We start from the raw sequence: 112,054 nt of genomic DNA on the forward strand, positions 1-112,054 counted from the left end.
AGTTGAACGGCCCCGCGCGCGGCGGCCTCGGCCGGCTCGGCGAGGTCTACGACGGCTGCATCACCGCGGTCGGGCCGGCCGCGGCGGTCGCCGCCGCGGATCGCACCGGGCAGCTCGAGGGGTACGCCGAACCGGGTGCCTGGCTGAGCCAGGGGATGCCGACCAGTTGCCCCCTGACCCTGGTCGACGCCGGGCCCGAGAGCGATCGGGTGGTCGCCGACCTCGCGCGTCGTCCCGACCTGACCGTGATCGCGTTCGGGCTGCCCGGCAGCGGTGCTGAGTATCAGCCCGTCTACCGGGTGAACACGACGCTGCCCGGGGTGCTCGAGCCGGCCGTTGCCGGTGGTGATCCCGGGGTGATCGACTTCACCGTGCTGGCCGACGCCGTGGCCGGGCGGCCGATCCTCGTCGCCGAGCGCGACGCCGTGACCGGGGCCGACGCCGAGGCCGTCTTCCGCGATGCCTCCGGGGGCCTGCCCGCCGCCATGTGGGCGATCCCGCTGGTGGCGCTGGTCGGCCTCGGGGTGTGGCTCGGGCTACGGGCGCGGGCGGCCTCTCGGCGCGACCGAGGACGGTAGGCTGCACGTCCGTGGCAGACACCGTCGCGGACGCGCAGACCAGCCCCGACACCGAGCAGCCCTACGCCGAGCTCGGGCTGAAATCCGAGGAGTACGGCCGGATCCGGGAGATCCTGCAACGCCGACCGACCTCGTGCGAGTTGGCCATGTACTCGGTGATGTGGAGCGAGCACTGTTCCTACAAGTCCTCGAAGGTGCATCTGCGCAGATTCGGCGAGCTGAGCCAGGAGACGCCGATCGGCCGGTTGCTGGCCGGCATCGGTGAGAACGCCGGCGTGCTCGACATCGGGCAGGGGTACGCCGTGACGTTCAAGGTCGAGTCGCACAACCACCCCTCCTTCGTCGAGCCGCACCAGGGCGCGGCCACCGGCGTCGGCGGCATCGTCCGCGACATCCTCGCGATGGGCGCGCGCCCGGTCGCGGTGATGGACCCGCTGCGCTTCGGCCCGCTGGACGCGCCGGACACCGCCCGGGTGTTGCCCGGGGTGGTGGCCGGCATCGGCGGCTACGGCAACTGCCTGGGCCTGCCGAACATCGGCGGTGAGGTGGTCTTCGACCGGTCCTATCTCGGCAACCCGCTGGTCAACGCCCTGTGCGTCGGGGTGCTGCGGCACGAGGACCTGCACACCGCGCAGGCCAAGGGTGCGGGCAACAAGGTGATCATGTACGGCGCGGCGACGGGCGGCGACGGGATCGGCGGCGCGTCGATCCTCGCCTCGGAGACCTTCGACGACTCCCGGCCGAGCAAGCGGCCGAGCGTCCAGGTCGGCGACCCGTTCATGGAGAAGCTGCTGATCGAGGCCACCCTGGAGCTGTTCGCCGCGGGCGTGATCAACGGCATCCAGGACTTCGGCGCGGCCGGGATCTCGTGTGCCACCTCCGAGCTCGCGGCCGCCGGCGACGGCGGGATGCACGTCGAACTCGATCTGGTGCCGCTGCGCGACTCGTCGCTGTCGCCGGAGGAGATCTTGATGAGCGAGTCCCAGGAACGGATGATGGCCGTCGTCGAGCCGGACAATGTGGACCGGTTCCTGGAGATCTGCCGCAAGTGGGACGTGGCGGCCACCGTGATCGGAGAGGTCACCGAGGACGATCGGTTGATCATCGACTGGCACGGCGAGACCGTCGTCGACGTCGACCCGCGGACCGTGGCGCACGAGGGGCCCGTCTACGAGCGCCCCTACGCCCGGCCCGGCTGGATGGACCAGGTGCAGGCCTCGGGGGCCGAGGCGCTGCCGCGGGCCGGCAGCGGCCAGGAGCTGGCAGAACAGTTGATCAAGCTGGCCGGCTCGCCGAACCTGTGCGACCGGTCGTGGATCACCGACCAGTACGACCGCTATGTGCGCGGCAACTCGGTGCTGGCCCAGCCCGAGGACGCGGGCATGATCAGGATCGACGAACAGACCGGGCTCGGGGTCGCCGTGGCGACCGACTGCAACGGACGATTCGCCTTCCTCAATCCCTACTGGGGGGCGCAGTTGGCGCTGCTGGAGGCGTACCGGAATGTGGCGACCACCGGGGCTCGGCCGGTCGCGGTCACCGATTGTCTGAACTTCGGCTCGCCGGAGGATCCCGACGTGATGTGGCAGTTCCGGGAGGCCATCCTCGGTCTGGTCGACGGCTGTCGGGAGTTGGGTACGCCGGTCACCGGCGGCAATGTCAGCTTCTACAACCAGACCGGCGACGTGGCGATCCTGCCGACGCCGGTGGTCGGGGTGCTCGGGGTGATCGAGGACGTCGCGAAGCGGACGCGCAGCGGGTTCCGCGCGGCGGGCGAGGAGATCTGGCTGCTCGGCGAGACCCGCGAGGAGCTGAACGGCTCGGCCTGGGCACAGGTCATGCATGATCATCTCGGCGGGCAGCCGCCGCGGGTCGATTTCGCCGCCGAGAAGGCGTTGGCGCAGGCGCTGGTCGCGGGCGCCGCGGCGGGCGTCTTCGGCTCCGCGCACGATCTGTCCGACGGCGGGCTCGGCCAGGCGCTCGTAGAGTCGTGCCTGCGGCACGATCGGGGCGCGCGGTTCCGGTTGCCCGAGGGGCTCGAGCCGACGGCGGCGCTGTTCTCCGAGAGCGGTGGCCGGGTGTTGGTGTCGGTCGCGCCCGAGCGTGCGGAGGAGCTGATCGCGCTGGCGGGGACGCACGGCGTACCGCTCGCCCGGCTGGGTGAGGTCACCGACGAGCCCGTGCTGGAGGCCGAGGGGCACTTCCGGATCCCGCTGGCCGACCTGCGGGCGGCCTGGCAGACGCCCATCCCTGCCGCGATGACCGATTCCGTCGCCGAGCTGACCTGACCTTCGCCGGTCGAGCTGACGGCCGAGCTAGACCCGAACGACCTCAAGCAGCCCGAGTTCAGCCAGGGCGGTGAAGCCGGCGTCCTGGCTGAACAGTGGAAGTTGGTGTGCCCGCGCGGTTGCGGCGATCCACACACTGGTGTCGAGGAGGCCGGCCGCTGGCCGCGTCATCGCGGATCTCCGAGGTCGTCCGTGCTCCCTTCCGAGATCCACTCGAGGTCCGTTCGTAGCGTCGCGTCGGGCCGCTGCGTGCGCAGCAGATCCTCGAGCTCGGCCAGCGGCATGCCGCTGCGCGCCCGGGTGCGGGGAGGAATCAACTCCGCGACCGGTTTGCCGTTGATCGTGATGGTGACGGCATCGCCCTCGGCCACCCGATCCAGGATCTCGCGCGTGTGATTGCGCAGGTCTCGCGACGCGACGGTCGTCATGTGCGCAATCGTAGCCGTCTGCGCACACGGCGGGGGACCGAGACCTTGCGTTGGAGTGCACTCCAGCGCCTAGCGTCTTCGCCATGACGCAATCGACGACCGGGCAGCTCGGCATCGCCGAGGTATCGGCCCGCACCGGCCTGACCAAGGACACGCTGCGCTGGTACGAGCACGAGGGGCTGATCCCTGCCGTGCCGCGCGGCAGCGACGGACGGCGGCGTTACGACGAGCCGACGCTGCGGATGATCGAGTTGTTGATCCGGCTGCGCCGCACCGGGATGCCGGTACGCGAGATGCGCGAGTTCGTTCGGTTGGTCGGCGTCGGCTCGTCGACCCACGGCCGCCGGATGGCGCTGCTGGAGCAGCATCGCGAGGAGGTGCAGACCAGGTTGCGCGAACTGCTTGCAGATCTGGACGCGATCGAGGACAAGATCGGCCACTATGCGCGCCTGATCGAGGCAGGGCTGGACTGTGCGGGGCAACCGATGGAACCGAATCTGATCATGGAACAACGGAGGAAGCAGTGACTGCAATGAATAGAGTCGATCTTGGTCCCGCGGCGGGGGAGAAGCTGAACGTCAGTCAGCTCGGCTTCGGCGGGATGGCGCTCAGCCACGTCTACGGCGACACCGATCCCGAGCAGGGGCTGCGTACCCTGCACGCCGTGGTGGATGCCGGGATCACCTTCCTGGACACCGCCGATGTCTACGGCGAGCCCCGCGAGGGCACCGAGGGCCCGGCCGGCACCAACGAGGAGCTGTTCGCGCGGCTGCTCGCCGAGCGCCGGGGAGAGGTGCAGCTCGCGACGAAGTTCGGCATCACCAGCGTTGGCCCGGGCGGGAGCGGGACCCGCGGGGATGCCGCGTACGTGCGTCAGGCGTGCGAAGCGTCGCTGCGCCGCCTCGGTGTCGAGGTGATCGATCTGTACTACCTGCACCGACCCGACCCCGGCGTGGAGATCGAGGAGACGGTGGGTGCGATGGCCGAGCTGGTCGCCGAGGGCAAGGTGCGCCACCTGGGTCTGTCGGAGGTGACGGCCGACGAGCTGCGCGCCGCCCAGGCCGTGCACCCGATCACCGCGGTCCAGAGCGAGTGGAGCATCTGGTCACGAGATGTCGAGCGGCACGTGGTGCCGGCGTGCGCCGAGCTCGGGGTGGGCTTCGTGCCCTACTCGCCGCTCGGTCGCGGCTTCCTGACCGGCAAGCTGACCCGCGAGGCGATCGAGAAGACCGTGCTGAACGGGCAACTTCGCTTCAGCGGCGAGGCCTACGACGCCAACCAGCGGGTGGTCGAGGTGATCAACACCGTCGCCGCCGAGCACGACGCGACCGCCGCGCAGGTCGCGCTGGCCTGGCTGCTCGGCCAGGGGGAGCGGTTCGGGCTGCCGGTGGTGCCGATCCCGGGTACGCGCAGCGCCGAGCGGGTACGCGAGAATGCGGCGGCCGTCGATCTTGAGCTGACGGAGCAGGATCGGGAACGGCTGGACGCCGCGGCCGACCTGGTGGTCGGTGAGCGCGGGTTGACCTTCACCCCGCGCGGCTGGATCTCCGCCGACCGGGAGTGAAGCCCGCTGGTCGGGTTTGTCCAGAACTCGCGCCGGCCTCAGCCGCCCAGGCGATCGGCATCGCGGCGGTACTGCGCCGCGTGTTCGGCGAGCTCCGGCTTGCCGAGCGCGATCGCCTTGGCGTCGCTGAATGCGGCCAGGTGGGCCAGCCGCTCGATGATCATGGAACGCAGTTCCGCCTCGGTGGCGGGTGAACCGTAGGCGTCGAGGAGCGCGCGGACGCGGTGGCGTACCTCAGCGTCACCGAAGGGATGCTGCTCCTCGCCGGTGATCGGGACCAGCCGGTAGGCGAGATAGGCCAGGTCCCACAGCCGCGGTCCGGGCGAGGCGAAGTCGAAGTCGATCACCCCACTCAGGCGGTGGTGATCATCATCGGTGAAGATCAGGTTGTACTGCGCGAAGTCGTTGTGACACACCACTTCGGCGGGCTCGCGGTACGGCGAGCGCCAGATCGCGCCCGTCCGGTCGAAGCCTGCGCTGGCATCGTGGATCCGGCGCAGCAGCCGGCCGGCATCGACGAGCAGGCGCTCGGCCCAGACCCACGCCGGCATCGGGTACGCCGGCGCGGTCCCGGGCAGGAATGTCAGCCTCTCCCGGCCGTCGTCGGACAGGCCGAGCGGGCGCGGTGCCTCGCCGATCCCGCGGTCGGCGAGGTGGGTCAGCAGGCGATGAATGGTCGGCGTCCACGGGCCGGCGGTGCGGCGTACCTCGTCGCCGACGCGGTGCACCTCGCCCATGTTGCCGCCGCTCAGCAGTTCGCCCTCGGATCCCATGCGCGCATCCTGTCAGCTCGGGCGTGCCGCCGACTCGGTCTCGTCGGCGGTCTCCCGGATGGATCGTTTGCCCTGGCCGATCCGGTTCAGATCGTCCGCGGCGATGATCAACCCCAGATGGGAGAACGCCTGCGGGAAATTGCCGATCATCCGCTCCTTGATCGGGTCGTACTCCTCGGCGAGCAGGCCGACGTCGTTGGCCAGTCCGCAGAGTCGCTCCATCAGCGCATGCGCCTCGTCGAGCCGACCGGCATGGGCGTACGCCGAGACCAGCCAGAAGCAACACACCAGGAAGGGATGCTCCTCCCCGGCCAGCCCGTCCACTCCGCTCGCCGTGCGGTAGCGCAGCGGCAGCCCGTCCACCAGCAGGTCGCGCTCCACCGCCGCGATGGTGCCGAGCACCCGCGGATCGTCACCGGGCAGGAAACCGGTGGCCGGGATCACCAGCAGCGCGGCATCGACCTCATCGGTCCCGTAGTACTGGGTGAAGGAGTTCTTCTCCTCGTCGAATCCCTTGTCGAGGATCTCGGCACGGACCCGATCCCGCAGGTCGGTCCAGCGCTCGACATCGCCGGGGTAGTCGTACTTGCGCACGGCCCGGATCGCGCAGTCGAACGCCGTCCAGACCATCACCCGCGAGTGGGTGAAGTGCTGCAAGGGCCCGCGGATCTCCCACAGCCCGTTGTCCGGCTCGTCCCAGTGGTCGGCCAGCTCGTCGACCAGGACGCGCTGCAATGCCCAGGTGTGCCGCGACTCGTCCATGCCCAGGTCGCGGGCCCGCTCCAGCGCCATCATCACCTGACCGAGCACGTCGGTCTGCTTCTGCCGGTACGCGCCATTGCCGATCCGCACCGGCCGCGAATCGGCGTACCCGGGAAGATGATCAAGCTCGAACTCGGCGAGCTCCCGGGATCCGTCGATCCGGTACATGATCTGCATGTCCGCCGGGTCGCCGGCCACGGCGCGGAGCAGCCAGTGCCGCCACATGTCGGTCTCGGTGGTGTAGCCGACCGCCAGCAGCGCCTCCAGACTCAACGCGGCATCGCGCAGCCAGCAGTAGCGGTAGTCCCAGTTGCGTTCGCCGCCGATGTCCTCGGGCAGCGAGGTCGTCGGCGCCGCCACGATGCCGCCGGTGTAGTAGTCGGTGAGCAGGCGCAGCGTCAGCGCGGACCGATGCACATGATCGGCATAGCGACCCTCGTAGCCACACCGGTTGCTCCACTTCCGGCTGATCCTGAGCGTCTTCTCCGTCTCGTCGGAGACGTCGACCGGATCCGGCACGTCCAGCCAGGACTGCACCCAGGTCGTGGTGAAACGCAGTTCCTCGCCCTCGGCGATCGTGAACTCGTCGATGTGCCGCCCGTCGGAGCGGTGCGGCAGCCGGTCGCCGCGCAGGACCAACATGTCCGGCCCGGCGACCGCGGTGAGCAACTCGTCGCGCGTGCCGCGGTGCCGGCGGCGTACCCACGGGCGGACCTTGCCGTAGCCGAACCGCACCACCCACTCGTGCCGGACCCGCGGCTTCCCACTGACCCCGCGCACGATCCGGACCAGGTCGTCGCGGCGATTCGCCAGCGGCATCAGGTCGGTGACGGTGAAGGTGCCCTCCGCGGTGACATGGGTGGTCTCCAGCACCGCGCTGTCCGGCAGATAGCGGCGCGTCGTCCGCGCCGACTCATCCGCCGGGCCGAGCAGCCAGCGGCCGTGCTCGGGCGTACCCAACAGCGCGGCGAAGCCGGCGGCCGAATCGAAGTTCGGCAGGCACAGCCAGTCCACGGAGCCGCGCCTGCTGATCAGGGCGGCCGTGTTCCAGTCACCGATCAGCGCATAGTCCTCGATCGGGGTGGTGTTCGCGGGTATGGGCGACATGGCGTCATTGTGCCCGGCCGTAACATGCCACGGGTGAGTGACATCCGAGCGGCGATCGAACGCGAACTTCCCGGCGTGCTGGCCGACCTGACCCGGCTGGTGGCGATCGAGTCGGTGAGCGCCGACCCCGGCCGCGAGGCCGACGTCGACGCCAGCGCCGAACTGGTCGCCGAGCTGATCCGCGGCACCGGCTGTGCGGACGTGCGGATCGTCCGCAAGGGCGGCAAGCCCGCGGTGATCGGGCACTTCCCGGCCCCGGCGGGGATGCCGACGGTCTGCCTGTACGCCCACCACGACGTGCAGCCGACCGGTGGCGATGCCGGCTGGACGAGCGCGCCGTTCACCGCGACCGAACGCGACGGCCGGCTGTACGGGCGCGGCGCGGCCGACGACAAGGGCGGCTTCGCGGTGCACCTGGCCGCGCTGCGCGCCTTCGGTGGCAGGCCGCCCGTGGGGGTGAAACTGCTCATCGAGGGCGAGGAGGAGATCGGCTCGCCCTCGCTCGGCGCCCTTCTCGACGCCCATGCCGATGATCTTGCCTGCGACCTGTTCGTGATCACCGATTCGGCGAACTGGGAGGTCGGTACGCCCGCCTTCACCACCAGCCTGCGCGGGCTCGCCGACTGCGTGGTGACCCTGGAGTCGCTTGATCATCCGCTGCACTCCGGCCAGTTCGGTGGCGTCGCCCCGGATGCGCTCACCGCCATCTGCAAGCTGCTCGGCACCCTGCACGACGACGCCGGAAACGTCGCCGTCGCCGGGCTGCACGCCGGCGCGGGTCCCGAGGTCGACTACTCCGAGGAACGATTCCGCGCCGAGTCGGGGGTGCTGGACGACGCCGGGCTGCTCGGCGAGGGGCCGATCAGCGACCGGCTCTGGTTCAAGCCGGCGGTCAGCGTGATCGGCCTGGACGCCCGCGGCGTCGACGAGGCCTCCAACACCCTCTACCCGAGCGCCCGGGCCAAGATCAGCCTGCGCGTCGCGCCCGGCGGCGACGCCGACGCATCGCTGCGCGCGCTCACCGAGCATCTACAGGCCAACGCCCCGTGGGGCACCCGGGTCACCGTCGAACCGGGCGAGACCGGTCCGCCCGCGCTGCTCGGGCTGGAGGGCCGGTACGCCGAGACCGCGCGCGCGGCCTTCGCCGAGGCCTGGGGCGTCGAGCCGGTGCCGATGGGCATGGGCGGCTCGATCCCGATGGCGCAGGAGTTCGCCGACGCCGTGCCCGGTGCCACGGTGTTGATCACCGCCGTCTGCGATCCGCACTCCAACATCCACGGCTTCGACGAGTCACTGCATCTCGGCGACTTCGCCAAGGCCTGCCTCGCCGAGGCGTACCTGCTGCAGGGGCTGGCGGGCTGATCTCAGCCGGCGTCGGTGAGCCCGCGCCAGGCCGGGTCGAAATCGGGGTGGTCGGCCCAGGTCAGGGCCAGCGCGGCGTACACGCGCGCGATGAGCTGCTCGGCGCCCGATTCGGCGTCGAAGCCGAGCACGGTCTCGACCAACGCGCTACCCGCGCCCGTCAGCCAGGACCAGGTGTCATCGCCCGCCGCGTCTCGCCGGATGCGGCGAGGCAGGGCGAGCAGGGCGGCATAGGTCGCCGCGGCGGCGGGTGGTACCGAGCCGGGCTCGGCCATCCGCGCGTCGACGAACTCCTTCAGCTTCATGATCACCTCGTTGTCGAAGGGTGTCTCAGGATCCCAGCATGTCCAACAGGCCGAGCCGCCAGGCGGCATCGCGGGCGAGCAGGAAGCCGATGATGCCGAGCACCCACGGCACCGACGCGGCGGCCTGGCGAGCCACCCAGTCGCGGATTCGCGCGAGCCGGGTCCGGGCGCTCTCGCCCAGCGCCAGGCGTACCCCGATCAGCGCGAGTGCCGGCGCGATCATCACCGCGACATAGCCGGCCAGCGCCGCGACCCGGCCGGCCATCGGCAGTCCGGAGGCGGTCAGGATGCCGATCGCGCCGAGGTAGGGCAGCATCATCGCCAGCTCCGCGATCCCGGCGAGCAGCGCGACGCCCATCACGGCGGCCGTTCCGGTCGATCCGGACAGCCGCTGCTCCCACTTCGAGGGCTTCGGCGCCAGCCCCTGCTTGGCCCGCTCGGCATTCTCCTTGCCCGGATTGATGAACCAGCTCAGCGCGAACAGCCCGATCCCGAGCACCAGTTGCACCCAGTAGGCGGGCGGGGAGTCCAGCGCGGCACCGAAGTTCTCCACGAACCCGCGGGCGCCGAACAACAGCACCAGGCCGATCGCGAAGTAGAAGATCGCGATCGTGGCCAGGTAGACCAGGACGCGACCGAGCCGGAAATTGGCTGCCAGCAACAAGAAGATCGGCACCACGAGGGTGCCGATGCTCGTGCTGTCGACCAACGCCAGGCCGGCCAGGCCGAGCAGTCCGAAGACGTCCACGGGTCCTCCGATGATCTAGTACGTCAGTGCTAAAACCACCATAACAGAACGACTGTGCTATAAAAACCTCATGCCCAAGGTGGTCGATCACGAACAGCGCCGGGCGGAGATCGCCGATGCGGTACGCCGAATCCTGCTCCGCGACGGACTCGCCGGCGCGACCGTGCGCGCGGTGGTGGCCGAGACGGGCATGTCCAGCGGCGCGATCCGGCACTACTTCCCGAACCAGGAGGAGCTCGTCGGTTTCGCGACCGGCGGCATCGTCGAGCGGATCCGGGGCCGGGTCACCGACGCCTTCGACCGGACGCAGCGGACCCCGCGGGCCCGGGTGCTGGACATCTGCGAGCAGTTCCTGCCCACCGACGAGGAGCGGGCGATGGAGCTCGCGGTGTTCGCCGACGTGGTCCGGCAGCCGTACGGGGCCCGGTGGGCGCGCTCATCCTTCGACGGCATCCGCGTCACCACCCGGGTGTGTGTGCTGTTGCTGGCGGGACGGGAGCCGCGGGCGGTGCCCGGGGCCCCGCTGCGGCCCGCGCGCCTGGAACGGCTGGCCGAGCGGCTGCACCTGGTGATCGACGGGCTGGGGGCCCAGACCACGTTCTATCCCGGCCTGGTCGACGCGGCGGCCATGCGCACCGCGCTCGCCCGGGTCGTCGACGATGTCATTTCCGAGCTCGCGTAGGCTCGCGAGCGGAGGTGGCTGTATGCAGTTCGAGAGCTGGGTCGACGCACAGATCCGCGAGGCCACGGAGCGCGGCGAGTTCGACAACCTGCCCGGCGCCGGCAAGCCCATCACCGGCATCCGGCGTACCGATCCCGACTGGTGGATCAAGGACAAGATGCGCCGCGAGGGCATCGAGCGGCCGCCCAACGAGGCAGAACTGCTGCGCGCCGAGGTCGCCGAGCTCGACACCATCCTCGCCGACGCCCGCACCGAGGACGAGGCGCGCGAGATCATCACCGACCTGAATGCCCGGATCCGCACCGCGCGCCTGCGTCGCGGATCGCTCCCCACCCGCGTCGTCGAGCTGGTCGATGTCGACGACACCCTCCGCCGCTGGCAGACAAGGAACAGATGATCATGACCACCGAGACGAGCACGCCCGAGCAGCAGGACGAGCATTCCACCAAGGGTGCCTATGTCGAGGGCGGCAAGGAGTTCAACCGGGACATGAACTACATTCCCGACCGGATCACCCGCGACGCCGCACCGCCGCAGGTCGGGCCGACACCGGAGAAGCTGTGGCCGGTCGAGGCCGATCGCTACCGGCTGGTCGTCGCCTGGGCCTGTCCGTGGGCCAACCGCGCGATCATCGTGCGCCGGCTGCTGGGCCTGGAGAATGCGATCTCGATGGCCATCGCCGGCCCTACCCACGACAAGCGGTCCTGGACCTTCGACAACGGCGATCCCGGCGCAGACGGCGTGCCCCGCGATCCCGTGCTCGGCTACGAGCGGCTGCAGGAGGCGTATTTCGCCCGCTACCCCGACTATCCGCGCGGCATCACGGTGCCGGCGATCGTTGACGTGCCGACCAAGTCGGTGGTGACCAACGATTTCCCGTGGATCACCCTCGACTTCTCCACCGAGTGGACGCAGTTCCACCGCGACGGCGCGCCGGACCTGTATCCGGAGAAGCTGCGCGACGAGATGGACGAGGTGATGAAGCTGATCTTCACCGAGATCAACAACGGCGTCTACCGGTCGGGCTTCGCGGGCTCCCAGGAGGCCTACGAGGCCGCCTATGACCGGCTGTTCGCCGCCCTGGACAAGATCAGCGAGCGGCTGGAGACCCGGCGCTACCTGATGGGCGACACGATCACCGAGGCCGATGTCCGCCTGTTCACCACCCTCGCCCGCTTCGACCCCGTCTATCACGGGCACTTCAAGACCAACCGCAGCAAGCTGTCGGAGATGCCCACGCTGTGGGCCTACGCCCGCGACCTGTTCCAGACCCCGGGGTTCGGCGACACGACCAACTTCGTCGACATCAAGCGGCACTACTACGAGGTGCACACCGACATCAATCCGACCGGCATCGTGCCGAAGGGCCCGGACCTGTCCAACTGGCTCACCCCACACCACCGCGAGCAGCTCGGCGGGCGCCCGTTCGGCGACGGTACGCCGCCCGGGCCGATCGAGCGTGCGGACGAGCGCGTGCCGGCGGGCGCGGGCGCCGAGTGAGCCGCGGGTAGCCTCGCGAACATGGCAGTGAAGGACGCGGCAGATGTGAAGACCGCGCCGATCGTGGCGCTCGGCCTGATCGGCGGCTACCTGGCGGCCCGGGAGACCGGGGTCCGGCCGCTCGGCGGGGTGGTGCTCGGGCTCGCCGGGGCGTACGCCGGGCGCACCTGGCTGGCCCGCCGGGGCCCCGGCATCACGGCGGTGTTGTCGGCGATCTACCTCGGCGCGTTCGGCGCCAGCCACCCGCTGGCCAAGAAGATCGGCGCCTGGCCCGCGGTGTTCACCGCCGCCGGCGCCTCGGCCGCCGCGGCGTACCTGCTCAGCGACGCCGACGAGTCCCTGGAATGAGCTGCGGATGAGTCCCGGGCGCGGCGCGCTGCTGGTCGTCGGTTCGGCCAATCTGGACATCGCCGTCACCACCCAGCGGCTACCCGGGCCGGGGGAGACCGTGCTCGGCGATTCCGTGGTGGCGAGCCCCGGCGGCAAGGGCGCCAACCAGGCCGTGGCCGCCGCCCGGCTCGGTGCCGACGTGATCATGATCGGCGCGGTCGGCCGCGACGACCGGGCCGAACCGGCGCTGGAGCTGTTGGCCGCGGCGGGCGTCGATCTGACGCGGGTGGCGCGGCTGCCCGAGCCGACCGGTACCGCGCTGATCGAGGTCGACGCCAACGGGGAGAATTCGATCATCGTCGTCTCCGGGGCCAATGCCGCGATCACGCCGGCCATGATCGACCCCGCGGCGCTCGCCGGTGCCGCGGTGGTGCTGGGGCAGGGCGAGATCCCCGCCGAGACGACCCTGGCCGCCGCCCGGGCGGCCCGCGACGCCGGCACGCGCTGGGTGCTCAACCTGGCGCCGGTGATCGACATCGACCCCGAGGCCATCACGCTCGCCGACCCCCTGGTGGTGAACGAGCACGAGGGCGCCGGGGCGCTCGCCCTGTTGTCCGTCGAGCCGCCGCCGGCCGATGATCACGAGGCGCTGGTCGCCGCCCTGCTCGCCGCGGGTGTCCGGTCTGTGGCGCTGACCCTCGGCGGCGCCGGCGCCCTGCTCGGCGCTCGGGACGGGATCACCCGCGTCGCCGCGCCGACGGTCGAGGTGGTCGACAGCACCGGCGCGGGCGATGCCTTCACCGGGGCCCTGGCCGGCGCGCTCGCCGGCGGCGCGGATCTGGTCGCCGCGGTGCGGCATGCCGTCCGCGTCGGCGCCTTCGCCGTCACCCGGCCCGGCACCCAGCTCAGCTATCCGAGCGCCGACGACCCGCTGCCCTGAGCCGCCGCCGGCGGGCTCGTGTGCGAATGCCGGGAATGTGCGGGGCGCCCGTTAGGCTGGGCACGTGCCCCGCCCCGACGGACTGCTGACCGACGAACTCGACCCCCACGACCGCGGCCCCCAGGACGAATGCGGCGTGTTCGGGGTCTGGGCGCCGGGCGAGGAGGTCGGCAAGCTCGCCTACTTCGGGCTGTACGCCCTGCAGCACCGCGGCCAGGAATCGGCCGGCATCGCCGTGTCCGACGGCCGCCGGATGATGGTCTTCAAGGACATGGGGCTGGTCTCGCAGGTCTTCGACGAGGCGACGCTCAGCTCCCTCACCGGGCAGATCGCCGTCGGCCACACCCGTTACTCCACCACCGGCGCCTCGGTCTGGGACAACGCGCAGCCGACCTTCCGGCCGACCGATGCCGGCGGCCTCGCGCTCGGCCACAACGGCAATCTGACGAATACCGACGAGCTGGAGGCGTGGCTGGAGGAGTACGACGACGCCCCGGCGGTGCCGCACAAGACCCGGATGGACTCGACCTCCGACACCGCGATCCTGACCGCGCTGCTGGTCGCCGATCCGGCCGAATCGCTGGAGCAGGCGGCGATGCGGGTCCTGCCGCGGCTGCGTGGCGCGTTCTGCCTGTGCTTCATGGACAACTCGACCCTGTACGCCGCCCGCGACCCCCAGGGCATCCGCCCGCTGGTGCTCGGCCGGCTGGCTCGGGGCTGGGTGACGGCGAGCGAGTCGGCGGCCCTCGACATCGTCGGCGCCTCCTTCGTGCGCGAGGTCGAGCCCGGCGAGATGATCATCATCAATGCCGACGGCCTGCGCTCGGTCCGGTTCGCCGACGCCAATCCCAAGGGCTGCCTGTTCGAGTACGTCTACGTCGCGCGGCCCGATACCGCGATCGCCGGCCGCAGCGTGCAGGCCACCCGGCTGCAGATCGGGCGTACCCTCGCCCGCGAAGCGCCCGCCGAGGCCGACCTGGTGATCCCCGTTCCGGAGTCGGGTACGCCCGCCGCGATCGGGTACGCCGAGGAGTCGGGCATCCCGTTCGGGATGGGGTTGGTCAAGAACTCCTATGTCGGGCGTACCTTCATCCAGCCCAGCCAGACCATCCGCCAGCTCGGCATCCGGCTCAAGCTGAACCCGCTGCGGGAGGTGATCGAGGGCAGGCGGCTGGTCGTCGTCGACGACTCCATCGTCCGCGGCAACACCCAGCGCGCCCTGATCCGGATGCTCCGCGAGGCCGGCGCCGCCGAGGTGCATGTGCGGATCTCCTCGCCGCCGGTGCGCTGGCCGTGCTTCTACGGCATCGACTTCGCCAGTCGCGCGGAGCTGATCGCCAACGGCCTGACCATCGACGAGATCCGCACCTCACTTGGCGCCGATTCGCTCGCCTATGTCAGCCTCGACGGCCTGACCGAGGCGACCACGATGCCGGCCGAGCGGCTCTGCCGCGCCTGCTTCGACGGCGTCTACCCGATCGAGCTGCCGCTGGCCGCGCGGGCCGGCGGCCAGGTCGCCGAACAGCCGACGCTGGACGAGGTGGAGCCCGAGGTCGATGCGCCGCCGCTGCCCGCCGAGACCGCGGCCCGCTGAGCCGCGAACCCGGGAAGAGAGATCCGATGAGCAAATCCGCCTACGCCGCTGCCGGCGTCGACATCGAGGCCGGCGAGCGCGCCGTCGCGCTGATGAAGGACTCGGTCGCCCGGACGCACCGATCGGAGGTGCTCGGCGGGCTCGGCGGCTTTGCCGGATTCTTCGACGCGGCCGGGCTGAAGGGCTATGACCACCCCGTGCTGGCGACCTCGACCGACGGTGTCGGCACCAAGGTCGCCATCGCGCAGGCGCTGGACGTGCACGACACCATCGGCATCGACCTGGTCGCGATGTTGGTCGACGACCTGGTGGTGTGCGGCGCCGAGCCGCTGTTCGTCACCGACTACATCGCCTGCGGCAGCCTCGACCCGGAGCGGATCGCCGCGATCGTCGACGGCATCGCCACCGGCTGTGAGGAGGCCGGCGCCGCGCTGCTCGGCGGGGAGACGGCGGAGCATCCCGGGCTGCTGGAGCCCGACGAGTACGACGTCGCGGGCGCCACCACCGGCGTCGTCGAGCGCGACAAGATCCTCGGCGCCGGCCGGGTCCGGCAGGGCGATGTGCTGGTCGCGATGGGTGCTTCGGGGTTGCACTCCAACGGCTATTCCCTCGTCCGGCACGTCCTGGACGGTGCGGGCATCGGCCTGGAGCAGGTGATCCCCGAGCTCGGCAAGCCGGTCGGCGAGGAGCTGCTCGTGCCCACCCGGATCTATGCCAAGGACTGCCTCGCGCTGGCCGGGGCGGTCGAGGTGCACGCCATGAGCCACATCACCGGCGGCGGCCTGGCCAACAACCTCGCCCGGGTCCTGCCCGGTGGGCTCGGCGCCGTCGTGGAGCGGTCGAGCTGGTCGCCCGCGCCCATCTTCGGCTTCGTCGGCGAGGCCGGTCAGGTGACCCGCGAGGACCTCGAGGCGACCCTCAACATGGGGGTCGGGATGGTGGCCGTGGTGGCCCCGGAGGCGGCCGATCCGGCGTTGGCGCTGCTGGCCGAGCGCGGCGTACCCGCATGGGTCTGTGGACGTGTCGACAACGGCGCCGAAGGGGCCCGGCTGGTCGGCGAACATCCCGCCGGCTGAGCCTGTCGTGTGATCGCCGACACCCCTCGATCCGGGTTTGCTGCGCGCCCACCATTGGGTAGCCTGTCAGGCACGACATTGACCAGATGAACCGCGGTTCACCGCGTGACGAGTGCGAGGGGGTCGACCCAGATGGGGCGCGGCCGTGCAAAGGCAAAGCAGACGAAGGTGGCCCGGGAACTCAAGTACCGTCCCGTGGACACCGACTTCCAGTCGCTGGAGCGGGAACTTCGTGGAGGGCGGGACGACGATCCGTATCCCTCCGAGGATGATCCGCGAGACGACATCCCCGACGAGTACGCGGAGCTGGCGGCGAAGTACGCCGACGTCGACGACGACCTGCGACAGTCCGGCTGAGGCCGGTCCGGTCGGGAGCGTGCTGTGACGGCATGGCGGCCCGACCTGCTCGACGGTTTCGAGCAGTTGTCGTTGCCGATCACCGAGCCACAGGTCTACCCGGGAGAGCCCGAGGACACCGAGATCACCGCGACGCTGGTGCGTGCCGCGCGGCGGCTCGATGACGCGGGCGAGCCCGGGCGTACCGCCGTGTTGTATGTGCACGGCTGGAACGACTACTTCTTCCAGCGGCACCTGGCGGACTACTGGACCCGACACGGGTACGCCTTCCATGCGATCGACCTGCGCCGCTACGGCCGCAGCTATCGCGAGGGGCAGTTGTTCGGGTTCACCACCGACCTGACCGAGTACTTCGTCGAGCTCGATCGCGCCTGCGAGGTGATCGCCAGCGAGTATCCGCGGCTGCTCCTGATGGGTCACTCGACGGGCGGGCTGATCGCGTCGCTGTATGCCGCCGAGCGGCGTTCCATGATCGAGAACGGTACGCTCGTCGCGCTCGTGCTGAACTCGCCGTGGCTGGACCTGCAGGGCAGCCAGACGATCCGTACGCTCGGCCCACCGATGGTGCAGTCGCTGAGCACGCTGCGGCCGACCACCCCGCTGCCGCTGCCCGATCCCGGATTCCACCGCCGTGCGACCCACCTTGATCATGACGGCGAGTGGGACTACGACCTGACGCTGAAGGGCGGCGAGATCTCGCTGGTCCGGGCGGGCTGGCTGCAGGCCGTGCTGAACGGTCACCAGCGGGTCGCCCGGGGGCTCGGGATCGGCTGCCCGGTGCTGGTGCTGGCGGCCGGGCGTACCCTCTTCCGGCGGAGCTGGGACGAGGAGATGATGCGGTCCGACATCGTGCTTGACGTCCGCCAGATCGCCTCGCGGGCGGTGCGGCTCGGCCCGCTGGTCACCGTTGCCCGGATCGCCGACGGGATGCACGACCTGTTGCTGTCGGCGGCGCCGGTGCGCGAGCGCACCTTCGCCGAGATCACCCGCTGGTGCGGTGCCTATGCCCCGGCCCAGCCGGCGCCGGAAGTTGCGCGGGACGAGTGGGCCGAAGTCGCCGCGCACTGATCATCCTCGCGGCGCTGATCATGTGGCTGGTCGCGCCCGGGGTGGCCCGCGCCGAGGGCGGATATCCGGGTGCGTGCCGAGAACCCGACGGGGTCAGCGTGGTCGTCGATTTCACCGCGTTGGGCGGCGACGTGATCACCCGGTGCGCCCCGGACGCCGGCGGGCAGTCCGGCCTTGCGGCGCTGCGCGACGCGGGCTTCGAGATCACCGGCGTGCCCGACTGGGGCGATTCCTTCGTCTGCCGGATCGACGGCCGGCCCGGAGTTGATCAACGGCTGACGGTGGGCGGACGGGCGGGTTATCGCGAGACCTGCACGAACACCCCGCCCGAGGCGGCGCACTGGTCGTCGTGGTACGCCGAGGCCGGCGGCGCCTGGCAGTTCTCCCAGCTCGGGGCGGACCGGCGTACCGTGGCTCCCGGCTCGACCGAGGGCTGGTCGTTCGCGCTGAACGCCGCCCCGGCGCCGCCCGGCGCGGATCCCGATCAGGGGTCGGATGCCTCGCCGGCCGAGCCGCGCGAGACGCCGGGATCGCCCATCGCCACGCTGGTCGGGGTGATCGCGCTCGCGGCGGTGGCTTGCGCGGCTGTTGTGATCATGATGCGGCGACGGAGGAGATAGCGGTGGGAGACATCTCGTGCAACGGACGGTCGAGCGGCGCCGTGCTGTCGGAGTGTGGGCGCTACCGGTACCGACTCACTCGCGTGTGGGATGTCGATCGGCCCGACGCGACATTCATCCTGCTCAACCCGTCGACCGCGGACGCGAAGGAGGACGATCCGACGATCCGGCGCTGCATGAGATTCGCCAGGACGTGGGGTCTGGGCGGTCTCGTCGTGGTCAACCTGTACGCGTACCGAGCCACCAAGCCGGCGGACCTGTGGCGGGCCGACGATCCCGTCGGCCCCGAGAACGATGATCACCTTCGCGATGTGCTCGGCGTCGCCGTGCGAGCCGGCAGTCCGGTGGTAGCAGCGTGGGGCGCGCACGGGCGTCCCGGCCGAGTCAGCGAGGTGGTGGCCTTCGCTGGGCGGCTCGACGCGCTGGGACTGACGAAATCGGGCCAGCCGCGGCACCCGTTGTATGTCCGCGCGGATACCCGGCTGACGCGATGGCTGCCGCCCACGCCAGACCAGGGCGGGTGACGCAGCAGGAGCAGGTCGCTGATCGATCTGCGCCGCTGGTCACGACGGTCGGGGTATATGCTGCGCGCGGCGCGAGCCACAACTGAACCCAAGCCCGTCAGGCCCAGGGGAAGCCGGTGAGATTCCGGCGCTGTCCCGCAACCGTAGAGCCGGATCGCCACCTGACGGGTGCCACCTTCGACGATCTGTCGCGGACAGCAGATACGAGGAAAAATGAAGATTCTGTCGACCCTTGGCGCCGTCACGGCCGCCGGGGCACTCACCCTGGGCGCGCTGGTCGCGCCAGCGGCACAGGCCGCACCCGCCGCCCGGCAGGCCGAGGCCACGGCCGCGGCGGACTGGCTCTACGGGCAGCTCGACGACGGGCGGATGGGCTCGTCGTTCGATCCTTCGTTCACCGACTGGGGCCTCACCGTGGACACGCTGTGGGCGCTGATTGCCGCCGGCGCGGACGCCGACCGCGTCACGGAGGTCGCCGACGCCGTCGAGGCGAATGCGTCGGACTACACCAGCTTCGGCATCGAGGGCTATTACGCGTCCGGATCGGTCGGCAAGCTGATCGTCGCCGCCCAGTCGGTCGGTCGCGATCCGGCCGACTTCGGTGGTCTGGACCTGGTCGGGCTGGCCACCGACGCCATCGGACCGGACGGTCAGGTCGCCTCGACGCTGGAGTCCGGTGAGCGTACCGGTGGTGCCGCGAACACCTTCGCCCAGAGCCTGATCGTGATGGGCCTGGCCGAGGAGGACGCCCTGCCCGGCGAGGCCGTCGACTTCCTGATCACCCAGCAGTGCGCGGACGGCTTCTTCGTGATCTTCCCCGATCCCGACGGCCGGGGCTGCGATGCCGCGGGTGGGCAGCCCGACCGCGACGCGACCGCGATGGCGATCATGGCGCTGTACGCCGCCGGCGGTGACGACGCCACGGCATCGGCGGCGCGAGCCGTCGCCTGGCTGATCACCGAGCAGCGCGACGACGGATCCTTCGGCGGCGGGGTCTCCACCGAGGGCGCGAATGCCAACAGCACCGGGCTGGTCGCCGCCGCACTGGCCACCGCAGGCGAGGACGAGGCCGCCGCCGCGGCCGGCGAGTGGGTCGCCGGCCTGCAGCTCGACACCGGCAGCGATGCCGGTGCCATCGCCTACAACGCCGAGTCCTTTGCCGCGGGGGGCGCCGACGGAAACGACCAGTGGCGCCGCGCGAGCGCTCAGGCGATCTTCGCGTTCGTCCCGGTCTCCCTGACCGAGCTCGGACGCGGGCCCGCGCCGACGCCTCAGCCGAGCACTCCCTCGCCGAGCGCCTCGCCGTCCCCGAGCACGTGGCCGTCCCCGACTGCCTCGGCGTCCCCGACCGTATCGGCGTCCCCGACCGTCCCGCCGTCCTCGAGCGCGTCCGCGACGCCGGGCATCGGCGCCCCGCCGACCGTCTCGCCCACGCCGGACGCGACCGCCAGCGCCCCGGCAGCGCCGAACCCGGACACCGCGACCCCGCCGCCCTCGCCCGGCGCCGGACCGCTGGCCGATACCGGCGCTCCGGCCATCATCGGCCTGCTCACCGCGGGCCTGCTCGCCGTCGGTGCCGGCGCCCGCCTGCTGCGGCGACACTGATGCGGGGCACGGGAGGCGGCGCGAGCCGGGTGCTGGCCGCGGCCGCCGTACTGGCGCTGTTGATCACCGGCGCGGCCGCCTGGCTCGCCCCGCAGCGAGCCCGGGCGGCCGGCTATGCCGGCTACTGCAAGGACGCCAAGGGCGTCACGGTGGTGGTCGACTTCCAGGCCCTCGGCGGTCAGACGATCGTCCGCTGCGCGCCGAACTTCGGCTCCGGCACCGGACTGGACGCGCTCCGGCGGGCCGGCCTGGACATCGAGGGCGTGCGCCGCTGGGGCGACCAGTTCATCTGTCGGATCGCCGGGCGCCCCTCGGCCACCGAGCAGCTCGCCGTCACGGGCAACCCGGGCTACCGGGAGCGGTGCATCGACACCCCGCCCGCGAAGGCGTACTGGTCCTACTGGCATGCCACCAACGGCGGGTCGTGGACCTACTCGCAGTGGGGGGTGAAGAACCGACAGGCCATCGTCGGCGGCTTCGAGGGCTGGTCGTTCTCGTTGAACGCAACCGCCGAGACCAACCCGCGGCCGCGAGTGAGCCCGCGGCGGCCGAACAGCGAGAAGCAGGCGCCGCGCACCGAGCCCGCACCGCGGGGCAACGACCCGCGCGCCCAGCAGCCCGAGGTCGCCGAGGGCGAGCGCGGCCGGCGCGAGGATTCCGGCGAGGGTACGCCGAAGGCCCGGCCCGAGCGGCGCACGACCGCGGCACCCAGCCCGAATCGCGGCTCGTCCCCGGGCCGGTCCCCCCGGCCGACCCCGACCGCCGCCCGCACCCCGACCCCGACGTCCGGCCCGACACCCAGCCGGACCCCGACACCCAGCCAGACACCGACACCCACCGGCACGCCCACCCCGTCGCCGGCCGCGGTCGAGACCCGCACCGACCCGGCCCGGGGAAGCGCCGACGGCGCCCGGCCGCTGCCGACCGCCACGGTTGTCGGCGGCGTACCGGTCGGCACCATTGCCGGAATCGGCGCGGTCGCCGGCGTGGGTGCCGTCGGCGGCGGCATCATGTTGTGGCGCAGGTTCGGCCCCTGAGCGGCGGCTATGCTGCCGGATCGGACCTCAAGCGACCGGAAGGCGGCGGAGTGCACACCAGGCCGGGGCCCTCGCCGCGGGCGGCGTGGGTGCGCTACTGGCTGCCGCGATCGCTGAATCCCGCGGCCTGGTGGGCGTACGCCATCGCACTCGCCGCTGCCGCCAGCCTGACGATCAATCCGCTGCTCACGCTGCTGCTGATGGCCGTCGCCGCCGTCGTCGTCGCCGCCCGCCGCGGTGACGGCCCGTGGTCGCGGTCGTTCCGCTTCTACCTGCTGCTCGGCGCGTTCATCGTGATCATGCGGCTGTTCTACCGGGTGATCTTCGGCGGCGGCGACGGCGAGACGATCTTGTTCCGGCTGCCGGAGGTGCCGCTGCCGTACTGGGTCGGCGGGTTCCGGCTGCTCGGTGCCGTCAGTGCGGAATCCCTGCTCTACGGGCTCTACGACGGCCTCCGGCTGGCCTGCATCGTGGTCTGCGTCGGCGCCGCGAACTCGCTCGCCAACCCGAAGCGCCTGCTCGCCCAGGTGCCCGGCGCCCTTTACGAGATCGGCGCGATCCTGGTCGTCTCCGTGACCGTCTTCGCCCAGCTCGCGGACTCGGTGCTGCGGGTACGCCGGGCCCGGGCGCTACGCACCGGGGTCAGCGCGCCCGGCCGTGGCTTCGTCCGGCGCTACCGGTTCGTGCGGGCGATCGTGGTCCCCGTGGTGACCGATGCGCTGGACCGCTCCTTGCAGCTCGCGTCATCGATGGATGCGCGCGGCTACGGGCGTACCGGTGGCGGCCGGGTGGCCGATCGGGTGCGCTCGGCGGTCCTGATCCTGGCCGCGATGATCTTGTTGTCGATCGGCGCCTACGCGACGCTGTCGGGATTCATGGACCAGTTGCGGATCGGCCCGCTCGCGCTGCCTGCCGGCGTACCGTTCCTGGCCGCCGGCGCCCTGTGCGGGGTGCTCGGCTTCCGCTTCGCGGGCCGCACGGTACGCCGCACTCGCTACCGCCCCGACGGCTGGGGCGTGGCCGAGACACTCGTCGTCGCCTGCGGGCTGACGCCGTTCGTGGTGTTCAGCATCGTCTGGGAGTCGGCCGATGCCGCCGTATTGATCCCGACCGTCGACGAGTGGCCCGTCGTCACGCCGCTGCTGCTGGTCGGCTTTGCGATCGCGCTACTGCCCGCGGTGATCACGCCGCCGCCGGCCCTCGGCGTCGGCGAGGCCGACCGGCACCGAGCGGAGCTGGGGGGCCTGTCGTGAGCGGAGGTGTCTGGTGATCACGGTCGAGGGGCTGACCGTCCGCTATGCGGGCGCGGATGCCGACGTGCTGAGCGGCGTCGACCTGACCATCCCCGAGGGCGAGCTGGTGCTGGCGATCGGGCGTACCGGTAGCGGGAAGTCCACCCTGCTCGGCTCGATCAACAACCTGGTGCCCCGGTTCACCGGCGGCCGCCGGGTCGGGCGGATCACGATCGACGGCGTCGACACCACCGAGTTCGCCCCGCGCGAGCTGGCCGACCGGGTCGGCTGGGTGGGCCAGGACCCGCTGGCCGGCTTCGTCACCGACACGGTCGAGGAGGAACTCGCCTACACGATGGAACAGCTCGGGCTACCGGCGGCGACCATGCGCGCGCGGGTCGAGGAAACCCTTGACCTGTTGGGCATCGCGGACCTGCGCGCTCGCGCCCTGCGTACCCTGTCCGGCGGGCAGCAGCAGCGGGTGGCGATCGGCAGCGTGCTCACCGCCCGGCCGCCCGTGCTGCTGCTCGACGAGCCGACCTCGGCGCTCGACCCGATCGTCGCCGAGGAGGTGATCGCGCTGCTGCAGCGGCTGGTCCACGACCTCGGTACCACGGTGATCATGGCCGAGCATCGGATGGAGCGGGTGATCGAGCATGCGGATTCGATCATCCAGGTGCTGCCGGACGGAACGGTACGCCACGACGATCCGCGGGTGATCATGGCCGACGCGCCGATCGTGCCCCCGCTGGTCGATCTCGGGCGCCGGCTGGGATGGCAGCCGCTGCCGCTGAACATCCGCGACGGCCGGCGCGCCGCCGCCGGGCTGCGGCGTACCCTGCCCCCTCCGGCGGCCGCCCCGGACCCGACGAGCCGCGGGCCGGGTCTGGATGCGCGCGGGATCACGGTCCGCTACGGGGGAACGGTCGCGGTGCGCGGGGTGGACCTGGCGGTGCCCACCGGCCAGGTGCTCGCCCTGATGGGCCGCAACGGCTCGGGCAAGTCGTCCCTGCTGTGGGCCGTGCACGGGGCGGGGCAGCGCGATGCAGGCAGCGTGCGGGTCGCCGGAGCGGCCGCCCGGCACGGCGCGATCGCGCTGGTTCCCCAGACGCCGACCGACCTGCTCTATCTGGAGACGGTCGCCGCCGAGTGTGCCGAGGCGGACGCACAGGCCGGGCTCGCGCCCGGGGCGACCGCGTCGACGCTGCGGCGGCTGGTGGGGGAGGTCGACCCGCAGGCGCACCCGAGGGACCTCTCGGAGGGGCAGAAGCTGGCGCTCGTGCTCGCGCTGCAGCTCGCCCGGGACGCGCCGCTGGTGCTGCTGGACGAGCCCACGCGCGGGCTGGACTACGAGGCGAAGGCGGTGCTGACCGGACTGGTCCGCGATCTCGCCGCGCGCGGCAAGGCGGTGGTGATCGCCACCCATGATGTCGAGTTCGTCGCGCTGACCTGCGATCGGGTGGTGGTGGCGGCGGAGGGGGAGATCGTCTCCGACGGTACGCCGCGCGCGGTGCTGGCCGGCTCGCCGCTGCTCGCCACCCAGGTCGCCAAGGTGTTCGCGCCGTTGGCGTACCTGACCGCCGACGAGGTCACGGAGGCGCTGCCGTGACCGGGCGATCGGATCAAGCGGCGCTGCCGGTGATCGAGGTCGGCCAGCCCCGGATCGGCGTGCGCCTCGGGCCCTGGTCGATGATCATCATCGGTATCGCGACCGTGCTCGGGCTGGCGATGTTCGGCTGGCCGCTGTGGATCCCGGTCACCCCGGAGCCCGGGCAGCATTCCGGCGACGCGCCGTTCATCTTCTCCGCGTTGTTGCCGATCATCGTCCTGCTCGTGCTCGCCCAGCTCACCGAGGGCGGGATGGACTCGCGCTCGCTGGCGATGCTCGGCGTGCTGTCCGCCCTGAATGCCGCGATCCGCCCGACGCTGGGCGCCGGCACCGCCGGGGTGGAATCGGTGTTCTTCCTGCTGATCCTGGCCGGCCGGGTGTTCGGGCCGGGGTTCGGGTATCTGCTCGGCTGCACGTCGCTGTTCGCCTCCGCGCTGCTCACCGGCGGGGTGGGGCCGTGGCTGCCGTTCCAGATGATGTGCTCGGCCTGGATCGGGCTGGGCGCGGGGTTGTTGCCGCGGCGCGTGCGCGGCAGGGCGGAGCTGGCGATGCTGATCGGCTACGGCATCGTCTCGGCGTACCTGTTCGGATTGTTGATGAACCTGTGGTTCTGGCCGTTCATCACCGGGATCTCGGTGGAGGGTTTCGGCGGCGCCGACGGGGTGCTGGACTATCGCGCCGGGGCTCCCCTGCTGGAGAACCTGCGCAGCTTCGTGCTGTTCTCGCTGGTCACGTCGACCGGCGGCTGGGACACCGGCCGCGCGATCACCAACACCATCGCGCTGCTGATCCTGGGCCCCGCCATGCTCGCCGTCCTCCGGAGGGCCAACCGGTCCCAGTGACCGCGCCCGGGAGACTCCGGGCGCGGTCGGGTGCGAAAGTGACCTCTCGCGGCGATTCGGTACGCGGCACCGCGGCCCCGGCACATCTGCGGGTCGGAGCGCACTTTCCTGACGCTCGGCGACAGCGGCCCGATGGCGACCCGCGGCGCCACGGCATCCTGCGGTCGGCCGATGGCGTCCAGAGTCGGAACGGTGCGGTTTGCCAGCCGGTCGCCCCGATCAGAGCCGACGCGATAGCGACTCCTGTCGCGGTCCGAACCGTCGGCAGCCGGGTCAGTTCAGCTCGGACTCGGCCTGCTCGATGGCGGCGAACTCCTCCTCGGGGGCGGTCGCCACCAGCCGGTGCCGGCTGTAGAACCAGTAGTAGGCGATCGCGATCAGGAAGACCGCCGCGGTGATCGCGGCCGCGGTGATGTCGACGAAGAAGGTGCCGACGACCGCGACCGCGGCCAGCACCAGCGCGATCCCGGTGGTGATCACCCCGCCCGGGGCCCGGTAGCCGCGCTCCAGGTTCGGCTCGCGGCGGCGCAACACGATGTGGCTGAGGTTCAACAACACATAGGACACGGTGGCCCCGAACACCGCGATGTTGATCAACAAGCCGCCGTCCTGGGTGGCAGCGGCCAGGATGAAGCCGATCGTGCCGGGCACGATCAGCGCCACCCATGGGGTACGCCGCGTCCCGGTAAGCGACAGCCAGCGCGGCAGATAGCCGGCCCTCGACAGCGCGAACAACTGCCGCGAGTAGGCAAAGATGATCGAGAAGAAGCTGGCGATCAGCCCGGCCAGGCCCGCATAGTTGACGAAGTTCGCCAGCGCGCTGTTCTCCCCGTAGACGGCGCGCAACGCCTCCGGCAGCGGGCTGTCCGAGACGCCCATCGCCGCGGACCCTGCGGCGCCCGGCACGAGCACCAGCATCAGCGCACCGAAGACCAGCAGGATCACCATCCCGACGATGATCCCGCGCGGCATGTCCCGCCGGGGGTCCGCGGTCTCCTCGGCCGCCAGCGGTACGCCCTCGATCGCCAGGAAGAACCAGATGCCGTAGACGAGCGCCGCCACGGCCCCGGTGATCCCGAACGGAAGGAAGGCGCTCGATCCGGCGCTGCCGTCGGGCACGATGTCGAACAGGTTCGCGGCGTCGAAGCCCCCGACCAGACCAATGGCGGTCACGATCAGGGCCACCACCGCGATCACGGTGATCCCGAAGATCACCTTCAGGGCCTCGCCGACGCCCCACAGGTGGATACCGATGAAGATCACGTACGCGGCGAGGTAGATCGGCCAGGAGTTGGTCAACCCGAACAGCCCGAGCGCCTCGATGTAGCCGCCGATGAAGGTCGCGATGGCGGCCGGCGCGACGGCGTACTCGATCAGCACCGCCATCCCGGTCGCGAATCCGCCCAGCGGGCCGAGGGCCCGCCGGGCGAATCCGTAGCCGGCGCCGGTGGCCGGGATGGCCGACGACATCTCGGCCAACCCGAACACCATGCAGGTGTACATCAGTCCCATCAACAAGAACGCGATCAACAGTCCGCCCCAACCGCCCTGGGCGAGACCCAGGTTCCAGCCGGAGAAGTCGCCCGAGATGACGTAGGCGACCCCGAGCCCGGCGAGGAGTACCCAGCCGGCGGCGCCGCGCCTGAGTTGGCGTCGCTGCAGGTAGTCCTCGCCGGTCGCGGCGTAGTCGATGTGCTTGTTGGTGTCCTTGCCGGCCATGGTGACCTCCACCCCGGATAAAGGTCTGGAGTCAGACCTTTCGCGCTTGGGCGTCAGTCTTCGCCAGTTCGCGGGGGGCGTCAACCACTTGGCCCAACAATCACCGAATCTTGATCACCTCGCGCTGCGGGGCGCCGCGGCCGCGATCGGGGTCGTAGTTGCCCTCGACATTGCCCTTCTGATCGACGGCGAACCACTGCAGCACGGTGCGATCCTTGGTCAGCCGGATCGGCAGGGCGCCGCCGCGGATCCCGTCCTGCTGCACGGTCGGCGAGTCCCAGGTCGGGCGCGATCCGTCCGTCGTGTAGTAGATCGTCGCGGGCTCGCTGGTCTCCCAGAGCACGTCCACGGGCCCGGAGTAGCTGCCGCGCCCGTCGACATTCGCCTTCGAGGTCGGGTCGGTGGTGTCGTTGGCGTACGCCTGCGCGACCTCGAGGATCCCGTACCACCCGTTGGCGAACTCCATCGCCTGGCCGAAGCCCTCGTCGGCGAACTCCGGCCAGAAGGCGCCGGTGTCCACCCAGCGCTGCGATGCCGCATCCCATCGCGGCAGGCCGACCTCGAAGTTCCACGCATAGACGTGCGGCGTGTTGTCCTCGGCATCGCCGCCGTAGAACAGATCGTCGCCGGAATTGCCGGCCGCCGAGTACAGCACATCGCTGATCGGACCGGTACGCCCGGGCCACACGACCGTGTCGCGGTACTCCCGCACCCGGCTCAGAATCGTCTCCGAGGACGCGAAGAAGTACTGCTCGGTGGCCAGGCTCGGCCGCGGCAGCGGATTGCGCTGCGCGTCGTAGGCGCCCGGCGACCACATGAAGTAGCCGCCGAAGGAGTGCGTGTTCATCGCGAACTTGATGTTGGGGTGCTGCTCGACGAGCCAGGCCGTGTTCTTCGACTCCGATTCCGACAGCGGCTCCGGCCCGGCATAGGTCGACGACGGGCAGCGTGCCGAGGCGCCGACGAAGCCCTCGTGCACCGAGCCGACCCGGAAGTTCCGGTTCAGGTCGACGCCGAGGTTGGTGCCCGCGCCGGGGCAGTACGCCGGATTCCGGTTGGACCGCTGGTAGAGGTCGTCGTAGAGGGCGTAGGCCACGCCGTCCGGATTCACCTGCGGCACGATGAAGATGTCCAGGTCGTCGATCATCGAGGTGGTCAGCGGGTCGGTGCCGTCGTTGGCCAGCAGCCGCTGCGCGGTCTCCAGCGCGACCAGCGAGGTCACCCACTCGCGCGCGTGTTCCTGGGCATAGAGCAGGACACCCGTCTTCGACCCGTCACGCACCCGGCCGATCCGCAGCGCCTTCACGGTCTTGCCCTCGCGCGGGTAGCTCGCCGGCGCGGCCAGGGCGCCGCCGGGCGCTCCGTAGCCGACGGTCTCGTTGGGCAACTCGACCACCTCAGCGACATCGGGATTGTCGGCGGCCAGCTTCTCGATCAGCGCGTCGGTCTGCTCGGAGTCGACATAGCCGTCGTCGGTGAACCCCCACCGGAACCCGTCGGGAAAGTCGGTCACTCCGCTCGACAGCCAGGAGTCCAGCGGCGCGGTGACCTCGCTCCCGTCGGCGCCGGAGCGTACCGTCACCGAACCGGCGTCACCGGTCAGCGGCACGGGCTGGGACTGCCGGTGGTAGAGGTATGTGCCCTGGTCGACGAATGCGCTCATCGTCAGCGACTGGCCGGTGTCGGTGGTCACGCTGAGCCGATCGTCCCGGCCGGCCTCGCTGCGTACCTCCAACGAGACCATCCGCTGCCCGCCGGTCGTCCAGGTGTCGGCGCGCAGCACCGTCAGCGTGCCGTCCGGCGAGACCACCGGCGGCCGGCCTCGGCCCGGCTTGTTCGCGCGTGACGGCGCGGGCTTGAGCGCGTCCTTCTGCCGTCCGGTCAGCGGCTCGGCATTCCCCTTGAGCTGGGCGCGGGCCTCCTCCCTGGTCGGACCGTCGAGCGTTCCGAGCACCTCCACGCCGTCCTCGGTCCTCAGTCGCTCCAGGCCGGCGGGGTCGGTGACCACGGTCGCCTCGAACGTCGCGCCGGGCCCCTGCCCGACGTCGTGGGTGATGTCGAGCCCGCCCTGTTCGAGCTCGCGGAGCAGGTCTGTCGAGTCGACCCGGATCCGGACGAGCTGTTCGACCGGCGGGTCCTCGGCGGAGGCGGGTTGGGGGGCGAGGGTGATGGTCAGGGCAGAGGCGAGCGCGAGCGCGATGCCCGCGCACCAGCGACGGCGATGTGTCATGGGTCACAACCTGGGCCGTGCGGCCGGATTTGTCCGACCTTTGGTCGAACCCGTCGGGCGAACGTCGGTATGCCCGAGGCCGAGTTTGTGCTTCTTTTCACTAATTCGCTCCGAGGTCTTCCCCCCGGACCGGTGAATGGCAAGACTGGAGGTGTGAAACCCGCGAAGACAACGCATGACGCGCCCAAGGTCGTCATCGTCGGTGGTGGATTCGGTGGTGTCTCGGCGGCACACGAGCTGGCGAAGTCGGGGTTCCACGTCACGATCATCGACCGGCATCCCTACACGACATTCCTGCCGCTGCTCTACCAACTCGCCACCGGCGGCCTGAACCCGGGCGACATCACCTATTCGCTGCGGCTGTTCGCCGCGCGCCAGAAGGGTCATCCGGCGGTACGCCGGGCGCAGGTCACCGGGATCGACAAGGCGGCCCGCCGCGTCCACGTCGACGACGGCCCGCCGATCGACTACGACTACCTGGTGATCGCCACCGGTGTCACCACCAATCACTTCGGCATTCCCGGGGCCGCGCAGTACAGCCGCTCCATGTACACCCGCACCTCGGCCATCGAGGTCCGCGACATGATCTTCGGCGGCATGGAGGATCTGGCCGACAGCGGCGGCCGGCAGAGCTTCAACATCATCGTCGTCGGGGGCGGGGCCACCGGCGTCGAGATGGCCGGCACCCTGGCCGAGATGCGGGCCAGCATCCCGGTGATCTATCCCGAGCTGAGCATCGAACAGGTCAATGTGATCCTCGTCGAGATGGCGCCGCAACTGCTGACGCCGTTCGACGAGTCGCTGCAGAAGTACACGCTGAAGCAGTTGCAGGACCGTGGGGTGGACGTCCGGCTGAACACCGCGATCAGCGAGGTGCACGCCGACCATGTCGACCTCAAGGACGGCACCGAACTGCCGGCCGATCTGGTGATCTGGGCCGCCGGCATCGCGGGCTACGACACGGTCGCCGCCTGGGGCCTGCCGATGGGCAAGGGCAGCCGCATCATGGTCGAGCCGACGCTGCTGGTCGAGGGTGAGGACCGGATCTTCGCCATTGGCGACTGCGCGGTGATCAACAACGACCCGCTTCCGCAGCTCGCCCAACCGGCCATGCAGATGGGCGCCTTCCTCGGCGGCCAGCTCCAGCGCATCGTGCGGGGCGAGCAGCCGGCGACCTTCCACTACCGGAACAAGGGCGAGATGGCGACCATCGGCCGCGCCTCGGCCGTGGCCCAGTTCCCCAACGGGATGAAGATCAAGGGGCTGCCGGCCTGGCTGCTCTGGGTCGGGGTGCACCTGTTCTTCCTGCTCGGCAACCGGAACCGGCTGCAGTCCATGATCAACCTGGGCGCCCGCTATCTGTTCTGGCCGCGTTCGAGCACCGCCATCGTCGGCGATGTCAAGGACCCGCCGTCGGAGGAGGCCATCGTCGCGCAGCGGGAGGAGCGCGAGCGGCAGGCCGAGCTGGCCGCCGCCGAGGAGCGTCGTCACCGGCGCGGCCAGCCGCAGCGCTGAGCCCTCAGCGGTAGGGGCGTGCGGCGCGCGCCGCGCTGGCCCCGTAGCCGCCCCCGAACAGCACCGCGTGCACCAGCAGATGGTGTACCTGGTGCAGCCCGATCAGTTGTCGCCAGTTGTCGGGCAGGTACGCCGAGGCCTCGGCATAGGCGGCGAACACCCGGTCGAGGTGGGAGAAGCCGAACAGGTCCAACATCGCCAGATCCAGCAGTCGGTGTCCGCCCTGGGCGGCCGGGTCGATCATGATCATGCCCGCGTCGGTGCTGATCACATTGCCCGACCACAGGTCCCCGTGCAGGCGCGCCGGGGGCGCCTCGTCGTCGAGATCGCCCGCGGCCAACCGCTGCGCCACCGCCTCGATGATCGCGAGCTCGCCGGCCGCGAGCGCCCCGGCGTCGCGGGCCTGCCGGGCATAGGGCAGCACCCGCTGCTCGGCATACATCCGGCCCCAGCGCTCGTCCGGGGCCAGGCTGAGCGAGGCCGCGCCGACGAAGCCGTCACCGGCCCAGCCGTCCGGTGGGCAGCCGAAGGCCGGCGCGCCGGCGTCGTGGGTGACGGCGAGCGCCCGGCCGAAGTCCTCGGCGGCGGCGGCGCTCGGGCGTACCGGGGCCAGGCGCGCGGTGGTCAGCGTGTCGCCGCGCTGCTCGACGAGCGGCACTACCGGCGCGGCCCCGGCGGCGCCGAGCCAGGCCAGCCCGGCGGCCTCGTAGGCGAGGGCACGCGGCGTGCCCCGTTTGGTGAAGTGCTGCATCGACCCGACTCTAGGTCGATCCGGCTCTGGGTCGATCCGGCTCTAGGTCGGGCGGGCGCGGCGGTACTGGTGCTCGGGGCGCCCGCGCGTGCCGTAGCGCGGCGCCCGGGTCGCCTCGCCCGACTCGGCCAGGTGCTCCAGGTAGCGACGCGCCGTGACCCGCGACAGGCCGAGCTGGGCGGCCACCTCGCTCGCCGACCGGGCCTCGGGCCCGAGCAGCGCGGAGACCGCGCGCAGCGTGGTCGCCGACAGACCCTTGGCCAGCCCGGGTGCATTGGAGGTCCGGAGCGCGGCGATGGCCTCGTCGACATCGGCCTGGGTGAGCGCGTCCGCCGTGCCCAGCCGGTCGCGATAGGCCGCATAGCGGCGCAGCTTGTCGGCGAACGCGGCGAAGGTGAACGGCTTGATCAGGTACTGCACGATGCCCGCCGACACCGCGCCCCGGACCGTCTCCAGCTCGCGTACCGCGGTCACCGCGATCACGTCGATGCCCAGCCCCGCGGCCCGCAGGTCGCGGCACAACTCCAGGCCGTGCCGGTCGGGCAGGTTCATGTCGAGCAGCAGCAGGTGGATCTCGTCGGATCCACGGTTCGCGCGGATCGCCCGTACCGCATCGGCGGCACTGTGCACGATCCCGGCGACCTCGAATCCCTCGACCCGATCGGTGTAGGCCCCGTGGGCCTGCGCGGTACGCCGGTCGTCCTCGACGATCAGTACGCGGATCATGGTTGCTCCCCGGCACCCGGCAGCGCCACGGTGAACACCGCGCCGACACCACGGGTGATCTCGATGCTGCCCCCCAGGCGCTCGACGGTCTGGGCGACCAGCGCGAGGCCGTAGCCGCGATCGTGCGCCGCTGCCTTGCTGCTCCAGCCGCTCTCGAAGATCGACGACTCCTCGCCCGGCTCGATGCCCGGGCCGCTGTCGGAGACCTGGATCAGCAACTGGCCGTCCTCGTCGCGGTCGAGATAGACCTCGGCCCAGGCCTCCGGTTCGTCCGTGCCGCGGGAGTGATCGCGCACGTGATCCGCGGCCGCGTCGATCGCGTTGTCGATCAGGTTGCCCAGGATCGTGACGAGGTCCGGCGCCGGCACCTGGTGATCGCCCGGCGCGATATGGGTCTCGAAGAACAACCGCACGCCCCGCTCGTGGGCCTGGGCGGACTTGCCGAGCAACAGGGCCGCCAGCACCGGCTCGGAGTCCGCGGCGAGCATCCGGTCGGCGACCCGCTGACCGAGGTCGCGATCGGCCGCGAAGGCGAGCGCCTGATCGGCCTTGCCCAGCTCGATCAGGGTGATGATCGTGTGCAGCCGATTGTCGAACTCGTGGGTCTGCGCCCGCAGCGCTCGCGCCATCGTGCGCAGGGAGTCCAACTCGCCACTGATCCGGCTGAGCTCGGTGCGGTCGCGGATGGTGAGCATTACGGCCTGCCGGCCGCTCACCTCGGCAGGGGAGCGGTCGATCAACAGCGAGCGGCCGGCCACCACCGCCGAGGCCCGGTCCGCGGCACCGTCGGCGGCGGCCAGCGCCCGGGCAGCGGGTGGCAGGGCCGACCAGCCCGGTTCGGCCGGGGGAGCGACTCCCAGCAGCTCGCGGGCGCGGTCGTTGGCCAGGGCGATCCGGTCGCCCTCGATCAGCACCAGGCCGTCGTCGACGGAGTGCAGCGCCGCCTCGTGGGCGGCGAACAGCCGTGCCAGACCTTCGGGGCCCTGCCCGTGGGTCAGCGCACGCAGGCGGCGGGCGATCAGCCAGGCCGCGATACCGGCCAGCGCGATCGCGGCCGCGACCGCGCCGGCCAGCAGGCCCAGCCGGGCGAGCACGGTGTCGGTCACCTGGTCGATGGTCACCCCGGCGGCGACCAGACCGACGATCCGCCCGCCGTGGCGTACCGGAACGATCGCCCGCACCGACGGCCCCAGCGTGCCGGTGTAGACCTCGGTGAAGATCTCGCCCCGCTGGGCCGGCTCGATGGTGCCGAGGTACGCCGCGCCGATCCGGGACGGGTCGGGGTGGGTGTAGCGCGTGCCGTCGACGGCCATGATCGTGACGAAGTCGAGATCGGTGACCGCCGCGACCTCCACCGCGTACGGTTCGAGCGCCGCGGATGCCTCGGCCACGGCGCGCCGGGGGTCGGTCGGATAGCGGTCGGCCGCCCCGGCGAGGGTACGCCGCACCTGGGGCGCGGCCGCGATCGTGACCGCCGTCTCGCGGCTGGTCCGGGCGGCACTGGCCTCCGCCGCGGCCCGCGCGTCGGCGGCCAGGAGTGCGAAGGCAGCCAACGCGGCGACGAGCAGCAGGGCGGTCGTCTGGGCGAACAGCCGCGTGGCGATGCTCGCCGACCGCCACCACCGCCAGGGCGCGCTCGCGATTCCGAGTGCTCGTCGCACCCGAGAACTCTATGCACGAAAGCGCGCCGATCGGCGCCGGTGCCGACATGATCGGCTGACCCGCGCCGCGGTGGCGTGGTATCCGAGCAAGGAGCAATCCGATGGCAACGTCGCCCCAGACCTCTCCCGCGCCTGTCGCACGGCGGCGCGACCGCACGCACTGGCTCTACATTGCGGTGATCATCGCCGTGCTGGCGGGCATCGTGGTCGGCCTCGCGGCACCGGGGGTGGGCAAGTCGCTGGCCCCGCTGGGCACCGGTTTCGTCGCGCTGATCAAGATGATGATCTCGCCGGTGATCTTCTGCACGATCGTGCTCGGCATCGGTTCGATCGCCCGGGCCGCCACCGTGGGCAAGGTCGGCGGCCTCGCGCTCGGCTATTTCATGGTGATGTCGACCTTCGCGCTGGCCATCGGGCTGGTCGTGGGCAACTTCGTCCATCCGGGTACCGGCCTGAACATCGCGGGCGCCACCTACGAGCCGAAGGGGGAGGCGGAGACGGCGTCGGACTTCGTGCTCGGGATCATCCCCGACACGCTGCTGTCGGCGCTGACCGGTGACTCGGTGCTGCAGACGCTCTTCGTGGCGTTGCTGGTCGGCTTCGCCCTGCAGCGGATGGGCAAGCAGGGCGCCCCGATCCTGGACGGCATCCGGGTCGTCCAGGCGCTGGTCTTCCGGATCCTCGCGATGATCCTGTGGGTTGCCCCGATCGGCGCGTTCGGGGCGATCGCCGGTGTCGTCGGCTCGACCGGCTGGAGCGCCGTGGTCGCGCTGGCCACCCTGATGTTCGCGTTCTACCTGACCTGTGCGTTGTTCATCGTCGTCGTTCTCGGCCTGTTGCTGCGGGTGATCGCCGGGGTGAACATCTTCCGGCTGATGGCCTATCTCGGGCGCGAGTACCTTCTGATCGTCGGCACCTCGTCCTCGGAGTCGGCGCTGCCGCGGCTGATCGCCAAGATGGAACACCTGGGGGTGTCCCGGCCGGTCGTCGGGATCACGGTCCCCGTCGGGTACTCCTTCAACCTCGACGGTACGGCGATCTACCTGACGATGGCCTCGCTGTTCATCTCCACGGCGATGGGCAAGCCGATGTCGCTGCCGGAGCAGATCGGCCTGCTGGTGTTCATGATCATTGCCTCCAAGGGCGCGGCCGGCGTCACCGGGGCGGGCCTGGCGACCCTGGCGGGCGGCCTCCAGGCGTACCGTCCGGATCTGATCAACGGGGTCGGGGTGATCGTCGGCATCGACCGCTTCATGTCCGAGGCGCGGGCCCTGACCAACTTCACCGGTAATGCCGTGGCGACCTTGATCATCGGCACCTGGACCAAGCAGGTCGACCGCGAGCAGGCGAGCGCGGTCCTGGCCGGGGACCGGCCGTTCGACGAGACGACCATGCTGGATGATCATGGCTCGGGCGAGCCGTCCGAGGAGGTCGAGGCTGGCGTACCGGCTCGGTGAGCGGAGCAGGTCCGAGAATGCGACGGAGGCCGCGGCATTGCCGCGGCCTCCGGGTGTTCTGGTGGCCAGGGCCGGGTTCGAACCGGCGACCTTTCGCTTTTCAGGCGAACGCTGCTACCAACTGAGCTACCTGGCCGCATCGAGGCACACGGCCCGGATGCAACAAGCGGCGATACCCGGTCTGCGACCGTGTGTATCACCGCTCAGCGACCCCGACGGGACTCGAACCCGCGACCTTCGCCGTGACAGGGCGACGCGCTAACCAACTGCGCCACGGGGCCTTGTTGCTTCGGCCGGCAACCTCACCGGCCTCGGAAACCTTACCGGACGCGGCCGATGCGCACCAAATGCGATCGGACGGTTCCGACCGATTGGCATCCCCAACGGGATTCGAACCCGCGCTGCCGCCTTGAAAGGGCGGAGTCCTAGGCCGCTAGACGATGGGGACTCGCCTCCGACGATAACCCAGGCGATGGTTGTCGAGCCAACTCACATCATGAGCGCGGGAGGTCGGCGGCGATCTCGCGGGCGAGCTTGGCCAGCAGCTCGGGCGCGTGCGCCATGCTCCGGGCCGGGTTGGGCTCGAGATCGGCGAGCGCCCAGATCCGGTCGAACCCGGCGCGCTCGGCCTGCTCAGGGCTGAGGGTGTTGCGGCCACAGACGGCAGCCACGGCGACGCCGCCCCGCCGCGCCGCCTCGGCCACCCCGGCCGGGGCCTTGCCGTGCAGGGTCTGCTCGTCTAGCGAACCCTCGCCGGTGATCACCAGGTCGGCACCTGCCAGCGCGTCGTGGAAGCCGACCAGGTCCAACACGATCTCGATCCCCGGGCGCAGCGAGGCGCCGAGGATCGCCATCGCGCCGAAGCCGGTGCCCCCGGCGGCGCCCGCGCCCGGTCGAGCAGCCACGTCCTGACCGGTCGTGGTCCGCACCAGCTCGGCCCAGCGGCGAAGCGAGCGGTCCAGGAGCGCGACCTGATCGGGGTCGGCTCCCTTCTGCGGCCCGTAGACCGCCGCCGCGCCCCGCGCCCCCAGCAGCGGGTTGTCGACGTCGCTGGCGACGACGATCTGCGCGCCGTCGAGTCGGGGATCGAGGCCGGAGAGGTCGAGCGCCGCGGCGTCGGCGAGGCTCCCGCCGCCGTCGGGAAGCGGATCGCCGCGCTCGTCGAGGATCCGCGCGCCGAGCGCCGTCACCATGCCGGCGCCACCGTCGGTCGATGCGCTCCCGCCGATCCCGAGCACGATGTCGGTGCAGCCGGCTCGCAGTGCGGCGGCGATCAGCTCACCCGTGCCGCGGGTGCTCGCACCCATCGGGTCGGGCCGGCCGTCCGGGAGGCGCGCCAATCCCGACGCATCGGCCAGCTCCACGACCGCGGACCCGTCCCGTCTGGCGTACCCGCTGTCCACGGACCGGCCGGTCGGCCCGGACACCGTGACCGGTTCGCGCACGTAGCCCGCCCCCAGCGCGGCAGCGAGCATTCCGTCGCCTCCGTCCGTCACCGGGCAGGCCCGCCAGTCCAGGTCCGGGCGGTCCCTGGTCAGCACATCGCCGATGATCATGGCGACCTGCTCGGCGGTCAGGGACCCCTTGAACTTGTCGGGCGCGATCAGGATGCGCATCTCAGGCCTCGCGATCGGCCAATGCGGTCGGCGCGAGCTCACCGGCTTCGGCAAGATCCTCGAACTCCATCACCTTGTCGATGTCGGCACCCGCCATCGCGATGTTCGTCACGCGTTCCAGGATGATTTCGACCATCACCGGCACCCGATACTCGGCCGCGAGCTTGCGCGCCTCCTCGAGGGCCGGCTCGATTCCATCCGGCTCGAACACCCGCAGCGCCTTGCATCCCAGCCCCTCGGCCACCTTGACATGATCAACACCATATCCGTTGACCTCTGCGGAGTTGATGTTGTCGAAGGAGAGCTGCACGCAGTAGTCCATGTCGAAGTTGCGCTGTGCCTGGCGGATCAGGCCCAGGTAGGCGTTGTTCACCACGACATGGATGTAGGGGATGTTGAACTGTGCCCCGACCGCCAGCTCCTCGATCATGAACTGGAAGTCGTAGTCGCCGGAGAGCGCGACCACGGTGTCATCGGGGGCGGCGGTGCAGACCCCCAGTGCCGCCGGGACGGTCCACCCCAGCGGCCCGGCCTGCCCGCAGTTGATCCAGTGCCGCGGGCCGTAGACATGCAGGAACTGGGCCCCGGCGATCTGCGACAGACCGATCGAACTGACATAGCGGGTGTCGGGCCCGAAGACCCGGTTCATCTCCTGGTAGACGCGTTGCGGTTTGATCGGCACGTCGTCGAAGTGGGTACGCCGCTGCAACCGCTGCTTGCGCTCGGCCACCGAGGTGGACCATGCCGACCAGTCGGGCAGTTCGCCGGCCGCGCGCCGCTCGCGGGCGACCTCGATGAACAGCCGCAGCGCGGCGCCGGCATCGGAGGTGATCCCGAAGTCGGGCTCGAACACCCGGCCGATCTGGGTGGGTTCGATGTCGACATGGACGAATCGGCGCCCGGCGCGATACACGTCGAGGCCGCCGGTGTGCCGGTTCGCCCACCGGTTGCCGATTCCGAGCACGAAGTCCGAGGCCAGCATTGCGTCGTTGCCGTAGCGATGAGAGGTCTGCAGACCGACCATTCCGGCCATCAGCGGGTGATCGTCCGGCAACGTTCCCCAGCCCATCAGGGTCGGCACGACCGGTACGCCGGTCAGCTCGGCGAACTCCACCAGCAGCTCTGCGGCGTCGGCATTGATGATGCCACCACCGGCGACGATCAGCGGGCGCTCCGCCGAGCACAACATGTCGATCGCCCGCGCGGCCTGTTCGCGGGTGGCGGCCGGGCGGTAAGGCGGCAGCGGCGCATAGGTGTCGGGATCGAAGTCGATCTCGGCCAGTTGCACGTCGATCGGCAGGTCCACCAGCACCGGGCCCGGCCGGCCCGAACGCATCAGGTGGAAGGCCTGCTGGAACGTCCCGGGGACCTGCGCCGGCTCCAGTACGGTCGTCGCCGCCTTGGTCAGGGGAGCGGCGATCGAGGCGATGTCGACGGCCTGGAAGTCCTCCTTGTGCAGCTTGGCCACCGGGGCCTGACCCGTGATGCACAGGATCGGGATGGAGTCGGCGGCCGCCGAGTAGAGGCCGGTGATCATGTCGGTGCCGGCCGGGCCCGACGTTCCGACGCAGACACCGATATTGCCGGGTGCGGCCCGGGTGTATCCCTCGGCCATGTGCGAGGCGCCCTCCACGTGCCGGGCGAGGATGTGGCGCAGTCGGTTCTGTTCGCGCACCGCGGAGTAGAACGGGTTGATCGCGGCGCCGGGGAGGCCGAACAGGTGACTGATCCCCTCCCGGACGAGGATCTCGGCGGCGGCGCGGGCGGCGGTCATCTTGGGCATGGTTCTCCTGCTCACTCGAGGGGTCGGCCGTTGGCCCGCAGCACGCCGCGGAACAGGGCGGAATGATCCAGCTCGCCATCGCCGGCCGCTCGGGCCGACGCCATCAGCGCGGCCAGTTGCGAGCCGAGGGGCAAGATCACATCGGCGCCTCGGGCAGCGGTCGTGACGATGCCGAGGTCCTTGTGGTGAAGGTCGATCCGAAAGCCCGGGGCGAAGCTACGCTCACGCATCGCCTCACCCTTCAGCGCGAGCACCTTCGAGCCCGCCAGGCCGCCGCCGAGCACGCGCAGGGCGGCCGTGGTGTCCGCACCGTAGGCCTCCAGGAAGGCCAGGGCCTCGGCGAGTACCTGCAGGTGGCCGGCGACCATGAGCTGGTTCGCCGCCTTCACGGTCTGACCGGCACCATTCGGGCCGACATGCACGATCGTCGAGCCGACGGCGTTCAGCACCGGTTCGGCCCGGGCGAACGCCTCGGGGCTGCCGCCGACCATGATCGACAGCGTGCCGTCGATCGCGCCGGCCTCGCCGCCCGAGACCGGGGCGTCGATCATCGTCAGGTCGTGCTCGGCCGCGCGTGCCGCGAGGGCGGCACTGACATCGGGCCGGATGCTGGAGAAGTCGATGATCAGGGAACCCGGGCGCGCCGCGCCGAACACCCCACCCTCGCCCGTCAGCACCTGCTCGACATCGGGCGAGTCGGGCACCATCAGGCAGATCACCTCGGCCTGTTCTGCCGCGGCTGCCGAGCTGTCGGCGATCCGGGCGCCGCGCTCGGCGAGTTGCTCCGTCCGCTCGACTGCGTGGTTGTAGCCGGTCACCTCGTGCCCGGCGTCGATCAGGTTGCCGGCCATCGGCAGCCCCATGATGCCCAGCCCGATGAACGCGATCTTGCTCATGCCAACTTCTCCTTCGTCGTGAACTCTTCGGTCAACCAGCCAAAACTGCGCTCGGACGGGCCGTCCGGGATGTACTCCAGGCCGACGTTGCCCGCATAGCCCGCGGCCTGCAGCGCCGCGAGCTGTGCTGCCAGCGGCAGCGTCCCGGTCCCGGGTTGGTGGCGCCCCGGCGCATCGGCCACCTGCACGTGCCCGATGCGGTCGGTGTGGGTGTCGATCACCGCCTCGACGTCGTCGCCGTTGACCGCCAGGTGGTAGAGGTCGGCCAGGATGGCGACGTTGTCCCGCCCGGCCGCGTCGACGACGGCGAGGGCGTCGGCCGCCGTGCGCAGCGGGTAGCGGGGGGCGCCGCTCACCGGTTCGACGAGGATGACCCCGCCGAACCGGTCGGCGCGCTCGGCGGCAAGGGCGAGATTCTCCACCGCGAGCTCGTCCTGGGCCTCGGGTCGGACATCGTCGATCCTGTTGCCGTAGAGGGCGTTGAAGGCGCGACAGCCCAATCGCTCGCCGATACCCAGCGCGACATCGATGTTGTCGCGCAGTTCCGTGGCCCGGCGCGGCCACGAGAAGAGGCCACGATCACCGCCCGGCATGTCACCGGCGGCGAAGTTCAGGCCGACGAGGGTGACCCCCGCCTCCTCGATGGCCCGGACCAGGGCGTCGATCTCGGCCTGCGCGGGCACCGCATCGGCGAACGGCCACCACAGCTCGATGGCGTCGAAGCCCGCTGCCCGGGCGGCGGCCGGGCGTTCGAGCAGGGGGAGCTCGGTGAACAGGATGGAACAGTTGACATCGAATCTGATCATGGTTTCCTCTCGTCGGGAAGCGTGGGGTGATCGGCCGGCTCGCGCCCGCTCACGGGACCATCCAGCCGAGGATGGGGGTTGACTGCAGGAAGATCAGCAGGCACATGCCCAGCAGGAAGACCACCGTCCAGGGCAGCAGTCGACGCAGCAGAACGCCTTCTTGGCCACTGATGCCGACCGCGGCCGCGGCGATGGCGAGATTCTGCGGAGAGATCATCTTGCCCAGGACACCTCCGGAGCTGTTGGCGGCCGCCAGCAGCGTGGGCGACAGCCCGGTGCCCTGGGCGGCGGCGACCTGCAGGGTGCCGAACAGGGCGTTCGACGAGGTGTCCGAACCGGTCACGGCCACCCCGAGCCAACCCAGGATCGGGGAGAGGAAGGCGAACGCCATCCCGGCGCCGGCCATCCACAGTCCGATGCTCGTGGTCTGCCCGGACAGGTTCATCACATATGCCAGGGCGAGCACGCAGGCCACCGTGAGTATCGCCCAGCGGAGCTGGTGCACGGTCGCCCCGTAGGCGCGGGCGGCGGCTGCCGGGCCGAGCCCCAGGATGATCATGCTGAGCAGCCCGGAGACGAGCAGGAGCGTACCCCCGGACTGCAGCAGCTCCAGCTTGAACGTGATTGCCGATGGCCGACTCCCGTCGGCCAACACGATGTCCAGGCCGGGCCATGCGAAACGGATCGTCCCCAGCTTCAGCAGCGCGGCGATCGGCGCGGCCTGCGCGATGCTGAACACCGCGATGATCACCAGGTAGGGCGCATATGCCTTGATCATGTCGCTACGGGAGTCCTGCGTCACGGCGGCGGTGGGCGCAGTCGCGTCGGTGTCGATCCCGTCACCGCCGCCGACCGCGACCGGCTCCGGGACGGCAGCCGCCCCCGCCGGTCGCCAGACCCGCAGCAGCAGCACGACCGCCAGGGCGCCGCCCAGGGACGCGGCGATGTCGGTCAGGGCAACGCTGGCGAAGTTGGAGCACAGGAACTGCAGGATGCCGAACGTCAGCCCGCCCACCACGGCGGCGGGCCAGGTCTGGCGGAGCCCGCGCCGGCCGTCGACCATCGAGACGAGGACCAGGGGAACGAAGACCGCCAGGATGGGCGTCTGCCGACCGACCATTGCGGCGAGGTCGGCCTCGGGAAGTCCGGTGATCGATGCCAATGTGGTGATCGGAACCGCCATCGCGCCGAACGCGACCGGGGCCGTGTTGGCGACCAGCGCGACGGCCGCGGCCTTGAACTTCTCGAAGCCCATGGCGATCAACATCACGGCGGTGATGGCCACCGGCGTACCGAAACCGGCGAGAGCCTCGAGGAGGCCGCCGAAGCAGAACGCAATGATGATCGCCTGGATCCGTTGATCATCCGACACCTTCGCAAAGCTGCGACGAAGGACGTCGAAATGGCCCGTGGCGACGGTCAGGTTGTAGACCCAGATCGCGTTGACGACGATCCACATGATCGGGAACAGGCCGAAAGCCGCCCCCTCGGCCGCCGCGGAGAATGCCTGACCGGCCGGCATCCGGTAGGCAAGCACGGCGACCAGCAGGGTCACCGCCAGGCCGGCCAGCGCCGCCCATTGCGCCTTCCATCGCGCGATACCGAGCAAGGCGAAAACGGTCAGCAAGGGCAGGGTGGCGATCAGCGCCGACAGCGTCAGCGAGCCCCCGACCGGGTCAGGAATTGGCGTGTACATGGTCGTTCCCTCCCGCGGCCGTGACCGGCAGCTCCGGTTCGACACCGCGGATCGAGGCGTCGAGGATCGAGATCGGATGGTGGATGGCGATGCGGTCGGGAAGATGGCGCCGGATCTGTAGCAGACAGCCGGCGTTGCCGGTGGCGACCAGGTCCGGGTCGGTCCGCAGGATGTTGTCGACCTTGCGACGGCCCAGCTCGTCGGCGGGTTCGGGCTGGACCAGGTTGTAGATGCCGGCCGATCCGCAACACATGTCCCATTCGGCGATGTCGACGACGTCGAGCTCCGGGATGGTACGCAGCATTTCCCGCGGCTGCCGGCGCACCTGCTGCGCGTGGGCGAGATGGCAGGCGTCGTGGTAGGCGACGCGCGCCCGGACCGGGTGCCGGGGCGCGGCCGGGCCCAGCTCGGCGAGTAATTCGCTGACATCTCGGGCCCGGGCGGAGAATGCCTCGGCACGCTCCGCGTAGTCGGGATCGTCGCGCAGCGCCGTCGCGTACTCCTTGAGGTTGGATCCACAGCCCGCGACATTGGTGACGATGTGGTCGACGTCGAGCGTGCCCAGGGTGTCGATCAGCTCCCGGGCCCGGGCGAGCCCTTCGTTCTCGCGCCCGGCATGCATCGACAACGCGCCGCAGCACCGCTGGTTGGTCGGCACGTGCACGTCACATCCCTCGGCACTGAGCACCCGGATGGTGGCGGCATTGACGTCGGAGAAGAAGACCCGCTGGGCACAGCCGGTGAGCAGGGCGACGCTGGCGCGACGCTCTCCCTGCGCCGGTGTGAACTCGGGCGCGCGCCGGAACAATGCGCCCGCGCGGACCGGGGGCAGCAGCGCCTCCAGGGCACGCAGCCGGGCCGGCAGGCGGTCCAGTAGCCCGAGTCGTCGCAACAGCGGTCGGCTCAGGCGCTGATGAGCGAGCCCGGCCAGGGCGGCGACCCGCAACCGTGCGGGGTGGGGGAAGAGGGCGAAGATCATCGCCCGGAACAGGCGGTCGGTGCCGGTGCGTGGCTGGAGGCGCTCGATCTGGGGGCGCACCGACTCGAGCAGTTGGTCGTACTGCACGCCCGACGGACAGGCGGTCACACACGACATACACCCCAGGCAGGAGTCGAAGTGCCCGGCGAAGGTCTCGTCCATCTCCACCTCGCCCGCCAGGCCGGCCTTGATCAGGTGGATCCGGCCCCGTGGGGAATCCATCTCCTGGCCCCACAGGGAGTAGGTCGGACACTTCGGCAGGCAGAAGCCGCAGTGCACGCAGTCGCTGGCCAGATCGGCCGAGGGTGGATGATGATCATCGAAGATGCTGGTCACGTCGACCATGGGTGCTCCCGTCGTTGGGGTTGGGTCGGAGGGCGCTGTTGGTGGGGCGCTGTTGGTGGGGGCGCTGTGGGTGGGGCGATGTGGGTGGGGGTCAGAACCAGCCGGCGAACCTGCCGCGCGCCAGGCGCTGATTGGGATCCAGTGCCCGCTTGACCGCGCCCATCAGGTACGCCTCGGCCGGCGGCGGGCCGAGGGCATCCGCGAGCGCCGCCACCGCCGGCGGGCGGTCGCGCAGCAGCAGGCGCCCGCCGAGTCCGGTCGCGACGCGCCTCGAGGCGTCGATCACCCGCGCCTGGGCCTCGGGCGAACCGGCGAGCAGGACGGTCAGCGCGCCGGTGCCCAGCTCGGCGTACCACGTGGCCGTGGCCGTCTCGGCTGCGACGCTGTCCCGCACCGCGGCGGCCGCCTCGGGCAGCCGGGAGGGGCGCACGCCGATCCGCAGCACGGTGCGTCCGTCGGCGGGCGCCGGTGGCGGCTGCCGACCGGACCAGGCGCCGGTCTGCAGGTCGGCGTTGTCTCGTTGCTCGATCTCTGCCGGAGCGTGACCGAGCCCGCGCAGGGTCGCCGCGGTGCGCTCGGCGGCGGCCGCGACCGCGGCCGCGGTGCCGTCGAAGAGGAACTCCGCGCTGCCGTCGTCGGGATCGTCGCCCGCCCAGGTCAGCGCCGCGGGCTCGACGCCACTTGCGGACACGCTGGCCGAGAGCTCGCAGGCGAGACGCAGGGAGCACCGTGTCAGCACGCTGGCGGTGGCCGCGGGGCGCGGATGCAGGCGCAGGATGATCTCGGAGACCAGGGCCAGTGAGCCGAGAGACCCGTGCAGCAGCGGGGTGAGGGCGTACCCTGCGACGTTCTTGATCACGTGGCTGCCCGACCGGATGACCGATCCATCGGAGAGCACCAGACGGGCGCCGATCGCGAGGTCGCGGAGGGTGCCGTAGCGGTATCGCCGGGGTCCCGCGGAGCCGGCGGCGAGAAGGCCGCCGACCGTCGCGCCGCGGGTGATCTCGGCGGGATCGAGGGCGAGCCACTGATCATGTTCGGCCAGGACGCCCTGCAGCTCGATGAGCGGGATGCCTGCCCCCACGCGCAGGCTCAGGTCGCCGGGGTGATAGGCGATCACGTCGGTCAGCGCGGTGGTGTCGATCACGGTCTCCGGCGGCTCGGGGTGCGCGCCCCATCCCTGCTTGCTGCCGGCTCCGGTGATCATGATCCCGCCGCGGGAGGAGGCGAGTGCCTCGGCGGCCTCGGCGGTGGATGTCGGACGTTCGGTCGTGGCCATGATCATCCTCGCCCGGCCAGGCCGGCCGTCTCGATCGGATGCGGCCGATAGGGTCCGGGTCGTTCCCCGCACAGCCGCGGCGTCGGCAGAACCTTGCCCGGATTGCACAGCCCGTCGGGATCGAATGCCGCGCGTACCCGGTCCATGGCCGCGAGATCGATCTCGGAGAACATCCGCGGCATCGAACAGGCCTTGTCGGTGCCGATCCCGTGCTCTCCGCTGAGCGAGCCTCCCGCGTCGACGCAGAGCTCGGCGATCGCGGTCGACAACTGTTCGGCGCGCTCGGCCTGTTCCGGGATGCGCGCATCGTAGAGAACCAGCGGGTGCAGGTTGCCGTCGCCGGCGTGGAAGACATTGGCAACCGCCAGATCGGCCTCACGGGCCATCTCGGCGATGCGGTCCAGGACCGGGGTCAGCTTCGTGCGTGGAATCACCCCGTCCTGGACGAAATAGTCGGGGCTGATCTGGCCCATCGAGGCGAAGGCGGCCTTGCGCCCCTGCCAGATCAGGGCGCGTTCGGCCGCGTCCGCGGGAATGTGTACCGCGGTCGCGCCGTGGGCGGCACAGATCTCGCGAATCGCGGCGAAGTCCTCGTCGCACTGGCCGGCGAAGCCATCGACCTCGATGATCAGAATCGCCTCGGCCCGGGTCGACAGTCCCGCCCGAACCCCCTTCTCGACGGCAGCAATCGCCAGCTTGTCCATCATCTCGACCGCGGCGGGCACGATTCCTGCGGCGATGATCTCGCTCACGGTGTCCGCCGCCTGAGCGACGGCTGCGAAGTCGGCCACGAGCGTACGCACCGCGGCGGGTTTGGGCAGCAGCCGCACGGTCACCTCGGTGACGATGCCGAGGGTGCCCTCGGAGCCGACGATCAGGGCGAGAAGGTCGGGGCCGATCCGATCGGCGCAATCGTCGCCGAACTCGAGGATCGTGCCGTCGGCGGTGACCATGGTGACCGCGAGGACATGGTTCACGGTGAACCCGTACTTCAGGCAATGCGCGCCGCCACTGTTCTCCGCGACGTTGCCGCCGATGGTGCACACGACCTGGCTCGACGGGTCCGGGGCGTAGTAGAGGCCCAGTGGCGCCGCGTGGGTCGAGATCTCGGCATTGGTGACGCCGGGTTGGACGCGCATGCGGGCATTGGCGGAGTCGATCTCGAGCACGTCCCGCATCCGGGCGAGTCCGATCACCACACCGTCGGCGACGGGCAATGCCCCGCCGGACAGACCGGTGCCCGCCCCGCGGGCGACGAACGGTATCCGGTGGCGGTGGCAGGCGGCCACGCACGCGGCCACCTCGGAGGTGCTGCGCGGGAGCACGACCAGGGCGGGTTGCACCCGAAAGCCGGTCAGGCCGTCGCACTCGTAGGTGCGCAGGTCTGCCGGATCGGCGAGCAGCGCGTCAGCCGGCAGGGCAGCGGCGAGTTCTCGCCGGCAGCTTGCCAGATCGCCAGGGGTAGCAACTCCGGTACCCATCGCACCTCTTCCGCTATGTGGAAACAACAATCTGCAATTCGGAAAACGATAAACACAGGCCGAGGACGCCGTCAAGGGATGCGGAAGAATCAGATGATCTTGGGCGTGCGCGAGCGGATGATCTTGGGCATGCGGAAGTCGATGATCTTGGGCATGCGGGAGTGGTCGTCGGGCCTGGTGGTGGGGCGCCCGCGAACCCCGCGAGTGGGATCAGCTATCGATGTCGCGCTCAAGATCGGCGGCGAGCGCGCTTGCCACCCTCTGCAGCAGCGGGCCGATCATGTCGAGCTGGGCCATCGTCAAACGCTCGGACGGGCCGGAGATGGAAATGGCCAGCGCCCGGGGGCGCCACGGGACGGCGGTTGCGACGCAGCGCACGCCTACCTCCTGCTCGCCGTCATCGACGGCCCACCCGTGCTCACGAATGGTCGCGAGGTGGTCCAGCAACTCGTCCGCGGTCACGATGGTGCGGTCGGTCGCGGCCGCCAACCCGGTACGCGCCACCAGGCGCGCCGCTTCGTCGCGGTCGAGCTGTGCCAACAGCGCCTTGCCCACCCCGGTCGAATGCAGGCTCACCCGGCGCCCGACCTCGGTGAACATGCGCATCGCGTGCCGCGACGGAGCCTGGGCGACATAGACCGCGTGATTGGCCTCCAGCGCCGCGAGGTTCGCGGTCTCGCCGAGCTCGTCGACCAGGGTGCGCAGGTGCGGCGCGGCGACCTGGTCGAGCGCCCGCGTCGCTGCGTTGTTCAGCCGGAGCAACCGCGACCCGAGCGCGTACTCTCGTGAGGGCTCCTGGCGGACGTATCCGCCCGCGCTCAGGGTCTGCAGGATCCGGTGGATCGTGGCCAGCGGCATCCCGGTCGTGGTGGAGAGCTCGGAGAGACTGATCGAGCCCTGCGCATCGGCCATGGCCTCCAGCACCTCGAAGGCGCGGGTGAGCGACTGCACGGAGCCGCGTTCGGCGCTCACCGATCACCTCCAGCAGCAGGCAGCCCGACCGATCGCTCCAACTATGGCAGACGATCGGCGGGCCGGCCGCCGCGGATCACCGTCAGACCTTGCGCCATTCGACGTCGGTCACACCGGCGTCGAGGTCGGCGATCTTGGCGAACGCGGCCCGCGACAGGTCCAGGCAGCGGCCCTCGATGTAGGGCCCGCGATCGTTGATCCGAACCTCGACGCTCTTGCCGTTGGCCTTGTTGGTGACCCGCACCCGCGTACCCATCGGCAGCGTCTTGTGCGCGGCCGTCATGGCGTTCGGGTCGAAGCGCTCGCCGGAGGCCGTCGGCTGCGGATCGGAGTAGAAGCTCGCCTTGCAGGTCTCCGTCGCGCCGCCGCCGGAGCTCGAACCGGAGTCCGAGCCGCCGCTGGTGGCCGAGGTCTTGCTGCCGGTCGATGTCCGGGTCGCCGTGGCCGTGTCCTTGAACGAGATGTGCACGTGGTCACGGTGGTTCTGGGTGTCCGAGCCGCGATCGGCCATCGAGCGCCAGCCCTCGCCGGACCGGGCCACGCTCCAGATCTTCTGGTTGAAGATCACGTAGTCGATGTTGTAGCGGCTGGCATTCGACCGTGCCCAGGCGGCGATCTCGTCACCCAGTGCCCGGTTCGACCGGTAGTTGGGCAACATCACGTCCAGCGCGCGGCCGGTGTTGTGGTCCGAGCCGGGATCGTTGCGCTTGCCGTAGATCGTCGTGATCTGCGGGAACTCGCGCTGCACGTCGGCCAGGGCCCGCTGGGCGTTGGGGTGCAGGCCGGGCAGGCTGATCCCGCCGCCGGAGTTGTCCGGCTTGGGGTCGGACGGCTTCTTCTCGGCCAGGTACTTCGCCGTCACCCAGCGCACCGCGCCGCGGTAGACGATCTGGGCTCGCCCGTTCTCGGTCCGGCCGGTGATCTCCAGCTTCGTGCCGCGGGGGACCTCCTCGACGGTTCGCGAGTCATTGCCCGAGCTGGTCCGGATGTCGAGCGCCGTCGTGGCGTACCGCGAACCGACCGTCTTCGGCAGTTCGTTCTTCGGCGGTGCCGGTACGCCCGGACCCTCCAGGTACGCCGCATTCACCCAGCGCACCGCGCCCTCGAAGACGATCTGCGCCATGCCGTTGCGGTAGACGCCCGTCAGGTCGAGCACGGTGCCCTTGCGGACCTCCTTGATCACGTCGAACGGCTTGCGATCGCTGGACCTGATCATCAGGTCGGCCGTCGCCTTCGCCCGCGACTTGATCGCCGGGAGCTTCGGGCCCTCGGGCTTCTTCGTCGGCGTGGGCTCGGGGCTCTTGGTCGGCTCGGGGCTCTTGGTCGGCTCGGGCTTGTTGGTGGGCTCGGGCTTGTTGGTGGGCTCGGGCTTGTTGGTCGGCTCGGGGCTCTTGGTCGGCTCCGGGCTCTTGCTGGGCTCGGGCTTGCTGGTGGGTTGCGGCGACGGATTCGCGTTCTCGTCGTCGGTGTCCTCATCGTCCGGGTCGGGGGCGACCGGCCGCGGGTCGCTGCCCGGGGCGGTGGTGGCCGGACCCTCGTCGACCGGGTTCGCGGTCGGGTCGCCCGAGTTGTCCTGGTTGCCCGAGTCCTGGTCACCCGAATCGTCCTGACCGCCGCCGGTGGAGGTGTCGGCGGTGGAATCGGAGTCGTCCTCGCGAGTGCCCCAGGTGGCGGCGAGGTACTGGGTCGCGACCCAGCGCGTCTGGCCGCGGTACTTCACCTGCGAGTAGTTGCCGGAGCGTACCCCCGTGAGCTCGACCCGCTCGCCGGTGAACAGCATGCCGACCTCGCGGTAGTTGATCGTCGCGCCGGTGCGGACATATACCTCGGTCGTCGCGTACGCCTCGCCCGTGCTCGGGGCGGCCGCCGCGCCCGACCCGGAGCCCACCCCGCGGTCGTCGATGTAGCGCGCCGAGACCCAGCCCTGCCGGCCGTCGAAGTCGACCGGCAGGAAGCCGTTCTTGCTGGGGCCGGTGGAGTCGATCGGGGCGCCGTTCGGCAGGCCGCCGATCACGCGGAACTGGGTTCCGGGGCCGGAGCGCACGAAGAGGCCGCCGTTGGCACGGACGTTGCCGGGGTCGGCGTCGGCCTGGGTGCTCGCGACGATGCCGGCGACGATGCCACCGGTGGCGAGTACGGCGGTCGCGCTCGCGCACGCGACGAGCGACTTCGTGGTACGCAGGACTTTTCGCACGATGATCCTCCCCGACGGCCTTCCCGGACCGTCGACCTGTGCTCCCCGACTGGCGATGATGTTGTCTGCCCGGGCCCGCCTCCGGACGGCCGCTTTCCCGACGGCCGACCTGGCGGGGCGGGGGTGGGGGCGCTTCCCCGGTGAGGACCGAATCCCGATCAACACCACACCCGTCACACCCATCCCTGACGTCGCGGGACTTTAGTTACGTCTCAGAAATCTCGGCAAGCTCACGGACTGGGCCCGGATCGTTCCGCAAGCCGACACGCCGGTCGGCTCGCCTGAATTACATCTTTGTGATCCGAGTCCTCACTAGGCTGGCCGCGTGCCCGTCTCGCTGACCCTCGCCGAGTTCGATCGGCTGGTCGATCGCGCGCTCGAAACGATCCCTCCCGAGCTCGCAGCGATGGTCGACAACTGTCTGGTGATCGTGGAGCCCGACCCGCCCGAGGGGGAGCCCGACCTGCTCGGCCTGTACGACGGAATCCCTTTGACAGAAAGGGATTCCGCCTACAGTGGGGTGCTACCGGATCGGATCTTCATCTACATGAATCCGACGCTGGCGATCTGTCACACGACCGACGACGTGGTCGAGGAGGTGCACATCACCGTGGTGCACGAGATCGCCCACCATTTCGGCATCGACGACGACCGGCTGCACGAGCTCGGGTACGCCTGAGTACGCCGCCGGCCCACCGGTCGACGCTCGCCGAGGCAAAGTCTCAACCCGAGGCTGAGGTCGAGCCCGGACATCGGGTTCTCAGGAGTTGATCACCCAGAAGGCGGTGGCGACGCCGAGCAGCACCAGCAGGGCAGTCATCGCGGCGGGCAGCCCCGCACCCGACAGCGGCGCATTGGCGTGCAGGCGCCGCTGGGCCAGCCGGTAGCGCCGCTCGGCCAGCCGGGCCAGCGCCGCCATGATCAGCACCGACGCGGTGGACAGACCGATTGCCAGCGGGATGCTGGTGTGGGCGAGCAGCCGCGCCATCACCAGCGTCGCCACCAGCAGCGACAGGGCGGTCCGCTGCCACGCCAGGCGGGTGCGTTCGTTCTGCAGGCCCGGGTCCCATGGGGCCGGGATGGCACCGGGCGGCATCAGACGACCAGAGTCACGCCGAGCGCCGCGATCACCACGACCGACAGCGCCAGTACCGGCATCATGCCCGAGCTCGGCAGTGGGTCGCCCCGCCGCAGGGCGCGCTCCTGTTGCATCCAGCGCAGGTACGCCGAGACGCCGCTGAGCACGCCGAGCCCGATCAGCAGCAGCGCGGCGACCTGGTTCTGCCAGGGCCGGTCGGGCCCGGTGCCGCCGAAGGCCGCGACGGCGACACCCGCGGCGAGCAGCGCGAGGCCCGTCCGGATCCAGGCGAGGAAGGTGCGCTCGTTGGCGAAGGTGAATCGGGCGTCCGGCTCGGAGCCCTCGCCGTAGACCCGGCGCGGCCAGCGGCGGTCGGCGGGCGGTGTTTCCGGCGGGGTCACAGCGCGATGCTAGTCCGGCTCGGCCACGCGCCGCACGATCCAACTGGCGTGGCGGTCGGCGATCCAGGCGCGGCAATCGCCGAGCTGCTCCGGCCGCAGTGCGCCGGCCTGCAGGGTCTCCCGGGGAACCGCCTCGGCGGCGGTGGCGGTGCAGATGTCGGCGGCGGCGCGTTGCTCCGCGCGTACCGCGATCAGGCCGACGGTGCCCTGCAGCGCGTTCACCTCCAGCGTGACGCGGACCTCGTCGGCGTACCCCGGGGCGACCACGATCAACGATCGCGGCGCGGCGCTGGCGCCTTCCAGCACCCCGAGCAGCTCGCGGATGTCGGTCACCTCGGTGGCGCAGACGAGCACCTGAGGGTCCAGCGCGACCGCCCAGCCGGTATCGGGCTCGGTGACGAAATCCGCTGAGACCAGGCCCGCATCGACACAGCGGCTGACAGCCGTGTCGTCCATCCACGCACGCAGCCGCGTGATCGTCTCGTCCGGCAACGGTGCGCGTTGTGTCGGCGTATGTCGGGCCTCGAGTTCGGTGAGGTACGCCGGCGCCACCGCGTCGGGACGGAAGCCCGGCACCGCCTGGGTCGGCGGGGCGTGCAGGGACCGCTGCAGATCGCGGTTGGCGATCCGGTCGGTGAGCACCCCGTAGGCGATCAGCGCGATGCCGAGGCCCAGTACGATGACGAGGCCCCACTGCCACGGCTCCATGCCCCAAGGGTGGCCGGAGCCGCGGCAGGTGTCGAGCCTCAGTCCCGGCGCCGCACCGCCAGGGCCAGGCCGGCCAGCGCGGCGGCCGCGCCGAGCGCGCCCAGCCAGGGACCCGGACCGCCCGTGTCGGCCAGCGGCCCGGTGCCGGTTCCGGCCGGGCCGTTGACGTTCCCGCCGTCGCTATTGCCGGGGTCGCCGGGCGCGGTGGTCGGCACCGTCGTGGGGCCGGTGGGCTCGGTGGTCGCGCCGGTCGGTTCCGTGGTCGGGCCGGTCGTGGTCGGGCCGGTGGGCTCGGTGGTCGGGCTGCTCGGCTCCGTGGTGGGGCTGGTCGGTTCCGTGGTGGGGCCGGTGGGCTCCGTGGTCGGGCTGCTCGGCTCCGTCGTGGGGCTGGTCGGTTCGGCGGTGATGGTGATGGTGTCCCAACCGATCAGGTCGCCGTTCGCGGCGTAGATCGCGATCCGGTGGGCACCGGTCCGATCGCTCGGCAGCGTCACCTGGATGGTGCCCTGCTCGCTGATCTGGCGGCTGCCGAGGTAACGCGGCTCACTGAACAGCCAGGCCCCGACCCATTCGCCGGGCTGCCGCCCGAAGATGCGGATCGTGATGGTCGAACCGGGCGTCGCGAAGGCTGGGCAATTGATCGCGCCCTCGGTCTCCGCGGTCAGCCCACCCTCGGCCGGCGGTACGGCGGGAATGGTTTCCCCGGGGGTGCCGGTCGGGGTCGCCGTCGGTGACGGAGCGCCAGTCGGAGTTTCCGACGGGGTCGGGTTCACGGTTGGGGTCTCGGTGGGAGAAGGGCTGGCCGTGGGGGGTTCCGACGGGGTCGGGTTCACGGTCGGGGTCTGCGTGGGGGACGGGCTGGTGGTGGGGGACTCGCTGGGAGACGGCGTGGTGGTCGGGGTCTCGGTGGGAGACGGGCCGGCCGTGGGGGTTTCGGAGGGGGTCGGGGTCACAGTCGGCGTCTCGGTGGGAGACGGTGTGGCGGTCGGGGTCTCCGACGGGGTCTCGGTGGGAGACGGGCTGGCGGTGGGGGTTTCCGACGGGGTCGAGGTTGGCGTCTCGGTGGGGGTCGGCGTGACCGTCGGGGTCTCCGATGGGGTCGCCGAGGGAGACGGCGTCGGGGTCGGCTCGACGGCGAACCTGAAGCCGACCAGGACGGGGTCGTGATCACTCGCCCGATAGGCGTCCGGGCGGTAGAGGGCCTGCTGGGCCGGCTGCTTGAACCGGGTGGTGTAGTCGATCAACGGCACCTCGTCGGCATTGGTGTGCCAATCGGCCGCACCGGTGATCATGGACGCCACCGATTCGCTCGCCAGCACGTGATCGAGCGATCCGACCTGACCGTCGAACACGTAGCTGTACTGCTCGTCGCCGTGCAGCGAGGGAACCAGATCGGTGTATCCGGCACCCGCCAGCGTGGCGATCGGGTCCTCCTTGTTGTAGGCGTTGAAGTCGCCCACCAGGAAGCGGTGCGGGCTGCCGGATCCGGTCGGGTCGCTGGCCAGCCAATCGGCCTCGGCCTGCGCCGCCGCGGTGCGCGTGCGGTTGCAGTTGCCCTGCCCGTTCGGGTCGAGCGGATCGCCGATGTCGTCGCAGTCCGAGCCCTTCGACTTCAGATGGTTGACCGCGACGGTGAACTTCTCCCGGCTGGCCAGGTCGGTGAAGGTCTGCGCGATCACCGGCCGGTTCTTCGAGTCGATGAACCGCGGATCGACGGAGCTGTCGAGGATCGCGTGAGCACCGGCCGGAGCCACTGTCGCGGGGTTGTAGATCAGCGCGGTGGTGATCACGTCGGTGCCGACGGTCCCGGTCTCGACGGCGGCCCAGCGCTGCGTACCGGCCGCATCGTTCAGCGCCGCGACCAGCGTCTTGAGCGCCACGTCGTCGTTGTTCTCGATCTCCAACAGGCCGACGACATCGGCGTCCATCGCGTTGATCGACGCGACGATCTTCGCCTCCTGACGATCGAACTCCTCAGGAGTCGTCGCGCCGCGCGAGTTGAGCGTGGTGAAGTAGTTCAACACGTTCATCGACGCAACCTTCAGCGGAGCACCGGAAGCGACGGCCTGCGGCGCCGCCGCAGGCTCGCCCGCGGCCAGTGGCGCCGGTGGTGCACCGGCCGCGGTCGGAGCGCCGGGAGCCGGCGGCGGCGCGTCCGCACCGGTGACATCCGGTACGCCGGGTCGCGGGTTGAGCGCGGTGTACTCGGCGCCGACGGTCGGCTGGAGCCGCCACTTGTCGAAGCGATAGTCCATGATCGCGGTGACATTGGTCAGTTGATCACCGCCGCGGAAGGAGTTCTCGACGGTGAACTCGCTGCCGTTCGGGTGGCGCGCCGGGTCCGGGTTCTGTCGGCTGCTGCCGTCGTCGAGCGTGATCCGGTTCTGAGCGTTCTCGGCCGCCAGCGCCCGGGCCTCCGGACTGCCGGGGGCGAAGAGCTGGGTCGGCTGGTAGGTGCGCTTCGAGCTCAGCACGATCTCGCCGTATCGGCCGTAGTTGTAGTACTCGTTGATCACCAGCGGCTGGGCGTAGTTCACCAGCATGCCCTCGATGCGCTCGTAGGTCGCGCTGTCCGCGGGCAGGGTGAGCTGCACGGCCGGCGGCAGCGGTTGGCCGCTGGCACAGGTGATCACATTGCTGGCGGAGATCTGGGTGCCGCCCTGGTACTCGGTGGCGCTGCCGGTGACGCGCACCAGGTCGCCGGGAGCGACCGCCGCGCCGTTGCGCGCGTAGACGAAGATGCCGTCCGACGTCGCATCGTCGCCGTCGCCGCCGTCCTGGACGAAGTAGCCGTTCAGGCCGCCGGCGGTGAAGTCGCCCGTCACCACGCCCTGGACGGTGACCGTCTGGCCCTGCATCGGCGTGCTCGCCCCGGTGCCCTGCACCGCCCCGATTAAGGTGGCGTCCGCTGCGCACTCCTCGCCCGGGGTCGGCGTCTCGGTGGGGCTGGTGGTCGGCGAGGACGTGGGGCTCGCGGTGGGTGAGGATGTCGGGGTCGCGGTGGGCGACTCGCTGGGCGTACCGCTCGGGGTCTCGGTCGGGGAATCGGACGGCGACGGGGTCTCGTCACCGCAGCTCGTCTCGTGCGTACCCAGTCCGTCGAAGGTGTCGGTCGGGTACGCCACCCATTGCGCGGCGGGGTCGAAGGCATCGTTCGGGTCCGTGTCGCCGGCGCAGACCGACGGATCGCGACGGAGCGTGGCATTGGCGGTGCGGACATCGCCCGACCCCCAGCCGGCGGAGCCCGGGTCCTCCCCGACGCGACCGAAGGAGTCGATCACTGTGCCGCCGCGGGAGATCACGATCGCGTCATTGCCGTTCCACAGCCCGGAACCAGTGGTCTGGTCGGCGTAGTTCGCGAGCAGGTTCGATGCGTAGACGAACGTGTCGTTCGGCGCGACGGTGCCCGTCAGGCCGAGCCGGCTGCCGCTCGTCGATCCGTTGTTGTAGAGCAGTACGTCGTAGTCGGCCAAGTTGATCTCGGCATCGGTCCCGTTGTAGAGCTCGAGCGCCTTGTTGGTGCTCGTGCCCTCGACATACTCACTGATGATCAGATCCGTGGGCGCGGCCGCGGCGGCGGGCGAACCGGAGAGGGCGATCACCCCTCCGGAGACGGCGATCACCAGCGCGGCACCGATCCCGGCGTACCGGTGCGACGAACGTACGGACATGGGGGACCCTCCCTGGGTGGCGGCGGACCCGACCGACGCTATTGGGCTCGCGGGGGTGGGTGTGTGTCGCCCGGGTGAACGGTCAGTGACGCTTCCCGAATGCGGGCGGCGCGCGGCGTCAGGGCTAGGATGTCTCGCGCGACGCGCGGGGCCTCTAGCTCAATTGGCAGAGCTGCGGACTTTTAATCCGTAGGTTGTGGGTTCGAGTCCCACGGGGCCCACCAGGCCGGTGTGTTGGTCCGCCTGATCGGCGTCGGCAACCGGCCGTGGCGGCGATTCAGCGCGCCGCGTTCAGCACCGCGGCGAGTCCGGCGCGCAGGTCGTCGACGAAGAATCCCGGGACCTCCAGGGACGGGAAATGGCCGCCGGCGGCGGGCGTCGCCCAGCGCACGATGCGGCGGAACCGGCGCTCCGCCCACGGTCGCGGGTACTTCTCGATGTCGCGCGGATAGGTGGTGATCGCCGCCGGCACGTCGACCTGCAGGCCGGGATCGAGCGAACCGTGGCTCTCGTAATAGATCCGGGCCGCCGAGGCGCCCGTCGACGTCAGCCAGTAAAGGGTGACGTTGTCGAGCAGGCGGTCCATCGGGATCGTCTCGAACGGGCTGTCCGCGGTGTCGGTCCACTCGGCGAACTTGTCCAGGATCCACGCCAGCAGCCCGACCGGCGAATCCACGAGCGAGTAGCCGATCGTCTGCGGCTGGACCTGCTGCAGCCTCGCGTACGCCGTGCCGCTCGCCCAGAAGTCGCCGGTCTCCTCGGCCCAGCGCCGCTCGTCCGGCGTCAGGTCGCCGGTGATCTCGCCGGCCGGCACCTGCGCCAGCGTGCTGTGGATGCCGATCACCCGCTCGGGGAAGCGCCCGCCGAGGATCGTGGTGATCACGCCGCCCCAGTCGCCGCCGTGCGCGAGGAAGCGCTCGTAGCCGAGCCGACCCATCAGCTCGGCCCAGGCCGCCGCGATCCGCTCCGTGCCCCAGCCCGTGCTGGCCGGCCGATCGCTGTGACCGAAGCCCGGCAGCGACGGCGCCACGACGTGGAAGGCCGGCGCGCCCGGTTCAACCGGGTCGGCCAGCTCGTCGATCACGCCGGTGAACTCGGCGACGCTGCCCGGCCAGCCATGGGTCATGATCAACGGGATCGCGTCCGCGCGCGGCGAGCGCCGGTGCAGGAAGTGGATGCCAAGATCATCGATCGTGGTGCGGAACTGGCCGATCGCGTTCAGCCGCTCCTCGAACGCGCGCCAGTCATAGCCGGTACGCCAGTGCCGCACGACGTCCACAAGATCATCGAGGGGTACGCCCTGGGCCCAGCGTCGCCGCCCCGTGGCGCCGCGTACCGTCTCGGCCTCCGGCAGCCGGGCCGCACCGAGTCGCGCCCGCAGGTCGGCCAGCTCCTCCTCGGGGGCGCGGGCCTCGAACGGCTGGATGCTGGTCGGCGTCATCGAACTGTCCTCTCGGCGGGGGAACCGGCTATGACGGTTCTAGCACCTCGGGTCGCACCGATGGCAACCGGCTATGCTGGTTCCATGTCCGACCCGTATCCCGAGTTCCGGCTGGGGACCGTGCTGGCGACCAGCTTCACAGGCACGCTCTCGGAGCGGCACGGCGTACCGATCGAGCGCATTCCCACCCCGCGGCGGCTGCTCGACTGGCTGGCCGTCTACGGGCTCGACACGCGGCGCTGCACTCCCGCGCAGCTCGACCTCGCCCGGGAGCTCCGCGAGGCCATCCACGCGACCGCGACCGCGGCCGCCGCCGGCGAGGACCTCCCGGCCGCCGAGGTCGCCGTGATCAACCGATGCAGCGCCGAGGGCCGGGCGACGGCGTACCTGACGCCCGAGGGTGCTCGACGGTGGCGCCTGGGCTCCTCGACCGGGCTGCGCGACGCGCTCGGGGTGATCGCCGACGACGCGATCGCGATCATCGCGGGGGAGCGCGATGGTCGGCTCGCCCTGTGCGCGTCACCGACCTGCCGCGCCGCGTTCTTCGACACCAGCCGCAGCCGCACGCGCCGCTGGTGCGACATGAACACTTGCGGGAATCGCGAGAAGAAGGCCCGCTTCGTCGCCAAGGTCAACCGATCTCGGCGTACACCGCCAGATGATCGGCATCGGTGACCTGTCGCGTCTCCACCCGGAGGGTGCGCAGGCCGGGCCCGGTCAGTACATGATCAAGACGCAGGAGCGGCGGGACGGGGCCCATCGCGGGAAAGGTGGCGAGCCAGCCGGCGCCGGCATCGGCGACCCCGTCGGTCAGCCCGTCCGAATACAGCCGCTGCATCGGATACTGCGACGGGGTCGCGTTGAAGTCTCCGAGCATGATCAGCCGTGCGCCGAGCCAGGGCCGGACCATCGCGCGTACCGCGGCCGCATCGGAGGTCCAGGCGTCGACGGTGCCCATCGGATTGGCGGAGTGGATGCCGGCGACGATGATCTTGTCGCCGCCGGGCAGCGTGACCTCCCCGACCCGCTGTTCGAAGGTGAGCCGCTCCGCGGCCAACTCGCGGAGCGGCCAGCGCGAGATGATCACGGTCCCCGTGGCACCCTCCGCGCCCTCGCCGAGCCGGTAGCTGTGCTGGGGCAACAGCTCACCCAGCGCCCCGACGAACTCCGGCGTCGCCTCGGTGATCACCGCCACATCCGCCTGCCCGAGCGCGCGTGCCGCGCCGGCGGGGTCGGCCCAGCCGCGGGTGGCGTTCAGGGTCGCGGCCCTCAGCGCGACCGGCCGCCGCTCAGCGGTCGGCAGCACGGCGGGCGCCAGCGGTAGCAGTTGCAGGGCCAGGGCGGCGGCAACCCCCGCCGCCATGGCGGCGACCGGCGCTCGTCGCCGGGCCCGCAGCAGGCCGATCAACAGGACCAGCAGTGCCGCGGCCCAGGCGAGCACGCCATAGGGGACGAATGCCGAGACCAGCGCCAGCGGGCGGGCGGCCTGCTGCAGCCCCGGCGCGAGCTGAAGGACCAGGGCGAGGGCTCCGGGCAGCGCGATCACGATCGCCGCGGCAACCCAGCCGGCGCCGCGGGGGGAGCGGGCCATCTCAGATCGCCGGGCGCCGGCGTACGCGGTCACGACGGCCGAGCGAAAATGCCATCACCACGCCCGCCACCGCGCCGAACAGATGGCCCTGCCAGGAGATCTGCGGATCGCCCGGCAGCACGCCCCAGACGATGCCGCCATAGGTCAGGAAGACGCCGACGGCGACCAGGATCGCCGCGATCCTGCGCGCCACGAACCCGTAGACCAGCAGGAACGCGAGATAGCCATAGATCACGCCCGACGCGCCGATGTGCACGGTGCCCGGCGGCCCGAGCAGCCAGACGCCCAACCCGCCGAGCACGGCCACGCCGATCGTCACCGACCAGAAGTGTCGCGTCAGCAGGGCGACCGCGATCCCCAGCACGATGAACGTGCCCGTGTTGGCGACCAGATGACCGAGATCCCCGTGCAGGAACGGGGCCGCCAGGATCCCCGGCAGCGCGTCCACCTCGCGGGGAGCGATGCCGAACCGATCCAGGAATCCGCCCAGCGTCACATCGATCAGCTCGCTGACCCACATGATCGCGGCGAGCACGGCCGGCGGCACGATCCGGGCCAGCACACCGGGGGCGGCCGCCGGCTGGGTGCTGATCGCCTGACTCATGCCGCCAAGGGTACGCGGCAACCGAAGGCGGCCCCGGGTTCACGCCCCGCGCCCGTAGCGCAGCACCGCGACCTGCCCGAGCACCTCCACGCCGAGCAGCCGCCACGGATCCTCGACCGAGGCCGGGTAGCGCCCCGGCGGCACGAAACGCGGGGCGGCGGCGTCGCCGACCAGGAACGGCGCGACCGCGAAGCGCAGCTCGTCCACCGCATCGGCCGCCAGGAACCAGCCGTGCAGGCGCGTACCGCCCTCCACCAGAAGCTGTTCGACCCCGCGCTCGGCGAGCGCGGCCAGCACCGCGCGCGGGTCGTCCGGCACGGGTACGCCTTCTGCGAGCCCGGCCAGTTGCGGCACCTCGGCGCCGCCGAGCAGGAAGACCAGCGACGGCGGGGCGCCGGGCGCGGGCACCGCGAAGAACGGGTTGTCGGGGTCCAGATCGCCCGATGCGGTGATCGTCACCTTGCGCGGCGACGCCGAGCGACCGGCCGCCCGGCGCCCGGAGCGCAGCGCCTCGTCGCGGACCAGTAGCCGCGGCCGATCCCGGCGTACCGTCCGGGCGCCGACCATGATCGCATCGACCTGCGCGCGCAAGGCATCGACCGCCGCCAGGTCGTCCGGCCCGGACAGGACGAGCCGGTCGGGCGATGCGTCGTCGATGTGGCCGTCGAGGGAGGTGATCACCGAGGCGGTGACGCGGGGCCCGGGGTGGCGTGCCATGCCCCCGATCCTGTCACCTAGGCTCGGCGATCATGGAGGAGCCGTCGCCGCCGAGCCCCTGGCCCGCCACGGCGCGGGCCTGGCGGCTGGTCGCCCGCCGGCGGGCCGAGCTGGTCGAGGCGCCGCTGCCAGCCCCGGGCGCCGGGGAGGTCGGCGTGCGGACGCTGGTCAGTGCGGTCAGCCGGGGCACCGAGACGCTGGTCCATTCCGGCCGGGTCCCGGTGAGCCAGTACGCCGCGATGCGCGCGCCGTTCCAGTCCGGCGACTTCCCCTGGCCGGTGAGCTATGGCTACCTGAGCGTCGGCGAGGTGATCGCCGGCGAGCCGGCGCTGATCGGGCAACGGGTGTTCTGTCTGCACCCGCACCAGACCCACTACGTGGTGCCGGCCGCGGCCGTCACCGTGCTGCCGGCCGACCTGCCGAGCGAGCGCGCGGCGCTCGCGGGCACCGTCGAGACCGCACTGAACGCCGTCTGGGACGCCGACGCGCAGGTCGGCGACACCATCGCGGTGATCGGCGCCGGCCTGGTCGGGTCGGCGATCGCGGCGATCCTGGCCGGCCTGCCGGCAGCGCGGGTACGCCTGTACGACATCGACCCGGGCCGGGCCGATCTCGCGCGGCGGCTCGGCGTACCGTTCGCGACGCCCGACCGCGCGGGACAGGCCGAGCCGGCCGACATCGTGCTGCACGCCTCGGCCACCGAGGAGGGCCTGCGGCTTGCGCTGCGGCTGGCGGCCGACGAGGGTCGGCTGGTCGAGGTGAGCTGGTACGGCGATCGCCCGGTGAGCCTGCCGCTCGGCGAGGACTTCCATGCCCGCCGGCTGACCATCCGGTCCAGCCAGGTCGGCCGGGTGGCGCCCCGCGTGCCGGCCCGCGACCATGCGGCCAGGATGGCGGTGGTGCTGCGGCTGCTCGCCGACGACCGCTTCGACGCCCTGCTCGGCGACGAGATCGCCTTCGACGACCTGCCGACCGACATCACCGACCTCGCCGGCGCCGGACCGGCCCCGCTGATCCGCTACCCCGGAGGTTGATCATGTTCACCCTGACCGTCCGTGATCACTTCATGATCGCCCACAGCTTCACCGGCGAGGTCTTCGGTCCGGCGCAGCGGCTGCACGGCGCGACCTATGTCGTGGACGCCACCTTTCGCCGGGCCGAGCTGGATGCGGACAACCTGGTCGTCGACATCGGGCTGGCCGCACAGGCCCTGCACCGGGTCCTCGAACCGCTGAACTATCGCAACCTCGACGACGATCCGGAGCTGGCCGGACGCAACACCACGACCGAGTTCCTGGCCATGATCATCGCCGACCGGCTGGCCGAGCGGATCGCCGCCGGCGAGCTCGGTGGCTCGGCCGGCGGTCTGCACGGCATCGGGATCGTGCTGCGGGAATCGCACCTGGCCTGGGCCGGCTACGACCGCGAGCTCTGATCATGACGGTGCACGCGCTGTTGCCGGCCGACGTGGCATCGCGGCCGACCGGCGGCAATCGCTGGGATCTGCGGGTCTGCGACGAGCTGGTGCGGGCGGGTGTGCGGGTGCGGCGCCACGAGCTCTCGGGCGACTGGCCGGCCGGCGGCGCGGACGTCCTGGCCGACGCCTGCGGTGCGCTGCCTGACGGCGCGACCGTGCTGGCCGACGGGCTGCTCGGCTGCGCCCACCCCGCGGTCTGGCGGCGCCATGCCGACCGGCTGCGGGCGATCATGATCGTTCACCTGCCGCTCGCGTTGGAGACGGGTACGCCGTCCGCGGCCGAACTGGACGAGCGGGAACGGGACTCGCTCGCCGCTGTCGATGCGGTGATCGCGACCTCGCCGACCGCGGCGGCCGAGCTGGCCCGGCGGCACGGCCTTGACCCGGGCCGGATCGTGATCGCCGTGCCCGGCACCGACCCGGCGCCCCCGACCGTGCCCGAACCGGCCGGCGGCCGGCTGCTCTGCGTCGCGGCGATCACCTCGCGCAAGGGGATCGACCGGTTGGTGGAGGCGCTCGGCGAGCTCGCCGACCTGACCTGGACCTGCACGCTCGTCGGGCCCCGGGACCGGGAACCCGCGCTACAGGACCGACTCGACGCGCGGATCGCCGAGCTCGGCCTCGACCGGCGGATGATCTTCCGCGGGCCGCTCACCGGCGACGACCTGGCCGCCGCCTATGCCGCCGCCGATCTGCTGGTGCTGCCGTCGCTGCACGAAACCTACGGGATGGTGATCACCGAGGCCCTGGCCCGGGCGATCCCGGTGATCAGCACCGCCGCCGGGACCCGCGACGCGCTCGGCGCCACCCCCGACGGGCCGCCCGGGGCGCTCGTGGACGCGGACGAGCTGTCGACCGCCCTGCGGCGGTGGCTCACCGATCCGGGGCTGCGCGCCCGCTGGCGGCGGCGTGCCGAACACCGCCGCGCCGGTCTGACCGACTGGCAGCGCACCGCCGAACCCGTCCTTCGCCTGGTCGGAGGGTCGTCATGAGCATGGGCTTCGACCCGGCCTGGCTCGCCGTCCGCGAACCCGTCGACGCCGCCAGCCGCTCGGCCGAGCTGCTGGCGCAGGTCGGCGCCGCGCTCCCGGACCGGCCGCGGGTCTGGGACCTCGCCGCCGGCACCGGCTCGCTGACCCGCTGGCTGGCGCCGCGCCTGCCGGCGCAGACGAGCTTTCTGCTGATCGACCATGACGCCACCCTGCTCGCGCAGGCGCGCTGCGACGGCGTACCCATCGACATCCGCACCGCCGATCTCGGGCAGCTCACCCCCGCCGAGGCGGCCGGCGCCGACCTGATCGCCGCGTCCGCCCTGCTCGACCTGCTCGACGACGACCAGCTCGCCTCACTCGCGGAGCTGATCATGGAGTCGGGTACGCCGGCCCTGTTCACCCTGAGCGTCAGCGGCGATGTTTCCTTCACCCCCACCGACCCGCTCGATGACGCGCTCCGGGACGCCTTCAACGATCATCAGCGCCGCGGTGGCCGGGCCGGACCGGATGCCCCGCAGCGGTTCGCAGCGCACTTCCCGGCAGATCGGGTCCGGGTCGCCGAGACGCCGTGGCGGCTGACCGCCGGGCACCCGCTGCTCGGACCGTGGCTCGACGGCTGGCTCGCCGCCGCGATCGACGAGCGCCCCGAGCTCGCTGCCCTCGCGGCACAGTGGCGCCGCCGCCGGCTGGCCGACCCCTCGCTCGCCGTCGAGGTCGGGCACCGGGATCTGTTGATCATGCCCGAACCGGAGCGTCGGCGATGACGGGCAACGCGCGGGCGGCTGAGCAGGATTCGCTGCCGGATGTCCGCAGCACCACGGTGTGGGGTCGGATCTGGCGCCCGTTCTGGGTGCTGCCACTGGTGATCATCGTGGTCGTCGCGGTTGTCGGGCTGCTGCTGCCCGAGGCCGAGCGCGCGATCACCGAGCACCTGCCGTTCGTCTTCGAGGGCGGGGCCGACGGGGCGCGCAGCATGCTCGGCACGATCGCGGGGGCGATGATCTCGGTCACCGGCCTGGTGTTCTCGATCACGATGGTCGTCGTCCAGCTCGCGAGCAGCCAGTTCACCCCGCGGGTGCTCAACGACTTTCTTTCCAGCCGCGTCACCCAGGCGACCCTCGGCATCTTCACCGCGACCTTCGTCTACGCCCTCACCGTGCTGCGCTCGGTGCGCGGCACCTCCGACACCGACTCCTATGTGCCACAACTGTCGGTCACGCTGGCGTTCGTGCTGGTGCTGGCGAGCGTCGGCATGTTCCTTGCCTACATCCACCACATCACCCGCTCGATCCAGGTCAGCGCGATCGTCTCGCAACTGGGCGCGGTGACGATGGACGTGGTCACGCGATACTTCCCCGCCGCGGATGGCCCGCGCCCGCCCGAGCCGGACCGGCCCCGGCCCGCCGCCGAGCCGGTCCGGATCGACGCGGTCGAGCACGGCGTCGTGGCCGAGATCTCGCTGCGCCGACTGCGCGACTGGGCGACCGAGCACGACGCGCTCGTCGAGGTGCTGATCCCGATCGGCCAGTTCGTCGCCGAGGGCATGCCGGTGCTGCGGGTCTGGGCGCCCGGCACGGTGCGCGAGGACGTCGAGCCGCTGCGGGTCAGCGTCGTCGTCGAGGAGGACCGCGGTTTCCACCAGGACCCGGCGCTGGGCATCCGCAAGCTGGTCGACATCGGCGAGCGCGCACTGAGCCCGGGCATCAACGATCCCACGACGGCCGTACAGGTCACCGACGAATTGCATCGGATCCTGCGCGCGCTGGTCGTGCGCCGGGACCTGACGAGCGTGGTCGCGGTCGAGGGGACGGTACGCCTGGTGCACCGGCCGCAGCGGATCGCCGAGCTGGTCGCACTCGCACTCGACGAGCTGCTGCACTACGGCAAGGATTCGCCGCAGATCCCGCCGCGGGTGCTGGCGATGCTGCGGGACCTGCAGACCGTCGCCCTGCCCGAACACGCCGAGACACTCCGCGGTTGGGAGCGCATCGCCGACGATGCCGCGCGGCGGCTGGCCAGATCGCCCGGCGGCTGATGATGCCGCGTCGGGTGCTCCGAGTCCTGGCCGGACCGGCCGTGCTGGTGGTGATCATCCTCGTCGTCGGGCCCGAACCGATCATCGAGGCGGTCACCTCGGCCAGCCCGGCCCGGGTGGCCCTCGCGATGATCATCGGCGCGGCGACCACGGCCGCCGTCGCGGCGCGCTGGGTGCTCTGCTGCCGAGCGCTGCGTCTGCCGCTGCGGCTCGGGCAGGCGTACCCGGCCTGCTACCAGGCCCAACTCCTGAACGCGCTGCTCCCCGCGGGCGTCCTCGGCGATGCGGCGCGCGCGGTCGGCCACGGCCGACGGGCCGGCATCGGCCCCGCCGCCCGCGCGGTGTTCTGGGAGCGCGCCAGCGGGCAGCTCACCCTGCTCGCCGTCACCGGGGTTGTCGTGCTGGTCTGGCCGCGGCTGATCAGTCCCGACCGGCCCACCGAGGTGCGGGCAGCCTGCCTGGTGATCATGGTCGCGCTGGCGGCCGCGGGGTTCTGGGTGCGCCGGGAGGGAGCGGCCGCAGCGGCCTGTTCGGCGGGCGGCTGGCGCGGCCGGGTCGGCGTACTCCTCGCCGACGTGCGCACGACGCTGATCTCGCGGACCGGGCTGGCGATGGCTGGGCTGTCACTGATCGCGCTGGCCGGTTATCTGGCGACCTTCCTGGTCGCGGCGAGCGCCATCCCGGCTGCGGGCGGGCGTACCGGACAGTTGATCGCGCTCGGACTGATCACGCTGGTCGCGATGGCCGTGCCGTTCAATGTCGGCGGATTCGGCCCGCGCGAGGCGGGCGCGGCGCTGGCCTTCGCGGCGGCCGGACTCGGCGCGGGCACGGGCGTGGCCGTCGCGGCCCTGTACGGGCTGCTCAGCCTGGCCGCGGCCCTGCCGGGCGCGATCCCGCTGGTGATCAACCTGCTTCGGGGCCGAGCCGCAGATCGTGGCCCATCCGGGTCCGCTTCGCGCGCAGGTACGCCAGATTCTCCGGGTGCCGAAACGTCTGGGTCGGAACCCGCTCGGCGATCGTGATGCCGAACTCGGCGAGCTGGCGGTCCTTGTCGGGGTTGTTGCTGAGCAGCCGGATCGTGTCGACGCCGAGCGCGGCGAGCATCTGCGCGGCGACGGCGAAATCGCGCCCGTCGGCGGGAAGGTCGAGCGCCTCGTTGGCGGCGTAGGTGTCCAGGCCCGCGTCCTGCAGGGCGTACGCGTCGATCTTGTTGTAGAGCCCGATCCCGCGGCCCTCCTGCCGCAGGTAGAGCACGATGCCGCCCTCGGCGCGGACCAGCGCCAGTGCCTCGGCAAGCTGCTCACCGCAGTCGCAACGGTGCGAACCGAAGACATCGCCGGTCAGGCATTCGGAGTGCACCCGGACCAGCGGTACGCCCTCGCCCTGTCGGACCAGGGCGACATGCTCACCCCCGTCGGCCAGCCCGTCGAAGCTGATCAGATCGGCATCCGGCCCGGGCAGTCGGACCCGACGGCGGATCGAAGCGCGCGGCAGTGTCATGCAGACATCCTGCCCCAGCGGGCCCGGCGCCCCCGGGCGAGGGGCCGTCGGCTCCTAGAATGCGGGCGTGGTCGTCGCATTCATGGTGGCCGGTGGCATCGGAGTCGCGGTCCTGGTCTTGTCGCTGGTGCTCGGCGACGTGTTCGACGGGCTGGGTGGCGCGCTGGACGATGTCGGCGGCGACTTCTTCTCCGTCGGCGGGGTCGCGGGCGCGGTGGCGGTGTTCGGCTTCGGCGCGGCGGCGCTGCTGCTGCTCGGGGCACCGACGCCGTGGGCGGTGGTCGGCGGCATCGCGCTCGGGATCGTGCTCGGCGCGGGCGTCGGGTGGCTGACGAACAAGCTCAAGTCCGCCGAGGGCGATACCTCCACCGTGCGCCGGGAATCGATGATCGGCGCGCAGGGCCGGGTGATCGCCGACATCCCCGACGACGGCTTCGGCATCGTCACCGTCACCGTCAACGGCCACCTGACCCGGCTCAATGCCCGGGCGGATGCGGCGCTGCCGAGTGGCACCAACGTGCGGGTCAGTGAGGTTCTGACCGCCACGTCTGCCAAGGTGGTGCCGACCTCGCCCGAGGACCCGCTCGACTGACCTGCCCCGCCGAAGGAGCCCCGCCGTGGATCTGGCCGCCATCATTCCCATTGCCCTGATCGTTCTTGTCGTATTACTGGTGATCATCTTCATCGCGCGGCGCTACCGGGTGGCGGGGCCGAACGAGGCCTACATCGTGACCGGCCGACGTGGCGCCAAGCCGGTGAAGAATCCGGAGACCGGAGAGATCACGACCGACCTGTCCGGGCAGAAGGTCGTGATGGGTGCCGGGGTGTTCGTGATCCCGTTCATCCAGCGGCTGCACATCCTGGACCTGTCCTCGCGGCGGATCATGGTGCAGATCCGTGGTGCCGTGTCGGGCCAGGGCATCAAGCTGAACGTGGACGGCGTGGCCATCGTCAAGGTCGGCGGCAACGAGGACTCGATCCGGGCCGCCGCCCAGCGCTTCCTCGCCCAGCAGGACGAGATCGAGACCTTCACCCAGGAGACGCTGGCCGGCTCGCTGCGCTCCATCGTCGGCTCGCTGACCGTCGAGCAGATCATCCGCGACCGGGCGGCGTTCGCCCAGCGGGTCGCCGACGAGTCCGAGTCGTCCCTGACCGGCCAGGGCCTGGTGCTGGACACCTTCCAGATCCAGGACATCACCGACGACGGCAGCTACCTCGCCGACCTCGGCCGGCCCGAGTCGGCCCGGGTCGGGCAGGTCGCGGCGGTGGCCGAGGCGGCGGCCCGCCAGGAGTCGGAGCAGGCCCGGATCGCCGCCGAGCAGGAGATCGCGGTCGCCGGCCGGACGCTGATGCTGAAGCAGGCCGAGATCAAGTCCGAGACCGACGCCGCGGCCGCACAGGCCGCCGCGGCCGGGCCGCTGGCGCAGGCCGATCGCGACCAGGCGGTGCTGGCCGAGCAGGAGAAGGTGGCCGTGCGGCAGGCGGCACTGAAGGACCGGCAGCTCGACACCGAGGTCCGCAAGCCCGCCGACGCGGAGCGCTACCGGGTGGAGACCGAGGCCGAGGGCCGGCGCAACTCCGAGATCCTGGAGGCCGAGGCGCGCAAGGCGGCGGCCATCGCGGCCGCCGAGGCCGAGGCGGAGAAGGCCCGCCTGACCGGTGAGGGCGACAAGTCCCGGCGCAGCGCGCTCGCCGAGGCCGAGGCCATCGAGGGTGCCCGGCGGGGCGAGGCGGAGAAGGCCCGGCGTACCGCCGAGGCGGATGCGGTCCGCGCCGAGGGCGACGCGCAGGCCGCGGCGATCCTCGCCACCGGCCAGGCGGAGGCCGAGGCGATGAACAAGCGCGCCGACGCGTTCGCCCGGTACAACGAGGCGGCCGTGCTGCAGATGCTGGTCGAGGCCCTGCCGCAGGTGGCGCGCGAGGTGGCCGCGCCGATGCAGAGCATCGACAAGCTGACCGTCGTCTCCACCGACGGCGCCGGCGAGATGCCCAAGCAGGTCACCAACAACGTCGTGCAGACCATGGAGTTGATCAAGAACACCACCGGCGTGGATCTGTCCAAGCTGGTCGCGAAGTACTCCGAGGACGCGGCGTCGACCAGCGCACCGGCCCCGGTCGTGCCGGCGCCGGTGTCACCGGACGACGAGGGCTAGAGCCGGCGCAGGAAGTCCGGGTCGTCGTCCGGGCTGAGTGGCGTGCGTCGGTGCTGGCCGAGGCTGCGGGCGTTCGGCCGCCCGAGCAGCAGCCAGGCGGCAGGGCCGACGACCGGCAACAGCACGATCGCGAAGAACCACAGCCACTTGGGCATCGCCCGCACGGCATCGCGCGGCGCCTGCGCCAGCTCGATCACGCAATAGATGAGCAGCGCCACCGCGATCAGAATCGGCAGATAGCGGATCATCGGCCAAGTGTACGCCGCGGAGCGGGTCCTGGCGGGTCCTGGCGGGTCCGCGGCCGGCGAACCGACCGCCTCCGTTCCCGGCCGGAGAAGCGCGGCGCCCGGACGCGCCGTGGTGGCGCGCCCGGGCGATTCGCGGGGCCGACTCAGTGCGTCGGGAAGCCCAGGCTGATCTGGCTCTCCGAGGGCTCCGGCCAGCGGGTGGTGACGACCTTGCGGCGGGTGTAGAAGTTGAACGACTCGGGCCCGTACATGTGGGTGTCGCCGAACAGCGACTTCTTCCAGCCGCCGAAGGAGTAGGCCCCGATCGGCACCGGGATCGGCACGTTCACGCCGACCATGCCGACCTCGATGTCGAACTCGAACTGCCGCGCGGTCTTGCCGTCGCGAGTGAACACCGCGACCCCGTTGGCGTACTGGTTGGCGTTGATCAGCTCGACCGCCTGGTCGTAGCTGCCGACGCGAACGACCGACAGCACCGGACCGAAGATCTCGTCGTCATAGACCTTCATCCCGGGCTCGACATTGTCGACCAGGCTGACGCCGATGAAGAACCCGTCGCCGTCGAACTGCTTCTCCCGCCCGTCCACCACCACGGTCGCGCCCTCGCCGGCGGCGCCCTCGACGTAACCGGCGACGCGATCGCGCGCGTCGCGGGTGATCAGCGGGCCCATCTCGGACTCGGGATCGGTGCCGTCGCCGATCTTCAGTCCGGGCAGCCGGTCGGCGACCTTGCCGACCAGCTCATCGGCGACGTCGCCGACGGCGACCAGCACCGACACGGCCATGCAGCGCTCGCCGGCGGACCCATAGGCCGCCGAGACGGCCGCGTCGGCCGCCGCATCAAGATCGGCATCCGGCATCACGACCATGTGGTTCTTGGCGCCGCCGAGGGCCTGTACCCGCTTGCCGTTGGCGGCGGAGGTCTCGTAGATGTGCTTGGCGATCGGCGTCGAGCCGACGAAGCTCACTGCATCGATGCCATCGTGGTCCAGGATCGCGTTCACGGTCTCGGCATCGCCGTTGATCACATTCAGTACGCCGGCCGGCAGTCCCGCCTCGGCGAACGCCTGCGCGATCCACAGTGCCGCGGAAGGATCGCGCTCGCTGGGCTTGAGGATCACCGCGTTACCGGCGGCGATCGCCGTGGTGATCATCCACAGCGGCACCATCGCGGGAAAGTTGAACGGTGTGATGCAGGCGACCACGCCGACCGGCTGGCGGGTCTGGTGCACGTCGACGCCGCCGGCGACCTGCTCGGAGTACTCGCCCTTCAGGTGGTGCATCAGCCCCGCGCAGAACTCGACGTTCTCCAGCCCGCGCGCCACCTCGCCGGCCGCGTCGCTGACCACCTTGCCGTGCTCGCTGGTGATGATCCGGGCCAGCTCATCGGTCCGCTCGGTGACGATCTGGCGCAACCGGAACATCACGCCGGCTCGCTTCGCGAGCGGGGTGGTACGCCACTCGCGCTGCGCCTTGCGGGCGATGTCGACGGCATTGTCGAGCTCGGCGCCGGAGGCGAGCGCCACCTCGCCGCTCTGCTCGCCCGTCGCCGGGTTGTAGACGGGGCCGGTCTTCTCGCCACCGTCGACCACCTGGCCGTCGACGAAGTGTCCGATGCGCTTCACTGCTGCTCCTTGTCGGTCTGTGGCAGGCCGGGTGCCTGCGGGTCGATGTTGCGGATGATCACGCTGCAGTCGAGATCGGCATCGCCGTCGTCGATCACCTGCTGCAGTTGGCCGGCGACCAGCTCGGCGGCCGGCAGGCGTACCCCCACCTGCTCGGCTCCGGACAGCGCCAGGCCGACGTCCTTGCGGGCCAGGTCGGTGCGGAAGGTCGCGGCGAAGGAGTTGTTGGCGGCAGCGGTGTCGATCACGCCGGGCACCGGATACCAGGTCTGCAGGGCCCAGGAGTTGCCCGAGGAGACCTTCGCGATGTCGTGGAAGACCTTCGCGTCCAACCCGAGCTTGCGCGCCAGCACGGCACCCTCGGCGCATGCCTGCAGGCAGATGAACAGCATCATGTTGTTGCAGATCTTGGCGGCCTGGCCCGACGTCGCGCCGCCGGTCGGGATGATGTTGCCGCTCATCGGCTCGATGATCGACTTCGCCGCCTCGACGGCATCCTCGGCGCCGCCGACCATGAAGGTCAGGGTGCCCGCGGCGGCGCCGCTGATGCCGCCGGAGACGGGTGCGTCGACGAACCGGAAACCCTTCTCGGCGGCCGCATCGTGCAGATCCTGCGCGGTCTGCACGTCGATGGTGGAGGAATCGATCAACAGGGTCGACGGATCGGCGTGTTCCAGGATGCCGCCCTCGCCGAGATAGGCCTCCCGGGCATGATCACCCTTGGGGACCATGGTCACGACCGCGTCCGCGCGCTCGACCGCCTCGGCGATCGAGCCGACCACGTTCACCCCGTCTGCCGCGGCCGCCTCGGCGATCTGTGGCACCACGTCGAAGCCGCGTACCTCATTGCCCGCCCGGACCTGATTGGCGGCCATCGGCCGGCCCATGTTGCCGAGCCCGATGAAGGCGATCACTGCCATGCGCTTCCTCCTCGTCGAGATGCCGTCAGGCTAGGCTCGCGACCCCGGCGAGGCAATGCACACAGAGCCCGAAACTTTGCACCTGCGCCGTGCGTCTGTGCACAATCGCGGGCATGGCCCCGACCGGCGGAAGCAACCCGAATGCCGACGATCTGCTCGTCCTGCTCGCCGTGGCCCGGCTGGGACGGTTCACGGCGGCGGCCGACGTGCTCGGCGTGAACCATACGACGGTGTCGCGGCGGATCGCCGTCCTCGAACGAGCCGTCGGGGGGCGCGTCCTGGTGCAGACGCCGGGCGGCTGGGAGTTGTCCGACCTCGGCCGGCGGGTGCTGCCGGTCGCGGAGGAGATCGAGCGGGCGATGCAGTCGCTGGCCGTCGCCGCGGGCGGTGCGGAGGAGGTACGCGGCACCGTGCGCGTCGCCTCGCCGGACGGATTCAGCATTCACGTCGTGGTGCCGGCGGCGGCGGCGCTGCACCGCGAACACCCCGGGATCGACTGCGAGCTGATCGCCGCCACCCAGCGGCTGCGGCACCATCGCAGCGGCGTCGACATCGAGATCGTGGTCGGCGAACCGCCCGTGCACAAGGCGATCGCGGTCCGCCTGGGCCAGTACGCGCTTGCCCTCTATGCCACCGAGGAGTACTTGGCGCGGGCCGGCGTACCCGAGTCCGTCGGCGATCTTGCCCGGCACACGCTCGTCTACTACATCGAGTCGGCGCTGCAGGTCGACGATCTGGACATGGCCACCCGGGGCCTGCCCGCCCCCGCGGGCTCGCTGGCCTCGACCTCGGTCTTCGCGCACGTCGAGACCACGCTCGCCTCCGGAGGCATCGGCCTGTTGCCGGACTACATGGCGGCGATGCATCCGCGGTTGCGCCGCGTGGTGCCCGGCTTCGAGCACCCGCTGTCCTACTGGGCGGTGCTGCGTGAGGAGGCACTGCGCAGCCGCCCGGTGCACCTGATGCTGAACCAGATCCGGCGCCAGGGCGCCCGGACCGTCAGTCCCGACGCGCAGCCTCCCGCTCGGTGAGTTCGCGGTAGTCGTCGTCGATCTTGGTCAGTGAGATTCCCTTGGTCTCCGGGGCGATCAGTACGCCGATCATGGTGATCACGCAGCAGATCACGATGTAGATCGCGATCGGCAGCGAGCTGTTGTACGTGCGGAGCAGGGTGACCGCGATGATCGGCGCCAGCGAGCCGGCGAAGATCGACGTGACCTGGTAGCCGATCGACACGCCGGAGTAGCGCATCCGGGTCGGGAACTGCTCGGCCATGATCGCCGGCTGGCCGGCATACATCAACCCGTGTGCGATCAGGCCCAGCACCAACGCCAGCAGGATCGACCACGCCTGACCCGTGTCGAACAACCGGAAGGCATAGAACCCCCAGGCGGCCGCGAGCACGACGCCGATCGCATAGACCGGTCGACGCCCGACGCGGTCGCCGAGCCAGCCCCAGATCGGCACGGTGAAGAAGTGGATCAGGTGGGCGATCGCCAACAGGCCGAGGATCTCGGTGGTGTTGATGCCGACCGTCTGGCTCAGATAGGTGATCGAGAAGGTGACCACGATGTAGTAGAAGACGTTCTCCGCGACGCGCAACATCATCGCGGTGAGCACGCCCTTCGGGTAGCGGGTCAGGACCTCGCCGAGGCCGAAGCTCTGGTGGGCCTTGGCCTCGCCCTCGGCCTGCGCCTGCTGGAAGATCGGCGCATCGCTGACCCTGGTGCGGATGTAGTAGCCGACGACCACGATCACCGCGGACAGGAAGAACGCGATCCGCCAGCCCCAGGCCAGGAAGTCCGCCTCCGGCATGGCATTGGACAACACCAGCAGCACCAGCGTGGCGAGCAGGTTTCCGGCGGGTACGCCGGACTGGGGGAAGCTGGACCAGAAACCGCGGGACTTGTTGGGCGAGTGCTCGGCGACCAGCAGCACCGCGCCGCCCCATTCGCCGCCGACGGCAAAGCCCTGGGCGAAGCGCAGCAGCACCAAGATCACGGGGGCGGCGTACCCGATCATGGAGAACGGCGGGATCAGGCCCATGGCGAAGGTCGAGACGCCGACCAGGATGATGCTCACCTGCAGCAGGTGCTTGCGGCCGTACTTGTCACCGAAGTGCCCGAAGACGATGCCGCCCAGCGGCCGGGCGACGAAGCCCACGGCATAGGTGACGAAGGCGGCGATGATGCCGTCCAGTGGGTTGCCCGTCTTGGGGAAGAACAGCGGGCCGAAGACCAGGCTGGCGGCGGTGGCGTAGAGGAAGAACTCGTACCACTCGACGACGGTGCCGGCCATCGAGGCGGCGACCACCGGGCGCAGCCGCTCGCGGACCGTGCGCGGCGACTCGTTGCCCGGATCGGGGTTCACCGGCGGATCGGCCGGGGCGGCGTGCGACATGGAGCGACTCCTCGTCTTCGTTGACTCCCCGCGAGTATGGACCTCCGCGGGCGGGCGCGGCAATGAAACCGGCCGCCCCGACCTGTGCAATCACGCAGATACGGGTGCGGTGACCTGCACACGCTCGGGGCGCGTGTAGACGTTCATCCGCCGGCCGCGGACGAACCCGGCGAGCGTCATGCCGACCCGCCCGGCGAACTCGACGGCCAACGAGGACGGCGCGGAAACGGCCACCAACAAGGGGATTCCGGCCATCGCGGCCTTCTGGGCGAGCTCGAACGAGGCGCGCCCGGAGACGACCAGGGCCGTCTGGGACAGCGGCAGCCGGTCCTGCAGAACCGCCCAGCCGATCACCTTGTCCACGGCATTGTGTCGGCCGACGTCCTCGCGTACCACCAGCGCCTCCCCGGTGGCGTCGAACAGCCCGGCCGCGTGCAGGCCGCCCGTCTTGTCGAAGGCCCCCTGCTGCTCCCGCAGCCGGTCGGGGAGTTGCGCGATCAACTCGGCGGGCCAGCGGGACGCGTCGGCGCCGGGGTCGTGGCGCAACTGGGTGGTGATCGCGTCGATGCTGGCCTTGCCGCAGATCCCGCAGGACGAGGTGGTGTAGAAATTGCGGCCCTCGGGCAGGACGATTCCGGGCGCCGCCACGACGTCGATGATGTTGTAGGTGTTCTCGCCCTCGACCGATCCGGCGCAGTAGCGCGCGTTGATCACATCGGTGCGGCCGCCGATGATGCCCTCGGTGAGCAGGAAGCCGTGGGCGAGCTCGATGTCGTGGCCGGGGGTACGCATGGTCACCGCCAGCGAGGTCCCGTCGACCCGCAACTCCATCGGCTCCTCGGCGATCAGCGTGTCCACGCGGTGCTTCTCGACCGGGTCGGCGGCAAGGTCGATCGTGGTGATCCGGCGTCGCGAGGTCAGCCTGCCCATGCCGGCCAGCCTACGCCGGGCCGGCGGACTTGCCAGAGCGCGCGCGGCGGGGGAGGGTGCGGCCATGCTGCCCGCCGGAGCCCCTGCGCCGGGGGAGGTTCGCGCCCTGGTGCTGACCGGTGGGGCCTCGCGGCGGATGGGGCGGCACAAGCCGGCGATCGCGGTGGACGGGGTGCCGATGGTCGCCCGGGTGCTGGCGGCCGCCGCGGCGTACCGGCCGGTCGTGGTGGGGAGTGCGGACGGCGTACCCGCGGGTGTGCCGGTGATCGCGGACGGTACGCCGGGAGCGGGGCCGGTCGCCGCGATCGCCACCGGTCTTTGCACCGTCGCCGCCGCCACCCGGGTGCTGCTGCTGGCCGCCGATCTGCCGCGGCTGACCGCCGCCCACCTGGCCGCCCTGGCCCGGGCCGGGGGCGACTGCGCGGTTACGGTGCGCGACGGTCGGGCGCAGTGGTTGTGCGCGGCGTGGTCGGCGGCACTGCTGGCCGACCGGCTGGCGGCCGAACCGGCGCGCGGGCGGTCGATGCGCTCGCTCTACGCCGGGCTGGTGCCGGTCGAGGTGCCCGATCCGGCCGGCGCATCGGTCGATGTGGACACCCCGGCGGACCTGTCGGCGCTCTGAGCCCGCGCCAGGTCGAGGAACCGGCCGATCGTCCTTCGCCACAGGGCGCGCAACTCGGCATCGCGACGCTCGGCCTCGGCCAGCACGGCGTCCGGGTCGAATCCCCACTCGCGCAGCTTGTCCGGGTCCCACTGCCGGACGCGGGCGGCCGCGACCTCCGGGTGGAACTGCACGCCCCAGACGCGATCGCCGAGCCGCAGCACCTGGTTGGCGCAGCGCTCGCTGCTGGCCAGCAGCACGGCGCCGGGCGGTAGGTCGGTGATCTGGTCGCGATGGCTCTCGATGGCGGGGAAGGAACTCGGCAGCTCGCCGAACACCGGGTCGTCGGCGGCCGCGGGCAGCAGTTCGAGATCGACGACCCCCTTCTCCGGCAGGCCGTGCTTCGCCGCGACCGTGCCGCCGAAGGTATGGGTGATCATCTGCGCGCCGAGGCAGATGCCGAGCACCGGTTCCCGCGCCCGGCCGGCGGTGGCGCGCAGCAGCGCGCGCTCAGCCGGGAGCCACGGCCGTTCGGCGTCGTCGTCGGGGAGCATGCCGCCGCCGAGGATGATCAGGGCCAGATGGCCGGAGGCGTCGGCGGGCAGCGGGTCGCCGTCCCAGGCCTGGATCACGACCGGCCGCAGACCCGCCTCGGCGATCCAGTCGAGCAGCATCGCCGGCCCGGAGTCGGGATCGTTCTCGATGACCAGGACGGTGTCGGGGTCGCTGGTGGTGCTCATGTGACCAGCCAACCAGATCGCGCGTGCCACACCGGGCATCGACCGCCTGCCGGGAGTGGGGAAGCCGCTGGGGAGTCGGTGAATCCGCGGGCTTGGTCCGCAGGCGCGGGCCCAGTCGGCAGACGCGGGCTCGGTCGGCATCCAGGGGCCCAATCGGCAGGCGCGGGCGGTGCGACGTTCGCGGGTGCCGGTTCGGTTCGCGGGTGTGGGGGAGTCGGTGGATCCGCGGGCTCAGTCGGCAGACGCGGGCTCGGTCGGCAGACGCGGGCTCGGTCGGCAGATGCGGGCTCGGTTGGCAGGCGCGGGCCCAATCGGCCGGGGGGCCTACCCGAGCGCGAGCCCGATCAGCATCCCCACCGCGCAGGCCAGCTCGGCGAGGCCGGTCAGCTTGAGCACACCGATCAGGGGCCGGCCGGTGGCACCGGCCAGCACGGTACGCACCGCGGGCGCGGCCACCGGGACGAAGAGCAGCGCCAGCAGCGCCCACCAAGTACTCGTCGCGGCGAGCGCGATGCATGCGGCGGCCGCGGCGGCGAGCAGCACCAGGTAGCCGGCCCGGGACCGTCGGTCTCCGAGTCGGACGGCCAGGGTCTTCTTGCCGACGGCGGCATCCCCGGCGATGTCGCGCAGGTTGTTCGCCATCAAGATCGCGCAGGCGAGCAGCCCGATCGCCAGCGAGGCGAGCAGCGCGTGGCCCCACGCGGCGCCCGGCCCGAAGCCGGTCTGCACCAGCGCGGTGCCGGCGGTCGCCACCAACCCGAAGAAGATCAACACGAAGACCTCGCCGAGACCGGCGTACCCGTACGGACGCTTGCCGCCGGTGTAGTACCAGGCCGCGAGGATCGCCGCGATGCCGACGCCGATCAGCCACCACTGCCCGGTCAGCGCGGTGATCGCCAGCCCCGCGATCGCGGCCGCGCCGAAGCAGCCGAAGGCCGCGGCCTTCACCGTCGCCGGCGCGACCGTGCCCGAGCCGACCAGCCGCAGCGGCCCGACGCGATCGGCATCGGTGCCGCGGATGCCGTCGGAATAGTCGTTGGCGAAGTTCACCCCGACCTGCAGCGCCAGCGCGACGATCAGGCACAACACCGCAAGCAGCGGCGCGAAGGCGCGGTGGAAGATCGCCACGCCGGATCCCGCCAGGACCGGCGAGACCGCCGCCGGGAGGGTACGCAGCCGCGCGCCCTCCAGCCACTGTGCCGTGCTCGCGCTCACCGGCGCTCCTCCTCGATCTCGTCCCATTCGTTGATCAACTTCTGCCGGTCGGGCTTGCCGCTGGCCAGCAGCGGCACCTCCGCCACCCGCGCCAGCGCTCGGGGCAGGGCCGCGGCCGACAGGATGCCCGACAGCCGGTCGCGCAGCTCGGTCAGGTCGAGCGGCGAGGTGGTGGCGAGCGCGACCCGCGTACCCCACTCCGGATCCGGTACGCCAACGACCACGCCGCTCACCCCGATCCCCTCCACGGCCCGCTGCACCTCGGCAAGATCGACATTCACCCCGCCGGAGATGATCACCTCATCGACCCGCCCCCGCACCCGCAGCCGCCCATTCTCGAAGACCCCGCGATCGCTGGTCCGGAAGCGATCGCCGGCCAGCACCTGGTCGGTCAGGTCGGGCCGCAGCCGGTACCCGGCGAAGATCATCGGCCCGGCCAGCTCGATCCTTCCCGCCTCGCCGAGCCGCACGTCCACCCCGTCCAGCGGCACCCCGTCGTAGACGCAGCCGCCGCAGGTCTCCGACATGCCGTAGGTGGTGATCACCGCAACCCCGGCCTCGCGCAGCCCGGCCAGCAGCTCCGGCGCCGCCGCCGCGCCGCCGAGCAGCACCGCGTCGAACTCCGCCAGCCGCGCCAACAGCGCCGGGTCGCCCAGCGCTCGCCGCGCCTGCGTCGGCACCAGCGACAGGTAGTTGCGGCCCGGCCGCACCGCCAGCCCGGCAAGATCACCGGGCCACGGCACCGGCCCGCTCCCGGCCAGCAGCGCCCGCGCCACCACCATCGCGCCGGCGACATAGTGGGCGGGTAGCGCCAGATGCCAGCTGCCCGGGCCGCCCAGCCGGGCCTGCGTCGCGGCCGCGCTCGCGGCGATGGCGGCGGCGGGCAGGCGCACCCCCTTCGGCGCCCCGGTGGAGCCCGAGGTCGCGACCACGAGCGTGCCGGGCAGTTCGGGCTCGTCGGGTCGCAGCGCCGCCACCGCCCGCGCGGACTCGGCCGGGTCGGCCGGTAGCGGCAACATCGCGGGTCCGCCGTCGAGGGTGCGGCGAAGCGCCGCCGCGAATGCGGCCACGTCCGCGGCGTCGACCACTTCCAGCACCCGGACACTGTAGGGGCGCTAGGTTGGCTCGGTGCCCGCACGCCCCGCCGCGAGCGCCGCCATCGCCTGGCGGCTGCCGATGCGTACCCGCTTCCGCGGGCTCACCGAGCGCACCGGCATGCTCGTGCCCGGGCCGGCGGGCTGGGCGGAGTGGAGCCCGTTCGCCGACTACACGGGTGCGGAGCTGGTGCCGTGGCTGCGTGCCGCGGACGAGGCGCGCACGCTCGGCTTTCCCGAGCCGGTACGCCGCCGCGTACCCGTCAATGCGACCGTGCCCGCCGTCGATCCCGGGCGCGCGCACGCGATCGCCGCGCGGTCCGGCTGCGGCACCGCGAAGGTCAAGGTGGCCGAGCCCGGCCAGCGCCTCGCCGACGACCTCGCCCGGGTGGAGGCGGTACGCGACGCGCTCGGCCCCGGCGGCCGCGTGCGCATCGACGCCAACGGCGCCTGGTCGGTGGACGAGGCGATCACCGCGCTCGGAGCTCTCGCCCGCCTCGGCCTGGAGTACGCCGAGCAGCCGTGCGCCAGCACCGAGGACCTGGCCGAGTTGCGCCGGGCGCTGGCCCGCCGCGGGATCGACGTGCCCATCGCGGCCGATGAGTCCATCCGGCGCAGCGGCGATCCCGAGCGGGTGGTGGCGCTGGGGGCCGCCGACATCGCCGTGCTGAAGGTCCAGCCGCTCGGCGGGGTCCGCGCCTGCCTGGCGCTGGCCGATCGGCTCGGGCTGCCGGTGGTGGTCTCCAGCGCGCTGGAGACCTCGATCGGCCTGGCCGCCGGGCTGGCACTGGCCGCGGCGCTGCCCGAACTGCCGTATGCCTGCGGGCTGAACACCGGGCCCCTGCTCGACGGCGATCTGGTCGCCGAGCCGCTGCGCGCCGTCGATGGCGAGATCGCCGTGCCGGCCGCGCCGCCGGCCCCCGATCCCGAACTGCTCGCCGCCGCGGCCGACGGCGCCCCGGCCGCCCACTGGGCCGACCGGTTGGCCGCGACGCGCGCCCTGGCCGAACACGAGTACGCCCGATGACCGCGATGGACCTCGCCCGCGTGGTGATCGCGGAACTGGTCGCGGGTGGCGTGGCCGATGTCGTGGTGGCCCCGGGCTCGCGCAATGCCCCGCTCGGCTTCGCCGCCTGGCAGGCCGCCGAGCGCGGGGAGCTCGCCCTGCACGTGCGGATCGACGAGCGGGACGCCGGCTTCACCGCGCTCGGTCTGGCCATCGGCGGCGGCCGACCGGTGGCGGTGATCACCACCTCTGGTACCGCCGTCGCCAATCTGCATCCCGCCGTGCTGGAGGCCGCCCACGGCCGCCGCCCGCTGATCGTGATCAGCGCCGACCGGCCCGGCTATCTGATCGGCTCCGGCGCCAACCAGACCACCGACCAGCGTGGCATCTTCGCCCCGGCGGTACGCGACGACGCCCAGCTCGCCGACGCCGATGATCAACCGGGGCACTGGCGATTCGCGGTACGCCGACTGCTGGCCGCGGCGACCGGGCTGCGCGACCGCCGGCCCGGGCCGGTGCACCTCAATGTCGCGCTCCGCCCGCCGCTGGTGCCCGGCCCGGCCGACCGCGAGCTCGCCCCCGGGCAGCCCTTCCGCGCCGAGCCCGCGCCCGCGCCGGATCCCGTGCGGCTGCCCGCCGCACCGCGCACGGTCGTGCTGGCCGGCGACGCCGATCCCGCGGTCGGCGCCGCGGCCCGTGCGCTGGCCGAGGCGGCGGGGCTGCCGTTGCTCGCGGAGCCGTCGTCCAATGCGCGCGCCGGCGGGTCCGCGATCGGCGCCTATCGGCTGCTGCTGGACCGCTTCGCCGACCGGATCGAGCGGGTGATCGGCTTCGGCCATCCGACGCTGTCCCGTCCGGTGTCTCGGCTGCTCGCCCGCGAGGACGTCGAGCTGATCATGGTCAGCCCGACGGCGGACTGGATCGATCCGGGGCTGGCGGCCGACCGGGTCGTCGACGCGGTGATCGTCGACGGTCGTGGCGACCCCGGCTGGCTGGTCGACTGGCGCACCGCCGATGCCGAGCTGGGCGCGGCGCTCGTCGACGCCCTGGACCGCGCCGGCGCGATCACCGGCCCGGCGCTCGGCGCCGCGGTCTGGTCGGCGTTGTCCGGGGTGACGGCACGCGGCGACGTGCTGGTGCTCGGCTCATCCAATCCGGTGCGCGATGTCGATCTTGCTCCGATTGGCGAACAGGCGCCGGTGACGTTTGCCAACCGGGGGCTGGCCGGCATCGACGGCACCGTCGCCACCGCCGCCGGGATCGCCCTCGGCGCCGGCCGGCCCGTCCAGCTCCTGGTCGGCGACCTGACCTTCCTGCATGACGTGAACGGACTCCTGCTCGGCCCGGACGAACCGCGCCCGGACCTGCGGATCATCGTCGCCAATGACGACGGCGGTTCGATCTTCGCGACCCTGGAGCAGGGCGCGCCCGAACACGCGGGCGCCTTCGAGCGGATCTTCGGCACCCCGCACGGGACGGACCTGGCCGCGCTCGCCGCGGCGTACCGCGTGCCCTACCAGCGAATCGACGATCTTTCGGTGCTGGGCAAGCAGCTCGCTCGCGCGCCGCGGGGCATCGAGATGATCGAGGTCCCCCTCGATCGGACCGGCCGGCGCGAGCTGGATCAGCGGCTGCGATCCCTCGGGCGCGGCGAGTCGCCCGGCTGAGCCGGGCCGTCCGGGTGCCGCGGCCTGATCATGGTCGCCAGCAACAGCAGGCACCCGGCGACGGCGATCGCGATCCCGCCGAACAAGAAGACCTGGCCGGCCGGCCCGGTCAGCCACTTTCCGAGGATCGTCGCCAGCGCCGCGCCCAGCGCGATCAGCCCGAGCGCGCCGAACAGCCGCAGCGGATAGGTGTCCCTCACGCCGACCACGGTAGCGCCCCGATGATCATTGCTGCTCGCGCAGCCAGCGGCGCAATTGCCAGGTCGCGGTCACATCGTCCTCGTTGTAGGCCAGCACCCGGGCCCGGGCCGCGGCTCGTTCGGCCGGATCGACGGCATGCACCGCCTCGTCGAACCAGGTCAGCGAATTCAGCCCGCCCGGATCCTCGTCGCGCCAGGTGAACCCGGCACCGCGCGTCGCGACCGTCTTCAACCCGAGTCCGTGGGCGCCGAAGTAGTGATCGGCCACCACCCGGTACAGATCGCAGAATCCCTCGCGCGCGAACTCCAGCGCCCAGGCCAGCTCCGGATCGCCGGCGGCGGCGAGCCGGCGGAGCTGGACCACCTCGTAGTCGGAATAGTGATAGACCCGGACGGTACGCCCGGACGCCACCAGTTGCCGCAGCCAGCGGATCGCCCGCACCGCCAGCGCTCGCTCGCCGCGCGCGTCCAGCTCCCACCAGGCGGAGAACTCGACGAACTCCGGCGGGCTGCCCGCGGCGACGTCGTGCACCCGGAAACCCCACAGGTACACGCGTTCGGAGCGCGACGTCTCGATGTCGAGGTCGATCTCGACGTCGGCCGCGGGCACCTCGATCGGGCCGCTGGTCAGCCGCTCGAGGGCGACGTCGCGGGCGAGCAGGTCGGCCCGCCGGGCGGCCAGTTCGAGCCGCCGTTCGGCACCCGGACGGTGCCGCACCAGCGGCAGGTAGTCGATCTTGAGCCGGTCCAGATCTGCCCCGACCAGGTCATGCACGGTCTCGACGCCGAGGCCGCGCAGCGCCGAGATCTCGCGGATGTCCAGCGGGCTCTTGTCGATCCGTAGCGAAAGATCATCATCGTCGAGCTGCCCGCGGCAGTTCTCCCACCAGACGCAGTGATCGCATTCGCGGATCCGGATCGGCCGAACCAGTGGTGCCGGGTCCTGCGGGCCGCCGGTACGCCGCAGCGCGACCTTGGCCACCTTGACCCGGAACCGGAACTCGTGGTCATAGCGCTCCAGCGGCGAGCGCAGCCGCCAACCCGTCGGGCTGGACGCCGAATAGGTGCGCAGGAAGGCCTGGCCCAGGTCGATCCAGGTGACGCGGCGATCGGTGCCGATCAGCGCCGCCCGGGGCGGCCCGCCGGCCGCCCAGCCGGCGGCCTGCAGCATCCGCCAGTGGTGGGCGGCCTGCAGCAGCAGGCCCTCGTTGCGGGTTCGCCATGATCGTTCCGGATCGCCGCGGCTGGCCGAGAACTCCGGTCGGGTGAGCGCGGCGATCCTGATCACCGCGCCCTCGGCGGCCTCGCTGGGCCGGGACTGACGGCGGCGCTCGGTGAGTTTGCCGAACCGGGTCAGCACCGGGAAGTAGCCCGCCGTGCCGTCGGCCCGGTTCGGGCCGCGCAGCAGCGCCGCCGGCCGGCCCGTGCGGCGGCCGAGGCCATCGACCGGCGGGCTGCCGGCGATGATCAATGAAAGCCCCAGCGCGATCGCGTCGGCCGTGCGGGCGGTGCGCTCGGTGGGCGAGTCGATCCCGCGCAGGTCGATGGTCGCCGGCACCGCGTCGGCCAACGCATCGAGCATCTGGCGCGCATGCTCGGCGCCGCCGGCGAACACCTCGGGCAGCGACTCGTCGCCGGCCGGCTGCGGCGGCACGGTGGCGTCGAAACGATTGTGGGTCTTCACCGCGCACGAGCGCGCGGCGTAGGAGTCGAGCAGGAACCCAGCGCTCATCTCGCCGTGGCGCGGTGCAGGGCGACGATGCCGCCCGAGAGGTTGTTCCAGGCGACCTCGCCCCACCCCGCCCCCGCGATCAGGTCGGCGAGCCCGCGCTGGTCCGGCCAGGCCCGGATCGACTCGGCCAGGTAGACGTAGGCGTCGGGATTGGAGGAGGTGGCCCGGGCGATGGCTGGCAGGGCGGCGAGCAGATAGCCGGTGTAGGCCTCTCGGAACGGCCCCCAGGTCGGCGTCGAGAACTCACAGACCACCAGCCGCCCGCCCGGGCGGGTCACGCGCCGCAGCTCGCGCAGCGCCGCCGAGGTGTCCTCGACATTGCGCAGCCCGAACGACATCGTGACGGCATCGAAGGCGTCGTCGGCGAAGGGCAGGGCCAGCGCGTCGGCGGCCACGAACGGCAGATCGGGCTGGCGGCCCTTCCCGGCCCGCAACATGCCGAGCGACAGGTCTGCCGGTACGCCCACCGCCCCGGCGTCGGCGAGCGGGCGCGTCGAGGTGCCGGTGCCCGCGGCCAGATCGAGGATCCGCATGCCCGGCCGCGGGTCGACGGCGCGCACGGTCGCCGCCCGCCAGGTGGGCGCCAGCCCGAGCGACAACACATCGTTGGTCAGGTCATAGCGGTCGGCGACGCGGTCGAACATGGCCGCGACCTCGCCGCGGCGCTTGGTCAGGGAGGCGCGATAACCGGTCTGCATCACCGCCCCATCTTCGCAGAACGACCCGACAGCCAGCGATGGACGACGGCGCCGCCGCCCGAGTCGGTGAATCGGCCCGGACGCGGCACAATCGCCCTCATGGCCAAACGCGACTCGCGCCCCGTGCTCGAGGTGAAGAAGCTCACCCGCAGGTACGGACCCGTCACCATCGTGGACAACTTCAATCTCGCCGTGCGACCCGGCGAGGCCGTCGCACTGACGGGCCGCAACGGCGCGGGCAAGTCGACGGTGCTGCGCTGCCTGGTCGGCGCCGACAGCGCCGACGAGGGCAGCGTCGAACTGGACGGGACGCGGGTCAGCGAGACCGACCCACGGATCCGGCGTGATCTTGCCGTGGTGATCGACGACCTGGACTTCTTTCCCGACCTCAGCGTCGTCGAGCACCTCGACCTGTTGGCCCGCGCCCACGGCGTCGACGATGCCGACGAGTTGGTCGACGCCGTGCTGCACGAGGTGCAGCTCGTCGGCCAGTCGGGTCAGTTGCCCGGCACGCTCTCCTCGGGCCAGCGCCGGCGTCTCGCCCTGGCCACGGCCTTCGTCCGGCCGGCCCGGCTGCTGGTCCTGGACGAGCCGGAGCAGCGCCTCGACGTCGAGGGCGTGGCCTGGCTGGCCGAACGCCTGAAGGCCGACCGGGAGGCCGGAGTGGCGATCGTGATGGCCACCCACGACCCGGTGCTCAGCGAGCACGTTGCCACCCGCACCGTCGAGCTCGGCGGGCCGCGCGGATGAGCATGAAGATCACCACCTCGCCGCCCGGGCGCGGCCTGGAACGCGAGCTGCGCGACCAGATCCGCGAATGGCGCCAGGGACGCGCCACCAAGAAGCTGTCCGAGGCGCTCTCCGATGCCTACGTATTGATCTTCGCGGTCGTGGTGATCGGCGCCATGTTGATCAACGTGCTGCTGACCGCCCAGGTGACGGCGAGCCAATGCGCCGAGGGCTCCTGCCTGGCCGCGCGCACCCTGTTGCCGGTGGCCACCTGGGCGGGCGTGGTGGCGATCGCGATCGCGGTCGCGCGGCTCTTCGGGCCGGTGGTCGCCTCGACCGCCGAAGGTTTCTGGTTGATGGACGCGCCGGTCGATCGCGGCCGCCTGCTCACCGGCCGGTTGGCGGGAGTGCTCGCGGCGGCGACCGGCATCGGGGCAGCGGCGGGCGCGCTGATCACCCTGCTCACCGGCACCCAACCCGCGGGCGTGATCGCCTGGGCCCTGGCGAGCGGGCTCGCCGCCGCCGCGCTGACCGCCTTCGCCGCGGCCGAGCAGGGGGCCGAGCGGACCATCTTCGTCCGGCTCGCCGAGGTGGCGTTCGGGCTGTCCGCACTCGCGGCAATCCTTCTGGTGGTGGCGATCGCCGCCGACTGGGTACGCCTGGCGATCGCACCCGCCGTGGAGGTGCAACTCGCGTTCGTGATCGCGGCCGCCTCCTTGCTGGTGTTGATCATCTCCGCGGTGCTGGCGCGGGCCCGGCTGACGGCGATCCGCCGGGTCCGGTTGACCAGCGGCGGTGCCTTGGTGAAGGGCCTGTCGGGCTCGTTGTTCGCGCTCGACTTCGGCCTCGCCCACGACATCCTGACCGAGCAGCGGGCCAAGGAACGCGGCCACGTCCGGCCGACCCGCGGCCGCGGCCAGGGCCCGTCCGCCCTGGTCTGGCGCGATCTGCAGCGGCTGCTGCGCCGGCCGCAGGTGCTGATCGGTCCCGTGGTGGCCGTCGTCGTGCCCTATGCGGCCGCCGCGCTCGGCCTGGGCACCGTCGCCTCGCCCCTCACCGCGATCGCCCTGTTCTGGGCGCTGGTGCCGATGCTCGGCGGCCTGCGGGTCCTCTCGCGAAGTCCCGGGATCGCCCGGGCGCTGCCCTTCGCCGGCTCCCGGATCCGGATCGCGCAGGTGCTCGTGCCCGCGGTGGTCGCGATCGTGTACGCCGTGGCCACCGTTCCCGCCTATGTCGGCCTCGGCGCGGGCGGGCGCCCGTTGCTGGAGGCGGTCGAGGTGGCCGTGATCACCGCCGCGGCTGGCCTGTTGGCGGCCGTCCGCTGGATCACCGCGAAGCCCGCCAACTATCAGGCTCCCGCGGTGGCGAGCCCGATCGGCTCGCTGCCGACCGGCATGATCGGCAACCTGGTCCGAGGCTTCGAGGTGGCGTTCCTGATCACCATTCCGCTGGTCTTCGGGCTGCCGATGGTGATCTCGCTACTGATCGCGGTGATCACCGCGATCGTCCTGTTCGGGGGCGGGGTGAACATGGAGGAGTTGCAGCGCCAGCAGGCCGAACAGCGGCGCCGGATGGATGCCGAGCGGCGCTGAGTCAGGCGTCCCGCACCGGTGCAGCGGCCGCGGGGCCCCGACGCCTCGGGGGACAACGTGGGGCTCATCGGGCCGGGCAACACCGATGCGGGACGTGTTCCAGTCTGCACCGAGGCGGCCGGTCACGTTTGACCTTTCGCGACATTGCTTTGACCGTCGGCGACAACCTCGGCCCGCGGGCCGGCCGCGGCGTATCGGTGTGCGGCGATCAGAACTATCGTCGTCATTCATGCGGGGGCGACGATGGCCACCATGATCCGCGCGGCAGCGCTGCGCGGGCTGCCTGCGCTGGTCGATGAGTTGGGCGCCGACGGCGCTGCTCTCGCGCGCCGCCACGGCGTACCGCCGGAGTTGCTCGAGGTCGCCGGACCGCCGACCCACGGCTCGGAACTGATCCGGGCCGACGATGCGGCGGCACTGATCGAGGCCGGGGCCGAGGCCACCGGCCGCTCCGATTTCGGTCTGACGCTCGCCGAGCGGCACGGACCGGAGATGCTCGGGCCGCTGGCGCTGGTGCTGGAGAACTCCTCGACCCTGGACGAGGCGCTCGAGCTGGCCTCGCGCTACCTGTTCATCCATTCACCGGCGATCCGGGTCTTCCTGGTCGCCGACCACGACGAGGGATCCGCCGTCGCGGGTCTGCGCTACGAGAGCGAGCGGGCGGGCCCACAGGGCTGCGAGTTCGGCGTCGGGGTGTTCCACCGGATCGTGCTCGCGCTGGCCGGCGGCCCCTACGGCCTGGTCTCGGTGCACCTGCCGCACCCGCCGCAGTCGTCTCGGCAGCGCTACCGGGACTTCTTCGGCGCCGAGGTGTCGTTCAATCGGCCGGCGTCGGTGCTGTGGGTGCCGAACGGGCTCGGCGCATCGGCGCCGACCGGCGGCGACTCCCGGCTGCGCCATCTGGCGCTGGCCCACCTGGAGGCCACCTTCGGGCCCGCCGAGCCGCGCGTCGGTGACCAGGTTCGGCTGGTCATCGAGGGGGCGCTGGGCAGCTCACTGATCCGGCTGGAGGCCGTCGCCGCCACCTTGGGGATGCATCCGCGTACCCTGCAGCGCCGGCTCGCCCGGGAGGGGCTGCGGTTCGCCGACCTGGTCGACGAGGTACGCCGGGACAATGCGCTCGACCTGATCCGGCGTACCGACCTGCAGTTTCGCCAGATCGCCGACCTGGTCGGGCTGAGCGAACCGGCCGCGCTGACCCGGTTGGTGCGGCGCTGGACGGGGCGCAACCCGAGCGCGGTACGCCGGAGCACGACCGCGCCCGGCGTAGGGTCGGCTCATCCGTAGACGCTCACCTGCGCCAGGTACGCCGGTGCCCGCGAGCCCGTCACGCTGACCCGGACCTTGTCGGCGTTGACCGGGGTGTCGAGCCGGATGATCCGGCTCATCCCGATCGAACCGCGCTCGGCCACCGTGCGCCACTGGCCGTCGACGCGCGCCTCGACGGTGAACGACTCGACCTGCTGGCCGTGCTCGGACACCTCCTCGGCCAACCGGAAGCGCGACACCCGGCGCGCGCCGCCGAGATCGATCTCCACCGATCCGGCGCCGACCTGCCCGGAACTCCAGGCGGTCAGGGGATCCCCGTCGGTGATCGCGGTCCGCTCGCCGACGGCCCGGCCGGCCCGCGCGCGCTCGGCGGTGTCGCGGGTGATCACGGGACGCCCGGCGGCCAGATCGGTGCCATAGACCCGGTCCAGCTCGGTGCGGAAGGCCCGCAGCGCGGCGACCGATGCCTCGGAGAACCGGCCGGTGGTGGTCGGCGGGACATTCATCAGGAAGACCGAATTGCGCCCGACCGACTTCTCGTAGATGTCCATCAGCTCGGTCGTGGACTTCGGCCGGTCGTTCGGGTGGGCGAACCAGCCCTGGGTCAGCTTGAAGTCGGCTTCGGCCGGCCACCAGCGGATCTCGTCGGCCTGGTCCGCCCGTACGGTCTCGATCAGGTTCTCCCGGCTGCCGGTGGCCGGGTTGTCGTAGGTGTCGGCATAGTCGACGCGGCTCGACGCTTTGACCTGGACCGGAACCGGGCCCCACTCGTTCTCGCGCGCGATGCCGGCCTCGTTGCCCACCCAACGCACGTCGTTGCCGCCGACGGCGATCACCGCATCGGGTTGCAGCTCGCCGATCAGGTCGTAGAACGCCTCGTAGTCGTAGGTCTCCGTCGCGCCCGTGTTGCCCTGCGCGCCGTCGAACCACACCTCGCTGACCTCGCCGTACTGGGTCAGCACCTCATACAGCGTGTTCAGGAAGTAGGCGCCGTAATCGGTTGCCTGGTAGGTGAACGTCGGGCCGCCGGTGCGGTCGTCGCCGGGAACGGGGGTCGGGATCACCCGCTCCGAGCGCGGCGAACCGTTGCCGAAGACACCCTTCAGCTCCTGGTTGGAGTCGGCGGGGGAGAGGTAGAAGCCGATCTTGAGGTCGTACTTGCGTGCCGAGTCGACGAACTCGCGGACCAGGTCGCCCCGGCCGTCGCGCCACGGGCTCGCGGCCACGGAGTGATCGGAATAGCGCGAGGGGTAGAGCAGGAAGCCGTCGTGGTGCTTCACGGTGAGGATGACCCGCTGGAAGCCGGCGTCGGCGAGCTCTCGGGCCCACTGGTCGGTGTCGAGGTCGGTCGGGTCGAACCGGGCCGGGTCCTCGGTGCCGTGGCCCCACTCCTGGTCGTAGAACGTGTTGATCCCGAAGTGGATGAAGGCGCTCAGCTCGTCGCGCTGCCACGCGTACTGCTGCGGCGTCGGCCTGATCAGCGAGGCCTTCCGAACGATGTTCTCGGTGCAGTCGGCGGGGCTCACCGAGATCGCGACCGACGGCTCGGCGTTCAGCGGCGTGCACTCGGGTTCGGGTTCGGGCTCCGTGGGCCCGGACGGCTGGAACTCGAAGTTGTCGTAGTCGGCCGATGCCGGCGCCGGCGCCAGCCGGATCCGGCGCAGGTCGCCCGGGAAGCCGCGATTGCCGGCCGCGGGGTGGACGTCGTTGCCGAAGCCGAAAGCCGACGGGTCGGCCACGGCGAAGGGCGCCCCCTGGGCGGTCGGCAGCTCGGTCCCGTCCAGCCAGACCCGGAGCGCGGCGCCACCGCCGCCCGTCGGCCGGTAGTCCAGCGCCAGGTTGTGCTCGGTGCCCGCGGTGGGCAGCGGCACGCTGCGCGAGGCCCGGGTCCAGCTCGCGCCATCGCGATAGTCGAAGCCGTAGCTGAGGCTGCCGCCCTGGGCGCGAACCTGCAGGCCGCCGCCGGCGGAGAACAGCGTGGCCAGCTCCCCGGCGCCGCCCGCGGGCGTGAAGCGCATCTCGGCGAGGAAACCGGTGGTCGCGGTGTCCGTGCCGAGCGACAGTTCCGAGGGCTCGACGCGGATGCCCTGGCTGCCGCCGGCCAGTCGCACGCCGACGCCGGCGAGTTGTTCCTCGCCGCCGTCCATCCGGCGCAGGGTGCCGCGCAGCACCTCATCACCGGCGGTGGTGTAGGCCTGCGTGCCGACCAGCGAGCCGCCGAAGCCGACATTGGCGGCATCGCTCCCGGCCGCGCGGGCGGCGCCGGGGGCGAGCGTTGCGACCAGGGTGGTGGCGGCGGTGACGGCCAGCAGGCGTGCGAATCGGGGACGCCCCCGACGGAGGGGTTCGTTGTCGCTCACGGTTTCCTCACTCGGGGTCGGGGGTGATCACCGCACCGGTGTAGTCCGGCGCATCGGCGCTGTCGCACCCGGGACGGGCGCGGTCGCAGCCGGCGGTCCAGGCGTCGTCGCCTTCGTAGGCGCCGAGATCGGCCGGCCCGCTGTCCGGGCGGGTGATGCCGGGAATGGCGACACCGGCGCCGCGCGCGGGTGAGTTCGGCGCGAGCCGGAAGTCATCGCCGTCCGCGTCGACCCAGGTCTGGCTCGGCGCACCGGTCAGGTTGTGGTCGAAGGTGCCGTTGGGCTGGGCGGCGTCGATCTTCGACGTCAGCACGTTGTTGCGCGCGACGGTCCCGGTCAGATCGGTGATCCGGTAGGTGAACCACATGTCGCCGGCGTCGACGACCGTGTTGTTGAAGATCCGGTAGTTCTTGCCGCCGTTCAGCATCAGGGCCGGGCTGGGGCCGGAGTCCACCACGTTGTGATCGATCAGCGGATTGAAGCTGTAGTTGTCGATGTAGATGCCGACGCCGGCCGTCGCGGGGTCGTGGATCCGGTTGTAGCTCACCCGGGTGTCGGTCATGTCGACCGTGCAGCAGACGTAGAGGCCGCCCAGGTCGGACTGGGTGACGGCGTAGGCGGAGATGTCGTTGTAGGCGATCTCGCTGTCGGTGAGCGACTGCAGTTCGGGCACGTTGCTGTTCACGTTGATGCCGTCGCGACCGGCGCCGTACATGGTGTTGCGGGTGATCGTGAGATTCGACGACCCACCCTGCACGGTGACCGGCGCGGTGTAGTAGCCGCCGTAGGCGATGTCGGTGATCAGGTTGTTGGTCACGGTGTGCCCGCTGCCCGACACTGCCACCCCGGAACCCGTCGACAGTGCGATGCGCGAGTCGGCCAGCGTGTTGTCGCGGCCGCGCAGGATGATCCCGGTGTCCATCTTGTGCGCCGCGTCGTAGGCGCCGTGGTAGGGCAGTGAGTCGTCGTACTGCGCGGTCATGAAATGCGAGACATAGCGCGCATCGAGGCCTGTGATCTTGATTCGGGCCGAGTCGTCGTCGGTGCGTACCGTGGCCGCGTTGATCGACAATCCGGTCAGTTCGATGTCGGTACGCCCGGCGAGGTCGACCGCATAGTTGCGCTGCTTGGCCTCGATCCGGGCCGGGGCGGTGCCGTCGGTGATCATCGACAGGCGTTTTGCCGCCGCGTCGTAGAACCACTCGTGCTCGGCGTCGAGGAAGGCGCGCTTGCCGATCAACCGGAAGTTGACATTGCTGTAGTCGCCGCCGGCCTGGGGGTAGAGAGGTGGGTCCGCCGGCGGCAGCGCATAGGAGATCGCCTGACCGTCGTTGGCGGTGACCTCGCCGGACAGGGCCGTCCAGCCGCCGAAGAAGGTGATCGAGGCGCCCGTCAGATCGCCGAGGCCGCTCGGCAACGAGCGGGCGGTGAAGGTGCCCTCGGCGCCGCCGGTGGTCACCGCGGAGACCTTGGCGAAGGTCGGTTCCATGGGGTCCAGGCCGGTGTTGGGGAACTGGGCCTCGGGCAGTGCGGTCCCGTCGGCGAAGATCTGGTTGGCCGCCAGGGTGGTGTTGTCGGGATCGACGGTGGCGTCGTAGCCGGGCGCGAGGTCGGCGGGCGCCGACCACAGCCGCGGGTTCTCGGCATCGCGTTCCCAACCCGTGACGGGATCGGCGCCGCTGATCACCACCTTCTTCGCCCGGGGAGCCTTCCGGAAGGTGATCGGGGAGCCGGGCGATCCCGAGCGCGCGGGCCGCACCGTCTCGCGGTAGGTGCCGTCGCCGATCTCGCAGACATCGCCCGGGCGGGCCTGTGCCGCGCAATCGGCGATGGTGGCGAACGGTCGGCCCCGGCTGCCGTTGCCCGGCAGGCCGGTGCGGTTCTGCTGCTCGGTTCCCCGGACCTGGTCGACCGTCCAGGTCCGACCTCTGGGGGCGCTCTCGGCGCTGCCCGGGAAGCCGACGAGAGCGATCGGGATGGCCGTCGCGAGGATGGCGCCGGCCAGGCGAAGGCCGATTCGGCGGCGCGGGCGAGCGACGTCGTGGCGTGGGGGGATCGGCATGGGGCTACTCCTCATCGAGCGCTTTCCCAGCATCCAAGCAGCATTGGTTGGATGATTGCAAGGGTGGTCGGAGGCCGGATGAGATTTGATCATGAACGGCTTCGTCCGCCGGATGCCGCCGCCGCCGGGGTTGCGCTTCCCGTCGGCCCGGTTACGCTTCGGGGCGAACGTGTCGAACCGCGAGAGAAGTCGAAGCACCATGGAACCTGAACCGTTGACGGCCGCCCGCTCGGCCGGCTGGGGCAGTGACGTCGAGGCGGCCGGGGACCCCGCGCGGGCCAGGACACCCCGAGCCGCGACCGCGCCCGAGGGCTACCCGGCGGTGTCGGGTCGCGTCGCCTATCTCGATCTTCCCGACGGTGCGGTCGGCGTGGCCGCGCTGGTCAAGGTGCGCGACGGCGACGGCGCCCGGTGGGAGTTGCAGGCCACGGCGGTGGAGGATCACGAGTTGCTGGGCGCGCTGCGCGTGCAGGCGGCGATCCTGGAAGATCGGCTGCGCCGGGACGGCTGACCGCCGCGCGCGTGCCCCGGTCAATTTCATCAACACGAGCGTTGCGAAAATCGGCGGCATTTTCCCTAGTCAAGGCCGGGTACGCCGGCGTCGTGCCGGATGCGCGGCGGCGTACGGAGGGCCTAGACTGCTGACGAGTTAGTGAACTCTTTCACGAGCAGTTCTCACGAGCAGGAGTTGCAATGACCCAGGGTCTCGCCGCGGAGGCGGAGGCCGACGTCATCGTCGTCGGGGCCGGGCCGGCAGGCTCGACGGCCGCCGCCTACCTGGCCCGCCGCGGTCTCGACGTGCTGCTGTTGGAGAAGTCTGCCTTCCCGCGCGAGAAGGTCTGCGGCGACGGCCTCACCCCGCGCGCCACCCGGCAGCTCATCCGCCTCGGGATCGACACCTCCGAGCAGGCGGGTTGGCTGCACAACAAGGGCCTGCGGATCTACGGCGGCGACCGGCCGTTCGAACTGAACTGGCCCGACCTGACGGACTTCCCGCCCTACGGCCTGGTCCGCCCGCGCGCCGACTTCGACGACCTGCTGGCCAAGCATGCGGTGGCCGCGGGGGCGAAGATGCTGGAGAACTGCAATGTCACCGAGCCGGTCCTCGACGAGCGCACGGGCCGGATCCGGGGCGTCCGGACGCGAGACGGGCGTACCTTCCTCGCTCCGCTGGTGGTCGCCGCCGACGGCAACTCGACCCGGCTGAGCGTCGCGATGGGCCTGCAGAAGAAGGACAACCGGCCGATGGGCGTGGCCGTGCGGACCTACTACACGAGCCCGCGGACCAACGACGACTACCTCGAGTCGTGGCTGGAGCTGTGGGACGGCAAGCCGGGTCAGTCCGATCTGCTCCCGGGCTACGGCTGGATCTTCGGGATGGGCGACGGCACCTGCAATGTCGGCCTCGGCATCCTGAACACCTCCTCGGCCTTCGGCAAGACCGACTACAAGGACCTGCTCCAGCGCTGGCTGGACAACACTCCCGCCGAGTGGGGCTTCCGCGAGCAGAACCGGACCATCCCGGTCCGCGGCGCCGCCCTGCCGATGGGTTTCAACCGCACGCCGCACTACACCCGCGGGCTGTTGTTGATCGGCGATGCGGGCGGCATGGTCAATCCGTTCAACGGCGAGGGCATCGCGTACGCCATGGAGTCGGCCGAGCTGGCCGCCGACGCGATCGCCGAGGCCCACTACCGCGGGGTGGGTACGCCGAGCGCCGAGCGCGCCCTGCGCGGCTACCCGACCGCCCTGTCGGACCGCCTCGGCGGCTACTACCGGCTCGGCACCATCTTCGTGAAGCTGATCGGCAATCCGCAGGTGATGCGGCTGTGTACCCGCTACGGTCTGCCGCGGCGTACCCTGATGCGCTTCACGCTGAAGCTGCTGGCCAACCTGACCGACGCCTCCGACGGCGACGCGATGGACAAGATCATCAACGGCCTCTCCAAGATCGCCCCGTCAGCATGAGCGCCGGGGCGATGACGAGCGGGACGAACCGGGAAGGACGGGCATGAACGATCCGTACGCACCACTGCTGGTGCTGTTGGTGATAGCTGCGGGCTTCGTCGCGGTCTCGGTGATCACCAGCATGCTCGTCGGGCCGCAGCGCTGGAACCGCGCCAAGTACGACTCCTACGAGTGCGGCATCGAGCCGACCCCGCAGCCGGTGGGCGGCGGCCGGTTCCCTGTCAAGTACTACGTCACGGCGATGATGTTCATCATCTTCGACATCGAGATCGTCTTCTTGTATCCGTGGGCGGTGAGCAGCAACCAGCTCGGCACCTTCGCCCTGGTCCAGGTCGTGATCTTCGTGGCCGTGGTGATGATCGCCTACTTCTACGAACTCCGCCGCGGCGGTCTCGAATGGGACTGAGGGCTGGGGAAGGGAACTGAGAGATGGGTGTTGAGGAGAAGCTCCCCAGCGGCGTGCTGCTGACGACCGTCGAGGGCCTGTTCGGCTGGATGCGCCAGGCCTCGTTCTGGCCGGCGACCTTCGGGCTCGCCTGCTGCGCGATCGAGATGATGACCTACGGTGCGCCGCGCTACGACTCCGGCCGCTGGGGCCAGGAGGTGTTCCGCGCCTCCCCGCGGCAGGCCGACCTGATGATCGTCGCCGGCCGGGTCAGCCAGAAGATGGCGCCGGTGCTGCGCCAGATCTATGACCAGATGCCGAACCCGAAGTTCGTGCTCTCGATGGGCGTGTGCGCCAGCTCCGGCGGCATGTTCAACAACTACGCGATCGTCCAGGGCGTCGATCACGTGGTGCCGGTCGACATGTACGTGCCCGGCTGCCCGCCGCGTCCGGAGATGTTGATCGACGGGATGTTCAAGCTGCGCGAGATCGTCCAGCGGCAGAAGATCGGCTCGAATGCCGAGGCCGAGATCACCGAGCGCGAGCGCGAGGCGCTGACGGCCACGCCGACGCACGAGATGAAGGGGCTGCTGCGGTGAGCGACAAGACCCCCGAGGAGAAGCCCGAGACCGGCCAGAAGCCCGAGACCGGCCAGAAGCCCGAGACCGGCAAGACCATCGACGACAAGCCGGACGCGGCGGAGTCCGCGCCGAAGGCGGGCGTCGAGCGCGAGGACGCGCCGGCCGGCGACGAGACGCCGGAGATCGCGGTCTCGGCCGAGCAGAGCGCGATCGAGCAGCGCGCGGGCGTCGGCGGTGCGACCAAGGTCCGCCGGGGCATGTGGGGCAGCGGTCGCGGCTCCGGCGACACCTCCGGTTATGGCCGGGTACGCCGGGTGGTCGAGCCCCCGGCCGGCTCGCCGCGCCCCTACGGCGGCTGGTTCGACGAGGTCGTGGACCGGGTCGCCGAGCTGGTGCCCGGAGCGGTCGCCGAGGTCGTCGTCGACCGCGGCGAGCTGACGCTGCTGGTGCCGCGGGAGAAGCTGGCCGAGCTGGCGCCGGTCCTGCGCGACGATGCCTGGCTGCGCTTCGAGCACTGCGCGTCGGTGTCGGGCGTCAACTACCCCGAGCACGTGGGCGCCGAGCTGCATGTGGCGTACCACCTGCAGTCGATGACCCACAATCGGCGGCTGCGCGTCGAGGTGACCTGCCCCGATGCCGATCCGCACATCCCGTCGGTGGTCGGCACCTATCCGGCCGCCGACTGGCACGAGCGCGAGACCTGGGACATGTTCGGCGTGATCTTCGATGATCACCCGGCCCTGACCCGGATCCTTATGCCGGACGACTGGCCCGGCCACCCGCAGCGCAAGGACTACCCGCTCGGCGGGATTCCCGTCGAGTACAAGGGGGCGACGATCCCGCCGCCCGACGAGCGCAGGAGCTATGCCTGATGAGCACCGAGACGCAGACCGATCAGCAGTTCGACCCCTACGCCGCCCCGACCGACGAGGCGGTGGAAGGCACTGTCTACACCGCCTCCGGCGCGGACTGGGACGCCATCGTCGCGGCCCAGGCCGAGCGCGGCGACGAGCGGCTGGTGGTCAACATGGGCCCGCAGCACCCGTCGACGCACGGTGTGTTGCGGCTGATCCTGGAGCTGGAGGGGGAGTCGGTGGTCGAGGCCCGGTGCGGCATCGGCTACCTGCACACCGGCATCGAGAAGAACATGGAGGTGCGTACCTTCACCCAGGGCGTCACCTTCTGCACCCGGATGGACTACCTGACGCCGTTCTACCAGGAGGCCGCCTACGTCCTCAGCGTGGAGCGGCTGCTGGGCATCGAGGCCGACATCCCGGAGCGGGCGAACATCCTGCGGGTGTTGATGATGGAGCTGAACCGGATCTCCTCCCACCTGGTCTGCATCGCGACCGGCGGCATGGAGATCGGCGCGCTGACCGTGATGACGATCGGCTTCCGCGACCGGGAGAAGATCCTCGACGTGTTCGAGGCCGTCACCGGGCTGCGGATGAACAACGCCTACTTCCGTCCGGGCGGCGTCGCGGTCGACGTCGATGATCACGGGATGGACCAGATCGCCGACACGATCGCCTGGCTGGAGCAGCGGCTGCCGGAGTATGCCGCGTTCTGCAACGAGAACCCGATCTTCATCGGCCGGCTCGGCGGCGTCGGCAAGCTCGACCTGGCCTCCTGCATGGCGCTCGGCATCACCGGGCCGATGCTGCGCTCGGCCGACTTCGGCTGGGACCTGCGCAAGTCCCAGCCCTACTGCGGCTACGAGACCTATGAGTTCGACGTGCCGACCTGGGACACCGCGGATGCCTACGGACGGTTCCGGGTGCGCCAGGAGGAGATGTGGCAGTCGCTGCGGATCGTCAAGCAGGCCTTCGAGCGGCTGAAGGCGACCGCGGGGCAGCCGGTGATGGTCGACGATCCGAAGATCGCCTGGCCCGCACAGCTCTCCCTCGGCAATGACGGGCTGGGCAACAGCCCCGAGCACATCAAGCACATCATGGGCGAGTCGATGGAGGCCCTGATCCACCACTTCAAGCTGGTCACCGAGGGCTTCCGGGTCCCGCCCGGTCAGGCGTACGTGCCGATCGAGTCGCCCAAGGGCGAGATGGGCGCGCATGTGGTCTCCGACGGCGGTACGCGGCCCTGGCGCGCGCACTTCCGCGACCCGAGCTTCAACAACCTGCAGGCGGTGCCCGCGGTCTGCGAGGGGTCGATGGTCTCCGATGTGGTGGTCGCGGTCGCCTCGATCGACCCGGTGATGGGGGGCGTGGACCGGTGAGCCATTTCCAGACCTATTTCCCCGACTCCGGCGGCTACGACATCTACGACGACGATGCCGACAACGGCGGTCGGGGTTCGCTCACCGAGCAGACCCTGGTCGAACTGCGCGAGATCGCCGCGCGCTACCCGCAGAAGCGGTCGGCGCTGCTGCCGATGCTGCACCTGTGCCAGAGCCAGCTCGGGCGGATCACCACCTCGGCGATGGAGGCGTGCGCGGAGATCTGCGAGATCTCGGTGGCCGAGGTGAGCGGCGTCGTGACCTTCTACACGATGTACAAGCGCAAGCCGGTGGGCAAGCACCTGGTCGGTGTCTGCACCACGGCGCTGTGCGCGATCATGGGCGGCGACGCGCTGCTGGCCGGCCTGCAGGACCATCTCGGCGTCGGGCTGGACGAGACGACCGCCGACGGCGCGATCACGCTGGAGCATGTCGAGTGCAATGCCGCCTGCGACTACGCACCGGTGATGATGGTCAACTGGGAGTTCTTCGACAACATGAATCCGGAATCGGCGGTGGCCCTGGTCGACGCGCTGCGCGCCGACCAGCCGGTCGCCTCGCCGCGCGGCGCTGAGATCACGAGCTGGCGCGAGGCCGAGCGGGTGCTGGCCGGCTTCGGCGACGGCCGCGCGGACCAGGGCCCGGCCGCCGGGCCCGAGTCGCTGCTCGGCCTGGAGATCGCCAACGAGCGCGGCTGGCACGCCCCCGAGGCGCCCGGCCGGGCAGGCGGGCCGGATGCCGACGCCGGGACCGACCGCGAGGAAGGAAGCGCGAAGTGACCGATCCGATCACCCCGGTGCTCAGCGCCAACTGGGCCGACGAGCGCGCGTGGAAGATCAACAACTACGAACGCACCGGCGGGTACGCCGCACTGCGGCGCGCGTTGCGGATGGCCCCGGACGAGATCGTCGCCGAGGTCAAGGACTCCGGCCTGCGCGGCCGCGGCGGTGCCGGCTTCCCGACGGGCATGAAGTGGTCGTTCATTCCCAAGGACAACCCGAACCCGAAGTACCTCGTGGTGAACGCCGACGAATCGGAACCGGGCACCTGCAAGGACATCCCGCTGATGATGGCCAGCCCGCACACGCTGGTCGAGGGCGTGATCATCTCCTCCTATGCGATCGGTGCCTCGCATGCGTTCATCTACGTCCGCGGCGAGGTGCTGCACGTCGCCCGCCGGCTGCAGCAGGCGGTCGCCGAGGCGTACTCCGCCGGCTATGCGGGCAAGAACATCCTGGGCTCGGGCTATGACCTGGAGGTCACCGTGCACAGCGGCGCCGGTGCCTACATCTGCGGCGAGGAGACGGCACTGCTGGACTCGCTGGAGGGTCGGCGCGGGCAGCCGCGGCTGCGCCCGCCGTTCCCGGCGGTCGCCGGCTTGTACGCCAGCCCGACGGTGATCAACAACGTCGAGTCGATCGCGTCGGTGCCGCCGATCATCGCCAACGGACCGGAATGGTTTGCCTCGATGGGCACCGAGAAGTCCAAGGGGATGACGCTGTACTCGCTGTCCGGGCACGTCGCCCGGCCCGGCCAGGTCGAGGCGCCGCTCGGGATCACCCTGCGCGAGCTGCTGGAACTGACCGGCGGGATGCGCGAGGGCCACCAACTGAAGTTCTGGACCCCCGGCGGATCGTCGACACCGATCCTCACCGACGAGCATCTGGACATCCCGCTGGACTACGAGGGGATGGCCGGGGCCGGCACGATGCTCGGCACCAAGGCGCTGCAGTGCTTCGACGAGACCACCTCGGTGGTCCGCAGCACGCTGCGCTGGATCGAGTTCTACAAGCACGAGTCCTGCGGCAAGTGCACCCCGTGCCGGGAGGGCTCGTGGTGGCTGGTGCAGATCCTGATGCGGATCGAGGCCGGCGAGGGCCGCGAGGGCGACATCGAGAAGATGCTCGACCTGTGCGAGAACATCGGCGGCCGCTCGTTCTGCGCGCTCGCCGACGGCGCGGTCGCCTGCCTGACCTCGGCGATCAAGTACTTCCGCGAGGAGTTCGAGCAGGGCTTCCACACCCCGGCGTGGGAGCTGTTCCCCTACGAGCGCAGCGCGCTGTTCGCGGCGCCCGCCCGGACCGCGACGACGGGAGCACACGCATGACGGTGACCAACAAGCCGCAGGCGGACGAGCAGGTGGGCGGCCAGGTCGAAGAACTCGTCACGCTGACCATCGACGACACCGAGGTCTCGGTGCCCAAGGGCACGCTGGTGATCCGGGCCGCCGAGATGATCGGCACCGCGATCCCGCGGTTCTGCGATCACCCGCTGCTGGACCCGGTCGGCGCCTGCCGCCAGTGCCTGGTCGAGGTGCCCGATGCCGGCAACGGCCGTGGGATGCCGAAGCCGCAGGCCTCCTGCACCCTTGAGGTCGCGCCCGGCATGGTGGTCAGGACGCAGCTCACCTCCCCGGTCGCCGACAAGGCGCAGAAGGGGATGATGGAGCTGCTGTTGATCAATCACCCGCTGGACTGCCCGATCTGCGACAAGGGCGGCGAGTGCCCGCTGCAGAACCAGGCGATGTCCAACGGCGGCGGCGAGACCCGCTTCGAGGCGGTGAAGCGTACCTTCCCCAAGCCGATCAGCATCTCCGCCGAGGTGCTGCTCGACCGCGAGCGCTGCATCCTGTGCGCCCGCTGCACCCGGTTCTCCGAGCAGGTCTCCGGCGACCCGTTCATCGCGCTCGTCGAGCGCGGCGCGCTGCAGCAGGTCGGCATCTACGAGGAGCAGCCCTATGACAGCTACTTCTCCGGCAATGTGATCCAGATCTGCCCGGTCGGCGCGCTGACCTCGACGGCGTACCGCTTCCGCTCCCGGCCCTTCGACCTGGTCTCCACGCCGTCGGTCTCGGAGCTGGACGGCTGCGGGTCGGCCATCCGGGTCGACCACCGGCGCGGCCAGGTGATGCGCCGGCTGGCCGGCGACGAGCCCGCCGTGAACGAGGAGTGGATCACCGACCGCGACCGGTTCGCCTTCCGCTCCGGCCGTGGCCCGGACCGGCTGACCTCGCCGCTGGTGCGCACCGACGGCGAACTGCGCCCCGCGTCCTGGCCGGAGGCCATCGACGCCGCGGTCGCCGGGCTGGCGGCGGCCGGGGATTCGGTCGGCGTGCTGACCGGCGGCCGGCTGACGCTGGAGGACGCCTACGGGTACGCCAAGTTCGCCCGCGCCGTGCTGGGCACGAACTCGATCGACTTCCGCTCCCGGCCGAACTCGGCCGAGGAGGAGCAGTTCCTCGCCGGCTGGGTCGCGGGCCGCCCGATGGAGGTCACCTTCGACGACCTGGAGCGCGCCGACCAGGTGCTGCTGGTCGGCTTCGAGCCCGAGGACGAGGCCGGTGCGGTGTTCCTGCGGCTGCGCAAGGCGTACCGCAAGAACGGCCTGCCGATCACCACCCTGGCCCCGTACGCGAGCTGGGGCTCGGCCAAGCTCGGCGCGACCGTCGAGCCGACGGTGCCGGGCCTGGAGGCACGGGCGCTGGACCGGATCGGCAGCGACGGTACGCCCGAACTCGGCCCCGGCTCGATCGTGCTCGTCGGCGAGCGCGCGGCGACCAGCCCGGGCGCGCTGAGCGCGCTGGTCGCGCTCACCGAGCGCACCGGCGCCCGGCTCGCCTGGATCCCCCGCCGCGCGGGCGATCGGGGTGCGGTGGACGCGGGCTGTCTGCCCGGGCTGTTGCCCGGTGGCCGCCCGCTGAGCGACCCGGCCGCGCGCGTCGACACCCAGGCCGTGTGGGGTACGCCCTCGCTGCCGACGGCCCGCGGGCTGTCCGCCGACGCCCAGTTGCGCGCGGCCGCCGACGGCGAGCTGGCCGCGCTGGTCGTTGCCGGCCTGGAGCCGGGCGACTTCGCCGATCCCGCCGCCGCGCGCGCCGGGCTGGAGGAGGCCGGCTTCGTGGTCAGCATCGAGGCGCGGCTGTCCGAGGCGGCCCAGCGGGCCGATGTGGTGCTGCCGATCGCGCTGGTCGAGGAGCGCTACGGGCACTTCCTGAACTGGGAGGGCCGCGAGCGTCGCCTGGAGCGCGCGATCACGGCCCGGAACACGATGACCGATCTGCGGATCCTGGCGGCGCTGGCCGACGGGCTCGGCCGACCGCTCGGGGTGCGTACCCCGGAACAGGCGAAGGCCGAGTTCGACGAGCTCGGCGCATGGGAGGGCGAGCGTGCGGCCGACCCGCGGGCCGAGGCGCTGGACGCGCTGGCGCCCGGCGACCTGGGGCCGGGGGAGGCGGTGCTCGCCACCTGGCGGACCATGATCGACAACTCCCGGTCCAATGATCACGAGGAGCACCTGCTCGCCACGGCCCGCCGGCCCGTGCTGAAGGTCGGGCCGGAGACGGCGCAGTCGCTCGGGCTGGCCGACGGCGAGACCGCCCGGGTCAGCCGGGAGGGCGCCCTGGAGTTCGCGGTCGAGGTGGTGCCGGGGATGTTGCCGGGCGTCGTCTGGCTGCCGTACAACGCACCGGGCCTGTCGCTGGCCGACGGGCTGCGCGCGGCGCCGGGCGATGTGGTCCGGGTCGATCCGCTGGGTGCGGCGAGCGCCGTGGAGGGAGAGCGCTGATGAACGATCCGTGGTGGCTGGTACTGATCAAGGCGCTGGCGATCTTCGTCTTCTTGCTGGTGATCACGCTGTTCAACATCGTGTTCGAGCGCAAGGTCGTCGGCAAGATGCAGCATCGGCAGGGCCCGACGATGAACGGCCCGTTCGGCTCGCTGCAGTCGCTCGCCGACGGCATGAAGCTGATGTTCAAGGAGGACTTCCGGCCGAAGAATGCCGACAAGATCGTCTTCAACATCGCGCCCTACCTGATCGCGATCCCCGCCTTCACCGTCTTCGCGGTGATGCCCTTCGGTGGCGAGGTCACGCTGCCCGGCGGGCTGACCACCCGGCTGCAACTGGTCGACACCCCGGTCGGTGTGTTGTTGGTGCTGGCGCTCGCCTCGATCGGCATCTACGGCATCGTGCTCGCCGGCTGGTCCGGCGGGTCGACCTACTCGCTGCTCGGCGGCCTGCGTTCCAGCGCCCAGATGATCTCCTACGAGATCGCGATGGGTCTGTCGCTGGTCGGCGTCTTCCTCTACGCGCAGTCGATGTCCACCGTCGACATCGTCGAGTCCCAGGCGCAGCCCTTCGTGATCCCGTTCCTGAACCTGCAGACGCCGCTGCAGGGCTGGTACTTCGCCCTGCTCTTCCCGTCCTTCGTGATCTATCTGATCTCGATGGTCGGCGAGACCAACCGGGCGCCGTTCGACCTGCCGGAGGCCGAGGGCGAGCTGGTCGGCGGCTTCCACACCGAATACTCGGGCATGCGGTTCGCGATGTTCTTCCTCGCCGAGTACATCAACATGGTGACGGTGTCGGCGCTGGCCACCACGCTGTTCCTCGGCGGCTACCTGGCGCCGTGGCCGTTCAGCATGATCCCGGTGCTGAACAACCCGTGGCTCGGCCCGGTCTGGTTCACGCTCAAGATCTTGTTGTTCATCTTCGTCTTCGTCTGGCTGCGCGGTACGCTGCCGCGGTTCCGCTACGACCAGTTCATGAAGCTGGGCTGGTACTGGCTGATCCCGCTGTCGGTGATCTGGCTGATGATGGTCGCCGTCCTGCGCGCCTTCTGGAGCGAGGGCCCGAGCCAGCCGCTGTATGTGATCTCCGCGGTCCTGCTGATCGTGTTGTTCGCGGTGGTGATGTTCGGCGGCCGCGGCGGGGACGACGAGACCGATGCGGCGGCAGACACCGATGCCGACGGCAGTTTCGACGCCTTCGCCGGCGGCTACCCGGTGCCGCCGCGCGCGGGCCAGGAGCTGCCGGAGCTGTCCGGCGTACTGCCCGGTGAGTCGGTCGCGGACCGGGCGACCGGTACGCCGCCGCGCGGGCAGGCCGATGACCGACCGACCGACCGGAGCAACGAGAGGGAGGAGCTCTGATGGGCATCCTCGATGCATGGGCAGGGTTCGGGGTGACATTTCGGACCATGTTCCAAAAGACCTTCACCGAGGACTACCCGACCGGGCGCAAGCGCGGCCACGGGCGTGGCTCGGCCGAGGAGGTCGGTGCGCCCCGGTTCCACGGGCGGCACCAGTTGAACCGCTGGGCGGACGGGCTGGAGAAGTGCGTCGGCTGCGAGCTGTGTGCCTGGGCCTGCCCGGCCGATGCGATCTATGTGGAGGGCGCGCAGAACACCGAGGAGGCGCGCTACTCCCCGGGCGAGCGCTACGGCGCGGTGTACCAGATCAACTACCTGCGCTGCATCCTGTGCGGGTTGTGCATCGAGGCGTGCCCGACCCGGGCGCTCACCATGACCCGGGAGTTCGAGCTGTCCGACAGCTCGCGCGAGGCCATGATCTATGAGAAGGACCGGCTGCTGGCCCCGCTGCTGCCGGGCATGCAGGCCCCGCCGCACGCCCGCGAGCTCGGCGACGACGAGCAGGCCTACTTCCTCGGCCTGCCGGGCACGTCGCCGAGCGACGCCCAGGTCGAGGAGTACCGGGCCGAGGAGCGCGCCGAACGCGCGGGCAGCAAGGGGCGCGGGCGATGACCGCGATGCTGACCGGCCAGGCGGTCGCCTTCTGGCTGCTCGCGCCGGTGATGATCCTCGCGGCGCTGGGCATGGTGGTGTCGCGCAAACCGGTGCACTCGGCGCTGTGCCTGGCGACGGTGATGATGTCGCTCGCGGTGCAGTACGCCGCCCTGGACGCGCCGTTCCTGTTCGCCGTGCAGATCATCGTCTACACCGGCGCGATCTTGATGCTCTTCGTCTTCGTCGTGATGCTCGTCGGCGTCGACTCCCGTGACTCGCTGGTCGAGGTGCTGCGGGGGCAGCGGGTGCTGGCCGCGCTCGCCGCGCTGGCGATCATCGTGCTGCTGATCGGCGCCATCGGCAGCGCCTTCGTCAACCCGCCCGTCGGCCTGGTCGAGGCCAATGCCGCCCGCGGTACCAACGTCAACGGGCTCGCCGAGCTGATCTTCGGCCGCTATGTGGTGCTCTTCCAGGCCGCCGGTGCGCTGCTGCTGACCGCCACGGTCGCCGCGCTGATCCTCGCCCACCGCGAGCGGCTCAGCCCGCATCGCAGCCAGGGCGAGCGGATGCGCGACCGGATGCGGCGCTACGCCGAGACCGGCGAGCACCCGGGGCCGCTGCCGACGCCCGGCGTCTACGCCCGGCGCAATGCGGTCGACGTGCCGGCGCTGCTGCCGGACGGCAGCCCGGCGCCCACCTCGGTCTCGGAGACCCTGCGGGCCCGCGGCCAGGTGCTGGATGCCCGCGAGGTCGCCGCGCCCACCGCGCGGACGCTCGCCGCGATCCAGGACAGCGACGAGGTCGGCATCGCCGGGTCCGATCTCGGCCCGCGGCAGTCCGTCGGCGCCGACGAGCCGAAGGATCATGGCCCCCTGGTCGGCGGGCGGGTCAGGGATCTCAACGAGGTCGTGACCGCCGCCGACGTCCCGCCGCGCGATGCCTCCGGGGCGGACGAGCCCGGTGATGACGACGCCGATCGGAGGGAGGGCCGATGAGCTCGGAGCCCTATCTGGTGCTGGCCGTGCTGCTGTTCGGCATCGGCATGTTCGGATTCATGGTGCGGCGCAATGCGCTGATCATGTTCATGTCGGTCGAACTGATGTTGAATGCGGCCAACCTGGTGCTGGTCACCTCGGCCCGTCAGCTCGGCAGCCTCGACGGGCAGGTCGCCAGCTTCTTCGTGATGGTGGTCGCGGCCGCCGAGGTCGTGGTCGGCCTGGCGATCATCATCACCATCTTCCGTACCCGCCGCTCGGCCTCGGTCGACGACGCCAACCTGCTGAAGCACTGAGGGGTAGCAGCGATGGATTCCTACGCGCCCGCCACCGGGCTCTTCGCCTACGCCTGGCTGATGTTCGTCATCCCGCTGGTCGTCTCGGGAGTGCTGCTGCTGGCCGGCCGGCTGAGCAATGCCTGGGGGCATCTGCTGGCCACGGCCGCCGTGCTCGCCTCCTTCGGGATCGGTCTGGCGCTGTTCGTCGAGATGATCGGGCGCCCCGTCGAGGAGCGCGCGGTCGGCGTACCCGTCTATGAATGGATCGCGGCCGGCGCTTGGCGCTTCGACGTCTCGTTGCTGGTCGACCAGTTGTCGATCGTCTTCGTCCTGCTGATCACCGGTGTCGGCTCGCTGATCCACATCTACTCGATCGGCTACATGAGCCACGATCCCGACCGGCGCAAGTTCTTCGCGTTCCTGAACCTGTTCATCGCCGCGATGTTGGTGTTGGTGCTGGCCGACAACTACCTGGTGCTGTTCGTCGGCTGGGAGGGCGTCGGCCTGGCCTCCTACCTGCTGATCGGTTTCTGGCAGTACAAGCCGAGCGCCGCCGCGGCCGCCAAGAAGGCGTTCGTGATCAACCGCGTCGGCGACATGGGCATGGTCGTGGCGATCATGGCGATGCTGTTCAACTTCGGCTCCTCGGCCTTCGCCGAGGTCAATGCCGGTGCCGCGAACCTGAGCCCGTTCTGGGCCACCCTGATCGGCCTGATGCTGCTGCTCGGCGCCTGCGGCAAGTCCGCCCAGGTACCGCTGCAGGCCTGGCTGCTGGACGCCATGGAGGGGCCGACCCCGGTCTCGGCGCTGATCCACGCCGCCACCATGGTCACCGCCGGCGTCTACCTGGTGGTCCGCAGTCATGCGCTGTTCAGCCAGTCCGAGGTCGCCACGATGGCCGTCGTGGTGATCGGCACGATCACCCTGCTGGCCGGCGCCTGGATCGGTTGCGCCAAGGACGACATCAAGAAGGTGCTGGCCGGGTCGACCATGTCGCAGATCGGCTACATGATGGTGGCCGCGGGCCTCGGTCCGGCCGGCTGGGCGTATGCGATCTTCCACCTGCTGACGCACGGCTTCTTCAAGGCCAACATGTTCCTCGGCGCCGGTTCGGTGATGCACGCGATGGACGACAATGTGGACATGCGCCGCTACGGTGCGCTGGCCCGGTTGCTGCCGATCACCTTCGCGACCTTCGCGATCGGCTATCTGGCGATCATCGGCTTCCCGTTCCTGTCCGGCTACTACTCCAAGGACCACATCATCGTGGCGGCCTTCGAGTACAACACCCTGGTCGGGGTGTTGACGATGATCGGTGCCGCGGTCACCGCCTTCTACATGACCCGGTTGATGATCATGACCTTCGGCGGCCGCAAGCGCTGGGCCGAGGGCGTGCACCCGCACGAGTCCCCGGCGGTGATGACGGTGCCGCTGATCATCCTGGCCGTGGCCTCCGGCATCGCCGGCCTGCTGATGAACAACTGGATCGCCGAGTGGCTGGAGCCGGCGTTCGGCGAGGAGCCGCACGCCACCCACTACCCGGTCTTCGAGACCAGCCCGATCGCGCTCGCCACGCTTGCCCTGGTCGCGGCCGGCGTGGTCGTCGCCTGGCTGGTCTTCGGTCGCGGACGCGCGATCGCCGAGGTCGCGCCCGAGCGGCCCAATGTGCTCGCCGCTGCCGGCGCCAACGACCTCTATGGCGACGCTCTGAACGGCGCCCTGGTGGTCGAGCCGCAGACCCAGCTCTCGCGGGCCATCGTCACGGTGGACGATCGCGGCGTCGACGGGATCGTGAACGGCGGCGCGGGCGCCGTCGGCGGTCTCGCGCGGGCCACCAGGCGGATCCAGAACGGCTATGTCCGCAGCTATGCCCTGACCATGATCGTCGGCGCCATCGTGATCGGTGTCGTCCTGATCCTCGGCCGGCTGGCCTGAGGGGAGGAGTGGAGATGACTTTCCCCTGGCTGTTGGCGCTCGGCCTGCTGCCGCTGATCGGAGCGGCGCTGCTGATCATGTTGTCCGGGCAGGTGGCCCGGGTCGCCGGCCTGGCGTTCTCGCTGGCCACGCTGGCGGTGGCGGTCGTCGTCGCGGTGCTGGTCGCCGGCGGCGCCGTGATCGGCATCCAGGTGCCGTGGATCGCGACCTTCGGCGCATACTTCTCGCTCGGCCCGGTCGACGGGCTGTCGCTGACCATGCTGCTGCTGACCGCGCTGCTGACGCCGATCGTGCTGATCGGCACCTGGGCCGAGCCGGACCGCAGCGGCCGCGGCAAGCACTGGGACTCCAACACCTTCTTCGCCCTGGTGCTGGCCACCGAGGGCCTGGCCCTGTTCACCTTCATGGCCACCGATGTGTTGTTGTTCTACATCTTCTTCGAGGCCTCGCTGATCCCGATGTACTTCCTGATCGGCGGTTTCGGCGGCCCGCGGCGCAGCTATGCGGCGATCAAGTTCTTGTTGTTCTCCCTCGCCGGCGGTCTGGTCATGCTGGCCTCGGTGATCGGGCTGTACGCGATCACCGCCGGCGCCGGGCGACCGACCTACCTGATGAGCGAGCTCGCCCAGTTGAACCTGGACGGCGGGGTCGGCCGCTGGATCTTCCTCGGCTTCCTGTTCGCGTTCGCGGTGAAGGCGCCCATGGTGCCGGTGCACACCTGGCTGCCGGACGCCGCCGAGGAGGGTACGCCGGGAGGCACGGCCCTGCTGGTCGGCATCCTGGACAAGATCGGCACCTTCGGGATGATCCGGATCTGTCTGGAACTGTTCCCCGGCTCCTCGCAGTGGGCGGCGCCGGCGATGATGACGCTGGCGGTGATCTCGATCATCTGGGGTGCGCTGGCCGCCCTCGGGCAGCGCAACCTGTACCGGCTGGTGGCGTACTCCTCGATCAGCCACTTCGGCTTCATCGTGCTCGGCATCTTCGCGATGACCAGCCAGTCGCTCGACGGGTCGATCTTCTACATGTTCAACCACGGCCTGTCGACCGCGGCGCTGCTGCTGGTGCTCGGCTTCCTGGTCGCTCGCCGCGGATCGGCGCAGATCGATGCCTTCGGTGGCGTGATCAAGGTTGCGCCGGTGGCGGCGGGCGTACTGCTGTTCGCGGGCCTGTCCTCGCTCGCCCTGCCCGGCCTGTCCAGCTTCGTCAGCGAGTTCCTGGTCCTGGCCGGCACCTTCGCCCGGCATCCCGGCTGGGCGGTGGTGGCCGTCCTCGGCATCGTGCTCACCGCCGCCTACGTGCTGACCATGTACCAGCGGACCATGACCGGCCCGGTCACCCCGCAGGTGAAGACGACGATCGGGTCGGACCTGACCGGCCGCGAGCGGCTCGCCGTCGCCCCCCTGGTGGTGCTGATCCTCGCGCTCGGCCTGTTCCCGCAGCCGATGCTGAACCTGATCGAGCCGGCCTCGCAGACCACCATGCAGATCATCGGCCTGACCGATCCCGAGCCGATTGCGAAGGGGAACAACTGATGCCCAGTTCCGCGCCGTCCATCGACTGGCAGGCCCTGCTGCCGTTGATCATCGTGTTCGCCGGTGGCGTCGTCGGCGTCCTCGTGGAGTCGCTGCTGCCTCGGGCGTACCGGTCGGGGCTGCAGCGCGCAGTGGCGTACCTGACGGTGCTGGCGGCCTTCGTGTTCACCGGACTGAACTGGTTGCTCGGGGTCTACGGCCCGACGGCCGGCGGTTCGATCATGGTCGACGTGCCGAGCTACTTCACCTGGCTGACGCTGCTCTTCTTCACCGTGCTGGCGCTGCTGCTGTTCGGTGAGCGGCGGCTCTACTCCGGCGTCACGGCGTTCGCGCCGCAGGCCGCGGCAACGCCGGGCAGCCCGGACGAGCGAGAGGCGATCGAGAAGCGCGTGGAGCAGAACGAGCTCTACCCGCTGACCATGTTCGCCCTGGTCGGGATGATGCTCTTCGCCGCTTCGGGCGACCTGTTGATGATGTTCGTCGCGCTGGAGATCATGTCGCTGCCGCTGTATGTGATGTGTGGCCTGGCCCGCCGTCGGCGACTGCTCAGCCAGGAATCGTCGATGAAGTACTTCTTGCTGGGCGCGCTGTCCTCGGCGATCTTCGTCTTCGGTATCGCGCTGCTCTACGGCTTCGCCGGCTCGTTCAACCTGGGCGGGACCTACGACAGCCAGGCGGGCTTGGTCGATCCGGGCCTGGCGGCCGCGATCCAGCTCCAGCCCGAGGGCAACGGGATGCTGTTCGCCGGCCTGGCGATGGTCGGCATCGGCCTGCTGTTCAAGATCGGCGCCGCGCCGTTCGCCTCCTGGGTGCCCGATGTCTACGCCGGAGCGCCGAGCCCGATCACCGCGTTCATGGCCGTCTGCACCAAGATCGCCGCGATGGTCGGCCTGGCCCGGGTGTTCTTCGTCGCCTTCGGCGGCCTGCGCTGGGACTGGCAGCCGGTGCTGGCGATCGTCGCCGTGGCGAGCATGGCGATCGGGTCGGTGCTGGCGATCGCCCAGAGCGACGTGAAGCGGATGTTGGCGTACTCCTCGATCGCCCATGCCGGGTTCCTGCTGGTCGCCGTGACCGGTGCCTTCCAGGCCGCCGGCCCGGACCAGTTGACCAGCCTCGCCTCGGTGCTGTTCTATCTCGTCGCCTACGGGGTGACCACGATGGGCGCCTTCGCGATCGTGACCATGGTCCGCAACCGCTCGGGCGAGGTGAACCAGCTCGGCGCCTGGGCCGGGCTCGGCCGCAAGTCGCCGGTCGTCGCCGGGCTGTTCGCGTATTTCTTGTTGAGCTTCGCGGGGATCCCGCTCACCGCGGGCTTCATCGGCAAGTGGACGGTCTTCATGGCCGCCTGGCGCGGCGGGTACGCCTGGCTCGTCGTGGTGGCCGTGCTGGTCAGCGTGATCGCGGCGTTCTTCTACGTGCGGGTGATCGTCACCATGTTCTTCTCCGATCCGGCCGAGGGCGACGCGGAGGTCGCGCAGGCCGGCTGGGGAACGCAGGCCGTGTTGGTCGTAAGCTGTGTGCTCACCGTCGTGCTGGCCGTCGTCCCGGGGTGGTTGCTGACCCTCTCGGCGCAGGCCGGCCAGTTCCTCAGATAGGAGATCCGTTGCGCCCGCATGCCGAGGACGTCGCCACGGGCGCCGGGGGCGAGTTCGCCGATGGGGTACGCCGGGAGCTGCGGCTGGTCGAGGCGCGCCTGCAGGACGCGGCGAAGGGGCACGACCGCCTGGTCACCGAGATGGCGGGCCACATCATCGCGGCCGGCGGGAAGCGTTTCCGCCCGATGCTGGTGCTGCTCGCCGCCCGGTTCGGCGGACCGGTGCCCGACGACCGGCTGGTCGACGCCGCCGTCGTGGTGGAGCTGACCCACGTCGCGAGCCTGTATCACGACGACGTGATGGACGAGGCCGACCTGCGCCGCGGTGCGCCCAGCGCGAACAGCCGCTGGGGAAACCTGCAGGCCATCCTGGTCGGCGACTTCCTGTTCTCCCGCGCGTCGTCGATCGTCGCCGGGCTGGGCACCGATTTCGTGGCGGTGCAGGCCGACACCTTCGCCCGGCTGGTGCACGGCCAGATCGCCGAGACCGTCGGGCCCGCGCGCGGGGAGGATCCCCTGGCGCACTACCTGCAGGTGGTCGCGGACAAGACCGCCTCGCTGATCGCCACCTCGGCCCGGTTCGGGGCGATGGTCGCCGGTGCGCCGGTCGCGACGGCGGCGGCGCTGACGGACTTCGGCGAGGAGATCGGAGCGGCGTTCCAGCTCAGCGACGACATCATCGACGTGACCAGCGACGACACGGGCAAGGCGCCGGGCACGGATCTGCGCGAGGGCGTACCCACCCTGCCGACGCTGCTGCTCGGCGAGGCTCCCGAGGATCGTCAGTTGCGGGACCTGATCGCCGGTGACCTGAGCGACCAGGCGCGGCTGGCGGAAGTGCTGGGGCGCCTGCGCGCGCACCCGGTGATCGATCGCGCACGCGACGAGGTCGCCCGGCGGGCGGAGGTCGCGCGCGGCCTGTTGCGGCCGCTGCCGGACTGCGAGGCGCGCGAGGCATTGTTCGCGATGTGTGACCAGGTGGTCACCCGGACCAGTTGATGGCCGGGATCGCCGCCGAGCTGTCGGCGCTGGAGCTGGCCGCCGCGATCCGCGCGGGAGAGCTGTCGATCGCGGAGGTGACGGCGGCCGCCCTGGCCGCCGCCGAGGCCGACTCGCTGGGCGCCTTCGCGCGGGTCGAGCGCGGGTACGCCGAGGCGGCGGCGGCCCAGGCGCAGCGCCGGCTGGCCGACGGCGATCCGGCGCCACTGCTCGGCGTACCGTGCCCGGTCAAGGATCTGACCCGGGTCGCCGAGCTCGGCTTCGAGGGCGGTAGCCGGGCGTGGGCAGGCAATGTCGCCGAGATCGACGACGGGATCGTCACCCGGCTGCGCGCCGCGGGCACGATCATGATCGGCAAGACGAGCACGCCGGAGTTCGGCCTACCGTGCTACACCGAGCCCGACCTCGGGCCACCGGCGCGTACCCCGTGGGACCGGCGTCGCTCTGCCGGCGGATCGAGCGGCGGCGCTGCGGCGGCCGTCGCGTCCGGTGTGGTGCCGCTCGCGCACGGCAGCGACGGCGGCGGGTCGATCCGGATTCCCGCCGCGTGCTGCGGACTGGTCGGGCTGAAGCCGAGCCGCGGGGTGATCAGCCCGGGCCCGCACGGTGTCGACGGGCCGGGGCTGGCGACGCAGGGCTTCCTGACGCGTACCGTCGCCGACACCGCGGCCGTGCTGGATGCGGTCGCCGGGCCGTGGCCGGGTGATCATTTCCCGGGCGCGACGGGCGGTTTCTCGGTGGCGCTGGCCGAACGGGTCCGCGGCCTGCGGGTCGGATTGTTGACCGAGCCGGTGCTGGTGCCGGGCGCGCCGGTGCACCCGCAGGCGCGGGCGGCCGCGGAGCGGGCCGCCCGGTTGTTGGGGGAGTTCGGGCACGAGGTGTCCGAGGCGCCGGTGCCGTTCGGGCCGCAGGAGTGGTCGGCGTTCGAGGCGCTGTGGGCGGTGGCCGCGCTGTCGGCGCCCGTCCCCGAGGGCCGCGAGGGCGATCTTGTTCCGCTGACCCGGTGGCTGCGCGAGCGGGGTCGGTCGGTGACCGGGCAGCAGTACGCCGAGGCGATCGCGGCGGCGCAGCGGCTGGAGCGTACCGTCGCCGCGCGGTGGGCCGGCTTCGACGTCGTGCTCACCCCGACGCTGGCGCAGCCGCCGGCGATGATCGGATCGTTGCGCGATGATCGCGATCCCGCGGCGGACTTCGCCGCCCAGACCGCCTACACGCCGTGGACGTCGATCTACAACCTGGTCGGCCGGCCCGCGATCAGCGTCCCTTTGCACCGGGCCGAGGTCGACGGCACGGAGCTCCCCTTCGGCGCGATGCTCGGCGGCCCGGCCGGTTCCGATCGGTTGCTGCTGGCGCTCGCCGCCCAGCTCGAGGCCGCCGACCCGTGGCCTGCCACCCCTCCCGCGCCTCGTTGACCTCCCTCAACTCCCACCCCTCCCTCCGCTCATCCCCCTCCCTCCGCTCATCCCCCTCCCTCCGAATTGTTTCCGTAGTTATGCCCGCTATCCGCCGCGGATAGCGGGCATAACTACGGAAACAATTCGGAGGGAGGGGGTGGGTCAGCGGCCGAGGGCGGTGGCGCGGAGCAGGGCCAGCCTGCCGGGCCAGGGCATGCGCGCGGCGACGGCGGCCAGGGCCGCGGCGAGCCGGGGCCCGACCGCGTCGAAGATCGCCCGCTGGTCGGGTCCGTCGAGCCGGGCGACGGCGTCGAAGAGCGCCACCGTCTCGTTCGGCCCGAGACCGAGCAACCAAGCTCCGGGACGCCGCCAGGTAGATCCCGGGCAAGCACGCGGTCGCCGCCGGGTTCGACGCCGCGGCCGACAGCTATGACCGGATGGTCGGGCTGAACCCGGGCTATCGCACCACCTGCGCCTCGCCGCCGATGCGCTCGTGGCCGGCATCGACGAACCCGAGCCGACACTGATCGACCTCGGCTGCGGCACCGGACTGTCCACCCGCGCCCTGCTGGACGCCGCGATCGCCCGCGGGCTGACGCCGCGGATCGTCGGCGTCGACGCCTCGCCGGGAATGCTCGCCCGCGCCCGGGCCGGGGACTGGCCAGGTGGCGTGGAGTTCGTCGACGGCCGCGCGGAACAGCTCGGCGAGCTCGGGCTGCCCGCCGCCGACGGTGTGCTGGCCTGCTACCTGCTGCGCAATGTCACCGACCTGCCCGCGACGCTCGCGGCGATCCGCGCGGCGCTGCGACCGGGCTCCCCGTTCGTCGCCGAGGACTACCGGTCGCCGCGCCGTCTACGACTACCTGCACTCCTCGGTCACCGGTTTCGCCTCCGTCCCCGAACTGTGCCGAGCGATGGCGGCGACGGGCTTCGTCGAGATCGCGGCGCGGACGGTGCCGGGCTGGCAGCACCGCATCCTGCACGTCATCCGCGCCCGTTCGGCGCCCGGCCTAGACTCGGAGGCATGAGCGAGGACAACGGCGCGCACCAAGATCCCGAACCGCTGTGGCGCGAGGCCGCCGGGGCCGAGCTGCGGCGCCGACGCACGGACGCCGGTCGTACGCTGGCCGATGTCGCCGACGCG

The 112,054-nt window shown here is 71.2% G+C and carries 101 protein-coding genes, 4 tRNA genes, 1 pseudogene and 1 riboswitch (2 of these 107 cut by a window edge); of the genes and pseudogenes, 60 read left to right on the forward strand and 46 right to left on the reverse strand.

All coding sequences use genetic code 11. The annotated features are described in order from the left end of the window. Together ACXDC7_RS04555 and purL are read left to right on the forward strand one after the other, a co-directional pair. Positions 1-578: the 3' portion of a hypothetical protein gene (locus ACXDC7_RS04555; protein WP_459221356.1), read on the forward strand. 439 nt of this gene lie to the left of the window's left edge; only the last 578 of its 1,017 coding nucleotides appear in the window; its start codon lies beyond the left edge, outside the window; its stop codon occupies positions 576-578. An 11-nt stretch (positions 579-589) separates the two neighbouring features. After that, positions 590-2,866: a phosphoribosylformylglycinamidine synthase subunit PurL gene (purL, locus tag ACXDC7_RS04560; protein WP_459221357.1), complete on the forward strand. Its 2,277-nt coding sequence runs from the start codon at positions 590-592 to the stop codon at positions 2,864-2,866. Positions 2,867-3,033: 167 nt separating this feature from the next. On the opposite strand, the gene ACXDC7_RS04565 is transcribed toward purL, so the two are convergent. Further along, the gene (locus ACXDC7_RS04565) at positions 3,034-3,294 is read right to left on the reverse strand and encodes a type II toxin-antitoxin system Phd/YefM family antitoxin (RefSeq protein ID WP_459221358.1); all 261 of its coding nucleotides are present in this window, start codon (positions 3,292-3,294) and stop codon (positions 3,034-3,036) included. An 83-nt stretch (positions 3,295-3,377) separates the two neighbouring features. Here ACXDC7_RS04565 and ACXDC7_RS04570 point away from each other — a divergent pair, with 83 nt between their 5' ends. Both ACXDC7_RS04570 and ACXDC7_RS04575 read left to right on the forward strand, forming a co-directional pair. Then, the gene (locus ACXDC7_RS04570) at positions 3,378-3,821 is read left to right on the forward strand and encodes a MerR family transcriptional regulator (protein ID WP_459221359.1); all 444 of its coding nucleotides are present in this window, start codon (positions 3,378-3,380) and stop codon (positions 3,819-3,821) included. Positions 3,822-3,826: 5 nt separating this feature from the next. Beyond that, complete coding sequence (locus tag ACXDC7_RS04575; protein WP_179446458.1) at positions 3,827-4,858, forward strand: aldo/keto reductase; 1,032 nt, start codon at positions 3,827-3,829, stop codon at positions 4,856-4,858. A 38-nt stretch (positions 4,859-4,896) separates the two neighbouring features. Here the strand turns inward: ACXDC7_RS04575 and ACXDC7_RS04580 are convergent, their stop codons facing one another. Together ACXDC7_RS04580 and ACXDC7_RS04585 are read right to left on the reverse strand one after the other, a co-directional pair. Then, a complete protein-coding gene (locus ACXDC7_RS04580) occupies positions 4,897-5,631 on the reverse strand; it encodes a phosphotransferase enzyme family protein (protein ID WP_459221360.1) in 735 nt (244 codons plus the stop codon). A 12-nt stretch (positions 5,632-5,643) separates the two neighbouring features. Continuing rightward, a complete protein-coding gene (locus ACXDC7_RS04585; protein WP_459221361.1) occupies positions 5,644-7,500 on the reverse strand; it encodes a glycoside hydrolase family 15 protein in 1,857 nt (618 codons plus the stop codon). 24 nt (positions 7,501-7,524) lie between these two features. On the opposite strand from ACXDC7_RS04585, the gene ACXDC7_RS04590 reads away from it, so the two are divergent. Next, positions 7,525-8,862, forward strand: a complete 1,338-nt coding sequence (locus ACXDC7_RS04590; RefSeq protein ID WP_459221362.1) for a M20/M25/M40 family metallo-hydrolase — start codon at positions 7,525-7,527, stop codon at positions 8,860-8,862. A 2-nt stretch (positions 8,863-8,864) separates the two neighbouring features. Here the strand turns inward: ACXDC7_RS04590 and ACXDC7_RS04595 are convergent, their stop codons facing one another. Together ACXDC7_RS04595 and ACXDC7_RS04600 are read right to left on the reverse strand one after the other, a co-directional pair. Next, on the reverse strand, positions 8,865-9,167 hold the full coding sequence (locus ACXDC7_RS04595; protein ID WP_459221363.1) for a hypothetical protein: 303 nt from the start codon (positions 9,165-9,167) through the stop codon (positions 8,865-8,867). Between the two features lie 25 nt (positions 9,168-9,192). Further along, on the reverse strand, positions 9,193-9,915 hold the full coding sequence (locus ACXDC7_RS04600; RefSeq protein ID WP_459221364.1) for a GAP family protein: 723 nt from the start codon (positions 9,913-9,915) through the stop codon (positions 9,193-9,195). 70 nt (positions 9,916-9,985) lie between these two features. Here ACXDC7_RS04600 and ACXDC7_RS04605 point away from each other — a divergent pair, with 70 nt between their 5' ends. The 16 genes from ACXDC7_RS04605 (at position 9,986) to ACXDC7_RS04680 (ending at position 24,931) form a co-directional block, all read left to right on the forward strand. Further along, positions 9,986-10,597 (forward strand): TetR/AcrR family transcriptional regulator, encoded by a 612-nt coding sequence (locus ACXDC7_RS04605; RefSeq protein WP_179444613.1) that lies wholly within the window; start codon positions 9,986-9,988, stop codon positions 10,595-10,597. A 22-nt stretch (positions 10,598-10,619) separates the two neighbouring features. Next, positions 10,620-10,994, forward strand: a complete 375-nt coding sequence (locus ACXDC7_RS04610; RefSeq protein ID WP_459221365.1) for a DnaJ family domain-containing protein — start codon at positions 10,620-10,622, stop codon at positions 10,992-10,994. A gap of 2 nt (positions 10,995-10,996) precedes the next feature. Beyond that, on the forward strand, positions 10,997-12,097 hold the full coding sequence (locus ACXDC7_RS04615; RefSeq protein ID WP_179444611.1) for a glutathione S-transferase family protein: 1,101 nt from the start codon (positions 10,997-10,999) through the stop codon (positions 12,095-12,097). A gap of 21 nt (positions 12,098-12,118) precedes the next feature. After that, a complete protein-coding gene (locus tag ACXDC7_RS04620) occupies positions 12,119-12,445 on the forward strand; it encodes a hypothetical protein (RefSeq protein WP_179444610.1) in 327 nt (108 codons plus the stop codon). Between the two features lie 7 nt (positions 12,446-12,452). Further along, the gene (locus tag ACXDC7_RS04625) at positions 12,453-13,367 is read left to right on the forward strand and encodes a ribokinase (RefSeq protein ID WP_459221366.1); all 915 of its coding nucleotides are present in this window, start codon (positions 12,453-12,455) and stop codon (positions 13,365-13,367) included. A 64-nt stretch (positions 13,368-13,431) separates the two neighbouring features. Beyond that, positions 13,432-14,961, forward strand: coding sequence for an amidophosphoribosyltransferase (gene purF, locus ACXDC7_RS04630; protein WP_459221367.1), 1,530 nt, complete (start codon positions 13,432-13,434; stop codon positions 14,959-14,961). 26 nt (positions 14,962-14,987) lie between these two features. Next, positions 14,988-16,037, forward strand: a complete 1,050-nt coding sequence (purM, locus tag ACXDC7_RS04635) for a phosphoribosylformylglycinamidine cyclo-ligase (protein ID WP_459221368.1) — start codon at positions 14,988-14,990, stop codon at positions 16,035-16,037. A gap of 132 nt (positions 16,038-16,169) precedes the next feature. Continuing rightward, positions 16,170-16,394, forward strand: coding sequence for a DUF3073 domain-containing protein (locus ACXDC7_RS04640; RefSeq protein WP_179444606.1), 225 nt, complete (start codon positions 16,170-16,172; stop codon positions 16,392-16,394). A gap of 24 nt (positions 16,395-16,418) precedes the next feature. After that, on the forward strand, positions 16,419-17,462 hold the full coding sequence (locus ACXDC7_RS04645) for an alpha/beta hydrolase (RefSeq protein ID WP_459221369.1): 1,044 nt from the start codon (positions 16,419-16,421) through the stop codon (positions 17,460-17,462). Then, a complete protein-coding gene (locus tag ACXDC7_RS04650) occupies positions 17,438-18,082 on the forward strand; it encodes a hypothetical protein (protein ID WP_459221370.1) in 645 nt (214 codons plus the stop codon). The genes ACXDC7_RS04645 and ACXDC7_RS04650 overlap by 25 nt, the downstream gene beginning before the upstream one ends. A 41-nt stretch (positions 18,083-18,123) precedes the next feature. Next, positions 18,124-18,606 (forward strand): DUF1643 domain-containing protein, encoded by a 483-nt coding sequence (locus tag ACXDC7_RS04655; protein ID WP_459222801.1) that lies wholly within the window; start codon positions 18,124-18,126, stop codon positions 18,604-18,606. A gap of 94 nt (positions 18,607-18,700) precedes the next feature. Next, positions 18,701-18,774: riboswitch (adenosylcobalamin-variant (AdoCbl-variant) riboswitch) on the forward strand. 45 nt (positions 18,775-18,819) lie between these two features. After that, a complete protein-coding gene (locus ACXDC7_RS04660; RefSeq protein WP_459221371.1) occupies positions 18,820-20,211 on the forward strand; it encodes a hypothetical protein in 1,392 nt (463 codons plus the stop codon). Then, positions 20,211-21,248 (forward strand): hypothetical protein, encoded by a 1,038-nt coding sequence (locus ACXDC7_RS04665; protein WP_459221372.1) that lies wholly within the window; start codon positions 20,211-20,213, stop codon positions 21,246-21,248. The genes ACXDC7_RS04660 and ACXDC7_RS04665 overlap by 1 nt, the downstream gene beginning before the upstream one ends. 50 nt (positions 21,249-21,298) lie before the next feature. Then, the gene (locus tag ACXDC7_RS04670; protein ID WP_459221373.1) at positions 21,299-22,501 is read left to right on the forward strand and encodes a CbiQ family ECF transporter T component; all 1,203 of its coding nucleotides are present in this window, start codon (positions 21,299-21,301) and stop codon (positions 22,499-22,501) included. 13 nt (positions 22,502-22,514) lie between these two features. Next, on the forward strand, positions 22,515-24,089 hold the full coding sequence (locus ACXDC7_RS04675) for an ATP-binding cassette domain-containing protein (RefSeq protein ID WP_179444601.1): 1,575 nt from the start codon (positions 22,515-22,517) through the stop codon (positions 24,087-24,089). A gap of 80 nt (positions 24,090-24,169) precedes the next feature. Then, positions 24,170-24,931, forward strand: a complete 762-nt coding sequence (locus ACXDC7_RS04680; RefSeq protein WP_459222802.1) for an ECF transporter S component — start codon at positions 24,170-24,172, stop codon at positions 24,929-24,931. A gap of 273 nt (positions 24,932-25,204) precedes the next feature. Here the strand turns inward: ACXDC7_RS04680 and eat are convergent, their stop codons facing one another. Continuing rightward, positions 25,205-26,650 carry an ethanolamine permease gene (gene eat / locus ACXDC7_RS04685; protein WP_459221374.1) on the reverse strand — a complete coding sequence of 482 codons (1,446 nt, stop codon included), beginning with the start codon at positions 26,648-26,650 and terminating at the stop codon, positions 25,205-25,207. Between the two features lie 100 nt (positions 26,651-26,750). After that, positions 26,751-28,880, reverse strand: a complete 2,130-nt coding sequence (locus ACXDC7_RS04690; RefSeq protein ID WP_459221375.1) for a M14 family metallopeptidase — start codon at positions 28,878-28,880, stop codon at positions 26,751-26,753. Between the two features lie 132 nt (positions 28,881-29,012). Between ACXDC7_RS04690 and ACXDC7_RS04695 the strand changes: the two genes are divergently transcribed. Next, positions 29,013-30,395 (forward strand): NAD(P)/FAD-dependent oxidoreductase, encoded by a 1,383-nt coding sequence (locus ACXDC7_RS04695; RefSeq protein WP_425487397.1) that lies wholly within the window; start codon positions 29,013-29,015, stop codon positions 30,393-30,395. 4 nt (positions 30,396-30,399) lie between these two features. Here the strand turns inward: ACXDC7_RS04695 and ACXDC7_RS04700 are convergent, their stop codons facing one another. The 3 genes from ACXDC7_RS04700 to ACXDC7_RS04710 are packed head-to-tail and all read right to left on the reverse strand — an operon-like array spanning position 30,400 to position 33,533. Continuing rightward, on the reverse strand, positions 30,400-31,146 hold the full coding sequence (locus ACXDC7_RS04700) for a fructosamine kinase family protein (RefSeq protein WP_459221376.1): 747 nt from the start codon (positions 31,144-31,146) through the stop codon (positions 30,400-30,402). 42 nt (positions 31,147-31,188) lie between these two features. Further along, entirely contained in the window at positions 31,189-31,872 is a 684-nt protein-coding gene (locus tag ACXDC7_RS04705; RefSeq protein WP_459221377.1) for a response regulator, read from the reverse strand. Continuing rightward, positions 31,869-33,533 (reverse strand): ATP-binding protein, encoded by a 1,665-nt coding sequence (locus ACXDC7_RS04710; protein ID WP_459221378.1) that lies wholly within the window; start codon positions 33,531-33,533, stop codon positions 31,869-31,871. The genes ACXDC7_RS04705 and ACXDC7_RS04710 overlap by 4 nt, the downstream gene beginning before the upstream one ends. Before the next feature lie 101 nt (positions 33,534-33,634). On the opposite strand from ACXDC7_RS04710, the gene ACXDC7_RS04715 reads away from it, so the two are divergent. Beyond that, positions 33,635-34,990 (forward strand): cation:dicarboxylate symporter family transporter, encoded by a 1,356-nt coding sequence (locus ACXDC7_RS04715; RefSeq protein WP_459221379.1) that lies wholly within the window; start codon positions 33,635-33,637, stop codon positions 34,988-34,990. A gap of 59 nt (positions 34,991-35,049) precedes the next feature. Here the strand turns inward: ACXDC7_RS04715 and ACXDC7_RS04720 are convergent. The 13 genes from ACXDC7_RS04720 to ACXDC7_RS04780 form a co-directional block, all read right to left on the reverse strand. Then, positions 35,050-35,126, reverse strand: a tRNA-Phe gene (locus tag ACXDC7_RS04720). A gap of 71 nt (positions 35,127-35,197) precedes the next feature. Continuing rightward, positions 35,198-35,271, reverse strand: a tRNA-Asp gene (locus ACXDC7_RS04725). Between the two features lie 91 nt (positions 35,272-35,362). Continuing rightward, a tRNA-Glu gene (locus ACXDC7_RS04730) sits at positions 35,363-35,438 on the reverse strand. 46 nt (positions 35,439-35,484) lie between these two features. Then, positions 35,485-36,606, reverse strand: a complete 1,122-nt coding sequence (locus ACXDC7_RS04735; protein WP_459221380.1) for a glycerate kinase — start codon at positions 36,604-36,606, stop codon at positions 35,485-35,487. Position 36,607: 1 nt separating this feature from the next. After that, positions 36,608-38,389 (reverse strand): glyoxylate carboligase, encoded by a 1,782-nt coding sequence (gcl, locus tag ACXDC7_RS04740; protein WP_179444592.1) that lies wholly within the window; start codon positions 38,387-38,389, stop codon positions 36,608-36,610. Positions 38,390-38,400: 11 nt separating this feature from the next. Next, the gene (locus tag ACXDC7_RS04745; protein ID WP_179444591.1) at positions 38,401-39,285 is read right to left on the reverse strand and encodes an NAD(P)-dependent oxidoreductase; all 885 of its coding nucleotides are present in this window, start codon (positions 39,283-39,285) and stop codon (positions 38,401-38,403) included. Next, positions 39,282-40,091, reverse strand: a complete 810-nt coding sequence (locus tag ACXDC7_RS04750) for a hydroxypyruvate isomerase family protein (RefSeq protein ID WP_459221381.1) — start codon at positions 40,089-40,091, stop codon at positions 39,282-39,284. Before ACXDC7_RS04750 ends, ACXDC7_RS04745 begins: the two co-directional genes overlap by 4 nt. A 49-nt stretch (positions 40,092-40,140) precedes the next feature. Next, entirely contained in the window at positions 40,141-41,787 is a 1,647-nt protein-coding gene (locus ACXDC7_RS04755) for an L-lactate permease (protein ID WP_459221382.1), read from the reverse strand. Then, the gene (locus ACXDC7_RS04760) at positions 41,768-43,111 is read right to left on the reverse strand and encodes a (Fe-S)-binding protein (RefSeq protein WP_179444588.1); all 1,344 of its coding nucleotides are present in this window, start codon (positions 43,109-43,111) and stop codon (positions 41,768-41,770) included. Before ACXDC7_RS04760 ends, ACXDC7_RS04755 begins: the two co-directional genes overlap by 20 nt. Positions 43,112-43,202: 91 nt before the next feature. Beyond that, positions 43,203-44,390, reverse strand: a complete 1,188-nt coding sequence (locus tag ACXDC7_RS04765; RefSeq protein WP_459221383.1) for an FAD-binding oxidoreductase — start codon at positions 44,388-44,390, stop codon at positions 43,203-43,205. Between the two features lie 2 nt (positions 44,391-44,392). Then, complete coding sequence (locus ACXDC7_RS04770; protein WP_459221384.1) at positions 44,393-45,871, reverse strand: FAD-linked oxidase C-terminal domain-containing protein; 1,479 nt, start codon at positions 45,869-45,871, stop codon at positions 44,393-44,395. Positions 45,872-46,081: 210 nt separating this feature from the next. Beyond that, complete coding sequence (locus ACXDC7_RS04775) at positions 46,082-46,843, reverse strand: IclR family transcriptional regulator (RefSeq protein WP_343045868.1); 762 nt, start codon at positions 46,841-46,843, stop codon at positions 46,082-46,084. Between the two features lie 82 nt (positions 46,844-46,925). Beyond that, positions 46,926-49,037 (reverse strand): septal ring lytic transglycosylase RlpA family protein, encoded by a 2,112-nt coding sequence (locus tag ACXDC7_RS04780; protein ID WP_459221385.1) that lies wholly within the window; start codon positions 49,035-49,037, stop codon positions 46,926-46,928. Between the two features lie 325 nt (positions 49,038-49,362). On the opposite strand from ACXDC7_RS04780, the gene ACXDC7_RS04785 reads away from it, so the two are divergent. Then, positions 49,363-49,716 carry a metallopeptidase family protein gene (locus ACXDC7_RS04785; RefSeq protein WP_343045867.1) on the forward strand — a complete coding sequence of 118 codons (354 nt, stop codon included), beginning with the start codon at positions 49,363-49,365 and terminating at the stop codon, positions 49,714-49,716. A gap of 81 nt (positions 49,717-49,797) precedes the next feature. On the opposite strand, the gene ACXDC7_RS04790 is transcribed toward ACXDC7_RS04785, so the two are convergent. Genes ACXDC7_RS04790 through ACXDC7_RS04805 form a run of 4 tightly spaced genes read right to left on the reverse strand, consistent with a single transcriptional unit; the run spans position 49,798 to position 54,895 of the window. Then, on the reverse strand, positions 49,798-50,133 hold the full coding sequence (locus tag ACXDC7_RS04790) for a YidH family protein (RefSeq protein WP_179444584.1): 336 nt from the start codon (positions 50,131-50,133) through the stop codon (positions 49,798-49,800). After that, positions 50,133-50,516, reverse strand: coding sequence for a DUF202 domain-containing protein (locus ACXDC7_RS04795; protein ID WP_179444583.1), 384 nt, complete (start codon positions 50,514-50,516; stop codon positions 50,133-50,135). Before ACXDC7_RS04795 ends, ACXDC7_RS04790 begins: the two co-directional genes overlap by 1 nt. Positions 50,517-50,525: 9 nt before the next feature. Continuing rightward, entirely contained in the window at positions 50,526-51,224 is a 699-nt protein-coding gene (locus tag ACXDC7_RS04800; protein WP_179444582.1) for a TCP-1/cpn60 chaperonin family protein, read from the reverse strand. Between the two features lie 38 nt (positions 51,225-51,262). Further along, positions 51,263-54,895 carry an ExeM/NucH family extracellular endonuclease gene (locus ACXDC7_RS04805; RefSeq protein WP_459221386.1) on the reverse strand — a complete coding sequence of 1,211 codons (3,633 nt, stop codon included), beginning with the start codon at positions 54,893-54,895 and terminating at the stop codon, positions 51,263-51,265. 148 nt (positions 54,896-55,043) lie between these two features. Here ACXDC7_RS04805 and ACXDC7_RS04810 point away from each other — a divergent pair. Then, positions 55,044-55,119 (forward strand) — tRNA-Lys (locus tag ACXDC7_RS04810). A gap of 53 nt (positions 55,120-55,172) precedes the next feature. Here the strand turns inward: ACXDC7_RS04810 and ACXDC7_RS04815 are convergent. Beyond that, positions 55,173-56,336, reverse strand: coding sequence for an epoxide hydrolase family protein (locus ACXDC7_RS04815; RefSeq protein ID WP_459221387.1), 1,164 nt, complete (start codon positions 56,334-56,336; stop codon positions 55,173-55,175). Positions 56,337-56,420: 84 nt separating this feature from the next. Here ACXDC7_RS04815 and ACXDC7_RS04820 point away from each other — a divergent pair, with 84 nt between their 5' ends. Next, positions 56,421-57,011 carry a CGNR zinc finger domain-containing protein gene (locus tag ACXDC7_RS04820; RefSeq protein ID WP_459221388.1) on the forward strand — a complete coding sequence of 197 codons (591 nt, stop codon included), beginning with the start codon at positions 56,421-56,423 and terminating at the stop codon, positions 57,009-57,011. On the opposite strand, the gene ACXDC7_RS04825 is transcribed toward ACXDC7_RS04820, so the two are convergent. Genes ACXDC7_RS04825 through ACXDC7_RS04835 form a run of 3 tightly spaced genes read right to left on the reverse strand, consistent with a single transcriptional unit; the run spans position 56,968 to position 59,248 of the window. Then, the gene (locus ACXDC7_RS04825) at positions 56,968-57,927 is read right to left on the reverse strand and encodes an endonuclease/exonuclease/phosphatase family protein (protein WP_459221389.1); all 960 of its coding nucleotides are present in this window, start codon (positions 57,925-57,927) and stop codon (positions 56,968-56,970) included. The two genes, ACXDC7_RS04820 and ACXDC7_RS04825, sit on opposite strands and share 44 nt — an antisense overlap. Before the next feature lies 1 nt (position 57,928). Next, complete coding sequence (locus tag ACXDC7_RS04830) at positions 57,929-58,531, reverse strand: rhomboid family intramembrane serine protease (protein ID WP_459221390.1); 603 nt, start codon at positions 58,529-58,531, stop codon at positions 57,929-57,931. Between the two features lie 39 nt (positions 58,532-58,570). Further along, positions 58,571-59,248, reverse strand: coding sequence for a RibD family protein (locus ACXDC7_RS04835; RefSeq protein WP_459221391.1), 678 nt, complete (start codon positions 59,246-59,248; stop codon positions 58,571-58,573). Between the two features lie 32 nt (positions 59,249-59,280). Between ACXDC7_RS04835 and ACXDC7_RS04840 the strand changes: the two genes are divergently transcribed. Genes ACXDC7_RS04840 through ACXDC7_RS04865 form a run of 6 tightly spaced genes read left to right on the forward strand, consistent with a single transcriptional unit; the run spans position 59,281 to position 64,774 of the window. Then, positions 59,281-60,282, forward strand: a complete 1,002-nt coding sequence (locus ACXDC7_RS04840; RefSeq protein WP_459221392.1) for a dehydrogenase — start codon at positions 59,281-59,283, stop codon at positions 60,280-60,282. Between the two features lie 2 nt (positions 60,283-60,284). Next, complete coding sequence (locus ACXDC7_RS04845) at positions 60,285-60,683, forward strand: 6-pyruvoyl trahydropterin synthase family protein (protein WP_459221393.1); 399 nt, start codon at positions 60,285-60,287, stop codon at positions 60,681-60,683. A 2-nt stretch (positions 60,684-60,685) separates the two neighbouring features. Next, positions 60,686-61,717 (forward strand): glycosyltransferase family 4 protein, encoded by a 1,032-nt coding sequence (locus ACXDC7_RS04850; protein ID WP_459221394.1) that lies wholly within the window; start codon positions 60,686-60,688, stop codon positions 61,715-61,717. Continuing rightward, positions 61,714-62,481, forward strand: coding sequence for a class I SAM-dependent methyltransferase (locus ACXDC7_RS04855; protein ID WP_459221395.1), 768 nt, complete (start codon positions 61,714-61,716; stop codon positions 62,479-62,481). The genes ACXDC7_RS04850 and ACXDC7_RS04855 overlap by 4 nt, the downstream gene beginning before the upstream one ends. Continuing rightward, the gene (locus tag ACXDC7_RS04860) at positions 62,478-63,752 is read left to right on the forward strand and encodes a DUF2254 domain-containing protein (RefSeq protein ID WP_459221396.1); all 1,275 of its coding nucleotides are present in this window, start codon (positions 62,478-62,480) and stop codon (positions 63,750-63,752) included. The genes ACXDC7_RS04855 and ACXDC7_RS04860 overlap by 4 nt, the downstream gene beginning before the upstream one ends. A gap of 14 nt (positions 63,753-63,766) precedes the next feature. Beyond that, positions 63,767-64,774 (forward strand): lysylphosphatidylglycerol synthase transmembrane domain-containing protein, encoded by a 1,008-nt coding sequence (locus tag ACXDC7_RS04865; RefSeq protein WP_459221397.1) that lies wholly within the window; start codon positions 63,767-63,769, stop codon positions 64,772-64,774. On the opposite strand, the gene ACXDC7_RS04870 is transcribed toward ACXDC7_RS04865, so the two are convergent. Beyond that, a complete protein-coding gene (locus tag ACXDC7_RS04870; RefSeq protein WP_459221398.1) occupies positions 64,656-65,252 on the reverse strand; it encodes a GTP cyclohydrolase II in 597 nt (198 codons plus the stop codon). The genes ACXDC7_RS04865 and ACXDC7_RS04870 overlap by 119 nt on opposite strands. A 67-nt stretch (positions 65,253-65,319) precedes the next feature. On the opposite strand from ACXDC7_RS04870, the gene ACXDC7_RS04875 reads away from it, so the two are divergent. Together ACXDC7_RS04875 and ACXDC7_RS04880 are read left to right on the forward strand one after the other, a co-directional pair. Then, entirely contained in the window at positions 65,320-65,844 is a 525-nt protein-coding gene (locus tag ACXDC7_RS04875) for an NfeD family protein (protein ID WP_459221399.1), read from the forward strand. 25 nt (positions 65,845-65,869) lie between these two features. Further along, the gene (locus ACXDC7_RS04880) at positions 65,870-67,405 is read left to right on the forward strand and encodes a flotillin family protein (RefSeq protein WP_459221400.1); all 1,536 of its coding nucleotides are present in this window, start codon (positions 65,870-65,872) and stop codon (positions 67,403-67,405) included. Here the strand turns inward: ACXDC7_RS04880 and ACXDC7_RS04885 are convergent. The 3 genes from ACXDC7_RS04885 to mmsB all read right to left on the reverse strand — a co-directional run bounded on the left by ACXDC7_RS04885 (position 67,402) and on the right by mmsB (position 70,198). After that, positions 67,402-67,653, reverse strand: a complete 252-nt coding sequence (locus ACXDC7_RS04885) for a PLD nuclease N-terminal domain-containing protein (RefSeq protein ID WP_179444567.1) — start codon at positions 67,651-67,653, stop codon at positions 67,402-67,404. The genes ACXDC7_RS04880 and ACXDC7_RS04885 overlap by 4 nt on opposite strands. A gap of 143 nt (positions 67,654-67,796) precedes the next feature. Next, positions 67,797-69,278, reverse strand: coding sequence for a CoA-acylating methylmalonate-semialdehyde dehydrogenase (locus ACXDC7_RS04890; RefSeq protein WP_179444566.1), 1,482 nt, complete (start codon positions 69,276-69,278; stop codon positions 67,797-67,799). Beyond that, positions 69,275-70,198, reverse strand: a complete 924-nt coding sequence (gene mmsB, locus ACXDC7_RS04895) for a 3-hydroxyisobutyrate dehydrogenase (protein WP_179444565.1) — start codon at positions 70,196-70,198, stop codon at positions 69,275-69,277. The genes ACXDC7_RS04890 and mmsB overlap by 4 nt, the downstream gene beginning before the upstream one ends. Before the next feature lie 113 nt (positions 70,199-70,311). Between mmsB and ACXDC7_RS04900 the strand changes: the two genes are divergently transcribed. After that, complete coding sequence (locus tag ACXDC7_RS04900; protein WP_459221401.1) at positions 70,312-71,229, forward strand: LysR family transcriptional regulator; 918 nt, start codon at positions 70,312-70,314, stop codon at positions 71,227-71,229. On the opposite strand, the gene ACXDC7_RS04905 is transcribed toward ACXDC7_RS04900, so the two are convergent. Both ACXDC7_RS04905 and fdhD read right to left on the reverse strand, forming a co-directional pair. Beyond that, positions 71,198-72,598, reverse strand: coding sequence for an MFS transporter (locus tag ACXDC7_RS04905; protein ID WP_459221402.1), 1,401 nt, complete (start codon positions 72,596-72,598; stop codon positions 71,198-71,200). The genes ACXDC7_RS04900 and ACXDC7_RS04905 overlap by 32 nt on opposite strands. Positions 72,599-72,688: 90 nt before the next feature. Further along, complete coding sequence (gene fdhD / locus ACXDC7_RS04910) at positions 72,689-73,528, reverse strand: formate dehydrogenase accessory sulfurtransferase FdhD (RefSeq protein ID WP_459221403.1); 840 nt, start codon at positions 73,526-73,528, stop codon at positions 72,689-72,691. A gap of 64 nt (positions 73,529-73,592) precedes the next feature. Between fdhD and mobA the strand changes: the two genes are divergently transcribed. Further along, on the forward strand, positions 73,593-74,150 hold the full coding sequence (gene mobA / locus ACXDC7_RS04915) for a molybdenum cofactor guanylyltransferase (protein WP_179444562.1): 558 nt from the start codon (positions 73,593-73,595) through the stop codon (positions 74,148-74,150). Here mobA and ACXDC7_RS04920 read toward each other — a convergent pair. The 3 genes from ACXDC7_RS04920 to ACXDC7_RS04930 form a co-directional block, all read right to left on the reverse strand. Continuing rightward, entirely contained in the window at positions 74,063-74,869 is an 807-nt protein-coding gene (locus ACXDC7_RS04920; RefSeq protein ID WP_459221404.1) for a type 1 glutamine amidotransferase, read from the reverse strand. The two genes, mobA and ACXDC7_RS04920, sit on opposite strands and share 88 nt — an antisense overlap. Before the next feature lie 324 nt (positions 74,870-75,193). Beyond that, on the reverse strand, positions 75,194-76,111 hold the full coding sequence (locus ACXDC7_RS04925; protein ID WP_459221405.1) for a 1,4-dihydroxy-2-naphthoate polyprenyltransferase: 918 nt from the start codon (positions 76,109-76,111) through the stop codon (positions 75,194-75,196). Beyond that, positions 76,081-77,181, reverse strand: a complete 1,101-nt coding sequence (locus ACXDC7_RS04930; RefSeq protein WP_459221406.1) for an AMP-binding protein — start codon at positions 77,179-77,181, stop codon at positions 76,081-76,083. Before ACXDC7_RS04930 ends, ACXDC7_RS04925 begins: the two co-directional genes overlap by 31 nt. 31 nt (positions 77,182-77,212) lie before the next feature. Here ACXDC7_RS04930 and ACXDC7_RS04935 point away from each other — a divergent pair, with 31 nt between their 5' ends. Continuing rightward, positions 77,213-78,205 (forward strand): o-succinylbenzoate synthase, encoded by a 993-nt coding sequence (locus ACXDC7_RS04935; protein ID WP_459221407.1) that lies wholly within the window; start codon positions 77,213-77,215, stop codon positions 78,203-78,205. Further along, positions 78,202-79,851, forward strand: coding sequence for a 2-succinyl-5-enolpyruvyl-6-hydroxy-3-cyclohexene-1-carboxylic-acid synthase (gene menD, locus ACXDC7_RS04940; protein ID WP_459221408.1), 1,650 nt, complete (start codon positions 78,202-78,204; stop codon positions 79,849-79,851). Before ACXDC7_RS04935 ends, menD begins: the two co-directional genes overlap by 4 nt. Here the strand turns inward: menD and ACXDC7_RS04945 are convergent. The 3 genes from ACXDC7_RS04945 to ACXDC7_RS04955 are packed head-to-tail and all read right to left on the reverse strand — an operon-like array spanning position 79,809 to position 82,481. Beyond that, positions 79,809-80,051: a hypothetical protein gene (locus tag ACXDC7_RS04945; RefSeq protein ID WP_179444558.1), complete on the reverse strand. Its 243-nt coding sequence runs from the start codon at positions 80,049-80,051 to the stop codon at positions 79,809-79,811. The two genes, menD and ACXDC7_RS04945, sit on opposite strands and share 43 nt — an antisense overlap. Positions 80,052-80,076: 25 nt before the next feature. Further along, the gene (locus tag ACXDC7_RS04950) at positions 80,077-81,783 is read right to left on the reverse strand and encodes a TM0106 family RecB-like putative nuclease (RefSeq protein ID WP_459221409.1); all 1,707 of its coding nucleotides are present in this window, start codon (positions 81,781-81,783) and stop codon (positions 80,077-80,079) included. After that, on the reverse strand, positions 81,780-82,481 hold the full coding sequence (locus tag ACXDC7_RS04955; RefSeq protein WP_179444556.1) for a demethylmenaquinone methyltransferase: 702 nt from the start codon (positions 82,479-82,481) through the stop codon (positions 81,780-81,782). The genes ACXDC7_RS04950 and ACXDC7_RS04955 overlap by 4 nt, the downstream gene beginning before the upstream one ends. Positions 82,482-82,580: 99 nt before the next feature. Between ACXDC7_RS04955 and ACXDC7_RS04960 the strand changes: the two genes are divergently transcribed. From ACXDC7_RS04960 to ACXDC7_RS04970, 3 genes are all read left to right on the forward strand, one after another. Then, positions 82,581-83,231: an ABC transporter ATP-binding protein gene (locus tag ACXDC7_RS04960; RefSeq protein ID WP_179444555.1), complete on the forward strand. Its 651-nt coding sequence runs from the start codon at positions 82,581-82,583 to the stop codon at positions 83,229-83,231. A 2-nt stretch (positions 83,232-83,233) separates the two neighbouring features. Continuing rightward, positions 83,234-84,802 (forward strand): DUF6297 family protein, encoded by a 1,569-nt coding sequence (locus ACXDC7_RS04965; RefSeq protein ID WP_459221410.1) that lies wholly within the window; start codon positions 83,234-83,236, stop codon positions 84,800-84,802. Between the two features lie 252 nt (positions 84,803-85,054). After that, complete coding sequence (locus ACXDC7_RS04970) at positions 85,055-86,089, forward strand: AraC family transcriptional regulator (protein ID WP_179444553.1); 1,035 nt, start codon at positions 85,055-85,057, stop codon at positions 86,087-86,089. Here ACXDC7_RS04970 and ACXDC7_RS04975 read toward each other — a convergent pair. Both ACXDC7_RS04975 and ACXDC7_RS04980 read right to left on the reverse strand, forming a co-directional pair. After that, the gene (locus tag ACXDC7_RS04975) at positions 86,080-88,431 is read right to left on the reverse strand and encodes an alpha-L-fucosidase (protein ID WP_459221411.1); all 2,352 of its coding nucleotides are present in this window, start codon (positions 88,429-88,431) and stop codon (positions 86,080-86,082) included. The two genes, ACXDC7_RS04970 and ACXDC7_RS04975, sit on opposite strands and share 10 nt — an antisense overlap. A 7-nt stretch (positions 88,432-88,438) precedes the next feature. Continuing rightward, on the reverse strand, positions 88,439-90,493 hold the full coding sequence (locus tag ACXDC7_RS04980) for a right-handed parallel beta-helix repeat-containing protein (protein ID WP_459221412.1): 2,055 nt from the start codon (positions 90,491-90,493) through the stop codon (positions 88,439-88,441). Positions 90,494-90,692: 199 nt separating this feature from the next. Here ACXDC7_RS04980 and ACXDC7_RS04985 point away from each other — a divergent pair, with 199 nt between their 5' ends. From ACXDC7_RS04985 to ACXDC7_RS05070, 18 genes and pseudogenes are all read left to right on the forward strand, one after another. Continuing rightward, positions 90,693-91,004: a hypothetical protein gene (locus ACXDC7_RS04985; RefSeq protein WP_179444551.1), complete on the forward strand. Its 312-nt coding sequence runs from the start codon at positions 90,693-90,695 to the stop codon at positions 91,002-91,004. A 182-nt stretch (positions 91,005-91,186) separates the two neighbouring features. Further along, positions 91,187-92,461, forward strand: coding sequence for a geranylgeranyl reductase family protein (locus ACXDC7_RS04990; RefSeq protein ID WP_179444550.1), 1,275 nt, complete (start codon positions 91,187-91,189; stop codon positions 92,459-92,461). Positions 92,462-92,504: 43 nt separating this feature from the next. After that, on the forward strand, positions 92,505-92,867 hold the full coding sequence (locus tag ACXDC7_RS04995; protein ID WP_179444549.1) for an NADH-quinone oxidoreductase subunit A: 363 nt from the start codon (positions 92,505-92,507) through the stop codon (positions 92,865-92,867). A 23-nt stretch (positions 92,868-92,890) separates the two neighbouring features. Then, the gene (locus ACXDC7_RS05000; RefSeq protein ID WP_179444548.1) at positions 92,891-93,445 is read left to right on the forward strand and encodes a NuoB/complex I 20 kDa subunit family protein; all 555 of its coding nucleotides are present in this window, start codon (positions 92,891-92,893) and stop codon (positions 93,443-93,445) included. Positions 93,446-93,522: 77 nt separating this feature from the next. After that, a complete protein-coding gene (locus tag ACXDC7_RS05005) occupies positions 93,523-94,299 on the forward strand; it encodes an NADH-quinone oxidoreductase subunit C (protein WP_459222803.1) in 777 nt (258 codons plus the stop codon). Continuing rightward, positions 94,299-95,660 carry an NADH-quinone oxidoreductase subunit D gene (locus ACXDC7_RS05010; RefSeq protein WP_179444546.1) on the forward strand — a complete coding sequence of 454 codons (1,362 nt, stop codon included), beginning with the start codon at positions 94,299-94,301 and terminating at the stop codon, positions 95,658-95,660. Before ACXDC7_RS05005 ends, ACXDC7_RS05010 begins: the two co-directional genes overlap by 1 nt. Next, positions 95,657-96,439, forward strand: coding sequence for an NADH-quinone oxidoreductase subunit NuoE (gene nuoE, locus ACXDC7_RS05015; protein WP_425487396.1), 783 nt, complete (start codon positions 95,657-95,659; stop codon positions 96,437-96,439). The genes ACXDC7_RS05010 and nuoE overlap by 4 nt, the downstream gene beginning before the upstream one ends. Beyond that, positions 96,436-97,767, forward strand: a complete 1,332-nt coding sequence (gene nuoF, locus ACXDC7_RS05020; protein WP_179444545.1) for an NADH-quinone oxidoreductase subunit NuoF — start codon at positions 96,436-96,438, stop codon at positions 97,765-97,767. The genes nuoE and nuoF overlap by 4 nt, the downstream gene beginning before the upstream one ends. Further along, on the forward strand, positions 97,764-100,223 hold the full coding sequence (locus tag ACXDC7_RS05025; RefSeq protein WP_459221413.1) for an NADH-quinone oxidoreductase subunit G: 2,460 nt from the start codon (positions 97,764-97,766) through the stop codon (positions 100,221-100,223). Before nuoF ends, ACXDC7_RS05025 begins: the two co-directional genes overlap by 4 nt. After that, on the forward strand, positions 100,223-101,587 hold the full coding sequence (nuoH, locus tag ACXDC7_RS05030; RefSeq protein ID WP_459221414.1) for an NADH-quinone oxidoreductase subunit NuoH: 1,365 nt from the start codon (positions 100,223-100,225) through the stop codon (positions 101,585-101,587). Before ACXDC7_RS05025 ends, nuoH begins: the two co-directional genes overlap by 1 nt. Then, entirely contained in the window at positions 101,587-102,198 is a 612-nt protein-coding gene (nuoI, locus tag ACXDC7_RS05035; RefSeq protein WP_179444542.1) for an NADH-quinone oxidoreductase subunit NuoI, read from the forward strand. Before nuoH ends, nuoI begins: the two co-directional genes overlap by 1 nt. Beyond that, positions 102,195-102,965 (forward strand): annotated as a pseudogene (locus tag ACXDC7_RS05040) (NADH-quinone oxidoreductase subunit J); the annotation flags it as partial. The gene nuoI and the pseudogene ACXDC7_RS05040, both read left to right, overlap by 4 nt. Positions 102,966-103,171: 206 nt before the next feature. Beyond that, positions 103,172-103,471: an NADH-quinone oxidoreductase subunit NuoK gene (nuoK, locus tag ACXDC7_RS05045; protein WP_179444540.1), complete on the forward strand. Its 300-nt coding sequence runs from the start codon at positions 103,172-103,174 to the stop codon at positions 103,469-103,471. Positions 103,472-103,483: 12 nt separating this feature from the next. Beyond that, the gene (gene nuoL / locus ACXDC7_RS05050; RefSeq protein WP_179444539.1) at positions 103,484-105,388 is read left to right on the forward strand and encodes an NADH-quinone oxidoreductase subunit L; all 1,905 of its coding nucleotides are present in this window, start codon (positions 103,484-103,486) and stop codon (positions 105,386-105,388) included. A gap of 14 nt (positions 105,389-105,402) precedes the next feature. Continuing rightward, positions 105,403-106,923: an NADH-quinone oxidoreductase subunit M gene (locus ACXDC7_RS05055; protein WP_179444538.1), complete on the forward strand. Its 1,521-nt coding sequence runs from the start codon at positions 105,403-105,405 to the stop codon at positions 106,921-106,923. Beyond that, positions 106,923-108,518, forward strand: coding sequence for an NADH-quinone oxidoreductase subunit NuoN (gene nuoN, locus ACXDC7_RS05060; protein WP_459221415.1), 1,596 nt, complete (start codon positions 106,923-106,925; stop codon positions 108,516-108,518). The genes ACXDC7_RS05055 and nuoN overlap by 1 nt, the downstream gene beginning before the upstream one ends. An 8-nt stretch (positions 108,519-108,526) precedes the next feature. Further along, positions 108,527-109,516: a polyprenyl synthetase family protein gene (locus tag ACXDC7_RS05065; protein ID WP_246292560.1), complete on the forward strand. Its 990-nt coding sequence runs from the start codon at positions 108,527-108,529 to the stop codon at positions 109,514-109,516. Further along, the gene (locus tag ACXDC7_RS05070) at positions 109,516-110,928 is read left to right on the forward strand and encodes an amidase (protein WP_459221416.1); all 1,413 of its coding nucleotides are present in this window, start codon (positions 109,516-109,518) and stop codon (positions 110,926-110,928) included. The genes ACXDC7_RS05065 and ACXDC7_RS05070 overlap by 1 nt, the downstream gene beginning before the upstream one ends. A gap of 144 nt (positions 110,929-111,072) precedes the next feature. Here ACXDC7_RS05070 and ACXDC7_RS05075 read toward each other — a convergent pair whose 3' ends face one another. After that, positions 111,073-111,234 carry a hypothetical protein gene (locus ACXDC7_RS05075; RefSeq protein ID WP_459221417.1) on the reverse strand — a complete coding sequence of 54 codons (162 nt, stop codon included), beginning with the start codon at positions 111,232-111,234 and terminating at the stop codon, positions 111,073-111,075. A gap of 169 nt (positions 111,235-111,403) precedes the next feature. Between ACXDC7_RS05075 and ACXDC7_RS05080 the strand changes: the two genes are divergently transcribed. Beyond that, positions 111,404-112,054, forward strand: partial view of a methyltransferase gene (locus tag ACXDC7_RS05080; RefSeq protein ID WP_459221418.1) — the 5' portion only. The gene runs 213 nt beyond the window's last position; only the first 651 of its 864 coding nucleotides appear in the window; it begins with the start codon at positions 111,404-111,406; its stop codon lies off the right edge, out of view.

Source organism: Naumannella huperziae (genome assembly GCF_054073625.1).

What these genes read in the sequence shown, in the direction of transcription:
- ACXDC7_RS04665 (WP_459221372.1), top strand. Translation starts at nt 20,211, where the DNA reads ATGCGGGGCACGGGAGGCGGCGCGAGCCGGGTGCTGGCCGCGGCCGCC.
- mmsB (WP_179444565.1), bottom strand. Translation starts at nt 70,198, where the DNA reads ATGGCAGTGATCGCCTTCATCGGGCTCGGCAACATGGGCCGGCCGATG.
- ACXDC7_RS04970 (WP_179444553.1), top strand. Translation starts at nt 85,055, where the DNA reads ATGATCCGCGCGGCAGCGCTGCGCGGGCTGCCTGCGCTGGTCGATGAG.
- gcl (WP_179444592.1), bottom strand. Translation starts at nt 38,389, where the DNA reads ATGCCCAAGATGACCGCCGCCCGCGCCGCCGCCGAGATCCTCGTCCGG.
- ACXDC7_RS05070 (WP_459221416.1), top strand. Translation starts at nt 109,516, where the DNA reads ATGGCCGGGATCGCCGCCGAGCTGTCGGCGCTGGAGCTGGCCGCCGCG.
- ACXDC7_RS04690 (WP_459221375.1), bottom strand. Translation starts at nt 28,880, where the DNA reads ATGACACATCGCCGTCGCTGGTGCGCGGGCATCGCGCTCGCGCTCGCC.
- ACXDC7_RS04815 (WP_459221387.1), bottom strand. Translation starts at nt 56,336, where the DNA reads ATGACGCCGACCAGCATCCAGCCGTTCGAGGCCCGCGCCCCCGAGGAG.
- ACXDC7_RS05000 (WP_179444548.1), top strand. Translation starts at nt 92,891, where the DNA reads ATGGGTGTTGAGGAGAAGCTCCCCAGCGGCGTGCTGCTGACGACCGTC.
- nuoH (WP_459221414.1), top strand. Translation starts at nt 100,223, where the DNA reads ATGAACGATCCGTGGTGGCTGGTACTGATCAAGGCGCTGGCGATCTTC.
- ACXDC7_RS04950 (WP_459221409.1), bottom strand. Translation starts at nt 81,783, where the DNA reads ATGAGCGCTGGGTTCCTGCTCGACTCCTACGCCGCGCGCTCGTGCGCG.
- ACXDC7_RS04580 (WP_459221360.1), bottom strand. Translation starts at nt 5,631, where the DNA reads ATGGGATCCGAGGGCGAACTGCTGAGCGGCGGCAACATGGGCGAGGTG.
- ACXDC7_RS04960 (WP_179444555.1), top strand. Translation starts at nt 82,581, where the DNA reads ATGGCCAAACGCGACTCGCGCCCCGTGCTCGAGGTGAAGAAGCTCACC.
- ACXDC7_RS04615 (WP_179444611.1), top strand. Translation starts at nt 10,997, where the DNA reads ATGACCACCGAGACGAGCACGCCCGAGCAGCAGGACGAGCATTCCACC.
- ACXDC7_RS04885 (WP_179444567.1), bottom strand. Translation starts at nt 67,653, where the DNA reads ATGATCCGCTATCTGCCGATTCTGATCGCGGTGGCGCTGCTCATCTAT.
- eat (WP_459221374.1), bottom strand. Translation starts at nt 26,650, where the DNA reads ATGGCCGGCAAGGACACCAACAAGCACATCGACTACGCCGCGACCGGC.
- ACXDC7_RS04845 (WP_459221393.1), top strand. Translation starts at nt 60,285, where the DNA reads ATGTTCACCCTGACCGTCCGTGATCACTTCATGATCGCCCACAGCTTC.
- ACXDC7_RS04760 (WP_179444588.1), bottom strand. Translation starts at nt 43,111, where the DNA reads ATGGTCGACGTGACCAGCATCTTCGATGATCATCATCCACCCTCGGCC.
- purM (WP_459221368.1), top strand. Translation starts at nt 14,988, where the DNA reads ATGAGCAAATCCGCCTACGCCGCTGCCGGCGTCGACATCGAGGCCGGC.
- ACXDC7_RS04995 (WP_179444549.1), top strand. Translation starts at nt 92,505, where the DNA reads ATGAACGATCCGTACGCACCACTGCTGGTGCTGTTGGTGATAGCTGCG.
- ACXDC7_RS04920 (WP_459221404.1), bottom strand. Translation starts at nt 74,869, where the DNA reads ATGAGCACCACCAGCGACCCCGACACCGTCCTGGTCATCGAGAACGAT.
- ACXDC7_RS04715 (WP_459221379.1), top strand. Translation starts at nt 33,635, where the DNA reads ATGGCAACGTCGCCCCAGACCTCTCCCGCGCCTGTCGCACGGCGGCGC.
- ACXDC7_RS04745 (WP_179444591.1), bottom strand. Translation starts at nt 39,285, where the DNA reads ATGAGCAAGATCGCGTTCATCGGGCTGGGCATCATGGGGCTGCCGATG.
- ACXDC7_RS04705 (WP_459221377.1), bottom strand. Translation starts at nt 31,872, where the DNA reads ATGATCCGCGTACTGATCGTCGAGGACGACCGGCGTACCGCGCAGGCC.
- ACXDC7_RS04610 (WP_459221365.1), top strand. Translation starts at nt 10,620, where the DNA reads ATGCAGTTCGAGAGCTGGGTCGACGCACAGATCCGCGAGGCCACGGAG.
- ACXDC7_RS04825 (WP_459221389.1), bottom strand. Translation starts at nt 57,927, where the DNA reads ATGGCCCGCTCCCCCCGCGGCGCCGGCTGGGTTGCCGCGGCGATCGTG.
- ACXDC7_RS04860 (WP_459221396.1), top strand. Translation starts at nt 62,478, where the DNA reads ATGACGGGCAACGCGCGGGCGGCTGAGCAGGATTCGCTGCCGGATGTC.
- ACXDC7_RS04925 (WP_459221405.1), bottom strand. Translation starts at nt 76,111, where the DNA reads ATGGGACGAGATCGAGGAGGAGCGCCGGTGAGCGCGAGCACGGCACAG.
- ACXDC7_RS04750 (WP_459221381.1), bottom strand. Translation starts at nt 40,091, where the DNA reads ATGATCAGATTCGATGTCAACTGTTCCATCCTGTTCACCGAGCTCCCC.
- ACXDC7_RS04850 (WP_459221394.1), top strand. Translation starts at nt 60,686, where the DNA reads ATGACGGTGCACGCGCTGTTGCCGGCCGACGTGGCATCGCGGCCGACC.
- ACXDC7_RS04855 (WP_459221395.1), top strand. Translation starts at nt 61,714, where the DNA reads ATGAGCATGGGCTTCGACCCGGCCTGGCTCGCCGTCCGCGAACCCGTC.
- ACXDC7_RS04985 (WP_179444551.1), top strand. Translation starts at nt 90,693, where the DNA reads ATGGAACCTGAACCGTTGACGGCCGCCCGCTCGGCCGGCTGGGGCAGT.
- ACXDC7_RS04955 (WP_179444556.1), bottom strand. Translation starts at nt 82,481, where the DNA reads ATGCAGACCGGTTATCGCGCCTCCCTGACCAAGCGCCGCGGCGAGGTC.
- fdhD (WP_459221403.1), bottom strand. Translation starts at nt 73,528, where the DNA reads ATGGGCAGGCTGACCTCGCGACGCCGGATCACCACGATCGACCTTGCC.
- ACXDC7_RS04625 (WP_459221366.1), top strand. Translation starts at nt 12,453, where the DNA reads ATGAGTCCCGGGCGCGGCGCGCTGCTGGTCGTCGGTTCGGCCAATCTG.
- ACXDC7_RS05055 (WP_179444538.1), top strand. Translation starts at nt 105,403, where the DNA reads ATGACTTTCCCCTGGCTGTTGGCGCTCGGCCTGCTGCCGCTGATCGGA.
- nuoI (WP_179444542.1), top strand. Translation starts at nt 101,587, where the DNA reads ATGGGCATCCTCGATGCATGGGCAGGGTTCGGGGTGACATTTCGGACC.
- ACXDC7_RS04680 (WP_459222802.1), top strand. Translation starts at nt 24,170, where the DNA reads ATGATCATCATCGGTATCGCGACCGTGCTCGGGCTGGCGATGTTCGGC.
- ACXDC7_RS04840 (WP_459221392.1), top strand. Translation starts at nt 59,281, where the DNA reads ATGGAGGAGCCGTCGCCGCCGAGCCCCTGGCCCGCCACGGCGCGGGCC.
- ACXDC7_RS04565 (WP_459221358.1), bottom strand. Translation starts at nt 3,294, where the DNA reads ATGACGACCGTCGCGTCGCGAGACCTGCGCAATCACACGCGCGAGATC.
- ACXDC7_RS04870 (WP_459221398.1), bottom strand. Translation starts at nt 65,252, where the DNA reads ATGACACTGCCGCGCGCTTCGATCCGCCGTCGGGTCCGACTGCCCGGG.
- ACXDC7_RS04805 (WP_459221386.1), bottom strand. Translation starts at nt 54,895, where the DNA reads ATGTCCGTACGTTCGTCGCACCGGTACGCCGGGATCGGTGCCGCGCTG.
- ACXDC7_RS04700 (WP_459221376.1), bottom strand. Translation starts at nt 31,146, where the DNA reads ATGCAGCACTTCACCAAACGGGGCACGCCGCGTGCCCTCGCCTACGAG.
- ACXDC7_RS04770 (WP_459221384.1), bottom strand. Translation starts at nt 45,871, where the DNA reads ATGGGTACCGGAGTTGCTACCCCTGGCGATCTGGCAAGCTGCCGGCGA.
- ACXDC7_RS04820 (WP_459221388.1), top strand. Translation starts at nt 56,421, where the DNA reads ATGTCCGACCCGTATCCCGAGTTCCGGCTGGGGACCGTGCTGGCGACC.
- ACXDC7_RS04605 (WP_179444613.1), top strand. Translation starts at nt 9,986, where the DNA reads ATGCCCAAGGTGGTCGATCACGAACAGCGCCGGGCGGAGATCGCCGAT.
- ACXDC7_RS04755 (WP_459221382.1), bottom strand. Translation starts at nt 41,787, where the DNA reads ATGTACACGCCAATTCCTGACCCGGTCGGGGGCTCGCTGACGCTGTCG.
- ACXDC7_RS04570 (WP_459221359.1), top strand. Translation starts at nt 3,378, where the DNA reads ATGACGCAATCGACGACCGGGCAGCTCGGCATCGCCGAGGTATCGGCC.
- ACXDC7_RS04735 (WP_459221380.1), bottom strand. Translation starts at nt 36,606, where the DNA reads ATGCGCATCCTGATCGCGCCCGACAAGTTCAAGGGGTCCCTGACCGCC.
- ACXDC7_RS04585 (WP_459221361.1), bottom strand. Translation starts at nt 7,500, where the DNA reads ATGTCGCCCATACCCGCGAACACCACCCCGATCGAGGACTATGCGCTG.
- ACXDC7_RS04835 (WP_459221391.1), bottom strand. Translation starts at nt 59,248, where the DNA reads ATGGCACGCCACCCCGGGCCCCGCGTCACCGCCTCGGTGATCACCTCC.
- ACXDC7_RS04575 (WP_179446458.1), top strand. Translation starts at nt 3,827, where the DNA reads ATGAATAGAGTCGATCTTGGTCCCGCGGCGGGGGAGAAGCTGAACGTC.
- menD (WP_459221408.1), top strand. Translation starts at nt 78,202, where the DNA reads ATGACCGCGATGGACCTCGCCCGCGTGGTGATCGCGGAACTGGTCGCG.
- ACXDC7_RS04590 (WP_459221362.1), top strand. Translation starts at nt 7,525, where the DNA reads ATGCCACGGGTGAGTGACATCCGAGCGGCGATCGAACGCGAACTTCCC.
- ACXDC7_RS05025 (WP_459221413.1), top strand. Translation starts at nt 97,764, where the DNA reads ATGACGGTGACCAACAAGCCGCAGGCGGACGAGCAGGTGGGCGGCCAG.
- ACXDC7_RS04800 (WP_179444582.1), bottom strand. Translation starts at nt 51,224, where the DNA reads ATGGAGCCGTGGCAGTGGGGCCTCGTCATCGTACTGGGCCTCGGCATC.
- ACXDC7_RS04765 (WP_459221383.1), bottom strand. Translation starts at nt 44,390, where the DNA reads ATGGCCACGACCGAACGTCCGACATCCACCGCCGAGGCCGCCGAGGCA.
- ACXDC7_RS04965 (WP_459221410.1), top strand. Translation starts at nt 83,234, where the DNA reads ATGAAGATCACCACCTCGCCGCCCGGGCGCGGCCTGGAACGCGAGCTG.
- ACXDC7_RS04990 (WP_179444550.1), top strand. Translation starts at nt 91,187, where the DNA reads ATGACCCAGGGTCTCGCCGCGGAGGCGGAGGCCGACGTCATCGTCGTC.
- ACXDC7_RS04595 (WP_459221363.1), bottom strand. Translation starts at nt 9,167, where the DNA reads ATGAAGCTGAAGGAGTTCGTCGACGCGCGGATGGCCGAGCCCGGCTCG.
- ACXDC7_RS04620 (WP_179444610.1), top strand. Translation starts at nt 12,119, where the DNA reads ATGGCAGTGAAGGACGCGGCAGATGTGAAGACCGCGCCGATCGTGGCG.
- ACXDC7_RS04905 (WP_459221402.1), bottom strand. Translation starts at nt 72,598, where the DNA reads ATGTCGCACGCCGCCCCGGCCGATCCGCCGGTGAACCCCGATCCGGGC.
- ACXDC7_RS04980 (WP_459221412.1), bottom strand. Translation starts at nt 90,493, where the DNA reads ATGCCGATCCCCCCACGCCACGACGTCGCTCGCCCGCGCCGCCGAATC.
- ACXDC7_RS04900 (WP_459221401.1), top strand. Translation starts at nt 70,312, where the DNA reads ATGGCCCCGACCGGCGGAAGCAACCCGAATGCCGACGATCTGCTCGTC.
- ACXDC7_RS04660 (WP_459221371.1), top strand. Translation starts at nt 18,820, where the DNA reads ATGAAGATTCTGTCGACCCTTGGCGCCGTCACGGCCGCCGGGGCACTC.
- ACXDC7_RS05010 (WP_179444546.1), top strand. Translation starts at nt 94,299, where the DNA reads ATGAGCACCGAGACGCAGACCGATCAGCAGTTCGACCCCTACGCCGCC.
- ACXDC7_RS04830 (WP_459221390.1), bottom strand. Translation starts at nt 58,531, where the DNA reads ATGAGTCAGGCGATCAGCACCCAGCCGGCGGCCGCCCCCGGTGTGCTG.
- ACXDC7_RS04790 (WP_179444584.1), bottom strand. Translation starts at nt 50,133, where the DNA reads ATGCCGCCCGGTGCCATCCCGGCCCCATGGGACCCGGGCCTGCAGAAC.
- nuoK (WP_179444540.1), top strand. Translation starts at nt 103,172, where the DNA reads ATGAGCTCGGAGCCCTATCTGGTGCTGGCCGTGCTGCTGTTCGGCATC.
- mobA (WP_179444562.1), top strand. Translation starts at nt 73,593, where the DNA reads ATGCTGCCCGCCGGAGCCCCTGCGCCGGGGGAGGTTCGCGCCCTGGTG.
- nuoN (WP_459221415.1), top strand. Translation starts at nt 106,923, where the DNA reads ATGCCCAGTTCCGCGCCGTCCATCGACTGGCAGGCCCTGCTGCCGTTG.
- nuoL (WP_179444539.1), top strand. Translation starts at nt 103,484, where the DNA reads ATGGATTCCTACGCGCCCGCCACCGGGCTCTTCGCCTACGCCTGGCTG.
- ACXDC7_RS04640 (WP_179444606.1), top strand. Translation starts at nt 16,170, where the DNA reads ATGGGGCGCGGCCGTGCAAAGGCAAAGCAGACGAAGGTGGCCCGGGAA.